This window comes from Bacillus cereus group sp. BfR-BA-01330 (genome assembly GCF_022663885.1).
Classification (GTDB): domain Bacteria; phylum Bacillota; class Bacilli; order Bacillales; family Bacillaceae_G; genus Bacillus_A; species Bacillus_A cereus.
The window spans coordinates 461,371-576,713 of the sequence record NZ_JAKUGK010000003.1 but is presented as its reverse complement, the minus strand read 5'-3'; the positions used below and the strand labels follow the sequence as shown (position 1 = coordinate 576,713).

Here is a 115,343-nt window from a genome sequence, read left to right as displayed (position 1 = left end):
ATATCTCTACTGTACATCCAAAAGGGACTTTACCTATAAATTAAGACTCTTGATTCGCTTGTTCTTCTAAAATTTTCTTCATCATTGCAACCATGTCATCACGTAATTCTGGGTGTTGCAGGGCCATTTCAATTGTCGTTTGAACGAATCCTAGCTTTTCACCTACGTCGTAGCGCTTTCCTTCGAAATCATAAGCAAATACACGTTGGATTTCATTTAAGCTTTGGATTGCATCTGTTAATTGAATTTCACCACCAGCACCGACATGTTGCTGTTCTAAGAACATAAAGATTTCAGGCGTTAAAATGTAACGGCCCATAATTGCTAAGTTTGAAGGAGCTGTACCTTGTGCTGGTTTCTCAACGAAATTGCGAACTTGGTAACGACGACCTTCTTGTTCTAATGGATCGATAATTCCATAGCGATGTGTTTCCGACTCTGGAACAGTTTGTACACCAATAACAGAAGAAAGTGTTTTTTCATACTCATCCATTAATTGACGTAAACACGGTTTCTCAGCTTGGACAATATCATCACCTAGTAACACTGCAAACGGCTCATCACCAATGAATTTACGCGCACACCAAACAGCATGTCCTAGTCCCTTCGGCTCTTTTTGACGGATATAATGAATATCTACCATTTTTGAAGAAGCTTGTACTTTTTCAAGCAACTCATATTTTTTCTTCTCTAATAAGTTTTGTTCTAGTTCAAATGCATTATCAAAATGATCTTCAATAGAACGCTTTGTTTTACCAGTAACGATAATAATATCTTCGATACCCGATTTCACTGCTTCTTCTACAATGTATTGGATCGTTGGTTTATCTACTATCGGTAACATTTCTTTCGGCATTGCTTTCGTTGCTGGTAAAAAACGTGTTCCTAATCCAGCTGCTGGGATTATCGCTTTTCTTACTTTTTTCATCACAAAATACCCTCTCTCCTGTCGGAATCAATAGCAATCATTTCCTACATAAAACAAAAGGGAGATTTCGCTCCCTTTTGTTCCTTACTACTTAAAATTACTTTGTATTATAAACGATTCATAATGTCTTCTTTAATAGTAAGTAACTTTTGTTCACTATTTTGTAAAGAACTATCTTTTACACCAAAGTAAAACTTAATCTTCGGCTCAGTTCCAGATGGACGTAGGCAGAACCATGAACCATCCTCTAATTGATATTTTAACACATTTGATTTCGGTAAGTGAATCTCTTCTTTATGTCCATCTTGTAAAGATGTAACGATGCTTGCTTTATAGTCTTCCACTGCTACGACTGTTAAGCCTGCTACTTCTTTCGGCGGATTCTCACGGAACGTTGCCATCATCTCTTGGATTTTTTCAGCTCCATCTTTTCCTTTTAACGTTAACGATACAAGGTCTTCACGGAAGAAACCGTACTTCTCAAATACTTCTAATAGACCGTCATATAACGTTTTCCCTTGTGATTTGTAGTATGCAGCTACTTCACATGCAAATAGGACAGATTGTACTGCATCTTTATCACGGCAGAATGGGCGGATTAAATAACCATAGCTTTCCTCATAACCGAATTGGAATTCATATTGTCCGCTTTCTTCATACTGCCTAATTTTCTCACCGATAAATTTAAATCCAGTTAACGTATCAACTGTATCTAAACCGTATGCTTTCGCAATTGTACGGCCAATCTCAGACGTTACGATTGTTTTTAATACGACACCGTTCTCCGGAAGCGTTCCGTTTTCTTTCTTTTGAGATAGTAAGTAATCAAGCATTAATGCACCTGTTTGGTTTCCTGTTAATACTTGGAACTCACCATTATGATTACGCACTGCTACACCAAGGCGGTCTGCGTCAGGATCAGTTGCGATTAATACATCTGCGCCTACCTTTTCACCGTCACGAATTGCATACTCAAACGCTGCGTGCTCTTCTGGGTTCGGTGATTTTACTGTAGAGAAGTTTGGATCTGGTAACTCTTGCTCTTTTACAACTGTCACATCTGTAAATCCAACTTCTTTTAAACCACGGCGTACAGAAATATTTGATGTTCCGTGTAATGGTGTAAAGACGATTTTTAAGTCTTTGCCGACCTTTTGCACCATTTCTTTATTAATGATGACATTGTTCAATTCTGCAGCATATGCATCATCTACTTCTTGTCCAATAATATGTAATAAACCGTCAGCTTTTAATTGCTCTACATCAGCGACTTCAACTGTTAATTCATCTTCTACTGCATTTACGTAGCTAATTAACTCATCTGCTTCTTTTGGAGGTAACTGTCCACCATCTTCACCGTATACTTTGTATCCGTTATATTCAGGTGGATTATGGCTTGCCGTAAGAACGATTCCACTTACTGTATGTAAATGACGAACTGCGAAAGAAAGTACTGGCGTTGGACGTAAGCTTTCAAACACATATGTTGTGATACCGCGTGCCCCAAGTGTAGCAGCAACTTCCATTGCGAACTCAGGTGATTTATGACGAGAATCATAGGCTACAACAACACCGCGTTTTTTCGCTTCCTCACCTAATTTTTCAATAAAGCTTGCTAATCCTTTTGTTGCTTTACGAACTGTATATACGTTTAAACGGTTCGTACCAGCACCAAGTTCACCACGCATACCACCTGTGCCAAACTCTAGGTTTTTATAAAAGCTATCCTCGATTTTCTTCTCATCTTGCTTCATATTTTCTAGCTGTTCTTTTAATTCTGCATCTAATTGTGCGTAAGAAAGCCAGCGACTAAATTCTTGTTTCCAATTCATTCTTCTCTCTCCTCTCGCTCGTCATACCTTTATTATATGAAAAAAACATGCTGTATCTCAATATTTTATAAAATCTAACAGGATTTTACTAGGAATATTTGTATACACTATTGTTAAATACTCCACTAAAGGGAATGAGGATTATGCACGAATGGGGCTTGTCAGAAGAGCTCAAAATACAAACAAAGCAAATGATTGAAATTGCTGAAAAAGAACTATCGATTATGAGGAACGCAATCGATAAAGAAGACGAATGTATTTTATGCAAAATGGAAGATATTCATCATATGTTAGCAAATGTACAAACATTGGCAGCTACATACTATATTCAGGCATATTTATCACCTTATACGGAAAGTTCATCTTTTATTACAACAGCTATCCAACATTTAAGCGCCAGAAAACATGGTGCTCTTATCGTTGTGGAAAGAAACGAGACGCTTGAAGCTCTCATTCAAACTGGAACGACATTAAACGCTCATTTAACTGCGCCATTACTCGAATCAATATTTTATCCAGGTAACCCTCTTCATGACGGTGCCGTTCTCGTAAAAAATAATCATATTGTCTCAGCTGCTAATATTCTTCCTTTAACGAAAAGTACAGAAGTTGATCCTGAGCTAGGAACACGTCACAGAGCTGCAATTGGCTTATCAGAAAAGAGTGATGCACTTATATTAGTTGTCTCTGAAGAAACGGGCCGTACTTCTTTTGCTTTAAACGGGATTTTGTATACGATTTCTTTATAAACACTTTTTTGAACAGCGCGGTAGTAAATGAAATTATATCGAATTACCAACAAATATACCTACTATATCAATAGAAAAGGCTGTCTCCAAAATTTGAGACAGCTTTTTCTTCAAAAAAATTATTCTTCTACAAAATGCTCGAAAAGTATACGAATTACCTATACCATTGCTCGAGCTGACCATAAATTATTTGCTCACAGGGATGTCTAAGTACACTTACTACTCTTTTTGTACTCAAAACATGTTTAGACCTCTTTCATAACAACTATATGTTTTCTAAAACGCTTCACTTCTAGCTATTATTTTTTATCTATTTTTAAGAAATAGTAAAAAAGGGTACTTTAGAAATCCTATCTAAAGTACCCTTTTATTAAAAATCTATTTTATTATAAAGAATAATTGGAGACTGCAAAATGATAAAAATATAGCATACTTTCAAAATTATTTATAATTATTAATATTAATATTAAACATAAAGCAACTACTTTTACACGTCTCATCACTTTAAAACCATATGCTAATAATAACGGTATTGTAAACAGCATATGTGCGCCATAAATAAATGCTTCAGATGCCCCAAAACCAATAATTCCATGTAAAACAATATTAAATAGTAAACAGAAACTTAAAAACCTTACGAAAGGCTCTTTTCTAAAGTTTTTCCATACAGCTACTATTATAAAAGCATACACAGATACAATCACAATCCACCCGATCATAGTATGCGATGGAAGTATATTTAATTGTGCGAATTGCTCACCTTGTCTTAAAGTAACTTCCGAGAATGGTCCAAAGATGAATGAAGATCCTAATAATAGATGAAATACTAATATACCTGATGGCTTAACGTATTCTGGTGAAAAACTCTGTCCTTGCGCAGCAAAGTCCATACTACCCTTTAATCCTTCGATAAGAACGACATTATTTGCGTTCATTGCTAATACAAACAGGACCACGACAATAACAATCGAAATACCAGTCCAAATAATTTTTTTCCGTAGTTTCTTATAACTCATCAGACTACCTAAAAACCACATAAACGAATTGGTTAATGTAACCCCTGTTATTACTATTGCCAACAATACATTCGCAATACTAAATCCTATTTTCGCTTCTTTTTCCCCTGTAATAAATGGATAGCATACAAAGCACATAAGTACCAATGTGAAATTTGCATAGCTAAAAGATTCTGGTGTCCACGTAATAACTAACATTGTAGCTGAAAATCCATACATGACCGCTAGTAAAAAAGAAACAATCGTATTCTTACAAATTTTACAGCATAATGTATAAATCATCACTACACTGAACGCGCTTAAAAACGTTTGAATGAATATAATACCATGTACAATATTCCCTACTTTTACTGTCTCCAGCATCCACATGAATTGTTGAATAAAATAATAAAGGAATGGATGTCGGAACCAGGTCGCCGCTGCTACATCTACTTTTTCAAGGAAAAAGGAGATGATATAATATCCTTGATCAAAAGAAAAATAGGTATCAACCACCCACGCTTCAATAAAAAGCTTAGAGTGAGTATCCATTTTCCAACCGATAAAAAAATAAAATGACCAATAAAAAATGAAAAGGACAAGGGCTAATATCCCCTTTCCTTTATAATCATTCCAAATATTCAATACTTCTTCTCCTCTCTACGGTAGAAATAACATAATTAGATGTGCCACGTATCCAATAACTGTTCCTAACACAAGCCCACCAAAAATCTCATGCCAATGATGTCCTTGACGCTCTCTTAATTTTTCTTCTTCCGAACTTATATGTTTATTCAACATTCTTGCATGTTTACCAACTGTACGGCGAAGTCCTGTGGCATCAATGATAACAATTGTTAAAATTGCCATCCCGATTCCAAACATCGGTGTATTAAACCCTTCATGAAACCCTATTGTCATGACCATACTTGATAAAATCGTTGTATGCGTGCTAGGAAATCCACCATTTCCAACTAAACGAAAAGCATCTTTTCCAGAACGAAGATAATTCACTAAAAATTTCAATACTCCCGAAGCTACCCAAGCTATAAATGGAAGTATACAATATAAATATGTTCCCATTGCTTTACCTCCTATGATTTTGCAATAAATAAAATGCCAGCTACTATACATACCATTCCAGCAATTTTCATGAAATTGATTGTTTCACCAAATAATAATGCTGACGCAATAATAACAAATACATATCCGAAACTCACCATTGGGTATGCATAACTTAAATCAACCTTTCTCAGCACAATCATCCATAATAATGCACTTAAACCGTAAAAAGCTAGTCCGAAAAAGTTCGGTACGTTAATGAAATTCATAATACCTACAGCCGCTGAACTTTGTGATTTCATTGCGCCAAACTTTAATAAAATTTGCCCTACAACTCCCATACCAACTGATAAAATAATCATTAAAAATTGTTGCATCTCTATACTCCTTAACCGTTTATATTCAAAAAATGTTTTATTCCAAATAAAAAACGTTTAAGACACTCCTCTTAAACGTTTTAACAAACCCGAATAGAGTAATTAAAAGTTCAATAGTATAATAATAACTGTTATCGCATATAACAACACTGTTATTAAAATATGCTGATCCTCTAATAAAACTTTATCTGGTTCTCCACCTTTATCTTCCATGTGAACTAAATATAAATAACGAAAAATCCCGTAAATTACAAATGGGATTGTCCACATTAAATAGATACTTTTCCCTGCATTAAAAGTAAAGATAGCATAAGTTACAATAGTTGCCGATGTAACAATTGTACTTAATTGGTCTAACAAAGCAGGAGAATAACTTTCTAATACTTTTCTATGAGAACCTTTATTATTCTGTAACAATACTAATTCATGTCTTCTTTTATTAATAGCCAAGAATAGTGACAGTAATAATGTACATAATAAAAACCACGGTGTAAATGGCACTTGAATAACTAATCCACCGGCCAATGCTCGTAAAACAAATCCAGCTGCAATAATTAAAATATCAATGATTACAACGTGCTTTAAACGAATTGAATACGCTACATTTAAAATAAAATAGGCTGCTAATACTAAGCACAATAACGGATTTAATATATATGAAACTACTAAAGACGCTACTAAAATAACACAACCTGCCGTAATAGCAAAGTACGGATTTAATGCCCCCGATGCCATCGGTCGATATCGCTTAACAGGGTGTTGTCGATCTGCCTCAATATCCATAAAATCATTTAAAATATAGACACAGCCAGATATTGCACAAAATAGCGCAAAACAAATTGCAGCTTGTGCCACCATAGTTAAAGATACTTGTTTTATTGAAAAGACTAACGCTGCAAATACAAGCAAGTTTTTAGTCCACTGTTTCGGGCGTAACTGTTTAAAAAACAATACAACTATATTTTGTTGAGATAAAGTCCCTTCCCTCATAATAATAAGAGTGCTTCTATTTTTGTCACTCTCTTCTTTCCCTCCCTATTCAATTGTTATTTACTTCTAATACAGGGAAAATTATATCACATAAGTATAACATTGAAAATCAACTATTAAATACCAATAAAAAAGGCTGTCTCAAAAATTTGAGACAGCCTTTTCTTCAAAAAATCATTCTTCTCCAAAACGCTCCACAAGTGTTGCAAGTGTACGTACCATTGCACCAGTTGCTCCAGCTGGACCTAAGTCGTGCGCGCCTTTTGTTTCTGATGTTCCAGCGATATCTAAGTGTACCCACGGTGTATCTTCAGCGAATTCGCCTAAGAATGTACCTGCCATAACCGCATGTCCTTCACGGCCTGGTGAGTTATTTAAATCAGCAAACTTACTGTTTCGAACGCGTTCTTTATCACGATCAAAAATCGGTAGTTGCCAAATTGGCTCATCTGTTTCCATAGAAGCCTCTAGCACTTGCTCAAATAACTCTTCATTATTTGTCATTGCGCCTGTCGTATAGTTTCCAAGTGCAACAATTACACCGCCTGTTAATGTTGCAACATCAACAAGGTAGTTTGCACCAAGTTTTTTCGCATACGTAATACCGTCAGCTAAAGCTAGACGACCTTCTGCATCCGTATTTAATACTTCAATTGTTTTTCCGCTCATAGATGTAATTACATCGTCTGGCTTAAATGCCGTACCACTTACAACGTTATCAGTTGAAGGAATAACAGCGATCACATTTTGTTCTGGGCGAAGTTCACCGATAATTTCCATCGCACCTAATACAGCAGCTGCACCGCCCATATCACCTTTCATACCGACCATGCCTTCACGTGGTTTTAAAGAATAACCACCTGTATCGTATGTAATACCTTTTCCAACGAATCCAATGACATCTGTCCACTCTTCTTTTCCTTTATAAATAAGAGCAATCATTTTCGGTGGCTCTACACTACCTTGGTTTACTGCAAGTAACGCACCCATACCAAGATCTTCCATCTCTTCTTTCTCAAGAACTTTATAGTCCATATCATACTTCTCCGCTAATTCAACAGCATACTCAGCAAGCTTTGTCGCTGTTAATACGTTTGGCGGCATATTTACAAGTGTACGAGCTGAATTTGTTGCACGTCCATGTACGTAGCCAACTGTTAATGCGGCTTCAATTTCTTGTGCATCTTCCGCTGTAATAGCCGTGAACTTCTCTAACTCTACACGATCCTTTTTATCTGATTTATACGTTTGTAATTCATATGTACCAAGGCCTTGTACCTCTGCTGCAATATGAGCGACATCAATCGCGTCTAATTTCTCTGTTACGAAAGAATCAAGTAAGATTGCTGCATCTTGTACTTTTGCTGATTGCAGTGTTTTAAATGCCTTACCAAGAGCCGCACGTAACGTTTCTGTCGTGTAAGACTCTTTCTTGCCTAAACCAACAAAGTAATAACGTTTCACATTTGTTTTTCCTAAGCTATGCACTTTCGAAATGGCCTTTTTCTTCGTAGATAATTCTTTCTCTTCTAGTAAAACTTGTAATTGTCCTTCAAACGCTTTGTCCAGTTCTTGTACAAAACTACTCATTTTCTCTTCTTCAAATAAAGCAACAATTACTGCTTCATGACCTGCTAATTCTTTTTGTACTTGAAACATGTTCAGACCCCCTAAATTTCTCTACCACCATTATAACTTTATTTTCGATAAAATGCGACAATTCTAACTACAGTTATATGACGTGTAAAATCCCCTCTATTATGAAATAAGCCAAGAAAAAAAGTCTAGCGTAATTACGACTAGACTATCTTTGTTTTAAATATTGACCACGAAACACTTGCATCGTTTCGTCTTGATTTAACATCGTTAACTCTTCTTCTGTAAACTTACCATTTCCTACTTTTACTACGTACACATTTACTTTTTTCTTACCCCATTGGCTATAAACATCTTTCACCGTATCATAATATAGATCAAGACGGTTTCCTTTTATTGCACCGCCCTTATCAGCTACTACACCATATCCATAACCTGGTACGAATAGAATCGTTCCAATCGGAAATACGCGTAAGTCCGCAGCGATTGTGGAATATAAATCCCTTTTCACTTTAACACCTGAATATGTAATACCATACTCTGGATGCCCTGGCCTCTTACCAGTTGACTCAATCCCCGATGTATAACCTGTTGCAGTCATTTCAATTGAACGATATTTAGACCAGTCGTTTGCCTGCTCTAAAGCATTTATCACTTCTTTACTCGGAGCAACATTTCTCTTAACTTCTGCTGCATGTACTTCTTTTGCACTCGTTCCCTCATACTTCTTTACAATCTCTAATAAAGAAACTCCTGTGAAAGCATTCCATGTTACGCATAATGCAATTGCAAGTAAACAAGTCATCATAATGCGAATACAATATCGTTTTAACATTTTTATATTCCACACTCCTTCATCGTTAATCATTCCCTATACCATGAAGGAATATGCAAAAAAATAATCTCCAACTTAATTGGAGATTAAAACATTTGATATCCGCTTTTCCGAAGTTTCTTGATTACGACTCCTGCTAAAGCAGCCCCTACTAATCCAGTAGATAGAATAAATACGTCTGCTTGTCCTAAGTGCGATACACTTGTCCCAAATGAAGAAAATGTTTCTTTCGGTTTTGAAAAATAATCCCACATACTCGCTTTATTAATAATAAGCATACAAACAATAGGATACACAATAACCATTACCCAAGTAGCTCGCAAAATCATGTTGAGTAAAAATCCAATTCCAAAGAACAAAATAAAGAATAACATCATTGAAATAAGTAGTACCGGTATACTCACTCTTTTCCCCTCTCCTTCGCACGTGCCGTAAATACGTGATAAGCTGTATAACCAAATGGTTCGCCTGGATTTAATGTTTTGTCCACTTCAAGATGTAGTTCTGATCTTCCTTCTAACAAATATTTAATAAGCACAGACGTATTCGGATCGTCCGCAATCTTATCCGGATGTAAGAACGCCACTTCAGACAATTCTTTCTCCTGTATAATAATATTTTCTCCTTCAGGCTCCAAAAGAAAAATAATCATATTATCACTAATCTCATTACGAATAACACCCGATCGAACACCAATGATCCCCTTCACATGAGCGACAATGCCTGTCTCTTCTAACACTTCGCGTTTCACAGCTTCATCAACCGTCTCACCTTCATTTACAAAACCAGCCGGTAAAGACCATTTCCCTTTTAATCCACTGTATTTCTTCTTAACAAATAGCCACCTACCATCTTTTGTAGCTACTAAACCACTAACAGCTAGCCATACCTTCCCTCGTTTCTCCATGATGTAATAACCTCCTCTTTCAGAACGGACAGAATATTCTTTCTTTTTATATTATACTATATTTTTAATATGAAAAAAGCAGAAACAGCTCTTAGCCGTTTCTGCTTTTTCTACTATATATTAAAAGAACTTTAATTTACCTTTTTTAAGAACTAATAAAGGTCCACCTAATAAGAATAGGTAACGATTATCGATTACTTTCTTCATGAAGGAAGCTTTCCAACCTGTTAACTTTTTACCCATAACAACGCCCATTGCATCGTCATGACCTAAAGAACATACAGATCCTTTATTATCAAATGCGAATTTTTTCATTTCACCTTTACCACGAACTAATACAGTTAAGTTGTGTGCAATATTGTAACCTTGTTGAATTGCAATTTGTGCTGTTGGTGGGTATGGACGGTTAATTTCTTCATTAATGATTAACGCTGCGTCACCAACCATGAATACATCTTCATATCCTGGAGCATGCATGTACTCATCAACTTTTACACGTCCGCGCATTGCTTCAAATCCAGACTCTTCCACAATACCGTTACCACGAACACCTGCAGCCCAAACTACTGTTTCAGACTTAATTAATTCAGTGTCATCGCCATTCGCAACGATAATACCTTCTTCAGTTGCTTCTTTAATTGCTGTACCGATGCGGAATTCTACACCTTTTTTCTCAAGTTGTTTTACAGCGTATTCTACTAACGCTGGATCGAAACCTGGAAGTGCTGTTGGAGCAGCTTCTACACAGATGATACGTGCTTTTTCACGTGGTACATTGTACTCTTTGCAAAGTTCAGGAACACGGTTTGCAAGCTCACCTACGTACTCGATACCAGTAAATCCAGCACCACCAACAACGATTGTTACTAACTCATCGCGTTGTTCAGTTGCATATTTAGAGAAACTAGCTTCCATATGCTCACGAATTTCACGAGTTGCATTAATGTTAGCGATTGAGAATGCATGCTCTTTTAATCCTGTAATTCCGAATGTTTCTGATTCAAAACCAAGACCAATTACTAAGTAGTCATACTCTAACTCGCCGTCTTTTAAGATAATGCGTTTTTCAGCAGCTTTAATTTCTACTACTGTGTCTTGTACAAAGTTCACTTTATTTGTATCAATAACGTCTTGAATATCTAGACAGATTTTTTCATCTTGTAATGTACCAGCTGCGCTCTCGTGTAACCAAGTCGCTTGGTAGTGATAGCTGTTGTTGTTTACTAGCGTAATTTCAGCTTCATTTACAGATAATGCTTTTTGCAGACGAACAGTCGTAATCATCCCGCCATAACCTGCACCTAAAACTACGATTTTTGGAGTCTTCACCAAATCACAACCCTTTTCTTTATATAATAGTAATGAGAAATAATACCAAGTACTAAAAACTCTATTTGTCAAGAATGTGGAATTTATCACATTCTATATCATAACAAAACGCAGTCAAAAAATCGTACGAATTTTGTCATAGAAATTTAACATAATACTTCCCTATATTAGTCGGTTTTATTCCAGAATTCAAGCGTCTGGAGAATTATCAATATTTTAAAATAACATAGCGTTTTCAAGGGTTTTTTAGACTTTTTTTCATGTATTTTCCTTTCTGTATATTTTATACAATAAAAAAGAACCTATGCGAAAACTTACACACAATTCAGTCGTTTTCAGAAGTATTATGAACTCAAATATGCTATCATTTATTTGAAAGTGTCATCATTTGCAGGATTTTCGTGTACATATGAACAATATATGAAATCAATATCAAAATTCCATCTATAGGGGGAATGAAAGTGGCAGAAAATCAAAAAGTTTACGACATAACAATTATTGGTGGTGGTCCAACAGGGCTGTTCACAGCATTTTATGGCGGTATGAGACAAGCAAGTGTAAAAATCATTGAAAGCTTACCTCAACTTGGAGGACAATTATCCGCACTCTACCCTGAAAAATACATTTATGATGTAGCTGGATTCCCAAAAGTGCGCGCACAAGAATTAGTTGATAACTTAAAAGAGCAAATGAAGAAATTTGACCCAACCGTTTGTTTAGAAGAAGCTGTCGATACGCTTGAAAAACAAGCTGACGGTATATTTAAACTTGTTACGAATAAGCAAACTCACTATTCTAAATCAGTTATTATTACTGCTGGCAATGGTGCTTTCCAACCACGCCGCTTAGAATTAGAAGGTACAGCAAAGTATGAAAAGAAAAACTTACATTATTTCGTTGATGATATGAATAAATTTGCCGGTAAGCGCGTCGTAGTATTTGGCGGCGGCGATTCAGCTGTTGATTGGACAATGATGTTAGAACCGATCGCTGAAAAAGTTACAATCGTTCATCGCCGCGATAAATTCCGTGCGCATGAACATAGCGTCGAAAACTTAATGAATTCTCGTGCAGAAGTAAGTACACCGTATGTTCCAGTTGAACTCATTGGTGATGACAAAATTGAACAAGTCGTTCTTCAGCACGTAAAAACTGAAGAAAAAGTTATCATCGATGTTGATGACGTAATTATAAACTATGGCTTCGTTTCTTCTCTTGGCCCAATTAAAAACTGGGGCTTAGATATACAAAAAAACAGCATCCTTGTAAATTCAAAAATGGAAACAAATATTCCTGGCATTTACGCTGCTGGTGACATTTGTACATATGAAGGAAAAGTAAAACTCATTGCTTGCGGCTTCGGTGAAGCACCAACAGCAGTAAACAATGCAAAAGCTTACTTCGATCCAAATGCAAAACTTCAACCAATGCATAGCTCAAGCATGTTTTAATATGTAAAAATAAAAGCTCCTTCCATACGTGGAAGGAGCTTTTATTTTATATACCACGAAAGCACACTGAATTCGATAAACTATCGAACTCAGTGTGCTTTTCGTCTGAAAAAATTATTGTTTTCTTCTACCTAATACGAATAATACTCCGCCAACTAAGAATGAAATTCCCGCACCAACTGACATCATCCATGGATGTGCTGCCCCTGTTTTCGGTAATTCTTTTTCTACTTTTACTTGCGAGTCTTTATTTAACTTTTCCAGTCTTACTTCCGGTTTCTTCAGATCTTTCGGGTCTTCCGGTTTCACTTCTGGCTCCTTCGGTTCTTTCGGATCCTCTGGTTTCACTTCTGGCTCCTTCGGCTCTTTCGGATCTTCCGGTTTCACTTCTGGCTCCTTCGGCTCTTTCGGGTCTTCCGGTTTCACTTCTGGTTCTTTCGGATCTTCCGGTATCTTAAAATCTTCTTTTGTTTTCGGTAAAATTGTAACTGTAGGCTCAAGTGGTGTATTTATTCTATCGTCCACTATCGCTCTATTTGTTATCCCTTTACTTGGTGCTGCTTTTACCTTCGCTTTAAAAATAATACTACGTTCTTTCGTATCTGTAATTTCTAGATACTTCGCTATTACTTTTCCAAACTCCATTTTTAACTCTACTGGATTTGGTTCAGCCCCTTCAAATCGAATACTATCTTGCACGTACTCTAAACCGGCTGGAATTTCATCTTCTATCTTTACCTCAGCTAATTTTCCGTTTTCTACCGTATTTTCAAAGCTAATTCGGTATTCGATTTCTTCTCCTAGCTTCGGTTCTTTATTACTTACTGTCTTCGTTGCTTTTACCTTACCATCTTTATATTCTGGCTTTATTGTCGCTGTCGGTTCCATAACTGGATGATTTGGATCATCTACGTGAATAATCGCTTTATTTGTTATTTCCTCTCCAGCTTTTACTGATTCTTTTACCTTTACTTTAAAGATGATACTTCTTTCTTTCGTATCCGTAATTTCTGGATACTTTACTGTTACTTTTCCATTCTCAACTTTAAGTTCTGTTGGTACAGGCTTATCACCTATAGCCTTCAGACTATCTTTCACATACTCTAAACCAGACGGAATTTCATCTTCAATCTTTACATCAACTAACTTCCCGCCATCTACTATGCCGTTAAAAGTAATTCGATATTCGATTTCTTCCCCTAGCTTTGGTTCATGATTACTTACTTCTTTCCTTGCCTCTAGTTTCCCATCTTTATATTGCGGTGTAATTGGTACAAGTGACTCAACCGGTGGATTTGTCGGATTATTATCATCCACAACCGCCTTGTTTATAATTTCTTTTCCTACTTGTACCGTTTCTTGTACTTTCGCTTTAAAGATGATACTTCTTTTTTTCGTATCCGTAATTTCTGGATACTTTGCTGTTACTTTTCCATTCTCAACTTTAAGTTCTACTGGAATTGGTTCCGGCCCATCAGACTTTATACTATCTTGTACGTATTCTAAACCGGCTGGAATTTCATCTTCTACCTTTACCTCAGTTAGTTTTCCGTTCTCTACCGTATTTTCAAAGCTAATTCGATATTCTACTTCTTCTCCTAACTTCGGTTCATGATTACTTACTGTTTTTTCTGCTTGTAATGCACCATCTTTATATTGAGGCTGTATAGCGACATTCGGTTTCTCTGGTGGGTTTATTGTATCTTCCACAACCGCCGTATTCACAATCGCTTCGCCAATTTTAGCTTTATCTTTCACTTTTACTTTAAAGACGATGCTTCTTTCTTTCATGTCCGTAATTTCTGGATATTCTGCGAGTACTGTGCCGTTTTTCACTTTCACATACAACGGTTTCGGATTCTCTCCCTCGGCTCTTTCACTACCTTCTACAAACTCTAAGCCAGTTGGTAATTCATCCTTAATCTTCACCTTCGCTACTTTTCCATACTCTACTACGTTACGGAAAGTAATTCGATACTCTACTTCTTCTCCTAATTTTGGAGCCGGATTATTTACTGTTTTCTCAGCTTTTAGTTTTCCGTCCTTATACTCCGGCGTAATAATCGCTTCTGGTTTTTGCGGCGGATTCTTCGGATTATCATCATCCACAATTGCCGTATTCACGATTTTCTTACCGACTTTTACTGCTTCCGTTACTTTTACCTTAAAGCGAATACTACGCTCAGCTGTATCAGTAATATTTTCATACTTCGCACTAACCTTACCAGCTTCTTCTTTTAACTCTACTGGCGCTGGCTCATTACCTTCTGATTTTAAACTATCCTTCACATACTCTAAGCCAGTTGGTAATTGATCCTCAATTTTCACTTCTGCTAGTTTTCCGTTTTCTACCGTATTTTTAAAACTAATTCGGTACTCTACTTCTTCTCCTAGCTTTGGATCTTTTTTGCTTACCTTTTTATCAGCTTTAAATTTACCAGCTTTATGCTGCGGTGTAATATCTACTTCCGGTCGCTCTGGTGGATTTTTTGTATCATCAACAATTGCTTTATTTACAATTGCTTTGTCCACTTCAACAGAATCTTTCACCTTCACTTTAAAGATAATACTTCTTTCTTTCATGTCAGTGATATTTTCATACTTCGCACTAACCTTACCAGCTTCTTCTTTCAACTCTACTGGGGCTGGCTTATCACCTTCTGCTTTTAGACTATTTTTCACATACTCTAAACCAGACGGAATTTCATCCTCAATTTTCACTTCTGCCAACTGTCCATCTTTCACCGTATTATTAAATGAAATTCGGTATTCGATTTCCTCACCTAGCTTCGGTTTATGATTATTCACCTTTTTATGAGCAGCAATTTTACCGTCTTTATATTGCGGTGTAATTTTCGCTGTCGGTTCAGTTATAGGGTGGTTCGGATCATCAACGTGGATAATCGCTTTATTTGTAATGTCCTTACCTATTGTAACCGAATCTTTCACCTTCACTTTAAAGACGATACTTCTTTCTTTCGTATCCATAATCTCTGAATACTTTGCCATTACCTTACCATTTTCTACTTTCAACTCCACTGGTTTTGGCTCTTCACCTTCAGCCTTTTCGCTTCCTTCTACAAACTCTAATCCAGCTGGAATTTTATCTTCTATCTTTACCTCTACTAGTTTTCCATCTTTCACCGTATTATTAAAAATAATTCGATATTCGATTTCCTCACCTAACTTCGGTTCACGATTACTTACTTCTTTTCTTGCCTCAATTTTTCCATCTTTATATTGTGGTGTAATCGGTACATAAGGCTCTTCTGGTAGATTCTTTGTATCATCTACAATTGCCTCATTTACGATTTCTTCTCCCACTTTTGCGCTTTCTTTTACCTTCGCTTTAAAGACAATACTTCTTTCCTCTGTATCTGTAATAGCTGGATACTTTGCCATTACTTTATTATTTTTCACATGTAGCTCTACTGGTTTCGGTTTAGAACCTTCTGCTGTGATGCTGCCTTCTACATACTCTAAACCATTTGGTAAGGCATCCTTTATATTTACCTCTGCTATTTTCCCGTTTTCTATCGTATTTTTAAAACTAATTCGATATTCTACTTCTTCTCCTAGTTTCGGTTTATGATTATTTGCCACTTTCTGCGCAGCAATTTTACCATCTTTATATTGCGGAGTAATTTCCACATGAGGCTCTTCTGGCTTATTTTTTGTATCTACTACGATTGCTTTATTAACAATCTCCTTACCTATTTCTACCTCTTCTTTTACTTTCACTTTAAAGATAATACTTCTTTCTTTTGTATCGGTAATTTCTAGATACTTTGCCATTACCTTACCGTTTTCAAATTTCAATTCTACTGGACTAGGCTTAGATCCTTCTGCTTGTAAACTGTTCTCTACATACTCTAATCCAGCTGGAATTTCATCTTCTACTGTAACCTCTACTAGTTTTCCGTTTTCTACCGTGTTTTTAAAACTAATTCGGTATTCTACTTCTTCTCCTAATTTCGGTTTTTTATTGTTTACAAATTTCTCCGCTTTAAGCTTACCGTCTTTATATTCTGGCGTAATTGTTACTTCTGAAGTTGTTGGATCTTTTGTATCATCAACAACTACTTTATTGACAATGCCTTCACCAACCTTAAATTCTTCTTTTACTTTCGCTTTAAAGACGATACTTCTTTCTTCTAGATCCGTAATTTCTGGATATTTTGCGATTACTTTTCCATCTTTCACTTTCAGTTCTACCGGATTTGGCTTAGAACCTTCTGCTCGTAAACTATCTTTCACATACTCTAATCCATTTGGTAAATCGTCTTCTATTTTTAACTCTGCTAGCTTTCCGTTTTCTACCGTATTTTTAAAGCTAATTCGGTATTCCACTTCTTCTCCTAACTTCGGCGTTTCATTATTTACCGTCTTCTTCGCTTCCACTTTTCCGTCTTTATGCTGTGGAGTAATTTCTGCCGTCGGTGTTTCTGGCTCATTTTTCGTATCATCAATAATTGCTTTATTGACGATTTTTTTACCGACTTTCACTTCATCTTTTACTTTCACTTTAAAAGTGATACTTCTTTCTTCTGTATCCGTAATCTCTGGATACTTCGCCATTACCTTACCATTTTCCACTTTCAATTCTACTGGATCCGGCTTATCACCTTCTGCTTTCACACTGTTTTCTACGTACTCTAAACCTTCGGGTAAAGTATCTTCTATTTTCACCTCTGCTAGTTTTCCGTCTTCTACCGTGTTTTTAAAACTAATTCGGTATTCTACTTCTTCTCCTAACTTCGGCGTTTCATTATTTACCGTCTTCTTCGCTTTCACTTTTCCGTCTTTATGTTGCGGAATAATTTCTGCTGTCGGTGTTTCTGGCGGATGTTTCGTATCGCTCACAATCGCTTCATTAACAATTGAATCGCTCACTTTACCTTTTACTTTCACTTTAAAGGTAATACTTCTCTCTTTTGTATCTGTAATCTCAGGATACTTTGCCATTACCTTACCGTTTTCAAATTTCAATTCCACTGGATCTGGCTTAGAACCTTCTGCTTTTACACTATCTTTCACATACTCTAATCCATTTGGTAAATCATCTTCTATTTTTACCTCTGTTAGCTTTCCATGTTCTACCGTATTTTTAAAGCTGATTCGGTATTCCACTTCTTCTCCTAACTTCGGCGTTTCATTATTTACCATCTTTTTCGCTTCAATTTTTCCATCTTTATACTGAGGAATAATTTCCGCTGTCGGATTAACTGGCTTATTTTGCGAATCATCAATAGTTGCTTTATTAATGATTTTTTTACCGACTGTTACTCCTTCTTTTACTTTCACTTTAAAAACGATACTTCTTTCTTCTGTATCCATAATTTCTGGATATTTTGCCATTACCTTACCGTTTTCAAATTTCAGCTCTACTAAATCTGTTCCGGCACCTTCTGCTTTCAAACTATTTTCTACATACTCTAAACCTTCTGGTAGAGTATCCTCTATTATCACGTCTGTTAGCTTTCCGTACTTAACCGTATTTTTCATACTAATTCGGTATTCTACTTCTTCTCCTAACTTCGGTGTTTCATTATTTACGATTTTCTTCGCTTTAATTTTTCCATCTTTGTGTAATGGTGTGATTTTTGCTTCTGGTTCTTTCGGATGCTTCATATCATCAACAATTGCCTTATTAATGATTTCCTTACCTACTTCCGCTTCTTCCTTCACCTTTACCTTAAAGACAATACTTCTTTCTTTCATATCCGTAATATTTTCGTATTCAGCAATGACTTTTCCATCTTTCACACTTAACTTTAATGGAGCTGGTTTATCACCTTCAGCCTTTTCACTGCCTTTTACATACTCTAAACCGTTAGGAATTGTATCCTCTATCGTTACCTTTTCTAGTTTTCCGTTTTCTACCGTATTTTTAAAGCTAATTCGGTATTCTACTTCTTCTCCTAGTTTTGGTGATGGATTATCTACTGTCTTCTTCGAATCAATTATTCCATCCTTATATTGCGGAGTAATTCTTTCTTCCGGCTCAATCGGTGGATTTTTCGTATCATCAACAATTGCTTTATTGACAATCTCTTTATCTACTTTTGCTTCTTCCTTCACCTTTACTTTAAAGACGATACTTCTTTCTTTCATATCCATAATATCGATATACTTAGCTTTGACTATTCCATTTTCAACAGCTAATTCTACTGGTCCAGGTGCTTCTCCTTCGGCCTTGATACTATTTTCTACATATTCAAGACCTTTTGGAATTGTATCTTCCACTCGCACCTCTTCAAGTTTTCCGTTCTCAACCGTATTATGAAAACTAATGCGGTACTCGATTTCTTCGCCTAACTTTGGCTTCTTATTATTAACTACCTTTGTAGCAGCAATTTCACCTTTTTTACTTTGCGGTGTAATAACAACCTTTGATTCAACAGGCTCATTTTTCGGATCTTTTGCAATTGCTTTATTTACGATTGCCTCCCCTACTTTTGCCGAATCTTTTACTTTCACTTTAAAAACAATACTTCTTTTTTCTGTATCCGTAATTTCTGGATACTTTGCCATTACTTTGCCGTCTTCCACTTTTAGTTCTACTGGCTCTGGTTTTATACCTTCAGCTTTCAAACTATCTTTCACGTATTCAACACCTTTAGGTAGTGTATCTTCTACTAGCACCTTTTCTAGTTTTCCGTTTTCTACCGTATTATAAAATGTAATTCGGTATTCCACTTCTTCTCCTAGTTTTGGTGTTTGATTCGTTACGCTTTTTTCAACATCCACTTTACCGTATTTATAATCCGGCGTAATCTTTTCTTCTGGATACTCAGTTTGTCCATTCGGCTCACTCACAACCGCTTTATTAACAATCGTTTCTCCGGCTTTTGCCTCTTCTTTTACTTTCACTTTAAAGGCAATGCTTCGCTCTTTTGTATCCGTAATCTCTGGATATTTTGCGATTACCTTACCATTTTCTACTTTTAACTCTACTGGATTTGGTTCAGCACCTTCAGCTCTCTCACTGCCTTGAACAAATTCTAAGTTAGCTGGAATTTCATCTTCTATTGTAACTGCATCTAGTTTTCCGTTTTCCACCGTATTTTTGAAGCTAATTTGATATTCAACTTCTTCTCCTAGCTTCGGCTTTTTATTTGTTGCTTTTTTCTTTGCAGCAATTTTACCGGCCTTATGGTGTGGTGTAATCTTCTCTTCTAAATCCTTTGGTGGATTTGTTTTATCACTAACGGTTGCTTTATTAACAATTTCTTCACCAATTTTTGCAGTTTCTTTTACTTTTGTTTTAAAGACGATACTTCTTTCTTCCATATCCATAATTTCTGGATACTTTGCAATTACTTTTCCATTTTCAAACTTCAGCTCTACTGGCTCTGGTTTTGCACCTTCTGCTTTCAAACTATCTTTCACGTATTCAAGATTGCTTGGTAATTCATCTTCAATGGTCAATACATCTAGACGTCCATCTTTTGTCTTATTTTTAAATGTAATACGATACTCTACCTCGTCACCTAGCTTCGGTGTTTTATTAGATGCTATTTTTTTAGCTTCTATTTCTCCAGGGATCTCTTTTGGAGTCGTAACCGTAATATCTGCATCATCTGCAGTTTCATAATTTACCTCGCTACTATCTTGTCCCTTTAAAACAACGATATTTTTTACTGTTGTATCTGATTGTACAGAAGCTTTCACTTTTACTTTGAATGTAATAATAGCACTTTCACCAGGCTTTAAAACACCGCCGTCTTTAGCATTTGCACCTTCACCAATACGGAAATCAATTTGATTATTTACAAACTCTGCTTCATCATCGCTTGCATTATCTGTTTTATTTCCTTTATTACTTCCAGACACATATTGAATAGATCCCGGAACATACTCTAAACGATCATCTAATTTATCAAAACCTTTTACATTAGATACAGGGGCTTGGTTATTTTTCGTATCATTTTTCACTTCAATTTGATACGTAAACTCTTCACCAGCTTTAACGTCCTTAATTTCTTTCCCAGCACTATCTAACGCCTTTTTATCAACTTGTAAGTTTGGCGCATTATGTTCTGTAACAAATGTAGCGTTATTTAATACGTAAATATCACCAGTAGCACCATTTGCTTTAAATTGCATTTTACCTTCTTTTAAATCATTTTTTACTTTAGCAGGTCCTTCAAGATGATACGTATGAATATCAGTACTAAATGAATTTGTCCAATCCGGATTATATCCTGGATATTTTTTCGTAACAAACTCGTTAGTACCATCCACTTGCACTTCTGTCATAGATGAATCATTAACATCATTTTTTTTACCGTTAATGTTTTCTAAATCTTTATAACCGAATCCAAAATCATACTGCCCAAAATCATAGGCATATATATCATTTTCAGCAGGATCTCCTTGTGACGAGAAATAACTAAATTTCGCCTTAAAAGCCCCTTCTTTTGGCGTATTTATTTTATTAATACCAATAGTTGTCCAGGCTGCACTTTTTTGAGCAACTAACCCTTCCCAAATCTTCATATCTTTTACGGTTTCTTTATGGTTTTCATACACTAATATAAGATTCCAGTTGCCCCAGTAGTAACCACTGCCTTTTTCAAATTTAATTTGTGGCACATTCGCAACTGTCACCGTTTGAGAAATACCTTGCTTTGCAATTACATTTGTTACGTCAGCATATGCAACATAACCGGCACCAGCACCCGAGTAATTTGAAATATACGGTAAATAATCCGCTTTTCGTATACTATCAGCACTTACTTCAACGTATCCTTTATTCCCCATTTTCATTTTAACGGGCTCTCTTACCTCTGCATCGCTAACTCTATACTCTTTAGATGGATAAGTTGGCGTTCCCATAGCTGCTGTCCAAAATAAATACGCCTTTTTCACTTTACTTCCAGCAGGAATGTTAGGAAAAGCTCCTGTTGACGAATTAAAAGTACTATCATCGTTATCAACGTCCACAGTCATTTTATTCGTCTTATACCCCAGACTTTGTCTGCCATAATGATCGGTCGTCAAACCAAGTGTTACATTACCAGTCTGTACTAAATTACCAGCAGTAATTGTAGAATACAGTGGATCTCCAAATCCTTGCTTATCCCCTGTTTGCATTTGAACCTTCGAAGCATTCTCTGATGCAGCTTGTACTTTTGCATCGCTCTGATTTTCCGCTTCTTTTTCTAGTTTCTCAGCTTCGGTTACTGGTTGTTTTGGTGGTTCTGTTTTTGATGTAGGGTTATTTTTATCTTCTACAGATACTTTTAGCTTTTCATCAACTTTTTTAATTGTATTATTAGCTGATGGGCCAACTTCTTTCTTACTACTGTCAGCCTCCTCATCGGCATTAGCTGCTACCTTTTCTTCAGAAGGGATTCCCTCAACATCTACAGACATGTTCCCTATTTGTAGTTGATCCTTTTGCACACTAATTTTTTGCTTATACTCATTATTAAAATGTTGTGCACGACGAGCTTTTATTAACACAGTCATTTTTTCATGTGATTTTAAATCTTTAATTTTAAGATTAGAAGAAAGAACCTTTCCTCCCTTATCTTTTTCCTCTACATAGAAATCCGCTACCTTATTTTCAGGTAACTTCTCTCCGTTTACTTTCACAGATTGCGAAGGGAACGTAATTTCATTTTCATTATTTTGTTTAAGCACCAATTCTTGAATTGGTGTAGCTCCCGTATTTTCAATCGTATATTGAAATACGTGCTCCCTCTCTGCTACTTCTCCCTTATATATTTCAGCATTTACTTGCTCTGCCTTAATTTTCACATCATTTCCTTGTAGCTCATCCCAGCTTTTTTTATTTATCTCTGTAGCAAAAGCACTGGGTGAAGGCAATATGATGGATAGGAGAAGTGTGATCATCGTTACGACATTAAAACACTTCAATACTTGCTTCATATTTTCTACCTTTCTCCTTTCTATATACTTGCTATCCGTCTACTTAATTTCGTAGCCGTATACATAGCAATATATATCCACTCGCAACAATCCGACCTACGAAAATGTATCGTTGAAATCCCAATGTCAACAATATAAATCTCATAGAATATTACTATTTTAATTTATCAAAAATAGCATATATATATCGGACACTTATACAAACCTTCACCATTTTTTAACATAGTAAAAAATGCCCTATTGTATAGGTTTATATAACAGTTTAAGGATACATAAAAAGCTTAACATATCTCTTAATCTATTCATACATACAATAGAAATTTTACCATTTTTAGTCATTTCAGTTTGTTATTTATGATTAAAATTTTCAAAAAACAATAACCGTTACATGTAAAAATATGTTATATTATCAAGGAACGTATGTTCTTATTTTAAAGGAGGAATTTGTAATGATAAACGAACCCATTATCGTAAAAAAAGAAGTTTTCCAAGCAATCGGCGTTTCGATTACGACGACTAACGAAATAGAGGCATCTACTGAAGGGAAAATTCCCGAGCTCTGGAACCGATACTTTCAAGAACAAATGATGCATCACATCCCAAATCAAAAAACGAAAGAAACATTCGCATTCTACTCCAACTATGAATCAGATGAAACTGGTACATATACATTTACAATCGGTACGACCGTTTCTTCATTAGAAGACGTTCCTGAAAATATGACAACTTTAACAATACCTGCTGCTACATATGCGGTATTTACAACGAGAAAGGGACCAGTTGCTGAAGTCGTTTGCGAAGCTTGGGAATATATTTGGCAATGGTCGAAAGAAAATAAACGTGCCTTCACAACAGACTTCGAGCTTTACGACGAAAGAGCATTAGACCCAAATCATGCACAATTGGGTATTTATATTGCGTTAGCCTAAAAAAAGATGCCCATTCGGCATCTTTTTTTGTCGTTAAATAGCTACTGGGCAAATTCATTATTATTGTCTACAATGAGAAAGTGCAGTATAGAAATATTAGAAACTGTATAAAGTGAAACTATAATTAGTGGGGCATCTCCCATTAAGTATTAGCCCTCACCAATCGGACGTTTACTGGTTTTTTAGTTTAAATTTGTCACATAGAAAGGAAGCAATATGGAGGAACTACAACAAAATAAAACTGCTTTAGAAGGAAGCGGAAAACCGTTATTAAAAAATACAAATTTCCTTTTTCTTTGGGCAGCTACTCTTTTTTCAAGCTTTGCTTTAGCCTTTTTTACTTTTTCACAAACGTGGTACATAGCAAAAACATTAAACCTTGAAGCTTCACTCGGTGTTGTTTTCGTAGCCCTTAGTGTTCCAAGGCTTATTTTTATGATTGTCGGCGGCGCTGTAGCTGATAAATTCCCGAAAAAAAATATTATGTTTTACTCCAATATCATTCGAGCGATTCTTGTCGCAACCATTCTCACATGGTTTATCGTTGGTGATGTAACGCTATATACATTTGCTTTATTCGCTTTATTCTTTGGACTTGCTGATGCTTTCTTCTGGTCAGCAGATGGATCTATCTTACCGGAATTGGTAGAAAAAAGCCGGTTAACACAAGCGAATTCACTTACACAAATGACGAACCAAGCATCGGTCATCTTAGGCCCTGTACTTGGCGGAATTCTCATTAAATTTACGAACTATGAGACAATCTTTTCCATTACGATTTTATTACTGATTGTCGCGGCCATACTCGTTCAAAAAATACAATTTACGATGCCAGAACAAAAAGATACAGATAAAGGTATGTTCACTTCCATTAAAGAAGGAATCTTATATGTAAAGGAATCGCCATTCCTTTCAACTTTCCTTATTTGTAGCGCCTTTTTAAACTTATTTTTAATCGGCCCGATGCAAGTTGGTTTCCCGCTTTTTGTTAAAAACGTGCTGCATGGTGATTCGCTCCAGTTTAGTTACTTAGAAGCATCTGTAGGCGGCGGAATGGCAATCGGTGCTGTCATTGTCGGTTTAAAAAATATTAATCGTAGACGCGGTCTATTTTGTATTATCATGATGCTACTGTCTGGTGTATTCTTCTTATCCATCAACTTTAGCACCGTACTTTGGCAAGCATTATTAGCCGGCATGTTTTATGGTATTACAATCGCAATGGCTATCGTTCCGCTTATGGCGATGATTCAATCGACAGTAAAAGAGGAAATGATGGGACGCGTAATGAGCTTACTTATGCTATCATCAATGGGCTTTATCCCGCTCTCTTATGCATTCACATCAATCGCACTTGCAATGGGAATTCCAATCGTAACCGTTATGAAAAGCGGTGCAATTGCTGTTATCGTCTTCGTACTATTTGTAGCGATTCGTGTTCCAGTTGTAAGAAAGTTCGACTAGCTACTTGGAGTCATGTATTATACGCATGGCTCCTTTTTAAATGGATCAAATAACGCTATCCCCTTACTTCTTCTCACAGCTGCTCCCCATTCTAATCCAACCTCTAAAAATAAATCTCGCACTGTACTATATAAAAGTGCCTTCACATTTTTACGGATTTCCCCATATTTATAAGCTCTCACAACACTCTTCACTCGCCAAATGAAATTTCCATACACTTCTTCATCAGCTAATATTTGCTCTAGTAACCCGCTCTTTTTATACGCAAGCTCGACCTTACTCCAAAATATATTAATTTTCTTCGGATTACTCGTCATCGGTACCAGTTCGTATATAAAAGGCTTCGGTATATCATGACGGCAATACGTCTCATCAAGCTCGTACGTTATTTTTCTTTTCTCTTTTATTTGTGGAATGTTTTTAGAAAGAATTGTTTCTCCCTCGGATTTTGGCTCCTTTCCGTTACAGCCAGCTGTATAATCCTCACTTTCACATGCGGACATTTTCATACGGTCATCCATGCGGTCAATTGCAGATATAAGAAAAATATATAAGTTCGCACTATACCCACCGCGCTTATGTCTTTCTTTTGTTGCAACACGCTTTATAATTCCTAGTTCCTCTAACTTTGCAATTGAACGGCGTACTGTACGAATACTCTTTCCAACATTCTTCGCAATCGTCTCCATTAACGGACAGGCGACCCCTACTGTTTTTTGTTTCTCATTCACCGCATATTTTCCTAAAAAATGAATAATGGTAGCATCCGTTTTATTCAATTGAAATCGATAGCACTTCAAAACTTGTTTTTGATATGTATTAAACTCTTCTTTACTTCGAAATTCACTGTATGGTTTCATTAAATTATATAAGCTTCCCATTTATATCACCTCATTTATAAGTAAGAGGCAGGAAGAGAATTTGGCGTGGAATTTAATATTTTTTTAATGGAGATGAAAATATGATCGTAATTAGCGCTTGTTTAGGTGGTATAGCTTGTCGATATGACGGAAATGACAATCTCGTTTCAAAAATAGAGGAGCTACTACAAAAAGAAGATACAGTCCTCATTTGTCCTGAAGTATTAGGAGGACTGCCAACACCTCGTCCTTCTGCTGAAATTATTGGCGGGAATGGCGACGACGTTTTGGACGGAAAAGCGAAAGTGATGACAAAAGATGGTGAAGATATCACAGAAGCTTTCGTAAATGGTGCTTATAAAGCATTAGAACAAATTAAAAATTTACACCCAGAATATATTATTTTAAAGGAACGTAGTCCATCTTGTGGCAGTTCTACGATTTACACTGGAGAATTTAACGGCAATAAGCAAACTGGTTACGGGGTAACTACTGCTTTATTTAAAAGACACGGATTTAAAGTCATTTCAGAAGAAGAATTTGAAAACAAAAAAAGGAATTGACCCTGTTCGTCAATTCCTTTTTATCTGTCTTATTTCACATTTAATTTTTCTTTCACTTTCGCAGGAAGCTCGTCTTTCTTTACTTCTTCCCAAGCTGATACACCTTTTTTATCTGAGTGATATACGCGTAGGAATGCCTCTTTACGAAGATTTTTCACAGCTGTAAATTCTAATTCTTTTTCTTTACCTTCTTTATCAAATCCAGTTAGTTTATATTGATAATCTTTATATGGTTCACCATTACTAGACTTACCATTATACTCTTTTCCATCTACTGTAATTTGAACGTAGTACTCATCTTTACCCATACGGTTTAAATCACAACCAACTAACAAGCTTGCAAATACAACTAAAATACTAAACAGTGCAATGTATCTTTTCATTTCCTTCACCTCATATGTTTTTTCTTATATTCTTATCTTAAAGCCAAGAGCTTAAAGAAGAAATTCAAAAACATGACATGAACATTACACTTTTGTAAGATAATAATTATTTCTTCACTTTAGAAATCGTCATTCTATCACCAATTGGAACCAGTACAGATTGTAAATGCGGGTCGTTTGCTATCATTTCATTAAACTTCTTCATAACTTCTGTATAACGTTTTTGTTTCGCACGCTCATCAGCTACACTACCGCCAATAACGTCTTTCACGCCAATTTCGCCACTTATCACGTAATTTCCTTATACCGTTTATTACGCCTTCTATTATGCCCTCAATTATAATCTCTATTACAATATATCTTACTAAATTAATAATAGGTTTAATTACGTATCTCCCTATGAATTCAAGAATATCCTCCACCATATTTCCCTCCTTTTTTCAAAAGGAAACTGCTACTCCTCCGCGTCCTTTTACGTCCAATTACAATTGCTGCCCTACTGCGGTATATATCAGCAAAAATAATACGACAACAACATCCACAATAACGCTATTGAATTTGGAAGAAACTTCGGTAAATACTAATACTATAACATGGCTAAGAGAATTATTTTTTCATCTATATTTGGGGGTGCTCCCAAAAACTTTATAAAATCAAAGACAACTTTACTACAACTCTTCCCGTAACTAATTTATTATCGTGGTAAACCGTCTTCCACTACATCCGTAACAGTTCCATTCGGTTCAAAGATTACACGTAATGATCCTTCTCCACCATAACCAGTATAGTCATATACTGAATAAGATTTATATTTCTCAATCACATGTGGCTGTCCAATTGCAGCTTTTACCTGATTCGCGGGCATACCTTTTTTTATTTTCAAATATTGATTGTAACTTACTGCTGCCGAATTGTTATTTACATCTTTATACCACGGTACACGATCGTTTTTTTCTTCATATTCCTTTACAGGCTCTTCAATACGTTTCGTAGATACCCCATTCTCCTTACCTTTATCTTTATCATTATCTTTATCTTTATCTGTATCCTTTATAGCAGTACGTTCAATATTCACAACGTAACCATATGTATTTAATTCAACCATAATTTCATATGTACCATCCGTATCTTTTTCAGTATAAAATACGCGTTTTTCATTGTTATTATAATATTTTATGTTCTCACCACCGTAGTCAATCGTATTAAGAATATCTGTATACGTCATACCTTCCTCAATTTTTTGAGATTCATCATGAGAAATATAACGCTTCTGTGATGATGAAGCGTCCTCATTTTTAATACTTTCACGTTTACTCGTAGTCATAGGTGTTTTCTTCTGATCTTTTAATACGTCTCCTTCCGCCCTCGCTGGTTGCTTTGCTCCTACTTTTGTTAATACGTCTGTATCGCTAGAACAAGCTCCCAAAATCGATACTGTAGTCAACGCCATCCCTACTATAAGTACTTTCTTAAATGACTTCACTCTAATCCCCCCGGTGTTTTTTAATATCTAGTAATCAACGTATTTTAATTAATACGGAACTATTCAGTTCTATACAATTTGCTATAGCCTTCTCTCTCATGCACCTTTTTTATATACAGTGAAACTTTAATCAGTCCTCACCAATCATCTTCGTTACAAATATTAACATTAAATATAACTAATAAATAGTATATTTCTTCTATTCATTTACATTTCTGTTGCATAATATTTTCCGAAACGAACAATATGAAACTTGAATGAACAATTTTCATCATATATTCCATATATAATAACATTAAAATTTAATTTAAAAGTCACTTTGCATGCATTTTCTGTTTTAACGCCAAAAGAAAAGACCTTTCTAACGATTTTATTCTATCGCTAAAAACTTAGCATTCTTCTGGCTTACCAGCATTCGTCGCTGTACGGAAAAATGATCCAAATCTGCATGATGCGATTGCGTTTAGATAATCAATCGTGAATTATGCGTTCAATTTAAAGCAGGTTAAAAAATAATAATTTCTTATTCAATTAACCTATTCATTAGTTTAACAACCTAATGTTGCTGTACCAAATGATAGTTTAGTTTTCAATATGTGAAAAGGGATTTCTAAATGATGAATTGAATATATATTTATTGTTTACGCGTTTTTGAGAGGTTCCTTTATGGGAGATAAGCTTTACTATATTCCTGTACTTCGCACAGTTCTATAATAACTAATGGTGATGCTGTGACGTGATTTTCTATTAGTGAGATAAAGTATTTTTCAATTCATTTATTATAAATTGCAACTCTCGTCCTCCAGAATTATTTCTTTTGGGTGAAAGTTTTTTTATGATATAAGTTTCATTCTGTCCTAATTTAAAGTTTTCGAGAGGAGAAATGATATGAACTCTATTTTATTAGATGTTCCGTTACAAATAGAAACAGACAGACTCATTCTTCGAGCACCCCTTCAAGCTGGTGAAGGGGATATAGTACAACAAGCTATTAAAGATTCCATTAATGAATTAAAGCAATGGTTGTCTTTATTTCAGTCCATTCCTACTGTTGAAGAAACGGAAATTCTTCTGAGAAATGCACATATAGATTTTTTGAAAAGAGAAAGCTTTCGCTATCTTATCTATCATAAAGAGACGAATGATTTTGTTGGAACAGCTAGCCTTCATCGAATTGATTGGAAGGTTTCTAAATGTGAAATTGGATACTGGATTAACACGCAATTTAGTGGCAGTGGATATATGACAGAAACAGTAAGTGCGTTAACAAACCTTGGATTTCAGTTATTCAAATTTAGAAGGATTGAAATACGATGTGAATGTAATAACACGAAAAGTCGTGCACTCCCTGAAAAACTAGGCTTTGAACTTGAAGGGATATTACGTAATGAAGATTTTTCAGCTGACGGCAAACAACTAACTGATACTTGCATCTATGCAAAAATAAAGTGAAATATTGATTAACCTTGGTAATCGGGCTTTTACGGCAAAAGAAAAGACCTCCTTAACGATTTTATTCCATCGCTAAAAAGGTCTTTTTCTATTTCGGCTAAAACCTTAGCACTCTTCTGGCGTACCAGCATTCGTCGCTGTACGGAAAGATGATCCACATCCGCATGATGCGATTGCGTTTGGATTGTCGATTGTGAATCCGCCACCAAGCATAGATTGTTTATAATCAATTTTTACTCCTTTAACAATTGGAGCACTTTCTGTATCGATAACAAATTCAACACCGAAAAACTCAAGAACTGTGTCGTCTTCTTTTGGTTCTACTTCAAATCCTAAGCCGTAAGAAAGGCCAGTACATCCGCCGCCATGTACAGCAAGGCGCACGTACTTCTCTCCATCTTCAGCATCTTTTAACATATCTTTAATTTGAAAAGCTGCTTGTTCTGTTACTTCAATCATGAAATACACCATCCTTTCTGTTCTCATTCTATTATACATCTTTACGCTTCTATCTTGTACTCATACACTCCGCGGCAAATTACTTCCGCAGGTCCTTTCATTAACACGTTTCCTTCTTCTGTCCACGCAATCATTAAATCGCCGCCAGCTAAATGGACTGTAATTTCTTTACCACGTTCCATCTTCCCATTCAAAATAGCAGCTACAACGGCAGCGCATGCCCCTGTTCCGCAAGCTTGCGTTACACCTGAACCACGTTCCCAAACGCGGAAATTCATTTCTTCATCGTTTAAAATCTCGATAAATTCAACATTCACTCGCTCTGGGAACATTTCATGTGTCTCAAGAACTGGACCAAGTGTTGTAAGGGGTGCCTTCTCTACATCCTCAACAAAAATAACCGCGTGCGGGTTCCCCATTGAAACAGCCGTAAATGCATAACGATGATTATTATATAAGAAGTTTTCACGAATAAATGGTGTTTCACCTTCACCGAGCATCGGTATTTCTGCACGTGTTAGACGCGGTGCTCCCATATCGATTTTCGCTAATGTCACGAAACCATCTTCTACTGTTACTTCAGCCGTTACAATGCCAGCTAACGTTTCAATTGTGAAAACTGTTTCCTCTACTAGTTTATGCTCATACGCATATTTCGCTACGCAGCGCAAACCATTACCACAGCTCTTTCCTTCTGATCCATCATTATTAAACATACGCATTTTCACCGGAGCTACATCAGACGGACAAATTAAAATCATTCCGTCTGCTCCAATACCAGTATTAATATTTGAAACCTTTTCCGCCACAAGAGCTAAATCTTCTTCAGGAATTTGCTCTTCAAACATATTTACATATATATAACTATTGCCAAGACCATGCATTTTTGTAAAAGAAAATTGGCTCATTTTTATTCACTCCAAAAATAATTTGTTATGTTAAGTATAGAATGCATGCTTTTAGAACACAATATGAATGTCCCCCGTTTCTCATATTTGACAACGTTTGGCGATGAGCCACTCTTACACACATTGTGTAAGAAAAAAGCCCTTCTAAAAAGGGCCTTTTTTTATTTATCTATAGTATTAAACTACCCTCCAAAATAACGTTTTATCTAAAATAAAATGAAAAAGGCGTTGCTCATTCGCAACACCTTAAAACATTGGATTTTCATCCAAATACTCATATACATTATTAACAAGCTCTTCTACTGTTGCACCTTGTACAACTTCACCATTTACAAGTGCAAACGGTCCTTCAAAACAAATACCACAATATCCTAAACAACCATACTCCATTACATCTAAATTTGGATCTTTTTCTAACTTTTCTAGAGCTGCTTGTGAACCACTTGCAAGGTTACCTACACAAAATTCAATTAATGGTTTAATCAAAATTCTCCCCCCTGTACTACAAAACAAATTACCTTCTGACTTCATCTATAAGAAGAAAACTAAGCTGTCTCTTGTTGTTTTCGTTATACATCCTAAACTATTTAGTTACTTCACTATTTCACTTCAAAGTAGATGATTTTATTTTATATAACATGCTACTTGCAATGAAATAGTAACTAAAAAGGCAAAACAGTTTACTTTACTTTTCTTCTTATTGTACAACAGAGTATTCATTCATGCATTGTTATTTGTTCACAAATTCGATATAATTTGATTGAGTAAAGTCAAAATATTTTATTAATATAAAATTTTATGATTAGGGGATATTTCAACAGAAAAGGGGTAATCCATCATGAAACACCTCGTAATACTAGGTGGCGGCTACGGTGGAATGAGAATTCTACAAAGGCTACTTCCAAGCAACCAACTTCCAGATGATGTACAAGTGACATTAATCGACAAAGTACCATATCATTGCTTCAAAACTGAATATTATGCATTAGTTGCGGGTACTATTTCAGAAACGCATATTCGTATACCGTTTCCTGAACACCCACGCCTCAATATTCAATACGGCACAATAACAAATATTGATCTCGAAGAAAAAGCGGTTCATCTCGATGGCGGCGAAGCAATCCAATATGATGATTTAATTATCGGACTTGGCTGTGAAGATAAATATCATAACGTTCCTGGGGCGAAGGAATATACACATAGTCTACAATCAATTGAACAAACACGTAAAACATATGAACAATTAAATAGTCTAGAACCAAATGCAACAGTAGCTGTCGTTGGTGCTGGCTTAAGTGGTGTGGAAGTTGCAAGTGAACTTCGCGAAAGCCGTTCTGATTTAAAAATCTATTTATTTGATCGAAAAGATAGAATTTTATTCCCGTATCCAGAGAAATTAAGTAGATACGTAGAAGAATGGTTCGTAAAACATAAAGTTAATATTATAAGAAACTCTAACATTACAAAAGTGGAACCAAATATTGTGTATAATCACGATGAACCACTTGAATGTGATGCAATTGTCTGGACAGCTGGTATTCAAGCAAATGAAGTTGTTCGAAACCTTCCAGTTGAACAAGATGGTAGCGGACGGGTTGTCTTAACAAAATATCACAATATTCCAAACAACGAGCACGTTTACGTTGTAGGAGATTGCGCAGCACTTCCACATGCACCATCTGCCCAACTTGCTGAAGGTCAAGGAGAACAAATTGTCCAAATATTATTAAAACGTTGGAATAATGAACCACTCCCTGATGAACTACCTGTTATTAAATTAAAAGGTGTTCTAGGATCTCTTGGTAAGAAGCATGGATTCGGTTTACTCGCAAATCAACCGTTAATGGGACGTGTACCAAGATTATTAAAATCCGGCCTTCTTTGGATGTACAAATATCATAAAGGTTAATACTTTACAGGCTGTCTACTATGTAGGCTGCTTCTTTGCATCAGTTTTTAAAAATTATCAGACACATCTTTCTCAATATGTATAATGATTTATTTTTCATTTTTATATTAAAAACTATTGATAAACAGTGTATGCTATTTGTAAGTTGTTTTATTATTTCCTTGAAGACCGAATTCATTCGGTCTTATTTTTTATGTTATAAATACTTTTGTAGGAGGCATTACATTCCACTTATGAACTTATCGAAACTAAACAATCGAATAGAAGCGAAAAAGAAAGAGTTAATCTATCTCGTTGAACGATACGGATTCACTCATGATAAAGTGATTTCTTTCAGCCAAGAATTAGATCGTTTACTTAACTTATTAATAAAACTCAAGACGCAGAAAAAACGTTGTTCGTTATAACCATTTCCCCCTCTTTTTTGATACGATATAACTAGAATCAGAAAGGAGCGATTTATGTTTATATTAAAAGACGTTATATATAAAGATATACTACACATTCCTTATTTACAGATTCAAAAAGAAAAGATCACTTGCATTATCGGTGAAAGCGGAAGCGGAAAAAGCACATTGCTTCGCATGTTAAACGATTTACAATCTCCAACATCCGGCACAATTGAATATAACGGAAAGTTAATTTCTGATTATCCGCCTATTCAATTACGTCGTGACGTAGTTATGCTTGGGCAAACTCCACCTCTTTTTGATGGAACCGTTAAAGAAAATCTATTAATGGGACTTCGTCTTTCTGAAAAACCATTTCCAAATGATGATGCCCTGCGGAGCGCACTACAAACCGTTAGCTTAGACAAGCAATTAGAAGATAGCGCCTCCTCATTATCCGGCGGTGAAAAACAAAGACTTGCCTTTGCACGTATCGTACTTATGGATCCGCCTGTCTATTTATTAGATGAACCAACTTCAGCATTAGACAGTGATACAGAACGCCGCGTTATGAAACAATTTACTGAACTAGCACGAAAAAAGAAAAAAACAATTATCTTCATCACACACTCACAACAACTTCCAGAAGAAATTGCAGACGACATTATTGAGATTAGTAAAGCAAACGGTGCAACTAGAAAGGAAGTGCTCTCTGTTGAAGGGCGTTATTGAACTCCAAATTTGGCAACTTGCAGCTGCCTATATTTTTATTCTTATTTTAATTGGACTTGTAAAATTAAAAGGAATACCTCGCGAAAAACAAATCGCGCTCGCAACATTCCGTATGACCATTCAGCTCGTACTTGTTGCATATGTCCTTACATACGTATTTGAAAACAGTAATCCATTTTATACAATTGCTCTCATTACTTCTATTACTACCTTTGCAATTTTTAATATTTATAAACGAGTTAACATCCCGATGTCTAAAGAATTAAAACGAGTAGCCGCCCTTTCCATGGTCGCCGGATCAATTGGGCCACTTCTACTATTTATCTTCGTTATTATCGGTCATGACCCTTGGTATGCTCCGCAATATATCGTCCCTATTACAGGAATGTTAGTTGGGAATGCCATGACTGGTGTTTCTCTCGGCGCAAATACGTTCTTAAACAATATGAAGTCGCAAAGAGGTCAAATTGAAGGTGCACTTATGCTCGGAGCAACACCGAAAGAAGCTGCTGCTCCGCTCATTCGAGACGCTTTTGATTCTGCTATTTTACCAACAATTAATTCTATGGTCGGAATGGGGATTATAAGCTTACCAGGCATGATGACTGGTCAAATATTATCCGGTGTATCACCATTCACAGCCATTCAATATCAAATCGCTATCATACTCGGTATTTCAGGAAGTACTGCCTTTGCTGTCATTATCTTTTTACAGCTTGGATATAAAACGTTCTTTAATAAGCGATGTCAGTTGAAAGAAATTGACTATGGTGCACGGTGAATCGTGCGTAGTTCACGATGAATGAAATTATATTAACGATTTTTTCAATATATCTATCATAACTTGCAATATATCAACGATTTTTCAAATATATCTATCATAACTTGCAATATATCAACGATTTTTCAAATATATCTATCATAACTCAGAATATATCAACGATTTTGTACGAAATATCGATTTACCGACAAAAAGTGACATAATAAAAAGAGGAGGCTATTCGCCTCCTCTTCTATTTACTTACGCCTTCTTAACGAACTGTGATTTTAACTTCATAGCTCCGAAACCGTCGATTTTGCAATCGATATCGTGATCGCCATCAACTAGACGGATACTCTTTACTTTCGTACCGATCTTCACAACTGAAGAAGTTCCTTTTACTTTTAAATCTTTAATAACAGTAACTGCATCGCCGTCTTGCAGAACGTTTCCGTTCGCATCTTTTACAACTTTTGCACCATCATTATTTTCAGCTTCTGCTTCTTGGCCCCACTCATGAGCACATTCTGGACATACGAAAAGAACGCCATCCTCATACGTATATTCTGAATTACATTTTGGACAATTTGGTAAAGTAGCCATAAATTCATTTCCTCCGTTCATTATTTATACGTAAAAATCAAAATTGATGTTTACATCTCGATAAATAAAATTTGTATAGCATTTCTTTATAGTGCCATAGTCTCACGTTATTGACAAGCCTACCTCAAATTCTCATTTTTTATTGTATTTTACAAAATTTCAATTTGTATGCCGTTTTTCTATTTGCTCTTCTACTAATTTTAAAAATCTTCGTTGTGCATTTTTATTTTTTACAAGCAATCGAACTCTTAGCTTACTTTGTAAATATGAGCGAACTTTGTAGTTCGTAATAAATAACTTTCGATACTTTTCGTCTTCATATATCATTCGAAACCATTCATACTGCTGCAAGTAACGTATGTTAGCATCAATCTTTTTCGTGTGTAAACCCGTACTTAAACTAATCGATCCTATTAGAGCTTCTATTAATACTGAAATCATTTCTCTCCCCCTAATAAACAAAAGAAGAACCTTCACAAGATTCTTCTTTTCAAAATGAACGAGTTCCCTCTAGAAACCCCAATTATTTTCTTCAATGTAAATTTGATATTCTTCTACTTCTTCTTCACTTAACTTCTTATTATTTTCATATACCTCTTGCCACTCGAAATAATCTTCATCGAAATAAACAGCAAATTTAATTTTCACGTTTTTCTTCTCTGTATAATCATAACCAGTAAACTCTACTACGTCATAATCTTTTTCTTTCTTCACAAACTTCCAAGTTGGATTATCAGTCATAATCTCTAAAGTAACCCCTTCGCCACTTGAACGAACAACGTTTTTAATATTCGGCTCAGTTGGTAAAAAGGACAGCCCGAACGCAGCTAATCCATACACAATCCCGACTATAATCTGTAAACCAATCATACCAGCAATACTCACGCCGCCCTTTGATTGTAAGAAATACGCCTTCTCATGATCAGACGCATCTTCTCCCTTACGAAAAACACGAACAGCCTGCTTATAATATAAACGGTTTCCTTGCCATCCAGTAAATATCATCATTCCTAATTGAAGAGCTAAACTAAATGTTACATAAATCCCATCTGGAATATCTATAAAAGGGGGTATAACTATACTAGGTATAGCCAATAACGCAAATATAATAAATAACTTATACATTTTACGATAAGCTAACCAAAAAGTTGGGAAGAAAAAGGCTACCCAATTCCATGTATTCCCTTGCGCTGGATTTTCTACTTTACCCCACTTAAAGTCATAATAAGCTGTATTCTTTTGAACAACTTTATGTAATTCTTGTGGAGAAATCGTTTCTTGTAAAACCGTGTCCTTCACGTACATCATCCTTTTCTTATTTCTATATACATTTATTGTATATGGACAAAATGAAGGAATCTAACAAAAAGTACACATATTTCATAAAAGTGAACGGAAATCGAATATATTCCGACAATTATCCGTTTCTTATTTCATTTTACTTTTAAATATATTAAAATAATCGTGTATCATACCTTTAATACACTAAGTTAATTATTTTATATATTCACTAAAAAGGATGCATCAAAATCATTTTTATACATCCTTTTTAGTGAATATATACTACATTTCCTCCCTCTTAATCACATTGAAATACTATTTTATTTCCCCCACATTCCCCTTCACTTTCTCAATAATATCTTCTATACGTTCCGCTATACATTCCAGCTCCCATTCTCCCTCACCGTGCATAGCTGTATAAACTGGACAATTCTCATCATTACTATCTACAAAAATCGGGTCTCCAAGATATGAATCTATCCCTATTACAATCCATCCTTCTTTCCAATCTCCTTCTTCATCAAAACTATAACCAAGTTGCCCTTCTTCTATTTCTTCACTATTAAACAATGCTATCGTCATAGGTTCAGATTCATACTCTAGCTCAATTTCATTATCCTCAGCACGATCTACATGTGCTAAAAGTTGTTTAATTTTATTATGGTTAATCATGATATCTTCTCCATTCTATCTTTTAAAAATCTAATTTTATTCATAATGAGCTGCCGCAAGTAACATTTGAGCAATAAACTTCCATGAAATATTTTCTGGAAACTTCTCTCCTTGATTTATATAAACCGATTCACAAGAACCTAACCAACTATTTAATGCCTCTAAATAAGTCTCTACCTCTACATTCTCCCATTCATCTTTATTCACTTTAAAATCCTTTTGGAGGTATACAAGAAATTTTAATAAATCTTCTTTAGAATTTACGTGATCGAGGTATTCATACACATCCATACTCCGTCCCTCCCTCTATTGCGTGTTATCTAAACTAACTATAATATATGACATAAGATTCTTAAAACTATTATTTGAGGTGACCGAATATGAAGAGTACAATTTGGGCAGACGATGACTATTTAAAACTAGCACCCATTAACGATGAACTAATCAAAAAAGCAGAAGAAGTACTGAACGTAAAGCTTCCAGAATCATATATAACCCTTCTAAAAGAACAAAATGGGGGAACTCTTCGTCTCGATGTTCACCCTACTTCAAAGCCAAATTCTTGGGCAGACGATCACGTTAATGTATCTGGTTTATATGGTATTTCTTTTAATGAAAATGAATCTAGTATTTTAGAGAGCCGCTATTTAATTCGAGAATGGGAAATGCCTGAGAATATCGTACTTTTATCTGGTGATGGACATACATGGATTGCATTAGACTATCGAAATGTAGCTGAAAATCCTCCAGTTATATTTATCGATAATGAGTTTGAGGAAATTATTGAATTAGCACCTAACTTTGAAAGTTTCTTACAAAACTTAACTACTTATGAATATGACGAAGAATAAGCCTGACTCTAAAAAGGAGCAAGATTTTATTACAAATTTACACGCCACTTTAAAACCACTCGGCTTTAAGAAAAAAAGACATACATTTTTCAAAGCTGAAAACGGATTTTATAAGCTCATTAACATACAAAAAAGCCAGTTTGAAGATGACTTCTATATAAATATAGGAGTCCACCCTATCGGTCTACCGCAGCTTATTACAAACCAATTACAATTAAAAGAAAACATTTCAATATTCGATTGCATTCTACAAACGAGAATAGAGCCTATGCATATCAAACAGAACCAGTTATTGCATAATGTTTCACATGAAACTATCGAAATTCCGAATTACCTTTCTACTATTTTCGACTGGTTTCAAACGTGGGTATCTTATGAAAATTTAGTGGAAACAAATATGCATTCCATTACTCCTGTACTAGCTGTCGTTCCAATATTACGAGAAAAAGCGTTTCTACTTCTTACCTGTTTTTCTTTCTACAAATTAAAACAGTACGAACAAGCTAATCGCTACTTACAGCAATATTTACATTGCACCGTGCATCTGAATACCGAGGAAAAAGAGCCCATATTCTTTCACGAAGTTGATATGTATATGAAAAAACTAGTAGAAAGTACAATGTAATTTCACATTGTACTTTCTACTAGTGCTTTATATTCCTCTTGTAACTTTTTAAATCGTTCTTCATACTTTTGCATCTTCACAGTATCCGTTTTTGAATTAAGGACTGGCCTTCTTCTCCCAGTCACCATTATATTTTTCCCATCTATTGCATCGTTCATATATACGTAAGGTTTAAAAGACTCACATACCGTATATGGCAATGCTACAGAGAGTTTTGCATACTCTTCCACTTTAAATTGATTAGATAAGCTTAACTCCTTTAAATTTTTCAATTGCATTAACGGTTCTAATGAATCATCTTTAACCTTTAAATTCATCAAAGTAAGCTTTTGCAACTGCTGTAATTCAGCGAGTGGTTTTAAAGTTTGTACTTTCATCGCTGTATTTATTCCACCACCCATATAGAAGGTATTAAGTTGTGTGCACTTACTTAAAGCACTTAAATCTTCTAACTTAGAAAAATCATCAATTAGTAAGGATTTGAGTTTTTTATTATAATCAATGTCCCATAACGTCTTCGCTTTTGTATTCCAGCACATATACAACTGTTGTAAATTAGACAATTTCTGAAGGCTACTTAAATCCTCGACCCTCATTTCGTAAACGTATAATATATCGGGACAAACATACGTAAGAATATGATCAAACTGCTTTTGATTTACTGTGAACATCCATAACTTTTTAACTTTTAAAGATGCTAGTCGTTCTATATTTTTTGTTTTCCCCTCAATCGCTACTTCTTCTAAATCACCAGCTATACTTGCTAAGTCTTTTATAATCTTCGGCTGATCACCAATCGGAAACATGTTATCCCCCCTACAACTCCCAAGTAATATTCATTTCTTCAAATGACTCCTTACTAACTTCCAATCCTTCGCTATCTTCCGTTCCAATCATTGCTATTTCTTCTTTAGACAACTTAATTTCCTCATTTGGACTTTGGATTTTTTTCTCATACACAAGTTGTAAAAGCTCTATTTGTTCCGCTGTCAGTTCATACTCTTCTTCCAGTCTTTCTATTGCTGATTCTGTATCAAGTAATGGAATTTCTAATAAGAATCCGCCGTGCTCTTCCATCTCTTCAAATGAATCAATTGAATACGCACCGCTATCCTCAATCCAAAATGCAGTTGTAATAAAAGGAACTGTTTCGCCTTCTACTTCTTCTAATACGTATTGAAGTGCTTCTTCTTTCGCAATATCTATTACTTCCGAAGATGCCCCTTCAAAATAATTTTTCGCATCAATCCACTCATCAATTCTCTCGCTATTCACATCTTGAAGACATACAATCGTGTAATTCGGATGAAACGTAATTGTCCCTTGTCCGCCTTGGCTATCTTGCATACTATAGTTAAATCCATCCCATGAACTTTCATGTGAGAAATCTGGACAATGCGCTACATTAATTGCATGGGCAATCGAATTTAAAACGCAGCCTTTCCATAGTTGTTCTTTATCTATATGTAATTTATATTTACTCATCATCTTCCCCCATGCGCATATTTTTTTCTATTATCTTTCCTCTACACAATACTTGTAAATACTTTTCTATCTACTACAAAATAAAAAAGACTTCCTTTTTAAAAGGCGTCTTTTTATAGTTGAAAATTTACTAATAAATAAAACGAATTATTTAATAAATGAATCCCAATTGGAACGAGTAAATTCTTCGTTTTCTTATATGTGTATGCTAAACATATACCCATACCAAAAATATATAAAATACTACCTACTGTAAGGGGATGGCCAAAAGTAAATATGAAAGCACTTATAACGGCACTAGTAAGTGCAGAAAAGCGCTGGGATAATTTCGTAAAAAACATCCCCCGAAATAAAAGTTCTTCCCAAATCGGTGCAAAAATGGTGAGCACAACTACATATAAAATGATTTCACTTTTAGTAGGCTTTATTACTATACTAGACTCGTCCACACCAATCCCATGTGGTAAAACTAAATTTAATATTGCAAGATATATAAGAATTACAATCGCTGTCATTACTATCGTTACATAGTGTTTAAAATTATTGAATTGTAATGATTTTATTAAATGTAAGCAGCAATTTCTTGCCGGTGCATACATTACGATAATCATACAAAACGTGAAAGGTGGAATAAGATGATCTACATACCATGGATATAAGGAAGAATCATATAAAAGGTTCAAAAAACCAATTCCATGCATGACCCCAAAAATAATTAATAGAATGCTAATTACTTGGCGCATACTCATTTGTTCATTCTTTTTTTCATATGTAGCTAATTCTATATTCATCCTATCCCCTCCAGTATAATTAAACCTTTTAAACCATTATATACCAAATTCAACATAAAAAAAGACAATACCCCCCACTGTATTGTCCATTTTCGTCCCTACCATTTCTCTCTACACGTCTCAATTAAATGCAGTAAGTACCTCTTCGTCATATCTGCTCTTCTCCACCTTGAGAGCATTCTCTTTTCTTTTGGATTGTGCCGTATTCTCGCTACTTCTTTTAATAAGAGCTCCCATTCTTCCGCTGAACGTTCTGACAAGTATTGCAATCCTCTATCTTTTGAAACGATTGTTTTATAATCTAGTGTATATAAAATGCGTCCCATCGTAACGACAGCTGATTCTACCCACTCTTCTATAAAAAATAAATATGGCTTCTTCGCCTTTTCACTCCAGTACTGTTCTACGTTGTATTTCATCGTATTTACTACATCATTCCATTGTATTTGCAGCGGAAGATCTTCTGCTTCTTTTCCTGTAACTGTAATGCCTTGATTTTTCAACGTCCACCATGTGACCGCATTAATGTCCCAATGACCAACATTAGCTTTACCATCTGCACAATACACGTACTCGTTCATTTCATCATTGTATTTCCCTAAGTCAGCAAGCGGAATATACATACCGTCCATTCTTTTACCTAGCGTATTGTCACTAAGTTTCTTATGTAGTTCCACAAGCTGCTGTTTTTCAGCTTCATTCACGGAATCATTTATCACTGTAACAAAATCAACATCGCTCGTTTCCTTATGAAATGCACCTAGTGCGATGGATCCGTAAATATATACCCCGACTATTTTTTCATCCAAAAAAATTTCTTTTAATTCTACTGTGTACCGCTCCATTAACTGTTGTACTTCCGTTGGTAACGCATGCTTCACTCCATTTTTCATATCTATCCCTCCAATAAAAAAGCCTTTGCAAATTCGCAAAGACTTCTTGTTTTATAAATATTTCTCGATTTCTTCATAAACATCCTTCAAACGAGGATTTCCTTCTCCAACAATTTCTCCATTTACAAGAACGACCGGATAAAATAAATCTTCTTCCACTACGCGCTCAGCGAATGCTTTTTTATCCGCATCTTCTTGTTCTTCTTGGAAATCAATATACTCGAAATTAAATTTATTTTCTTGTCCTTCATATTTACGACCAATTGCCGCTTGTAACCATTCAAACGTTTCTGTTGAAGATGGCATTCCGACGCAGCTCGCACAAATTACTTTCGTCCCATACACTTGAACATTAACCATTTCTTCTCCCCCACTTCTTGTCCCAACAGTATATTCAGATGTCTTATTACATAAGCACATCATTTTACAAACTTATTCCATACCCCTATACTGAAAAAACACGATACAATATTTCGACAATAAAACAAGAAGAGAAAAAATAGATTTTCCCCTCTATCTTGATTATAATAAAACTGATGAAAGGAGTCGATAAAAATGGAAAACCCACATATGCAAGAACAAGTATTAGAAGTATTAGATAAATTACGTCCATTCTTACTTCGCGATGGCGGAGACGTTGAATTAGTAGACATTGAAGAAGGTATCGTAAAACTACGCCTTATGGGTGCATGCGGAAGCTGCCCAAGTTCTACAATCACACTAAAAGCTGGTATCGAGCGCGCGTTACTTGAAGAAGTACCAGGCGTTATCGAAGTAGAACAAGTATTTTAATTAAAAGCGGAAGCGGCTCGTTCAGAACAGGAGGTCATTGGAGCTCCTGACGAAGAGGCGCTTTTTGCCTCACAGGAAGGCGCGAAATGGCCGACTGTTCTAGCCGCTGGAGCTAGATATTAATCTAAAAGCAGAAGCGGCTCGTTCAGAATCGCCTTCTAAAAGGAGACCAAATTTGGTCTCCTTTTTTATTCAAATCACATTTATCCGTTAACATCATAAAACAAAATTGGAAATCCTTCTCAAAAAATGCGATAATTAATACTATATAGTGAATCGTTCACACATATACAGTAAAAAAACATAGGGGGACGACAGATGCCAAAAATGGGGAACACTTTTGTAACAATTCAAGAACTAGAAAAGAAAAAAGAGTATTTATTAGGCCTTTCATCCGTTATACCAACATGGAATACAAGCTATCAATTTTTATTTAAAGAAATCCAGCAAGAATTATTGGGTAAAGTAAATGAAAAGCTCGAAAGGCATCAATTCGTTTTAAATATATGTACAGATCAACAGGTAGGGGCATAATGTATTACATAAAATTGTGGTATATAAAAAAGAGACCTCACTCGGTCTCTTTTTTATATTTTTAAGATAACCAATCTAATTTTCTAATCCCGAGCTTATCTACTGGTAAACGAAGTGAGCCATAAAAGTACTTCATAAATTGCTCTGAGCGGTTTACATCGTGTAAAATGGCTTCTAAGCGATCTCTATATATGCTTTTTTGTTCTTCGTTTCCAGTTTGATAATATCGTTCGACCGTTTCAAAATAGTGAAGCGGGAACAGGAGCCTTGCAAATAATAAACGCCAACCAAATGAGGACAGCGAGTAATTCCGTTCATAATCTGTAACAAATTGAACGATTGTTTGATCCCAGTCTTTCTTTTTTTCAATCATCATATAGCGAATCCATTCTGCTATATCTCGAGTTGGGTGATCATACACCCAATCAAAAGGGAGTTTGAGACGCTTCGTTTGATGCCATAATAAAGGTGTGAATCGTTCTTGGCAAATTGTCGCTGCATCCGTTAGTTGCGGCGTATCATCCATTTCTGTATCAACAACATATTGAATGGCATTTTCTGCAACTCCTAAGTAATACGGGAAGGATTCAATAAACAATTGATCGAATACGTCTGTAGGGTGGTTCATCACTTGTGATTGCCAAAACTTTTCTAACTGATCGAGTCTCTTTTCCCATAACGCTTTCCATTCACCAATGCGGCTTAATTGCTCGATTTCTTCTGGAAAGAATGCACCTCGTTTATGGAATATAGAAAGTTCACTTCCTAATGACGTAGCATGTCGTTCTAACGCTCGCATACCTTTTAATAAGCAGTAATTTTGTTCTTCTATCTCACTTACATAGTAGCCGTGTATAGTTGGAACGAAAGTCGCTACAGTTATATCCCCTTGCTGGTTCATATAGTCACTGAGCTTTTTCATCTCTACAAGTACTTCTTCCTCCATTTCTCCAATTGGAACAAGTACATAAATTTTGTTGCGAATCCAAAAGCTTTTATAGGGGCCAAGGGGGATTAATTCTTTAACATGCATGTGATAATGCTCATAAATATGCTGAATCATCGCAGTCGCCACCTATGGTTTTTCTTTATATATATGAGCTTGTGCTCGCCTTTCATTCCTATGCACATGATAAAGCAACGAAACGTATACAAATACTAAAAAGAAAAAAAGGTGATAAACATGAAAGAATCAAATCAACTACAAGAAAGAGCATTACAACTATTACAAGAACGTGGTGTAACAATTGACGATATTGCTGAACTTGTTCATTTTCTTCAAAAAAAATATCATCCAAATTTAGAGATGTCAGAATGCCGTTACAATGTAGAACGTGTACTATCAAAACGTGAAGTACAAAACGCACTGATTACTGGTATCGAGCTTGATGTCCTTGCTGAAAAGGGAATGCTAAGTGAACCGTTACAAGATATTGTAAAACGTGATGAAGGCTTATACGGAATTGATGAAGTTATCGCACTTTCTATCGTGAACGTGTACGGCTCTATCGGTTTCACGAACTTTGGATATATTGATAAATTAAAACCTGGTATTTTAGAATACTTAAATGATAAATCAACTGGAAAGGTGCATACATTCCTTGATGATATCGTTGGCGGAATCGCTGCCGCTGCTTCAAGCCGTTTAGCGCACCGAGCTGAGCACTCAGAATAATAATGTTTTCTAGGCCGTCAGTTTCATGCTGACGGCCTTTCGTATTCCATAAGCATAAATTCTCTTCCGCGACTCAAAAAAATAGTCCCTTGTTTAAATCCGATATTTTTATATAACGTAATCGCTCTTGTATTAAATGTTGCTACGCTTAATCGAAACATTTTTGCATTAAACTCTTTCGTGGCAAACGCTATTCCAGCTTGGAAGAATTCTTTCCCTATTCCCTTCCCAGTTAACGCCGGCTTCATGCCAAGTCCGATATCAATCACATCTTCTCCACCATATAAATTAGCATCTCTTCCACCTGGCACTTGTGCATTTGCTCCAAAACAAAAATAACCGATGAGGTCTCCTTGATCGTCACAACAGCCATAATACGTTCCATCTAATAGCTCTTCTATTACTTCTTTCTCGCCTGAAAAACTATATAAACTATAAGGTTCCTCGTACGTCCACGTATTTATCTTCTTTGCTTCTTCTATCGTTAACTTATGTATATCCACTTTCTCTTTCCCCCTATTATATTTCTATTAACAATATTCGATATTCATCTTATAATTCATCTTTCTCAATATATTTTTTAAATTTATCGCTTCATTTTTATGGAAGATTTTTCTTATTATGTTACGATTAAACAGAATCATTACAAATAAGGTGGTGACAATTTGAATTACTTTTCTTATCTCTCCTCGGAAGAACGGCAAAATTTTTTCTATAAAGAACCTCTTAGTTTTTCAAAAAATATAGGGAAAGAACAACTAGCTTACGCACTAGGCGCCACACTATATACTCCTGGCACGAAAGAAACGATTGCGGAAGATATAATTAGAAAGAAACATGTGGATGCTACCTCAATTATTCTTTGTCTAGAGGACGCTATCAGCGATGAGGAAGTAAAACTTGCAGAGCAAAACATCGTCGTTCAAATACAGCAAATCGCTAACTTAGTCAGTGCCAACATACTAAATCAAGCAGACATCCCGCTTCTTTTTATTAGAGTTCGACAGCCAAGTCAACTGAAGACAATTGTTACTGAATTAGGTAGTGCTGTTCATTGTTTATGTGGTTTTGTCTTTCCAAAATTCACACCGATTAACGGAAAGACTTATATCGATCAGCTTGCATATATAAACGAGTTATACTCATTATCGCTATATGGCATGCCGATTTTAGAATCCCCCGAAATTATGTATAAGGAAACACGGGCAGAATCATTATTACAAATAAAGGATTTACTAGATTCTTATCACGATTACATCTTAAATGTACGTATTGGTGCTACTGATTTTTCAAGTCTATTCAGTATTCGGCGCAATAAATACACACCTATCTATCATATTACCGTTGTCCGTGATTGTATTTCAGACATTATTAACGTTTTCTCAAGGGCAACAAATGAATATATTATTTCAGGATGTGTATGGGAATATTTTTCTAATGATCATGAAGAAGGGCTTATTCAAGAGGTATCACTTGACCATGCAAATGGCTTAATCGGAAAGACAGTTATTCACCCATCTCATATTAAAGTTGTACAGGCAATGCACATTGTCACAATGGAAGATTATTTAGATGCGAGATCAATTTTACAAAATGCAGATACGTATAATGGAGTGCTAAAAAGCAGTTTTTCTAACAAAATGAATGAAGTAAAACCTCATTATGGCTGGGCTCGCAAAACCATTTTAAAATCTAATATTTACGGGGTGCTACATGAAAACAAACAATTCACCGATCTCCTTATTACAAACGCAAAGCAACACGTATAACGTTTTAAATAATATACAAGTCCATGTAGAAGTACGTGATAATCCATATAATTTAGCGCTAGACAATCTTTTTCAAATGGCTGCGAGAATAAATAAGAAACGTAGTTTTTTATTTGTGAGTACAATCCTTGGAAAGCATCTTCCTATTAAACCTGCAGTCTCTCTATCAAGTGGAGTTGCTCTCGCTGCAAGATATTTGGAAATACTACATAATATTTCTCATCCATTTCAAAAAGAAATTTTAAATCTCATTTCATTAGAAATTGATGAAATCCCAGAGGAAGTATTTCGTTATCAATATCCTCTGCAAGAAGAAGTTGTGTTCATCGGATTCGCTGAAACAGCGACAGCACTTGGTCATTCTATGTTTCAATGCTTTCAAAATGCAAAGTATGTGCATACAACTAGGGAATCGATACCCCACCTAGAATCTGTCATTACATTTGAGGAAGAACATTCTCATGCAACATCGCACCGTTGTTATGTAGATGAAAGCTTTTTTCAAAACAACAACCCGATTGTTCTCGTAGATGATGAGATGACAACAGGAAAAACAGCATTAAATATTATTAGATCTATTCAAAATAAATTCCCACGAGAAGAATATATAATTGCTTCTTTATTAGACTGGCGTTCTCATACTAATAGAAAACAATTTAAACAATTAGAAGAAGAACTTCAAATTAAGATTCATGTTATTTCTTTATTAGAAGGCAGTATTCATACAACTGGTCAACCATTAAATATTGCAAAAACAGATATTCAAATTAAAGAAACAAAACCTGATTTCAAAAAGCATACCCTTACCTGTCCAAAATCACCCTATACATCAAATTATATAAAATATACTGGGCGATTTGGCATTTCAGCATATGAACAAAAGCACATTCATTCTTTCGCTCAAGAAGCAGGAAAAACTTTAAAAAGAGAAAGAATGGGAAAACGAACACTCTGTCTCGGAACGGGTGAATTTATGTATATCCCAATGAAAATTGCTGCTGAAATGGGTGAAAATATTTTATACCAATCTACAACAAGAAGCCCTATCCATCCTGTTTCAAATGATGTAAACTACGCCATTCATAATCATTTCTCATATCCAAGTCCTGAAAATTCTACTATTACAAATTACTTTTATAATATTTCACCTCATGATTACGATGAAGTATTTGTTTTTATTGAGCGTGATTTAGGAGAAGAAGCCCTGTTTCCTCTTCTACAGCAGTTACAAACAGTTATTCCTTTTATTCATATCGTCTCATTTTCAAATAGCATAGAAAAGGAAGGTTGATAATTATGGTAAAAGTAAATTCTCATATTAGTAGTTACAATCCAAATGATGCTATTTTTCTATTAAAAGATATTAGTGATTTAATGAAAGAAAGTTCCACGGAAACTAGAGAACAAGCAATTCAAGCTGGCACACATTATTCCGAAATGTTACCAATGGAATATAAACCATCTAAAGCGTATATGGATTTATTCTTTTCTTCCCTGCAACAATATAAACACAAACTAGCCATCGCTGTTGGAGTTGTCGCCGAACAGATTATACAAACTAAAGGAACTAACCTTGTCCTCGTTTCATTAGCTCGTGCTGGTACACCTATTGGCATTCTTATCAAACGCTACATACGCTATCAATACAACCTTGATGTACCTCACTATTGTATTTCTATTGTTCGCGGACGCGGTATTGATGAAAATGCACTCCATTATATTTTGGAACATCACCCTAAAGAAACAATTCAATTCATTGATGGGTGGACTGGAAAAGGTGCAATAAAAAAAGAATTAGAATATGCAGTACACACATTTAACGAACGAAATAATACACACATTTCTCATTGTATGGCTGTGCTTGCTGATCCCGGTTACTGTACTTCAATTTACGGTACACGTGAAGATTTTCTTATTCCTAGCGCTTGCTTAAATGCAACAGTCTCTGGACTAATTAGTCGCACTGTACTAAATGACACCTATATCGGTCCAAATGATTTTCATGGTGTTAAATATTATAAAGAGCTAGAACAAGAAGACTTATCAAATTTCTTCGTTGATGAGGTAACAGAGTTATTCCCTTCTGTTCATTCTCATATAGATAATCAATTACGTTATATTACTTCAACTTACACTGATCCCTCTTGGCAAGGATTAAAAGATATACAGTCTATCCAAAATCACTTTGAAATTGACGATATTAACTTAATTAAACCAGGAGTCGGTGAAACAACTCGTGTATTACTCCGGAGAATACCGTGGAAAATTTTAATACGTAAGCAAAACAATCCCGATTTAAAGCATATTTTACTTCTCGCTAAAGAAAAGAATGCCCCAATTGAAATCTATGAGAATATGGCTTATTCATGTTGCGGGCTCATTAAGCCTCTTAGGAAGGAAACAAGATGATTTTCGCCAGTGATCTTGATCAGACGCTTATTTATTCCCGGAAATCGTTTCGTGCCCCTATAGAAGATGAATCAATTCAACTCATTGAAACTATAGATGGGAAAGAAATTTCTTTCATATCACATAAAACCATTTTACTACTAAAAAAATTACAACTGCACTCACATTTCATCCCAGTTACAACAAGAACTATTAAGCAGTTTCAGCGTATTGCTTTATTCCAAAACGAAATCATTCCCGAATACGCCATTACAAGTAACGGCGGCAATATCCTTCATAACGGGAAACAAGATGGTACTTGGAACAGGAAAGTAAAAGAAAGACTATCGGTTGAATGTATAGAGAGAAACGACATACTAAAGGAATTTGGACAAATAGCTCATAAGGATTGGGTTATATCGCAAAAAACAGCTGATGATCTATTCCATTATTGCATTATTAAACGGGAGAACATTCCTTATGATGAATTATCATCCTTCACTTCCTGGTTAGACAAACAAGGCTGGAATCATTCACTTCAAGGTAGAAAGCTATACTTTGTACCAAAACCAATTAATAAATGGGACGCCGTGCAATATATAAAAGAAATTTTGCAAATAGATACGATTATTACAGCTGGGGATTCTTTACTTGATTTATGCATGCTTGAAAAGGCGAACCATGCCTTCGCACCACTTCACGGTGAGTTAGGGGCAATGCATGATAACTTACAACCCAATATTTTAAAAACAGACGCAATCGGCATATATGCCGCAGAAGAAATCGTAAATAAATCACTTCAAATTATTCACAGTTCATTACCTACCTCATGATCATCATATGCACAATTGCATACGCACCGCGGTTAAACAGATGGTACAATTTATTTGAATCGCTGTTGCTACACTTCTTGATTAGAGAAAAGGCGTTAAAACGGAAATTAGCGTCTTATCAACCTCAAGCAATTGGCACATTTTGTCATCTTAAAAGACACTCCAACGAGTGTCTTTTTTTCTATATCCAACAAGGACTTACTCATTTCAAAGTATAAATACATAAAATAATGTAAATCATGACACGCATGAATCACTTTCTAAAAGTTATAAAGTAGATTCAAAATAAAAAAGCACTCTTAACTAGAGTGCTTTTTACTTTCAAACAAGGAGGCTACATATATGGATAGTACTCTCGTATTTAACTTTGGCATTGGTATTGTTATCATTTTATTTGTTTTCTTTGTACTTTGTATGAGCGGTGTGTAACAGTCTTTTATGCTGATAACTCTTTTAAAGTATCACTTAATTTGAACTTTCTTAATTGTAATGACGCAATCAATGCTGCCCCCGCTCCAAGCATCACGCTAGCTAAAGCCAGTATGACCACTTGATTATACGGAATAATAATAACCGTTAACTCTAAGCTTGATAACACTATATAACTAAACAAAATCCCACCAAAAATGCCAATGCAACCAGCTATCGCTCCAAGTAAAGTTCCCTCTAATAAAACGATCCTTCTCATTTGCTTTGGGATAGCTCCTACCGCACGAATCATACTAATTTCAGCACGTCTTTCATGTAAACTTGCTACTATCGCATTCATTAATCCTATACCAGAAATAATGAAAACAATTACAACTAACAAGCTAATTAACATCATCATTTGCGATAATAACTGCTCTTGTTCTTTCAATAAATCATAACTGTTTATAACTTCTATATTCTCTTTATTCTTTGTAATTTCTTTTACTTGCTTCTTAATTGCTTCAAATGACTGATTAGAATTTGTCATAATTTGAATCGCTTCATATCCTTGTACGTGAAACTTATCGCGAGCCCATTGTTCATTTACAAAAACATCTAACCCTCTTAACCTTAATCCTTGCTCAATAATTGAAACGACTTTAATCGTTTGTTTTTCTTTTCCCTTTCCTTGTACTTCAAACGTATCTTGCAACTGAAGCCCTAAATTTTTAGCCACTTCCTTCGTAATGACTCCCTCACCATCTTCTAATGGCTTATTTAAAGTTTGTCCTGCAATCACTTTCGCCTTTGTTACTTTCTGATACGCTACAATATCATTACCTACAACTTCCATTGAATCAGAGTTCAAATTGTTTTTTTTCATAAATTCATACCATTCTTGATTCGCTTTTTTAAAGTCATAATTCACAAGCTTTGCTGTAAAGTCAGTAGCATTCCCAACACTCGTCTCTACACCATCAATTTTTTTAACCTTCTCCATCCAACTAAACGGTAATGTTCCTATTCCTTGCGACTCTACTGGAATTCTTACTACTAAGTCCGCTGGTAAATGTTTTTGTAATCCTTTTTTCATACCTTCATACATAGAGTTTACATACATCGTTCCAACAAGTGCTAACATAAAACCAAATGCTAGTATAGCAACCGACACAGCTGCCTTATTTCGATAACGAATGACATTCCGGCTACTAATCGTCGTTTCAATTCGTAATATCATTTGAATCGGTTTTGCAATCACTGGTGCTATCACGCAAATAAATAACGGGATCGCAAATAACAAACCGACCGCGAATAAAAGCGCTCCTATCGCACTTGGATTAAAACCGATATACTCCTCTAATACGCTACCTGCTAGCCCAATAACAGTACCAATAATTAAAATGCTAAGGCTAAAAGCACTCCATCTTTTTTCTTTCTTCTCATTACTAGGAAGACCTGGGCGGAGTGCTTGAACTGGTGGAATCTTTCTAACCATGAAAGCTGGTATAATAGCCCCTATGATAGACATAACAATCCCTAGTAAAAAAGTAATGAGTAAAATCTCACTTAAAATCGAGAATGATGCTTCCCCTGCCCCCTCAATATTCACCCATTTGTTAATGAATGATGCTGCAATTGTTTGCGTACCTGCCCCAAGAATAACCCCTGCTAACGATCCGATCGCTCCGATGCATAAAGCCTCTAATAAAACGACTACTATAATTTGATTTGGGTTACTACCGAGTGCACGTAATAATGCCCATTGCTTAAATCGACTTCTGACAGATAAGAAGAAACTTCCCATTATTAAAAGGGCTACTACAAATAAGGCAATACCACCTAAACTAAAAATTAAAGGCTTCATTACATTTAGTCGTTCAAATGCCTTATCGACATAAGTACGTTGATCCACCTTTATATTTTCTATCTTCTTATTTACATCAAGAGCAATCGCCCTTTTCACATTTACATCGGCTGTTTTCACTTGAACGAGATTAAACTGATTTGGTAGATTTAATTCTTTTTGAAGCCACTGGATTGGAAAATAAGCCCCATGCCCCATTGCCGCCATTAACGGCGGATTTAAAATGCCGACGACTTTCACAGTCTTTTCTCCATGTTGTGGGAATGGCAGTTTAATCGTATCTCCCAATCGTATATTTTCACGTTCTGTATACCCTTTTGTCAGCGCTACTTCAGCACCTTTTTTCGGATATCGCCCTTCTACTATTTTATAAGAATGCATTTCTGGAGAATCTTGCTCAACACCCCAATAAGATGGCTTTCCCGATAACTCTTTATAATGCGGAAAAGGATATGGTATAAGTGCTTTTGATATTTTCTCAGCATTTTCTAAGCCATCTATTCCCTTTAAACTTTCATTATTTAAATACATATCGTTTTTTATATAGCCAAATTGTAAATTATAATCTCCATATCGGCTTACTACTTGTTCCTTCACACTCTTCTCTACTGATTGATTTCCTAGCAATAACATCGTCGCTAACATAACACCTAAAGCTGCACCGAGAGCAATCAACATATTTCGCAGCCAATTTTGTTTCATCGATTTTACTGCATACTTAATTACCCATCGCATCACCTTTACCCCCTACTTTAAAGTGGCGATTCATAATCTCTTGAATGTGAGTAACTTGTTGTGGGATATTTCGAAACTTCCACCCTTTACTTTCAGCATGTTCATGAATCACTTCACCATCTAATAAGAAAACAACTTTATCCGCATGAGCCGCTACGAACGGGTCGTGCGTTACAATAACAGCTGTTTGCCCTAACTCATCACACGCATTGCGAAGTACCGCAATTATGTTTTTGCTATTTTCCGAATCTAATGCCCCTGTTGGCTCATCCGCTAATATAATTGCCGGTTCATTTGCAAAAGCTCTTGCTATCGCAACCCTTTGCTGTTGCCCGCCTGATAACTGTGCTGGTAAATGTTTTTCTTTTCCTTTTAACCCAACAAGCTCTAATAAACGAGTCGCTGTCACGGTTGCCTTCTTTTGCGAGACATTATCTAACAATAAAGGTAATCCTACATTCTCCTCCGCACTAAACACCGGAATCAAATTAAACTGCTGAAAAATAAAACCGATTTTATGCCTTCTAAATAAAGCGAGCTCTTTTTCTTTTAATGTTGAAATCTCTGTACCGTCAACTCGAATACTACCTACCGATGGAATATCTAATCCACCTAACAACTGAAGTAAGGTCGTTTTACCCGATCCACTTGCCCCCATAATACAAACGAAATCTCCTTTTTGAATTTGAATATTAATACCTTTTAGTATTTTCACTTTACTATCCCCAATATCAAACGATTTTTCTAACCTTTCAATTTCAATAATATTCATCCCGATATCCCCTTCTCTCTCTATTTATCAATCTATATATTCTATTCAAAATACAAATTTCCTACTATTTTGTATTTTTTTGTCACATACTAATATTTCTCATGTCAGAAAAATTGACTCTCGCAAAAAAAGTAACCATAATAGTTACACGAATACATAAAAGCTATTCACATATCCACAAATAGGAGGAAGAAAAATGAAACATGTAATCGTTTATGCACACCCGAATACAGAAAGCTTCAACCATGCGATTTTAGAAACGGTAAAAAGTGAATTAGAAGGAAAAGGTCACGAAGTACGCGTTCGCGATCTATACGAATTAAACTTTAATCCAGTATTAGGCGCTTCCGATTTCATCTCATTTTCTCAAGGAAATACACCAGAAGATATTAAAGAAGAACAAGAGCATATCTCTTGGGCTGATAGCATTACATTCATTTATCCAGTGTGGTGGGCGGGACTTCCTGCTATTTTAAAAGGATACGTTGACCGTGTATTTAGCCACGGATTCGCTTATGCTTACGGTGAAAACGGTATTGAAAAGTTATTAAGCGGTAAAAAAGGATTGTTATTATCTACAATGGGAAATACGAAAGAAGCATACACAGCAGGTGGCATGTTTGATGCAATGAAGAAAACAGCGGATGTTGGTATTTTTGAATTTACAGGCATTGAAACAATTGAGCATACATTCTATACAAGTGTTCCTTCTGTGGATGACAGTGTGCGTAAGCAATATCTTGAAGAAGTGAAAGACGTTGTGAATCGTGCATTCTAACAAAATTATATCGGCGATTTTTCAAATATATCGACTTACCGATAAAAATCAACACTAGTCACAACTGAATGTTAGCCCACACCAATCGGGCTGCCAACAAATATCAGAAAAAAAGCTGTTCCAAAGTTTGGAACAGCTTTCTTCATTACATCTTCTCAATCCACTCCGTCAAGTTATGCACAACTTGCGTCGGTTGTACTTCGTATTCTGTTAACTTCTCCACAGTTGTGACTCCAGTGTGGACAAGAAGCGTATGCATACCAGCATTTATTCCTGCTAAAATGTCTGTATCGTAGTTATCCCCAACCATTAATGCTTCATTCTTTTCTATGCCAAGCACTTTCAAAGCTTGTTCCATAATGATTGATTCTGGTTTTCCGATAAAGATTGGATCCACACCTGTTGATACTGCTACAACTGATGTTAATGAACCATTACCTGGTAATAATCCTCGCTCAGTTGGGATGGCAATATCCCCATTTGTAGAAATAAACGTCGCGCCATTACGCACAGCAAGACACGCTTTTGCTAATTTTTCATATGTGATGTCACGATCTAAACCCACAACAACGAAATCAGGATTTTCATCCACAAGTTCAAATCCTTTTTCCACAAGTGCATCGTGTAAGCCTTCTTCACCAATCATATATACAGTTGCGTCTTGTTTACGTTCATAAATGAAGTTCGCAGTCGCCATACTCGTTGTGAATACTTGCTCTGCTTTCGCTGGAATATCGAAACGAACAAGCTTTTCTGCTACCTGTTCCGGTTTGCGAGTTGAGTTATTCGTAACGAATAAATATGGAATGCCGCGCTCTCCTAATGCTTTTACGAAGTCGCTTGCTTCTTCAATTTGTTCTTCTCCGCGATACATCGTACCGTCTAAGTCAATTAAGTAACCTTTATACATCGATTATGTCTCTCCTTCTATGCTAACGTTCTCACCTTATCATACCACTCTTATATTACCCGCTTTTCCAAAAGAAAAAAACGCTTTACCTTAAAGCGCCCCATAACGTTCATTTTTTCTCTTTTATTTGGTAAGAACAACTACAATCGCCCTCGCACATATTTGCTAGCGTTTTCACTTCTGCGTTCGTAAATAGACGCTTATACATTTCTTTTTCATCTTCACACACTTGCGGGAATCTCTCGGCAATTTCCTTTAACGGACAGTTTTGTTTTTCAATTACGAAAGATTTCTCTCCATCTCTCTTTATTTGAACCATATAACCATTTTTCTCTTGCATAGCTGCTATCTCTTGCACTTTATATGCTAAATTCTTTTGATTACTCACTCTCTTTTGTAACTGTTCTTCCATTCGCTTCGTTCTCTCTTTTAAAACGTAACGAAGTATTTTTTCATCGCCCATTCGAGCTAAATCTTCTAGCATATCAATCGCAAATTGCTTATACTCTTTCGGGAATGTATCTTCTCCCTTTTCGCTTAATCCATACAAATAAGTTGGTCTTCCGACATGTTGCCTTACCATCTTAGAATAAATGAGTCCGTCTTTCTCAAGATTACTTAAATGTCTTCGAATCGCCATTTCTGTAATCTCTAAAACGTCAGCTAGTTCCGCTACCGTGTGCTCTCCCTTTACTTTCAACAATTGTACAATCTCGTCTTTCGTAGTACGTGCTTCCCCCATACTTCACCCTTCTCCCTTTTCTTTCTCACATACAATATAAGATCCCCAAAAGGCATTCTCTGGGGATCTTATAAGCATAATTATTCTGGTACAAATGCAGATACAGGTCCTAATTCCTTTTCTAAATAACTGCGAATATTTGCTGGGTACCTTTCTACCACTGCAATATGTTTTTGAATCGTCTTATATAATTCATCATGATTCATTTGAATATAATCTTGCGTAAGCATTTTTCGAAGAAGGATAATTTCTTTCATCCCTTGTCCATCTTCTTCACTTATCACTCGCTCGTCCATTAAAATATCAATAATATCTTCATAGCTTCCTGGATCGCGCATAATAAATCCATCAATCATCGCATTTCCTACATCTAATACACAATCAATAATAAGATGGGCTATGCGCTCTAATGCGTAAAATTCAAACTCGGTTTCATATATCTTTTTCTCTTGAAATGTACTTGTTGCTCGTTCTAAACATACTAGCATTTGTTCTATTTTCTTTCTGTCTACAAAATACATGAATGTCACCTACCTGGAAATTAAAGCATTTACATTTTAATTGTAACGCTTTCTTCTGAAAAAATCGACAATTTTTCGAATTCACCTTTTCTCCGTTATTTGTTATAGTTATATTTGTATGATTTTTGAAATTGGAGGAATGGAATCTTGGAACGTGAACTCGCACTAGAAATTGTCCGTGTAACAGAAGCAGCTGCCTTAGCATCCGCACAGTGGATGGGCCGCGGAAAGAAAAATGAAGCAGATGATGCAGCAACTACAGCAATGCGTGATATGTTCGATTCAGTAAACATGGCAGGTACAGTTGTAATTGGTGAAGGAGAACTTGATGAAGCACCGATGTTGTATATTGGTGAAGAACTAGGAACAGGTAACGGTCCAGAAGTAGACATCGCCGTTGATCCATTAGAAGGTACAAACATCGTTGCAAAAGGTCTTGCAAATGCAATGGCAGTTATTGCAATCGCAGACAAAGGGAACCTTCTTCATGCTCCTGATATGTACATGGAAAAAATCGCGGTTGGTCCAAAAGCAGCTGGTAAAATTAGCTTAGATGATCCAATTGAAAAAACAATTGAAATTGTAGCAGAAGCTAACAATAAAAAGATTCGCGATCTAACAGTTATCGTTCAAGAACGTGAACGTCATCAAGATATTATTGACCGTGTTCGTGCAAAAGGTGCACGCGTAAAATTATTTGGTGACGGTGATGTTGGTGCGTCAATCGCAACAGCACTACCTGGAACGGGTATCGACTTATTCGTAGGTATTGGCGGAGCTCCAGAAGGTGTTATTTCTGCAGCAGCATTAAAGTGCCTTGAAGGTGAAATGCAAGCTCGCTTAGTTCCAATGAACGAAGAAGAAGAAGCTCGTTGTCGTGAAATGGGATTAGAAGATCCTCGTCAACTTCTTATGTTAGATGACTTAGTATCTGGGGATGATGCAATCTTCTCAGCAACTGGTGTATCTGCTGGTGAGTTATTAGACGGTGTTAAATTCCTTGGCGGAGATTTAGCTGAAACATACTCTATCGTAATGCGTTACAAAACAAGAACAGTACGATTCATTAAAACGCATCACCATTTAGATCATAAACCACACTTAAACTTAGATATTTAATAAAGGAGCCATGTGTATGGAAGAACGTTTCTTTCTGTACGACGATACTGTCGCTACAAAAACTCGTTTCGTTAGCTTTATGGGAGAAAATGAGCGTCACGATTTAGCGCTATTATACTCCGATCGTCATTACGGTAAAACAATTGTCCTTGATATGCAACGCAATAAATTTGCAATCATCGGTGCTGACGATTTAAACGAACCAGGCTACTTAGAGCATGCATTTTCTATGACTGAAGAAATTGCAGAAGAACTACGCTCATTTTTATTTGAACTTATATAATTTATCGTATGCACCAGCTATTTTAGCTGGTGTTTTTTCATCACTAGTATTTAGAATTTTCAATCTTTTGTGTTATAATTAAGAATAAATCTATTTGGATAGAAAGGACGTTATCTACGTATGCCAACAACTACTTTGTAATGGACCAGCAATTGGATAGCATTACTCTCAAAAAAGCACCGTGCTTTTTCAAGGGAGTAGTCTGCCCATTCCCATTACAAAGGAGCGTATTGCATCTGTAGTATGATGTTTACGGAGGTTCCTCTTTGGGGACCTCCTTTTATTCTTGTCTTTTTCTCATGCCTTCATACTACAAGACATCCAAATAGCTGTATTACGTTCCTTTACCACTACTATAAGAGGTGAAGGAAAATGCAGAAAGTACAACTTTCTTGGAGTTTATATGAAAACGAGCAAAACACAATCGAAAAATATTGTAAAAATTGCAGACGTACTACCCTATTTACCGACACAAATATTCGTAGGCATAACGCCAACGGAAAAAACATATACCGCTTTGCCATTTATAAATGTCCGAAAGACCATACGTGGAATCAAAAACTTCGTATTTATAAAGCATTTACTGATCACGTTGAAACAGTCGATATGACGCAGCAGGATCAGCCAGAAACAACTACTACCATTTCCATTACGCAACATCAAGAAAGCGGCATAACCGAAATCACGATCGTATTAGATATTGTTTTCGGTTCCCACCGCATCGATAAAGCCTTATCCACATATATTTCCGACTGGAGCCGTACACGCATTGTGGATAAAATTAAAAATGGGGATATTCAATTAAACGGACAACAAATGAAGCCAAATACAATACTTTCTGAAGGCGATCATATCTCGATTTGTTTGTAAGCAAAAATATGCAAAAAATCCTCTTACAATTGTAAGAGGATTTTTTTATTTCTTCACTTTTCGTAATACAAAATGTGCGCAACCGAAGTTACAGTACTCGTATAAATACTCCGTTAACGTACTAATTTTCGTATCATATGTCGCACGTTGGTTACTATCATCAAAGAATCCGCGCAATCTAAGTTGCTCATATCCCCAGTCCCCAACGATGTAATCATATTTATTTAAAATTTCTGCATAGCGCTCTTTAAATGCTTCTTCACTAAAACCGTCACGAAAGTTTTTAATTACTTCGTACTGAACATTATTAATGCTCACCGTAGCATGAATCTCTTGCTTTTGCTCCATCATTAACTTCCTCTCTAAGCATTCTTCTTTTTATCGTATCACAAAGCATAACAACCAACAATTTCAAATACAAAAAATTGCAAATTAGTACATGCTATGGAGAAGGAGGTGATACATCGTGAAAAAACAAATTTTACTTTCCCTTCTCACTCTTTCCTTATTTGCAGGCTGCCAATCAGCGAACAAAGCTGAAATGGAACGTGAAGAAGGAAGCCGTGTTCTTGTTTCCAATAAAAACGACATGTATCATACGGAAAATACAAATACAAGACTCACAAGAGTCGGTTATTCTTCTAAACAAAAGCATGAAGTATCTAACAAACAAGTAGGGGCCATTAATCGCGAGAAGGTCGCTGAAATGATTACAAGCATGACAGTCAAACTTCCTGACGTTACAAACGCTGCTACACTCGTTACTGATGATGAAGTGTTCGTTGTATACCGTGCAAACACAACGGATCCAAAACTCGTAGCGGATCAAGTATATAGAGCTGCTTTGTCCATCGTTCCTCGCTATTATAAAGCATATGTATCAACAGACCAAAAGTTGATTTCTCAAATTCAAGGGCTTCAATCTGGCGCATTAAATGATACAGAATATACACAAAGCCTCGATATGTTAAAACGAGAAATGAGTAAAAATCCTCATTTGAACAATACGGGAGATCAGACTTTGAATGATATGATTAAAAAGTAAAACAGGTGGAGAAAATCTCCACCTGTTTTACTTTTTATTTTTTATTACGATCCGCATAAACCTCCATCGCATCACACATAAACTGCGCTAATCCCTCACCAAACTTATCGATATTTTTCGTAAAGCGCTCATCAGCGACGTACATTTGACCGAGTCCTTTAAAAGCATCTAACGAATATTCACCGAAGTTTTGCAAATAATCGTACCATACTTTAATAGCTGCCTGCGCCTCTTTAGAATCTGGTGCATCGTGTCTAAGCGTTGCTAAATTTCTATAAATAGCATTAAACTCCTCTTGGTTCTCTTTTGACATACCTTTTGCATATTCGTTCGCTTTATCTACAGCTGCGTCTCCCCATTTTTCACGTGCTTCTTCTTCATATGGGTTATGGCTGAAATCGAATCCTTCAAATTTCTCTTTATTCGTCATTTCAATCTCTCCTTTTGTATGCTGAATTGTTTTATCAATCGTCGCAATCACCTTATCTAATCTGGCACGCTTTTCAAGAAGCATCTTCTTATGAAGCTGTAGTGCCTCTTCGCGATCAAATGATGGACTCATGATAATCTCTTTAATTTTCTTCAAAGGGAAGCCAAGCTCTTTAAAAAACAAAATTTGCTGCAATGTCTCTAAATTTTCATTGGAATACAGACGATATCCAGACTCTGTCGTCTCGTCTGGGGTTAACAACCCAATTTCATCGTAATGATGCAGTGTGCGCACACTAATTCCAACTAAATCAGCTACTTCTTTTACTCTCATTGTCATTTGTATCTCCCCCTTAGTACATACGATAAAGTATGACGCAACGTTAGAGTCAATAAGTAAATTCATTTTCTTTCTAAAAGTTTCATCTCTCCCCTATTTCATGCATAATAGATATGTACATATATTAGAAAGCGGTGAAAGTATGGTTTCAAATACTGTAATTGCCAGCATCATTTTTCAACTCATTGTCTCGATTCTGGTCCCAATTATCGTACTCGTTTATTTCCGTAAAAAATATAATATGAATTGGAAAGTGGTCGGCGTTGGTGTTCTTATCTTTATCGGATTCACCCAAATTCTTGAAACACCATTCCACCTATTTATGCGCGGTAATCCAACAATCGCTCCATTTTTAGAAAATCCGTTTGTGTTCGCAATTTATGGCGGATTGACTGCTGGTATTTTTGAAGAATTAGGACGCTTCGTTGCCTTCTTCTTCTTACTAAAAAAATATCTAGAATATAAAGATGGCTTCGCTTATGGAATTGGTCACGGCGGAATTGAATCTATTTTAATTGGCGGTTTTTCTGCATTACAAGCATTAATCTTTGCTAATTCTATTAACGATGGTAGCTTCGCTCGACTGATTGAACAAAAACCCGAGCTTAGCATTTTACAGGATATGTTAATTCAGCAACCCGCCTACTTATACTTCCTTGGTAGCTTAGAAAGAATTATGGCACTCGTGCTTCAAATCGCCTTTACAATGCTTGTTTTATACGCAGTCAAACAGAAGAAATATATCTTCCTAGTATACGCTATACTATTCCACGCATTTGTAGACTTTTTCGCGGCACTTTACCAAACAAAAACAATCAACATCTTCGTTGCCGAAGGAATTACACTTCTGTGTACAATTGGCGCTGTCGTTCTTATTCGCAAAATGAAAGAGAAATTAATGAGTGTACCGGAGTAAAAAATAAACCACCAAAATTGGTGGTTTATTTTTTATATGGATGATAACTTTTGCCCTCTTGCAGCTCCCTCTTTGTTTCTGCATCTATAACGATATATTTATGAAACTCTCCTACTTCATTTTGAATAAAAGAAGCGAAAAAGTATACTTGGCGATCAGAGTGAACAAAAAAATCTTGAAGTACCACTCTACCTCGACAACCGACAGCTGTTTTTTGTAGGAAAGAAAATTCTTCATCAGGCACTTCTTTAAATAAGATTTTTTTCCGAACACTATATGCTGCATTTTTGTATTCTTTATAGATCTTCTTATCTAACTGTTTATAAAAAACATCCTCACTCACAAATGACTTATTTCGATTGCTTGGATAATTTAGTTTTTGATTCGACTCTGCATAAGTTGTGGACAAGTGTATAAAAAAACAAAGACTAAATACAATACATATCATTTTATTCATGATTGCACCTCAAATGTTCATTATCCACATTACTTTTCCACATATTTAAATCAATATACTGTTTCCAATAAAAAGGAATTATTTCTACATTTGTCGAAGTATATAGCGTCAACTTGAAAGATGGGGATGAATTATGAAGAAAATTATTATAATACGACATTGTTCAGCAATTGGGCAAAAACGTGATGATGAATTAACGACCGATGGAAAAGACCAAGCAAACACCCTTGCTACATTCCTCTTAGAAAGTCATCTACAAATCGATCATATTATTTCAAGCCCATTTGTCCGAGCTATCGATTCCATTCGGCCCTATGCGCTCCAAGCTAACTTATCTATCCAAGAAGATGAACGATTAACTGAACGCATATTGAGCAACATTCCAATGGATGATTGGATGCAAAAACTAGAATCTACTTTTACAAATATAGATATTGCCTTTTCAGGCGGAGAGTCAACAAAACAAGCAACAGACCGGGCCCTATCGCTTATTCAAGACGTTTTACAATTAAACCATACGACAACACTACTTGTTACACATGGCAATTTACTTACGCTCATTTTAAAGCATTTTGATCATACAATTGGCTTTAATGAATGGAGAACTTTAACGAATCCTGATATTTACGAAATTACAATCGACGAACAATGTATCATAAAACGCTTATGGGAAGCATCGTCCAAGTAATATCCCTTTCCAAAACATTCAGTTGACGCCACGAGAAGAGACTGTTCTAACAATAGAAAGGGGTATCATTTCATATGTACGAAGACGTACTTGCTTTACTACATAAAACAAATGTTTCTTATGAAAAATTCGAACACGAACCAGTACTCGATTATGAGACCGATCGGATCGTACGCGAGAGACTTGGCTTACAAGGCACCCCAAGTAAAAGCTTATTTTTAAAATCAAAGTCTGGAGATTATTACGTATTTTTTACGTTAGAAGGCACAAGGCTCAACCGGGGAGAGATGAAAGAACTATCAGGAGAACGCTTATCTCTCTGTTCTCCTGATGAACTGCGAGACAAAACTGGTTGTACGCCGGGATGTGTGGCTCCTTTCGGATATTCACACGATGTAACAATTATTGTGGATAACGCTATTTATACGTACGATAAAATTTTAATTACACCTGGTGTTCCTGAATTTACAATTGAATTATCCACAGAAGAATTAAAAAAGATTTTATTAACATGTCCAAATACCGTTTTAGAGTACAAACAAAAAGAGAGCTAATCATTAGCTCTCTTTTTTTCATTATTTAGCTTCTGCTGTTTTTTCTTTTGCAGAACGTACTTGCTCGTCCGCATGGTAAGAAGAACGCACAAGTGGGCCAGCTTCACAGTGGCTAAATCCTTTGCTAAGTGCAATTTCTTTAAGCTCTGCAAATTCTGCTGGTGGGTAATATTTAAGAACTGGTAAATGCTTCTTAGATGGTTGTAGGTATTGCCCAAGAGTTAAAATATCCACATTGTTTGCACGTAAGTCATCCATTGCTTCAATTAAATCTTCTCTCGTTTCACCTAAGCCCACCATAATGCTCGATTTAGTTGGAATATCAGGCTGCATTTCTTTCGCTCGACGTAAAAACTCTAATGAACGTTCATATTTTGCTCTAGCGCGAACTCGGTCAGATAATCGACGTACTGTTTCAATGTTATGGTTTAAAATATCTGGTTTTGCATCCATTAACATTTTTAAGTTTTCTTCTACTCCACCCATATCAGATGGTAATACTTCGATAGACGTGAATGGGTTTTTACGACGTACTGCGCGTACTGTTTCAGCAAAAACAGCTGCTCCCCCGTCCTTTAAATCATCACGTGCAACCGCTGTTATAACAACGTGCTTTAAGCCCATTTGTACTACTGAATCTGCTACGCGTTCTGGTTCTTGTAAATCAAGCTCAGTTGGTAAGCCTGTTTTAACCGCACAAAAACGACAAGCACGTGTACAAACCGCACCTAAAATCATAAATGTTGCTGTTTTTCTTACAGCCCAGCATTCATGAATATTCGGACATTTTGCCTCTTCACAAACGGTATGAAGATTCTTAGAACGCATCATTTTCTTTAAGCCTGTATAGTTTTCATTCGTGTTTAACTTAATTTTCAACCATTCGGGCTTGCGCTTATATTCTGTTTGTTTTGTCATGGTTATCAACTCCGCACAATATGAAATAGTTTACCGTGTTCGCTTCTTTCAATGTAACATATCTATTCTAACGTATGAAAGCGATTTGCTCAAATGAAGATTCTAAGATTTTTTCCAATCGTTCCCTATAATGAAATACTCCGTATATCCCACACTAAAAAGAGTGATGTTGTGAAAGGAGTCTATTTCATGCTTCGAAAAATTTCTCTTTTGCTTTCTATTTGTTTTCTTCTTCACCAAAACATCGCTTACGGTGAAGATAATCAGCAAAGCATATACGAAAAGCGCATGGCACTATATAAAGAAACCGAGCAGTCTTCAGGCATTCCATGGTATTACTTAGCTGCAATGGATCAATATGAAAGAAATATACGGAGCGTAAGAAAAGATATTCCGAAAAAACCAGATGCCATCATTTCCCTTTATTTCAAACCAGAAATATGGGCTGGACCTATTAATAGTAACGATACTCTCCCCCATACAATTTCTCTATTTGGCGGAATAGGTTTAGATGGTGACAAAGATGGATTTGCAAATGCAAATAGCGACCGTGATCTTCTGCATACCGCAGCGACTATTTTAAGGAAACAAGGAACGTCAGAAGACCGTATTAAAATTATGCTCTGGGAATATTATAGGCGTGCAAAAACAGTTGATTTAATTAGCGAATATGCCCAAATTTATAAACATTATGGCCGTATTAATTTAGAGGGAAATGCTTTTCCTCTTCCGATCCGTAGTGACCATAGCTACCGTAGTACTTTCGGCGCTGGAAGAAGTTTTGGCGGCAGAAGGATTCATGAAGGAACAGATATTTTCGCCGGATATGGCGTGCCAGTAAGATCGACTTGCTATGGCATTATTGAAACGAAAGGTTGGAACCGCCTTGGTGGATGGCGCATTGGTATTCGCGACCTTCATAACAATTACCATTATTACGCTCATTTAGGCGGGTTCTCAAAAGAAATACAGCTTGGACAAATTGTTGAGCCAGGGAAAGTAATCGGATTTGTTGGTAGCACTGGTTATGGACCTCCTGGTACAGCCGGAAAATTTCCGCCCCACTTACATTTTGGCATATATAAAGACAATGGCTATACAGAATGGGCCTTCGATCCATACATGCATTTAAGCCTTTGGGAACGCAAAGAACGAGCAAATACAAAACGATAACCGTAGCTGCATTGCTACGGTTATTTTTTATCCATTAAAAACCTGGCTGATCCGGGTTTCACTTTATTTACAACTAACTATCTGTTTTCTTTTTATCAGGTACAGCAACACTTCCACTTCCATAATACGTAGGCACTTCCCCTTGAACGATACGCGTCGCAATCGGAACATTTTGTTTCACCGTTATCTCTTTCGTATGAAATGGAATAATTACTTGCAATGTTACTTCCATTTCCATAACAATTTGAATCGCTGTAGTATTAATCCCATGCGGCTCAATTTTTTGTTTAATATCTGTATTCACATGCCCAATTGGCGTGAAATGAATCGGAATATCTGGTCCTATATTACCAAGAAGCGCATTATCAGTTACACGCCCAAAAGGAACTGCCATAGTCGCCCCGTTTTTTTCAGAAATACCTAGCTCCTTCAACTTCCCTTGTTCTACTTGCTGCAAATATTTTTCTATGTACGTGGTCGTTGACGTTACGATTTCATTTACTTGCTTTGTATTTAAATTAATTGTAGATACTTTTCCGTTTTTATCATTCTGTACTTTCATTAATGAATCTACATCGAATCCTTCATTAATTCGATCCTTTACTGCCTTCGTCATAATTGCCGTCGCCATTTTATGCGTCTCTACTTCCCCATATTTAATTAAGGTCGGCTGAATATTATTATTCACAATCCACAACCCTTGCGTAAGTAATATAATAAAAAGAATAAACGACATAAGCAGTATATACCGAAAGGCAATAGGTCCCCTTCGAAACCGCGAGTTTTTCGAGCGAAATATACTCATAAAAAAACCTCCTTCTTATATCATTTCTATGCAAGAAGGAGGGACGATATATGCTTATCTCATTTTTAATAATGCTTCTTTTCCAATCGTTCCTGCTGGAATGCCTAATGCTTCAGCTCCAGTCGTTACCGATTCTAGCGGCGCTTCAAGAAGTTGTTCAATCGTTCTTACACCAACCGCACGGCCAGCAATAATTCCTCGATCACCTAATTTCTCATTTAAAAGACCTACATCTAATGCACCACACATAATATATCCTTTATCGCTCATTACAGCTAGCAAATTTGTCTTTGGAAGTTTCACGCTAACCGCAATAAACGTATAATTATCAATTATAATTGGCTCCACATTAACCATAGTTCACACTCCTCTCTTTCTTATCTGTATGACAAGAGAAAAATGAGTGTTACAAGTTAACTAGCCTATAGTTTAACAGAAGAAGTATAAGTTATTAACATATCTGTTAACACATCTCTAAGTAGTTCTGGCATATAATATTGTTTGTCAGAAAGTGTGGATAGCTCTGGGTATAAGTAGCCAAATGTAAACATATCAATTGTTCCTACTGTATATATACGATCTAATTCCAGCGATTCCCCGTTAATTAATACATCTTCGAGTAAAATTTTATTCCCAGGAATCGTATCTGGAATTACTTCTACACCCGCGTAAATCATTTTCCCCATCACTTTCCCACGAAATCCGAATCCTTTCACCTCAAGATTCTCCATATTCGGCTTACGTGCTTTCAAAATAACTTCTCTTAATATCTTTCCTGGAACTTTCAAAGCACACGGATTAATTGGATGTGGACAAATTCTGTGAATATCTCCGCGCGTTACGACACCCTCTTCTAACCCTTCAAGAAGTACACCAGCATTCACCATGCCAATTTCTGCACCGCACCATGTTTTCAGCGCACTTGCTAACATATAAGAAAACGGCGTCTCATGAAACCAATCAACCTGTAATGACTCTTTTAAATGAACGACAGGCTCTGCCATTATATGCTTACTTTCTTCCTGCAGTATTTCAATTGTGGATAACGGCTCGCTATAAGCACCTAACCGTTCCATCTTAATCGCTCTACCGTCCTTTTTCAACAGCTTCTTCGTCTCTTTATCCACAGTAAGCTGCACGTGCCCAACGTAACGTCCCCACTTTTCACAGCAACAAAGTAAAGTATTATTCATTAGAACACCACGCTCAAATAAATGATGCGTATGTGCCCCTAAAATAACATCTATATCATAATGCTCTGCCATATACTCATCCATACTTTTTCCAAGGTGAGAAAGGACAACTGTAATATGTGCCTCATCTCTCACTTCTTCTAAAATAGACTCTAAATGGATAAGCGGATCTTCAATATGCCAATCGAGCATTTGATAAAACTCTGGATACGCAACAGTTAACCCGATAAAAGCAATCGTAATCCCATCTGTCGTTGTATGTAATTTATAAGGCTTTGCCCATGATGGACGTACACCTTCTTTTTCAAATAAATTTGCGACAAGTACTTCAAATCCAGCATCATCATAGAGCCGATTTAAATGCTCTTTCGCTAACGTAATGCCTTCATTATTTCCGATCGTTACATAATCATATAACGCCTCATTTAAAAGCTTCGTATTCCCAAGCCCATTTGTCGCTTCCGAAATACTATGAAAACGATCCACATGATCGCCGATATCAATCGTCAAAACAGTCTCTCCCGCTTCCTGTCTTCGCTTTTTCTCCCCTAGAACAAACCGAGAAATTTGCGGCCAATTTTCAAAATGACTATGTATATCGTTTGTATGATAAAGGTGGATGATTGTTTCTTTATTTGTATTCAGAGAAAAAACCTCCTCTCAGTTCCTTACTGCCATTTACGCTATGCGCACACAATAATCCTGTAAATACTTTTCGTCTTTTCTTGCTATTTTACATTGTACTCGCATTGTGAGAAAAAGCAAAAGATTGTCCTTTTTATATGAGAAACTTTTGCTAATGCAGTAAATAATTCCAGATAGTGGAGGGAGGGGTGGATTTGTCAAAAAGTTTAATAGAGAATTCAGTGGGTGGTTGTTCAAGTGGATTTGTCAGTATCTTTGTCTTAAACCTAGTCGTTCTCTGTTCTTATAAAATATTTGGGGTATGTGAGGATTTTCTTTTGTCTTATCTTGTCGACAGATCGATATTCCTTGTCGAAACGTTGATATATTGAAATAATCGTTGATATATTCCCGTTTATGATCGATATATTTGAAAAATCGTTGATATATTTAGCTGAACACCCACCCGGGTATCCTCTCCCACGCCAAGACAAATCCGCAAAACAAGAAAGCGCCCTGCACAGCAGGACGCTTTCTTCATACATATATTATCCAGTTCCAGCGGCTAGAATGTTCGGTGGCTTCACTTCTTCCTATGAGGCAAAAAGCGCCTCTACGTCAGAAGCTCCATCCCCCTCACATTCTGAACGAGCCGCTTCCACTTTAAATATGTCCAGCTTCGCCTCCTAGACCCTCATGTCTAAGAACCTTAGCCAACGGGTCTGAACAGTCGGCTCCGCATTTCTATTTAACCGATAGAACCTTCCATCTCAAACTTGATTAGGCGGTTCATTTCAACTGCGTATTCCATTGGAAGTTCGCGAGTGAATGGCTCGATGAAGCCCATTACGATCATTTCTGTAGCTTCTTGCTCAGAAATACCGCGGCTCATTAGGTAGAATAATTGTTCTTCTGATACTTTCGATACTTTCGCTTCGTGCTCAAGTGAAACGTAATCGTTTTTGATTTCGTTGTAAGGAATTGTATCAGATGTAGATTGGTTATCCATGATTAACGTGTCACACTCGATGTTAGAGCGAGAGTTTTTCGCTTTTGGTCCGAAGTGTACGATACCACGGTAAGTTACTTTACCACCATGCTTCGCAATCGATTTAGAAACGATTGTTGAAGACGTGTTTGGTGCTAAGTGAATCATTTTCGCACCAGCATCTTGGTGTTGGCCTTTACCAGCAATCGCGATAGATAATGTTAAACCACGAGCGCCTTCGCCTTTTAAGATAACTGCTGGGTATTTCATCGTTAATTTAGATCCGATGTTACCGTCAATCCATTCCATCGTTGCGTTTTCTTCACAAACCGCACGTTTTGTAACTAGGTTGTATACGTTGTTCGCCCAGTTTTGGATTGTTGTATAACGGCAATATGCATCTTTCTTAATGATGATTTCTACTACCGCACTGTGAAGTGAGTTAGTCGTGTAAACAGGTGCTGTACAACCTTCTACGTAGTGTACGTGTGCGCCTTCGTCTACGATGATAAGCGTACGCTCGAATTGTCCCATATTTTCAGAGTTAATACGGAAATACGCTTGAAGTGGTGTATCAACTTTAACACCTTTTGGAACGTAGATGAATGATCCACCAGACCAAACTGCAGAGTTTAATGCAGAGAATTTGTTGTCTGTTGGTGGAATTACTTTTCCGAAATGCTCACGGAAAATATCTTCGTTCTCTTTTAATGCGCTATCTGTATCTTTGAAGACGATTCCTAGAGCTTCTAGGTCTTCTTTCATGTTGTGGTATACAACTTCAGATTCGTACTGTGCAGATACACCAGCTAAATATTTTTGCTCAGCTTCTGGAATACCTAATTTATCAAATGTTGCTTTAATTTCATCAGGTACTTCATCCCAAGACTTCTCAGATTTCTCAGATGGTTTTACGTAGTACGTAATTTCATCGAAATCTAAGTCGTTTAAGTCGCCGCCCCATTGTGGCATTGGCATTTCGTAGAACTTATCCAGTGATTTTAAACGGAAGTCTAACATCCACTGTGGTTCTTCTTTCATACGTGAAATTTCTTCAACGATCTCTTTTGTTAAACCGCGTCCAGCACGGAAAATCGAAACGTCTTTGTCTTTGAAACCATATTTATAATCGCCGATATCTGGCAGTTGCTTCGCCATGTTGGTGTGTCCCTCCTTAGATAACCTCGTTTTTAGGAACCTTTAACATTACTTATCTTCGTTTAAGCCCTTTTCTAACGCTTTCCACGCTAATGTTGCACATTTAATACGTGCAGGGAACTTGCATACGCCTTGTAATGCTTCAATATCTCCTAAATCGATGCTGTCATCGTACTCTTTTCCTAGCATCATGTCAGAGAAAATTTTCGAAAGCTGAAGTGCTTCTTCAATTTTCTTACCTTTTACTGCTTGTGTCATCATTGAAGCTGAAGACATTGAGATTGAACATCCTTCACCTTCAAACTTCGCCTCTTGCACAATACCTTCTTCTACTTTCATCGTAAGTTGAATACGATCGCCGCAAGTTGGATTGTTCAAGTTAACGGTAACACTATCTTCTAACACGCCATGGTTACGAGGATTTTTGTAATGATCCATAATAACTTGACGATATAACGTATCTAAATTATTAAATGACATTTGTGAAATACTCCTTTGTCTTGATTAGCGATTCAACAAATGTATCAATTTCTTCTTTTGTATTATATAAATAGAAGCTCGCACGTGCTGTTGAAGAAGCTTTTAGCCACTTCATAAGTGGTTGCGCACAGTGATGTCCTGCGCGAACTGCAATGCCTTCTACATCTAATACAGTCGCTACATCGTGAGGATGTACGTCTTCAATATTAAATGTAACAAGACCAGCGCGATGCTTTGGACCATAAATTGTAACGCCATCTACTTCTGATAGTCTTTCTAAAGCGTATTGCGCTAATTCATGCTCATGCTTTTCAATATTATCAAGACCGATTTCTTCTAGGAAATCAATTGCCGCACCAAGTCCGATTGCATTACCGATAATCGGTGTACCTGCTTCAAACTTCCACGGAAGCTCTTTCCACGTAGATTCTTGTAAATCTACGAAATCAATCATTTCACCGCCAAATTCAATTGGCTCCATATTGTTCAGCAATTCTTTTTTACCATATAATACGCCGATACCTGTAGGTCCGCACATCTTATGAGCAGATAATGCGTAGAAATCACAGTTTAAATCTTGTACATCCACTTTCATGTGAGGTGTACTTTGTGCACCATCAACGACCATAATTGCGCCATTTTCGTGTGCGATTGCTCCGATTTCTTTTACAGGGTTAATCGTTCCAAGTACGTTTGATACTTGCATAATAGAAACGATTTTTGTATTCGGTGTAACTGTTTGACGAACATCTTCTAAAGAAATTGTACCGTCTGGTTGAAGCGGAAGATATTTTAAAGTTGCACCAGTTTTCTTCGCAACTTGTTGCCACGGAATGATATTACTATGGTGCTCCATGTAAGAAATAACGATTTCATCGCCCTCTTTTACATTTTCAAGACCATAGCTAGCTGCTACTGTATTTAATGCAGTTGTCGTTCCGCGTGTGAAAATAATCTCTTCCATTGATTTCGCGTTAATAAACTTGCGAACTTTCTCACGTGCACCTTCATACGCGTCGGTAGCTTTCGTACCGAGCGTATGAACACCGCGATGCACGTTAGAATTATATTCTTTATAGTAACGTTCTAACGTTTCAATGACTTGAATTGGTTTTTGAGAAGTTGCTGCACTATCGAAATAAACAAGTTGTTTGCCGTTCACTTTTTGATCAAGAATTGGAAACTGTTTGCGTATTTCATGAATATTCATTAGCGCACTTTCCTTTCAATTACCTCAACAAGCTGTGCCTTTACTCCTTCAATTGGAAGCTCATTAACTACAGGTGCTAAGAATCCATGGATGACTAAACGTTCTGCTTCGCGTTTTGGAATACCACGGCTCATCAAGTAGTATAGTTGGACTGGATCTACGCGACCTACTGAAGCTGCGTGACCTGCCATTACATCATCTTCGTCGATTAAAAGAATTGGGTTTGCATCACCGCGTGCTTTTTCATCTAACATAAGAACGCGAGAAGATTGTTGTGCATTTGATTTAGATGCACCGTGTTCAATCTTACCAATTCCGTTAAAGATAGATGTTGCACTATCTTTTTGTACACCGTGTTTTAAAATCCAACCTTCAGAGTGTTTACCGAAGTGAACAACTTTAGTTGTAAAGTTTTGTGTTTGGTTACCACGGCCAATTGTTACTGTTTTCGTATCAGCATATGAACCGTCGCCCATTAAGTTCGTAACGTTCTCTGAAATTGTGTTTCCGTCATTCATAAGGCCTAGAGCCCAATCAATACGGCCGTCGCGTCCTACAACGCCGCGGCGGTTAACGTAAGTTGTTACGTCTTTTGCTAATAGATCAACCGCACCGAATTTCACTTGTGCGCCTTGTTCCACGATTACTTCTGCCACGATATTTGCAATACCTTTAGCATTTTCATTTGCAACGTAGTTTTCTACATAAGTTGCAGTACTGTTCGCATCAGCTACGAATAGTACGTGATTATATACGTTAGCTTCTTCGCCATCTACTAAGAATACAGCTTGAAGTGGAGTTTCAAGAACAACGTTTTTCGGAACATATACGAATGCACCGCCGTTGATTAATGCAGCATGAAGTGCAGTTAGACGATGCTCGTCTACTTTCACGCCGTCTTTCATTAAGTACTTTTGTACTAGTTCAGCATGCTCAGTTGCAGCTGTTACGATGTCTGTGAAAATAACACCTTTTTCTTTTGCTTCGTCTGCTAAAGAAACGAACGCAGTTGTACCAGTGCGTTGTACTAATACGCTGTTATTTTCATCGATTAAGTTTTTCACTGCTTCTGGAAGTTCAGTTAAAGAACTTACAGGCTCTTGCTTAGCAGCGTCGCCTTTTCCGATAAAGTCCCATTTGTCAATTTTCGTTTTATCAGGCGTTGGCATTGGAAGTTCAGTTGCTTGTGCAAGAGCTTGTAAGCGGAACTCAGTCAACCAAGCTGCTTCGTTTACTTCGCTTGCGCGTTGACGGATTGTTTCTTGATCGAAAGGTAATGTACCGATTGTCATGTTTATGCTCCTCTCTTACGCTTCTTGCTCTGTTGTTTCGTCTTCAATACCTAATTCTTTTTTAATCCAGTCGTAACCTTCAGCTTCTAGACGTTGTGCAAGCTCAGGGCCACCAGATTTAACGATACGACCGTTCATCATAACGTGAACGAAGTCTGGAGTGATGTAGTTTAATAAACGTTGGTAATGCGTAATCATTAGGCAACCGAACTCTTCGCCGCGCATTTCGTTAATACCTTTAGATACAACTTTTAATGCATCGATATCAAGACCTGAGTCAATTTCATCTAAGATTGCGATTTTTGGCTCAATCATCATTAATTGAAGAATTTCGTTACGTTTTTTCTCTCCACCAGAGAAACCTTCGTTTAAGTAACGTTGTGCCATTTCTGGATCCATTTCTAGGAATTCCATGTTTTTATCTAATGTACGGATAAATTTCATAAGAGAAATTTCATCGCCTTCTTCACGACGTGCATTAATTGCAGAACGTAAGAAGTCAGCGTTTGTTACTCCGCTAATTTCACTTGGATATTGCATTGCTAGGAATAGACCCGCTTGTGCGCGCTCGTCTACTTCCATTTCTAATACATCTTCACCGTCGATGATGATGCTACCTTCTGTTACTTCATACTTTGGGTGACCCATAATTGCAGAAGATAAAGTTGATTTACCTGTTCCGTTAGGTCCCATAATTGCGTGGATTTCTCCACCTTTTACTTCAAGGTTTACACCCTTTAAAATTTCTTTGCCATCAATTGATACGTGTAAGTCTTTAACCGTTAATGTAGAACCAGCCATCTCAATACCTCCATTAATCCTATATATACATTTTAAAAATTCCTAAAACGTTCATATTCTCATTTTATTCTCATTCTAATTTTATATCAAATAAAATGATATCGCAAACGCCGAAAAAAAGTAACCGTTTTTTCACAAATGTATATAAATATTTCCTTCACATCTTTCTATGATACACCTTTCTTCTTATTTATATAAAGAAAAAAGGACTGGTAATTTTCCAGCCCTTTCCTTATATTTATTCACTTATCGGAAGTACAGCACCTTTATATTCTTTATTAATAAAATCTTGAATTTCTTTTGAATGTAGCACTTCTACTAGCTCTTTAATTTCTTTTTTCTTCTCATCACCTTTACGAACTGCAATGATGTTTGCATACGGAGAGTCTGATCCTTCAATCGCAATTGCATCCTTTGTTGGATTTAATTTTGCATCAATTGCATAGTTTGAATTAATAAATAAAGCATCTCCCTCATTATTTTCATACAATTTCGGTGAAAGTCCAGGTTCAACATCTGTTTTAAATTTTAAGTTTTTCGGGTTTTCTACAACATCTTTTACTGTTGCTTTAACAACATCTACTCCGTCTTTTAATTTAATAACGCCACCTTTTTGTAACAATGCTAACATACGGCCTCGCTCCGCTACGTTATTACTCATAATCACTGTTCCGCCATCTGGTAAGTCTTTTAAGCTTTTATATTTCTTAGAATAAATGCCCATAGGTTCTAAATGGATTTTTCCTGCGTTTACAATTTTATATCCCTTTTCTTGAATTTCTTTATCTAAGTAAGGAATGTGCTGGAAGTAGTTCGCATCAATTTCTTTATCCGCTAAAGCCTTATTCGGCAACACATAATCTTGGAATTTTTTAATTTCTAATTTAATACCCTTTTTCTCTAAAATCGGCTGTGCCTTTTCTAAAATAACAGCGTGTGGCACGTTAGAAGCTCCCACAACAAGCTTATTCTCCTCTTTTCCTCCGCAAGCAGCTAATGTAAATACAGACAACGCTGTAACAATTGACAGTAGAACCTTTTTCATATGCTTTCCCCTTCTCCCCAATAGTTATATAGTTATAAAAAGAGCCGGCATACACCAGCCCTTTTCAGCAATTATTCTTTTACAGGAACAACCGCCCCTTTATATTCTTTATTAATGAAGTCTTCAATTTCTTTAGAATGCAATACTTCTACAAGAGCTTTAATCTCTTTCTTATCTTTATCGCCTTTACGAACAGCTACTATGTTTGCGTATGGTGAATCATTTCCTTCAATTGCAATTGCATCTTTTTCCGGATTTAACTTTGCATCAATTGCATAGTTAGAGTTAATTAAAACAGCGTCGCCTTCTTTATTGTTATACACTTGTGGCAATAAACCAGGCTCGATATCCGTTTTGAATTTTAAATTTTTCGGATTATCTGCAATATCTTTTGGAGTTGCTTTAACTGGATCTATTCCGTCTTTAATTTTTAAAATACCTTCTTTTTGTAAAATTGCTAAACCACGTCCATGGTCAGCAACTGAATTACTCATAATAATTGTCGCTCCGTCCGGAAGCTCTTTTAAGCTCTTATACTTTTGAGAGTACACACCAATTGGTTCTAAATGAATTTTTCCTGCTACTTCAAAGTCATACTTTTTATCTTTAATTTCTTTTTCTAAATACGGAATATGCTGGAAGTAGTTTGCATCTAATTCCTTATCCGCTAACGATTTATTTGGCAATACGTAATCTTGGAATTTTTTAATTTCTAACTCAATTCCTTTTTTCTCAAGTAACGGTTTTGCCTTTTCTAAAATAACAGCGTGCGGTACGTTAGAAGCACCAACAACAAGTTTCTTTTCATCTTTATCTTTCCCGCCACAAGCAGCTAATCCAAAAATTGAAGTTGAAATAAGTGCCGTAAGTAATAATTTTTTCATTTGAAACATCCTCCCGTTTTTTATTATCGTTTATCTATTCGAGTCGTTAAACTATCACCAATCCACTGAATTAAAAATACAACTAGTAATACACAAATTGTCGCAACGATTGTTACATCGTTATTCCCTCTTTGGAATCCTTCTAAGTAAGCAAGTGTTCCAAGGCCACCAGCACCAACAACTCCTGCCATTGCTGTATAGCCTACTAAAGCAATTGTCGTAACCGTAATACCAGATACTAATGCTGGTAACGATTCTGGAATTAACACTTTCAAAATAATTGTGCTTGTTTTTGCTCCCATTGCTTTTGAAGCTTCAATTACACCTTTATCAATTTCGCGAAGTGCGATTTCAACCATTCTCGCGTAGAATGGTGCCGCTCCAATAATTAAAGCCGGCAAAGCTGCACTTGCTCCAAGAATTGTTCCAAGAAGAATCTTTGTGAATGGGATTAATAAAATAATTAAAATGATGAATGGTATAGAACGGAATATATTTACGAATGCTCCAATCACCGTATTAATTGATTTGTTTTCCCATAAATTATCTTTTGCTGTCATGAAGAGTAACAATCCTAAAATGAGTCCTAAAACAAATGTCGCAAGAGCTGCGATTGCCGTCATATATAACGTTTCACCAGTTGCTTCTAACATTTGATTCCAATCAACATTTGTGAGTAACTTATCCATGTGCAATCACCTCCAGCTCTACTTGATCTTGATGAATTCCTTCTATTGCTTGCTGGATCGCTGTTTCCTCACCATTTAAATGAACAACTAAACTACCGTAAGAACCGTTATTCGTTTGTGCGATATTTCCTTGCAAAATGCTAACTTCTATATCACTGCGTTGCATCAATCGTTGAAGCACTGGTCTTTCTACAGCCTCACCGATAAACTGCAAACGAATTACTTTTCCATCTGGATATTTTTCAATTAAACTTTCAATCGTTTCATTTGTATCTTCAGAATCCGTTAACTGCTGTACAAATCGTTTCGTAATATCTTGCTTCGGATTACGGAATACATCAAGTACTGGACCTGTTTCTACAATCTTTCCTTTCTCCATTACCGCAACACGATTACAAATCTTTCGAATTACGTGCATCTCATGTGTAATAAGTACAATTGTTAAGCCGAGACGCTTATTAATATCTAATAGTAAATCTAAAATTTGATCTGTCGTTTCTGGATCAAGAGCTGACGTCGCTTCATCACATAAAAGTACTTGTGGGTTGTTAGCTAATGCTCTTGCGATCCCAACGCGTTGCTTTTGTCCCCCGCTCAGCTGAGATGGGTACGCGTCTCCTCTTCCTTCTAATCCAACAAGATGAATTAATTCATCAACACGTTTTCTTCTCTTCGCTTTATCAACACCTGCAATTTCAAGTGGAAACTCTATATTTTCACGTACAGTTCGTGACCAAAGTAAGTTGAAGTGCTGAAAAATCATTCCGATTTCTTGCCTTGCCTTACGAAGTTCACTTCCTGTAATTGCTGAAATGACACGATTTGCAATTGTAATTTGGCCAGAAGTTGGTTTCTCCAACTGATTGAACAATCTAATTAAAGAACTTTTTCCAGCGCCACTATATCCGATAACACCAAATATTTCACCTTTATCTATTTTTAAATTGGCATTATCTACAGCAGTGACATCACCGCTTTTTGCTTTATATATTTTCTTTACATTCTCTAATAGAATCATGGTGTATCACCCCTTTTTTAAATAAAAAGCGCAAGCGGCTCGTTTAGAACAAGAGGGCGTTTGAATCCCTGACGTAGAGGCGCTTTTTGCCTCATAGGAAGGGATGAAACGACCGACTGTTCTAGCCGCTGGAGCTAGATTTCATAAAGATTTTAGGTCGACTCCGCAATTTTTTATTTTTGATGCGTGTAGTCCACCGTTCTCATTACTTTTATTATTTGAATGTCCTCCACATTCAAACAATAAAAAAACCTTTCTGCTTTAGAGAAGCAGAAAGGTTTTTATGCGTATATAACAACATTATCCCTCTCTCTCATCTCTCAAAGCATTTGCTTTGCAGGAATTGGCACCATTTCAACATAAGTTGACGGTTGCCGGGCTTCACAGGGCACAGTCCCTCCACCTCTCTTGATAAGAGAAATCAGATTCAATTTTCGTCTGATTTGAAATTTATGAAATTGTCTATATTTTATGACTTAAATTGTATCAATATACACTCACCATGTCAACAGAAATTTTCGCAAAAAATGAAACTTCAGAATTTTAAGCACCTACTGACATCGGTTTACATATATGAAACATCGATTCCACTAATAACATCGTTCGGTACGTTCCCGAATATTGTACACGTCCATCATTCATTAGCATTTGCAATCGTACATTTCCATTCACCAATTGTTCTATATCCTTTTCATCTAAGCAAATGATTTGTTCCGTTCCTCTTTCCTCATGTAGTAGCTCTATATAATCTCTTGAAATTTGTAACGAACAACTTTCATCTCCAAAGCGAAAATTAACAGTTTTTTCTTCTTGTCTTAAAAGCGGTTCTAAATGATATTGACCATTAGCGTAATTTACAAATGATTGAAGCAAAGAATATAATCTCACCCTAAATCACATCCTTCATATCACTTTCTATTACATACCATTCCCTCTCACTAAAGAGCAATCCTGTTATTTTCGCTCGACAAATACTGTATCCATCCTGCATCTCGACATATTTCCCAAGAAATATGTCGAGGCGGCAAAAATTTTGCCGCCTACTTTAATTCCGTATATAAATATTCAACCGAATGAAATGCGTATATCTTCTTCATCAGTGTCCCATTTTCAAAAACAAGTAAACAAGGTACACTTTCAATCCCATACTCTTTCGCTAAATGCGGAGCATAATTTAAATCTAACATCCCAATTTTCAAATCTTCAATTGTCATCTCAACCACTGTTAACATCTTTTTTGCTAATTGGCATGTTCCACACATTGGAGTATATACATATAATACTGTTTTTTCTTCGTTCTCTATTAGGGCTGTAGCTTCGGCTCCTGTCCAATCAATCACTTCTATCATTCCTTACCGTAAATATTCTGTATAAACGTCAATGTCGGCTCCCCATAATACATTTGCTAAGTGTGTAGATGGCGCAGTTGCCACTTCTCGGTACGAGCGATCAATATAGATATGCTCGGCTTGCGGGAATTCTTTTCGAAATTGTTTCCTTAACTTTTCTCCAGCATCATCAGCATCCACTAGCACATACACTTCCTTATCAAAAAACTGATCAACGAGCTCATCCATTTTCGACAAACCAATTGTACCATTTGTACAAACAATTTCCACCGGTTCACGAATAATAGATTCAATCTTTCTTCTATCTGATGTACCTTCTACAATAATGACTTTTTCTACATAAATCATATGTCATCACCCGATCACCATATACTATACAACCTTGAACTTAGTATATAGTATATTCGTTATTTTCATGTTGTTTCCTGTTTATTTTTGCAAAAGAAAAGCGCAAGCGGCTCGTTTAGATTGTGAGGGGGGATGGAGCTTCTGACGTAAAGGCGCTTTTGGCCTTGTAGGAAGAAGCGAAGCCACCGAACAATCTAGCCGCTGGAGCTGGATCATAAAGAAAAGCGGAACCGACTGTTTAGCCCTGTTGGCTAAGGCTCTTTCGCACAGAAGACGCTTTTTGTCTTCTCGTGCGGAAGGTTCTTAGACATGAAGGGCTAGGAGGTGGAGCTGGACAATGAAAAGCGCAAGCGGCTCGTTTAGATTGTGAAGACTTATGAAACCTTACCACAAAACAGTTTTTCTCATAATAGCTTATTTATTTACATATAACTTGAATTTCATTATTTCACAAAAAATAAAAAAGGACAGCACAAAGGCTGTCCTTTAGTCGACTATAATTAGTCTTGGTTTGTCATTTCTGCATATTTTTCTGCAGTTAATAACTTCTCAACTTGGCTTGCATCAGAAAGTTCAACTTTAACCATCCATGCACCCTCGTATGGAGATTCGTTAACAAGTTCTGGTTGGTCACTTAATTCTTCGTTTACTGCTACAACTTTACCGCTTACAGGTGCGTATAACTCAGAAACTGTTTTAACAGATTCTACGCTTCCGAATGGCTCGTTAGCTTCGATTGTTGCACCTACTTCAGGAAGTTCAACGAATACGATATCGCCTAGCTCACCTTGTGCAAAGTGAGTGATACCGATAACAACTTCATTACCTTCAGTTTTTACCCATTCGTGTTCTTCAGAGTAACGTAAATTATTTGGAATGCTCATGACTGTACCTCCAGTGAATGTATTAATTATGTAAAAATACCTTATTGGTACTTTTTCCACACACTTTCAAACTGCTCTTCGTTAAAACCAAGTGTTACATTCGTTCCATCTGTTACAATTGGACGTTTAATCAACATGCCATCAGATGCTAAAAGCTCATACATTTCGTCTTCGCTTGCATCTTTCAACTTATCTTTTAGACCAAGTTCACGGTAACGCATTCCACTTGTATTAAAGAATTTTTTTAATGGTAATTCACTTTTTTCATGTAAATTACGTAAATCTTCTTTTGATGGTGGATTTTCAACAATATGAATCATCTCATATGCTACATCGTTTGCCTCAAACCATTTCTTTGCCTTTTGACATGTGCCACACTTTGGATATGAATAAAATGTTACTGTCATAAATTCACCTACTTTTTTACTAACCTTTACCTTTATCATATAGAAAACGTTTTATTATTTCAAACCATTATTCGCTAAACTTTTACTTATTTCGTGATAATTTTTAATAATCCTGCGAATTTTTCTTATTTTTCCGCCATTTGTTAAGAAAAAAATAAATATATAAATTTTTTAGATTCTGCACCAAACATATATCTTAAACAAGCGTTTGATTAATTCTCCATTTTCTTTCTTAACCTTTGAACTACAGGAGTTTCTTTCTACCGAACATACAGCTTAAACAAACGTTTGATTAATTCTCTATTTTTCTTTGTTAACCCTTGAGTTACATCGGTTTCTTCCTACCGAACATACAGCTTAAACAAACGTTTGATTAAAAAAATAAGAAGCCTCTTTTGCAGGCTCCTTCATTATCTATTTAAATAATCTGCAATTGTTTGAAATACGACGATATACATATTATGAATACTTTCTTCTGTATTTCCACCATTCGATAAACCAACTGCCCATTGTTGTCCTTCACCACTTCCGATATTCGCAAACCCTTGCGTATACATAGCATTTACATCTTTTCGGGCACTGTTATACTCTATCCCTTTTGTAATAAAAATCGAATATGATTTATCTTGTAAACCGATAAAAAACACTGGTTTCTTTAGTGATGAAAATACATTTTTATATTGCTCTGTTGAGGCTTCTTGAAAGTGATCTTTCATTATTAGAAAACCATCTACTTCCTTAGATTTCTTTTCCAGTTCCTCTAACTTCATTTCCTCAAACTTTATATTCCTAAACGTATCTTTCGGTTTTTCTCCAACAACTCCAATTACGAGTGCTCTTCCGTTATATTCTAATTTCTCTCCTTCTTTATCCTTTGCACACCCAGCACCGACTAGGCATATCAATATAAAAAATAAGAAATACGATAAACGCTTCATTTAGCACCCTCCCCTTCTTTTTAGTCAAGTGACAAAAACGTAAGGTTAATTCAAGAAAATGTAAGTAAAATCGATAGCCCAATTCACGTTTCTATATTATAATCAATTGAATTTACTTACATTACTAAACATAGGAGATCAACATGAAGAAATTTAAACTTTCATCTTTTCTTCCGTTAAGTTATATACTTCTACTCGTGCTCGTAAGTCCCCTTTACGACGTATTAAATAAATCGACTGTTCACGCAGTAGACGTTACAACTGTAGTAGATGATTGGATTCCATTTGTAAAAGCATTTATTATTCCTTATTTACTTTGGTTTCCATACTTATACGGCGCACTTATTTATTACTGTTTTGCTGACCGAAAGCAATATTATGTTACTTTAAGTAGTGTTATTTTTGGAAAGCTTGCTTGTTTTTCTATTTATTATTTTTGGCAAACAACTGTACCACGTCCGACTGTCGTTGGAACAGATGTATTTTCTGAACTAGTTCGCTATATTTATAGTATCGACCAGCCAGTAAACTGTTTCCCTAGCATTCACGTTCTTACTACATTTGTAATTATGTTAGCTGCCTTTAAGCGTAGAGAACAGCATGTTTTTGAATATTACATCCTTACTTTCTTCGGTACACTTATTATTTTATCAACGCTATTTACGAAGCAGCACGCCTTTGTAGATGCCGTTTCTGGAATGACGCTTGCAAGCATACTTTACTTCGGCGTTCAGCTCTTATTGGCCAAAGAACCAATAAGAGTTCCAGTAAAACAAAATCATAGAATGTAGCATGACAAAAAAGCAGACTGTGGCTTCAGTCTGCTTTTATCTATTATTAAGGAGATTTTCAATTTAAGATTGCGGTACAGTCATATCACCAGAATGAATACGACCTGCTTTTTTAAGAGCAATGTAAAGTATATAAGAAACAGCTACTGGAATGACGATATAAGTAATTACCATCGCCGGGAGAACTTCCCATCCTTGGCTGGAAATTAAATTAATTGGTGCGATAAGAGAACTTAATCCAAGACCTGCAATTTCCTTTCCTGCTTCCAGTTGGAAAATTAATGCTGATACTGGACCGACTATAGCACTGGCGACGACAGTTGGGACGAGAATCATTGGATTTTTAGTGATATTTGGCAATTGTACTTTCGGAGTACAAAGTGCTTGAGCTAATATGCCACCTAAATTGTTTTCTTTTGCTGAGATGACAGAGAATCCGATAAACTGAGCAACGCATCCAGCAAGAGCAGCACCACCTGCAACACCGTCTAAGCTAAGTGCAATTGCTAACGCAGCTGATGAAGCTGGAGAGATAAGTAATAGTCCCCAAACTACTGCAATAACGATAGAAGCGATGAATGGGCTACCAGCTGAGCTATCTTTAATAAACGCTCCAACTGCATTTAAAACAGGAGTAATATTATGAGATAACCAAATGCCTACTAAACCAGAACCTAATATGGCCGCAAATGGAACGAGCATCATATCTAACGCAGTTTTTCCACTTAAACGTTTACCAATATATACAGCTAAAGTTGCTGTTAATAATGCACCGATTGGCTCACCTGTTTTAATAATTAGACCAGCTTCAGTAATCGAAATGGATCCGGCACCAATCGCTCCGGCTACCATCGCCGAGAAGATTACAAGACCGTTTGCACCGAGCATAAAAGCAATTCCAGCACCAATTGCCGGTGCCATTAGTGATTTTGCAACAACTCCGATTGTAATAAGTAATGGTATATCAACAATTCTTCCTATATTTTCGATCAGTAAACCAATTCCGAGGGATACGAAAATACCTTGTGCGATTCCAGCAGATGCTTTAAATACACGAGACATTATATATTCCTTCATTTGTTTCACCTTCTCCTATAAGTTAGTAACCAATTGTTTTCATATAATCACGTAAAATATCGTTTGATTTTGCGAATCGAGATTCTTCATCCTCTGTTAAATTGAGTTCTACAACTTCTCTTATACCGTCTCTAGTAATAATAGCTGGTACTCCTGTACAAATATCATATTCACCGTACTCACCATCTAAAATGGCTGATACAGCAATGACACGGTGATCATCATTAAAGATTGAACTCGCAATATATGCTAGAGAATTTCCAATCCCGTAATAAGTAGTTCCTTTACGTTTATAAATTTCCCAGCCAGCTTTTGCAGTCTTCTCAACAATTTCATCTAAATCTATTTCACCAAATCGTTCTTTTTGTTCTTCTAAAATTTGCAGAATTGGCTTTCCACCAACAGTTACATGAGACCAAGCAACCATTTGAGAATCACCATGTTCTCCTAATGAATACCCATGAATACTACGAGGATCTACATGTAGCATTTCAGATAAAATTGTTCTTAAGCGAGAAGAATCTAGTGATGTACCAGTACCGATTACGCGATTTCTAGGTAATCCAGATAATTTCCACACTTCATATGTAATAATATCAACTGGGTTCGATGCAAGTAAGAAAATACCATCAAATCCACTTGCCATTACACCACCAACAACACTTTCCATAATCTTCGCACTCGCTCCTAAAGTATCTAAGCGACTTTGTCCAGGTTTTGGTGCTGGCCCTGCTGTAATAATGGCAATGTCCATATCTTTACAGTCTTCATAGCTTCCTGCATATACTTTTGTTCTTGTATTTGTAAAGTTAATGCAATGTGATAAATCCATTGCTTCCCCAACTGCACGTTCATGATTTATATCAATTAATAATAGCTCTTCGCAAATCCCTTGATTTACAATGGAATACGCACAACTTGATCCAACTAATCCAGTACCGATAATTGCAATTTTTCTTGTATGTCTTTTCATAGCAATCTCTCCTAATTGATCATATAATCTATTTCTTTTGTTCTTTACATTCTTAATTATAGAGGTTCCCACGATAGAAACCATGGATACTTTGTGAAATGTTGAACAAAATTTTTGTCCTTTTTGTGAATTGTCATATTCCATTTTCGTCATATTTGTTACAACTGGAAAAATATTTATTATGTATTTATTGACACATACAAAAAGAAAACGAGCGAATAAATTCGCTCGTTTTCTTTTTCCTGTTATTCCGCACTTAATTGACTTTTTAATTGCTGTACAATCATTGGATTAGCAGGTGCTGCCGGTTTGTAATAACTCTTTTGCTTTGCGTACTCATACATATTACGTTGGCGCGCCTCGTCTTGATTACGAATTTGAATTAACGTTTGATGTAACTGTTCATTATCAGACTGAGCAATATAATTTGCATAGCTTGTTAAACTCGCATTTAATCCTGCTAAATAATCATTTACCATATCTTTTTCATTCATCTTTCTCTTCCTCCTATCCTAGGAAAGTCATTAATTGCTGTTTCGTATTTCGTGCATCTTGCGCATCTTTTTGTAGCATTTGTTTCAGTTGTGGATCTGTACACGTCTGTGCATACTGCTCCAACTTGTTAATAATTGTTGCGTGTCCACCAATTAAATGACGTAAGTTTTCTACTTCAAGCTCTGTTAAGTTTTGCATATAACATACCCGCCTTTCTTTGTTCATTCATCATTAGTATTTGGTTCTTTTTGGATTGTATTCATCAACTTTTCCCACATATAAAAAAAATAAAAGATGAATAGCTAAGCCATTCATCTTTTATACTGGTTATGTATTTATTTTTATAGAGATACAATCATACTTATACTCACAAGTAAGTTCCATATAATGTGTAAAATAATACTAGGTATAATAGATTGCGTCTTTTTGTATAACATAGCAAATACAATTCCCATAATCATTGCCGTAACCGGAAAACCACCATGAAGAATCCCAAAGATGAAGGAAGAAATAATGATACCAACTAGAAAACTATATTTCTTTTCAAAAAATCGATACAAAATACCTCTATATAAAATTTCTTCTTTAATTGGTGTAATTATAGCAACACTTAACACATATATAATACTTTGTAGACTATTTTGAAGTCCTAAGCTCCCTAATTGTTCTCGCTGCTGCCCTGCACTTTCAAAGCTAAACAACTCTAACATTACATACTGAGTTAATGCAATGATGATAAAACCTATTAATAAATACAAGTAGGTTTTCCCATTTTTTAAAACAGATACATCCCATATGTTCTTAATAAAATGAAGCACTGGTTTATAAGCAAATAAAACAATAGTAACAACAGCTGCATCAAATAGAAGTAAATAATATCCCTCTAAATTAGCACGTAATACCTCTTCTCCAAAAATTCCAAGGGCTAAAGCAAGGAATAATCCCCCTAAGAGTGAGAACCCTAGAATGCTTGCAATCGTTACAACTAGATTTTTATATGTTATGTTATCTACTTCTCTTTCTGCATTATACGCGTCTAATACTGTTTTTCTCATACTATTCCTCCATTTGTTTTCATTACCTTAACAAAAATCCTTTAATACAAATATATAGATAATATAACAATTTTTTCAAAAAGAATAATATGCAATTTTACATATTATGAAAACTTTATATTTTATAGTTTTAGGAATAGAATTGCTATGCAATAATTATTATATGAAATTTTAAAAAATACTTCCTATCCACTATAACCCTCGCATCATATAAAACTTATTAGTTAAAGGAGCAATGAACATGAAAACACATGACTTCCTTACAGAAATCCAGAAGGGCTCTGAGCCTAGTCCATATCAAGATCCTATTGCTTTTATTTTCGTTTGCCTTTCCGTAGTCATATACACATTTTTCAAACCTGTAAAATAATATCATGTAATGAGAAAAAGCCTACCGCTCTTTTCGAATTATATGTACTAAAAAACCTTAGAATCACTTCTAAGGTTTTTGTTTGCCTCGCTTCTTATTCACGTAACCCTTTAATAAACGTTTCCAACAATACATGTAAACTTATATCTAAATCTAACGGCAAACCAAATCCGCCCTGTTGTTCAATCGAAGCAAATCCATGACAAATACTTCTGAATCCGCGTGTCGCATGAAGTGCATTCTCTCCTTCTAAGCCATACTGTTGTAAAACCTGAAGACAAAGCTTTACAATTCCGTCACCTGCTTTTCTTACTTCTTCATCTCGTAAAAAAGTTGCTTCATATAGTCCAGGATGTTTTCGGACAAATGCTACATACGCTTCTCCTAAAGCATGAATTGCTTCATCCATCCGTTTATCCTCGGCAGCTTCTTCCAGTCTGTTATGCAGCTTTTTGATTCCGTAAATGCCAAGATTTTTCCGTACATCTTGTAACCCTTTTACATGATTATATAGTGAGGGCGAACGTACCCCTAACGTTTGCGCTAATGAAGCTAACGTTACTTCTTGTACTCCATTTGCATCTGCAATTTCTGCTGCTGTTTCTACAATTTTTTGTAATGTAAGTCCGATTCTCGGTGACATCAATTAACCCTCTTTTCTACTTTCTATATTCCGCTTCGCTTCTTTAATAGCAAGCTCTATGAAAGCCACTGGATCGTTTATCATTTTTCCATGTCCTGCCGCAAGCAAGGAAGCCTCATATTCTCTTAACTTCTCTGCACTTTGTAATGATATTTCTTTGCTCCACGTTGCCATCGCCGGAAACGGAAACCAAAATTTCATTTGTCCTGAAACAGCCATACCTCCTCTTGTTTGGAATGCATCTCCGACAATAAGAGCTTTATTTCTTACATCAAGAAACGACATGGAGCCTGGCGTATGTCCCGGTGTCATAATCGCAAGAAGCGATCCAACTCGGTCGCCATCTTCTAATAAAATATCAGGTACCGTTTTTAATTTTTTAGGTACACCGCCTTTTATCGGTATATTCGGTTCATCCTTTTGTAACGTCATATCTCCTTCTAACAGCTTTGCGTCCCGTTTAGAAATATAGACTGGAACATGAGGAAGTACTTCCTTTAATGCATCTAATGCACCGATGTGATCATCATGCGCATGTGTTAATACAATCTTAGTAATTGGTTTTCCTATTTTCTCAGCCACCTGTAAAATACCTTTTGCGCTATATGGCAAAGCCGCGTCAATTAAAGTTAAACCATCATCTTCCTCTACAAAGTAACAATTTACAGGAAACGCTCTTGGCAAAAATGACAATTGATATACCGTTTTTTCATGTATCATCCTCATAGTCCCATCTCCCTTTTCACGAAAACTAATACAATTAGTTTTATTATACTAATGGTATTAGTTTTATGTCACTAAAAAAATTTTTTTCAAAAAAAAGAACAGTAGCCGTATAAACGACTACTGTTCTTTAAAGATATTAAACTGTGTAACGCTCATCTTCTAAAATTTTCGCAGCGATTTCACGTTTCTTCGGAATTACGTTAAGTGGTGTGTGGCGAGTTAATTTACGTAATGATGATAACATCATGCGCAGCATGTCGCCGTTTTCAACTGCGATAAGTGTTTCTTTCGCATCTGCTTCGATTTCGTTAAATGCTTCTTGGCAGAATACTTCAGTGTATAACACTTTTTGTTTATTCTTTTCAAGACCAGTTGTTTTGATCGCTTTTTCTGTACGAAGAACAGCTGATTCCATTGCGTATAGATTGCTTACGATGTCAGCGATATTCACAAGAATTTCTTGCTCTTTATCTAATGCTTTACCGTATTTTTGAGCCGCTAATCCAGCTACCATTAAGCCGATTTTCTTCGCATTAGTTACTAAATACTTTTGAAGTGCTAATGGCTCATCGCCTACTTCTTCTGGCATCATCATCATTAACTCTTCTTGTAATTTTTGTGCTTTTTGAAGAAGTGGTAATTCACCTTTCATCGCTTTACGTAAGAACGTACCTGGTACGATTAGGCGGTTAATTTCGTTCGTTCCTTCGAAAATACGGTTAATACGAGAATCACGGTACATTCTTTCAATCTCGTACTCTGCCATAAATCCGTAACCACCGTGAATTTGAACACCTTCATCTACTGTATAGTCTAATACTTCAGAACCGAATACTTTGTTTAAAGAGCACTCGATTGCATATTCAGCGATAGAAGCTGCTACTGCTTTACCGTCTTTTACTTCTTCTTCAGATAATGTGCTCATGCGGCTTTCGAATAAACCTACTGTACGATATACAGAACTTTCAGCTGCATATGTTTTTGCTGCCATATTCGCAAGTTTCTCTTGAATTAATGGGAAGCGAGCGATTGGTTGTTTGAACTGTTGACGTTGGTTTGCATATTGTGCTGAAATTTCTACTGCACGTTTCGCAGATCCAACTGTACCAACACCTAATTTATAACGACCGATATTTAAAATGTTGAATGCGATAATATGACCTTTACCGATTTCACCAAGTAAGTTTTCTTTCGGTACTAACGCATCTTCTAAAATTAACGTACGAGTTGAAGAACATTTAATACCCATTTTCTTTTCTTCTGGGCTTGTAGATACGCCAGCGTAGTCTTTCTCTACGATAAATGCTGAGAAGTGCTCTCCATCGATTTTTGCATATACAACGAATACGTCAGCAAATGCAGAGTTTGTAATCCACTGTTTTTCACCATTTAATACGTAATGTGTACCTTCTGCATTTAAACGTGCAGTTGTTTTTGCACCTAATGCGTCAGATCCTGAACCTGGCTCTGTTAATGCGTATGCAGCTAATTTTTCACCAGTTGCAAGTAATGGTAAATACTTTTTCTTTTGCTCTTCGTTACCAAATAATACGATTGGTAAAGATCCGATACCTACGTGAGCACCGTGAGTAATTGCAAAGCCACCAGCGCGAGAGAATTTCTCTGCGATTAACGCTGAGCTTACTTTATCAAGACCAATTCCGCCGTACTCTTCTGGTACGTCAGCGCCTAATAAACCAAGTTCCCCAGCTTCTTTTAAAAGACGAACTGAACGATCAAATTCATGTTGCTCTAAATATTCAAGCTCTGGAAGAACTTCATTTACGATAAAGTCCTCTGTCGTTTTTGCAATCATTTTATGCTCAGATGAAAAATCTTCTGGCGTAAACACTTGATCAATCGTAATCTCATCTACTAAAAAGCTACCGCCTTTAACCGCATTTCCTACTGTTTTTTCCATGAAAATTTCCTCCTTCATATTTTCATGAGCCGCTTCTCTCTTTTTGAAAAAAGCTGACCCTCCCTTTTTTTATAAACCTTTGTTGCTTCCATTCTTTGCATTGGCAGCGTCTCGTTCTGAGCGAACCGCTTCCACTTTTTTTATAATCCAGTTCCAGTGGCTAAAACAGTCGGTCGTTTCCCCCCTTCCTTTGAGGCAAAAAGCGCCTCTTCGTCAGGGCTTCCAACGCCCTCCTGTTCTAAACGAGCCACCTGCACTTTTTTATAATCCAGTTCCAGCGGCTAGAATGTTCGGTGGCTTCGCTTCTTCCTGCGAGGCAGAGAACGCCTCTACGTCTGAAGCTCCATCCCCCTCACATTCTGAACGAGCCGCTTCCACTTTTTATAGTAATTCAAATACTCCCGCTGCTCCCATTCCGCCGCCGATACACATTGTTACGATACCGAATTGTTCGTTGCGGCGTTTCATTTCGTGAATAAGAGATAGTGTTAGTTTTGCCCCTGTACAGCCAAGTGGATGTCCAAGTGCGATTGCACCACCGTTTACGTTTACTTTTTCTTCATCTAAACCAAGTTCACGAATAACTTGAATTGATTGAGAAGCGAATGCTTCATTTAGTTCAAATAAGCCAATATCAGATAGCTCTAAGCCAGCTAGTTTTAGCGCTTTTGGAATTGCAGCGATTGGGCCGATTCCCATTACTTCTGGTGGTACGCCAGCTACTGCAAATGAACGGAATTTCGCAAGTGGCTTCATGCCATCGCTCACTGCTTTTTCGCGATCCATTAATAGTACAGATGCTGCACCGTCACTCATTTGTGAAGAATTACCAGCTGTTACAGAACCGCGAACGTTAAATGCTGGACGTAATTTCCCTAAAATGTCTAGCGTCGTCTCTGCTCTTACACCTTCGTCTTGTGCGAAAGTGATTGTTTCTTCTTGCAGTTTATTGTTTGATCCAACCGAGCGTAACATCACATCTACAGGTACTGTTTCATCAGCAAAGTTTCCTGCAGCTAATGCTTTCGCAGCACGTTGATGACTTCTTACTGCAAATGCATCTTGCTCTTCACGAGAAATTCCATATTTCACAGCAACTTGCTCTGCTGTATGTCCCATACCCATATAATATTCTGGAGCCGCTTCTACAAGGCGACTATTCGGACGAACAACGTGTCCCATCATTGGAACTAAACTCATTGATTCTGCTCCGCCTGATAATACAGCTTCAGAGTGACCAAGCATAATACGCTCTGCTCCGTAAGCGATACTTTGTAAACCTGAAGAACAGTAACGGTTAATCGTAATAGCTGGAACATCGTAAGAAAGTCCTGCTAATCCGCCGATATTACGAGCCATATTTAAACCTTGCTCTGCTTCTGGCATCGCACAACCGAAAATTAAATCATCGATTGGTCCTTCATAATTCGCACGCTTTAACGTTTCCTTTACTACTAACGCCCCTAGATCGTCAGGACGAACTGTTTTTAATGAACCCCTCTTTGCCTTTCCAATTGGTGTTCTTGCTCCCGCAACAATGACAGCTTCTCTCATGAACGATATCTCCCCTCGTTATTAGTTACGTAATGGCTTTCCTTTTACAAGCATGTGCTGCATTCTTGCTTGTGATTTCATCTCACTTACTAAGCTAATAAATGCTTCACGTTCTACATCTAATAAATATTGCTCATCAACTTCTGTTCCGTACGGTACTTTTCCGCCCGCAATGACATATGCAAGTTTCTTCGCAATGTGAAGGTCATACTCTGAAATGTAACCAGATAAATGCATTGCTTCTGCACCAAGTGCAAGAGTTGCATATCCTGTTTCCCCAACAACTGGTATCTTTTTGCGGATTGGCGCTTTGTAACCAGCTTCATATAAAGCAAGTGCTTTCTGTTTCGCATCGTATAGTAAGTGATCACCATTCACACTAATACCATCTTTATCACCTAAGAAGTTATGAGAAACTGCTTCTTGTCCTGAAGTTGAAACTTTCGCCATTGCGACTGTTTCGAACACTTTATTTGCAACTTTTTGCAGATCAAACTCTACACCGTTTGCCATTTTGTTTAAGTGTTTAATGTATAGCTCTTTATTACCGCCTCCGCCAGGGATTAAGCCAACACCAACTTCTACTAAGCCCATATACGTTTCACTAGAAGCTTGAATGCTCGCTGCTGGTAAGCAAACTTCTGTACCTCCGCCAAGCGTCATACCATATGGTGCTGCTACAACTGGCTTAGAAGAGTACTTAATTTTCGTCATTGCATCTTGGAAGTTTTTCACAACTAACTCAATTTCAAAGTAGTTGTCGTCTTGTGCTTCCATTAAGATCATTGCTAGGTTCGCACCAACGCAGAAGTTCTTCGATTGGTTACCGATAACAAGACCTTTATAATTCTTTTCTACTTCATCAACAGCGTAGTTAATCATTTGCGTAATATCCATACCGATTGCATTGCTCTTCGAATGGAACTCTAAGCAAAGGATGCCGTCGCCTAAATCAATTAAGCTCGCTCCGCTATTTTTCTTTAATACACCATTTTTCGCTTTTAATTGCTTAAGAGAAATTGCTTTTTTATTACGCTCGATTAGCTTATATTCGCCATTATCGTAATAGTAGCTATCGCCGTTATCATGTTTATAGAAAGTAGTGAAACCTTTCTCTAACATTTCTTTCACCCAAGTAGGAACAACTACGCCGTTTTCTTCCATCTTTTGAACAGATTTTTCAACGCCGATTGCATCCCACACTTCAAATGGCCCTTGCTCCCATCCAAAGCCCCACTTCATCGCTTGGTCAATTGCAACGATATCGTCAGCAATTTCTTTATGAAGTTTTGCAGAGTATAAAAGAGTTGGTGTAATGATGTTCCATAATAACTCTCCTGCACGGTCTTTTGCGTATACAAGCGCTTTCAATTTATTCGCTAATCCTTTTTCTTGTTTACTTAACTCTACGGATGCAGCTTTTAATTTTTTACGCGCTTCGTATTCCATCGTTTCAGGATTTAATTCTAAAATTTCTTTTCCTTGTTTTAAGAAGAAGCCTTGACCCGTTTTACTTCCAAGCCATTTTTTCTCCAGCATGTCATGCATGAAAGCTGGTACTTTAAATACATCACGCTCTTCTTCTTGCACATTTTCATATACGTTATTTGCAACGTGTACGAATGTATCTAAACCGACAACATCTAATGTGCGGAACGTTGCGCTCTTCGGACGACCAATAAGTGGGCCTGTTACAGAATCAACTTCCCCAATGCTATAGCCGCGTTTTACCATCTCTTGAAGAGTAACAAGTAAACCGTACGTACCGATGCGGTTTCCAATAAAGTTTGGTGTATCTTTTGCGATAACAACGCCTTTTCCAAGAACGTCTTCGCCAAATAGTTTCATGAAGCTTAATACTTGTGGATCTGTTTCTTTCGTCGGTATTACCTCTAGAAGTTTTAAATATCGTGGTGGGTTAAAAAAGTGTGTGCCTAAGAAGTGTTTCTGGAAGTCGTCTGAACGACCTTCTGCCATTTTTTCAACTGAAATACCTGACGTATTCGAGCTTACGATAGAACCCGGTTTACGAACCGCATCTACTTTTTCAAATAGTTTCTTTTTAATATCTAAGTTTTCAACTACTACTTCAATAATCCAATCTACATCAGCTAGACGCTCAAGGTCATCTTCTAAGTTACCTGCTTCAATCAGTGCTAAATTTCCTTTCACTGTCAGAGGAGCTGGTTTTTGCTTTAATAGTTTTTGCACAGCCGTATTACTAAAACGATTTCTCACACTTTTATGTTCTAATGTAAGTCCCTTCGCTTCTTCTTCTTTCGTAAGCGCAGGTGGTACAATATCAAGCAATAATGTCGGAATACCAATATTAGCTAAGTGTGCCGCAATTCCCGAACCCATTACGCCTGAACCTAGAACAGCAGCCTTTTTAATTTGGAACATCCAATTCTCCCCCTATTCTTGAATGAATGCTCATTCAATTTTTCGACATAAGTCGCAATCAATGAGTGAGCCTCTACTAATAAATATATGATACTGTTTAAATTTTCGCAATATATTTATTGATAAAATTTTCTGAAATAAATATTTTTCTTTCATTTGGCTATGCTATACATGTGTATTTTCTTTGTTTAAATGCACTTTTCCTTTTTATAATCTGACGAAACTGGAGGAATATATATGGCAAAACTTAAGAAGAACCCTTCAAAGGCTGGAATTAGTGCAGCTAGTGTAACTGGAAACGCAGGTCCACATAATCACGGTGTTGAAAAAGGACGCCAAGGTAATAACCAACAATATAAAAAGCATAATATGGGCGAAAAATAACGCTATATTTTTGGGCAGAGAACGTGGCATAATGATTAATGGCTGCTTTTTCTGCCCAATTTATTTGTAACAAATGAGGGAATTATAATGAAACGAACAATAGTTATGATTGTAATGATTGCCACACTATTTACAGGGATGATTTTCTTCTCTTATGCACAAAGGCAACAAGCTGTAAGAGCTGATCAACCTAATATTACTGGGCAATATGGAGTTACAATCGATGCAGACACAGGTGAAGTTTTGTATGGAAAACGCGAAGACGAACGCTCTTATCCGGCTAGTATAGCCAAAATGATGACAACCCTTCTTTTACTAGAGAATGTAAAAGAAGATGAAGAAATTACAGTTACAGAAAACGCAATTAAAACAGAAAGTCAAAGTAAGAAAATTAAACTTCGTGCTGGGGAAAAGTTAAAACGTGATGAGGCATTAAAACTGATGCTTATCATTAGTGCAGATCCAATAGCTGAATCCATCGCAGAACATATTGCAGGATCAAAAAATGAATTTGTGAAAATGATGAATGCTAGAGCGAAGGAACTCGGTACAAAGCATGCGACTTTCAAGAACGCAAGTGGTGCTGATGCACTTGGAAATAAAGTATCGCCATATGACATTGCTATTATTACGAAAGAAGCATTAAAGTATCCAGTTGTTTTAGAATATATGAATTCAACACGTACAACTCTACATACTTCAGAACGCTCTCCAAACATCGCAAACTACGGACGAGAAGAACTATATGACGATCCATATGCGATTGGAAGTAAAAGCGGTCTATCAGCACTTGGCAAATATACAGTCGTAACAGTGGATGAAAAAGACGGTAAACGCGTCATTAACGTCGTATTATCTTCTACTCGCGCGCAACTATATCCTGATACGAAGAAAATGGCACATTATGCATTTCAGCAATTAAAATAACCAAGGAGTATTTTCTCCTTGGTTATTTTTTAACCATACCTTTTAATACGAACGCAACGTTTGCTGGACGCTCTGCTAGACGGCGCATGAAATATCCATACCAATCGTTTCCATAAGGTACGTAAACACGCATTTTGTAACCTTCTTTTACTAGCTCAAGTTGACGCTCATTACGAATACCATATAACATTTGGAATTCAAATTGATCCCTTGGAATATTATGTTCTTCAGCAAGTTTTTTTGTATATTCAATAATCGCTTCGTCATGTGAAGCAATTGCAGTATAATTTCCATTTAATAAGTGCATTTTAATAATCTTTTTATAATTGTCATCTACATCTTTCTTGTCCGGGAACGCCACTTCTTCAGGTTCTTTATAAGCTCCTTTTACAAGACGTAAATTAGGTTTATAAGCATTTAAATCCTCAATATCTTTTTCTGTACGATATAGGTAAGCTTGAATAACAGTACCAATATTATCGTACTCAGATTTTAACTGTTTAAAGATATCAATTGTTTTACCACAGCGTGTATAATCTTCCATATCAATTGTAACGAACACACCATTTTCTTTTGCAGCTTCTAAAATACGGCGCATATTGTTCATTACGATTTCATCAGAGATATCTAATCCCATAGAAGTCATCTTTAAAGAAAGCTGCGAATCAAGACCTTCTCTTCCAATTGCACGGATCGCTTCAATCGATTGGTTAGCCATTTCATTTGCTTCCGCTTCATTATCAACGAATTCACCTAAATAATCGATTGTTACACAAAGACCTTGCTTATTTAATTGTTGAATGGCAGCTGTCGCTAATTCAATCGTCTCCCCTGCGACGAAGCGACCTGCACCAAAGCGTAAACCGTACTTTTTAGCCAGTTTTGTTAGCGCTTTATTTTTAGATAAGAAAAGAAACGAATTTCGCATTAATTGTTCCATGTAATTCACCCCTATGACTGTAATTTATCTGTTTTTTACCCCTCTTCAAAATTATATCATTGTTTAAAATTATTGGATACAAATAATTATTTAGATAATTTATAAAATACTATAAAAACATTTAAAAACCTATATTTCTGCTTATAAATATACCCGAAATATTTTTCGACATTTAGAAAAATGGAGTTTAATAGGCATAAAATAGGCATGTCGAAAATATTCGACATGCCTATAAAACCCTTTATATTCCATGTAAATTATATAAGGATATTAATACAGAAAACTTGCGATTATATTTACCTCAAGTTTTTTTATTGCTCATTTCGCTTCTCTTCATTCAGCCTTTTAATATCTGTAATTAACTGTACCATCTCTTCTTTCGCATCTGGATAAGTTTCATTCCAATGCTTTACTAAAGCTGGCATCGTCTTAGCTATGTAAGAATACAGTGCCCACTTCTGTACCTGTTCTTTTCTCTCTTCATTGCTCTCTCCAAGTAACAGCTCAGTATATTTCTCCAGTAAACCATCAAACTGCTCGTTAAACTTTTCACTCATCTTATTTACCTCCTATATGAAAAAAGCAGCGAAGATCGCTGCTTTTTCTTATAATTTTGATCGAACAGAGTTTAATTTCTTCTCCATTGTGCTTACTTTATCACGACGATCATCAATACGAATTGTTGTTGCAACACGCTGTGCACCTTTCGTATACGGAACTTCATGCATTTGTTGAATTACTTCTAGAATGACAGGAAGATCTCCTTCAATAATTGTATTCATCGGCGTTAATTGATACTTCACGCGATCCGCATTTTTCTCTAGCACCTTTTGTACTTCTGCTACATATTCACTAACACTTGGATTACCTGTTCCTACCGGAATAATCGATACATCAACAATTGCCATAGTAGTCTTCCTCCTATAATCGCTTCTTATATATCCATTGTCTATTTTACCGAAATCCTCATCATTTTACTAATATGTTACTCTTCCACTTTAAACTGCTCAACTAATCTTTCTAAATCTCTCATATGTTCTGTCAAACTTTCCATCGTGTGAGCTACCTTTTCTAAATGATTCACCTGTGATTCCGTTGCAGCATGTACCTCTTCGGAAACAGCTGCACTTTCTTGACTCGTACCAGCAATTGTGTGCATTACCGCTGTAATTTCTCCTTGCTCGTAACCTATGTTATGTACCTCTTCTACAATTTTTTCAACTGAAGTACTAATCGTATTTACAACTGACATAATTGTGCGGAACTCCATTTCTGCCTCTGTCGTCACTTTATTTTGCACATCTGCAATGTCTTTCAATTTACTTACAACTTCTACAACTCTTTTTACTTCTACTTGCACATCACCAATCATCGTTGTGATTTCTCCGGTTGCCTCTTTTGATTGTTCCGCTAATTTCCGAACCTCTTCAGCAACAACCGCAAATCCCTTACCTTGCTCACCTGCACGGGCAGCTTCAATCGAAGCATTTAAAGCAAGTAAATTTGTTTGATCCGAAATGCCTTTTATAAGCTCAACAACATTTTGAATCGATCCAACTCTTTGTTCTAACTTATCCGATGCTTCTTCTGTATGAACAACAATCGAAGATGATTGTCCCCTCGTACGGATTAAATTCCTCATTGTATTTAATCCTTGCTTAGATGCCTCTTCCGCTTTGCCAGCCACTCCTTTTATTTCACCAACGGAGCTATTCATTTGTTCCACTGACTCCGCCATATTCTCGAGCTGAGCTGAAACTTCATCCACACTATTCGCAAGAGTAGAAGCTCCTCCGCTCACATCATCCATCGCTCCTGAAACTTCTCTACTAGCCGCTACTGTTTCGTTCGTTAAATAATGTAAACTATTCGTTGATTGTTGCACCGTTGATACGCTGTTTTTAATTTTACTTACCATTTCATTCATTTGTTCAACCATATCATTAAAGTGCTTCGTCAACTCTCCAACTTCATCTTTACTTGTCACTTTCATTCGCAGCGTTAAATCGCCTTCTGCTACTTTTTGAACGTGATTCTTTAATAGTTGCAGTGGTCTTGCTAATCTTCTTGAGAATAAGTAGGAAGCTACGATTCCAACTAATAAACTAATACATGCCATTATAATAACTGTATTTCTCGTACTATTTAATAGCCCATCGATCGTTTCTTTCGGATAAAAGATTCCTATTGTCCATTTCATCGTATCAAATGATTGACTATAAACAACTACATCTTCACCTTTTATTGTAGTGACCGCATATTTTGTTCCCTCTTTATTTAAGCTCTTTATAAGCGGCTCTTTAGAAACATCTTTCCCTATCTTTTCTGGATAAACAAGAGCCATATTTTTATCATTTATAATAAACATTTCTCCGTCATTATTGTATTGAATATTGTGAAGCAACTTCTGAATCGTCCCAAGCGATACATCCATCGCAACAACGCCTAATACAGACCCATCTTGAGCTGTAATTGCTTTAGAAACACCTACACTTAACTTGCCTGTTGCAATTTCATAAGAAGGTTGTCCCCAATGGACCTTTTTTACATCAGCCTCTGAATCTTTATACCATGGTCTTGTCGTTGGATCGTATCCTTCTGGCACTTGCCCACCTTCAGCAAGATTGGCACTTAATGTTTTTTTATCTTTCGTACCAATATATAAATCTAAAATACCAGGATGATTCTTTTTATACTCCGCAAACTCTTTCGTTAAAAACGCTTCCTCTTCCGGAGTAACCCCACCTTGAAGCATATTACGAATCATCTCACTGTTCGCGTAATACCCCATATCTTCATCCGTTCTTTGAACAAATGTCGTAAGTTGCTCTGTCACAAGATCCATCGCATTTTGAGAATACTCGTCTAAGGAGCGCACTTCCTTTTCTTTCTGTAATTGATACACAGCTGTACCCAATATTACGAACATCATAGAAATAAGTACTGAAAACACTACCGCAATTTTTAAACGTAAACTTCTTAACATTTTCCCCCAAGCATCCCCTTCGTATTAAATTAAAATCTTATTAATCATTATATTAAGTATAATAGATAAAATTAAAAAATTGAAATTAATTCTCACCTTAATACAATTAGAAAACGGACTACCACTTGTGCAAAAACAAATAGTTCATTATCCTTAAAATATAATCTCATTCGTTCGGAGGGAACTATGTTACAAAAATTCGGTTTCTCACAATATGAAAGCCAAGCTTATGAAGTTGTCGTATCAAGCAATGAACCATTAGATGCTACAACAATTGTGAAGCATTCAGGTGTTCCAAAAGCAAAAATATATGAAGTACTAGCACGCCTAATCGATAAAGGAATGGTAATGGATTCTGTTTCAGAAAAGAAAAAATTGTATACAGCATTACCACTAAAACTAGCAATTGAAAAATTAACGACAGAATTCCAATCAAATATTAAAGAACTGGAAACAAATATATCAAAAAAATCATTTACAGATGACCGTGTGTGGAGCTTAAAAATGCAATCTTCTATTCGAGTTCAAAGTAAAGAACTCATTGAAAGTGCACAAGAATCAATCCGTATTTCAGCTTGGAATGATACTCTTTTAGAATATCTCCCTTTACTAGAACAAAAAGCAAAACAAGGTGTTCAAATTGAATCCCTTATTGTTGGAGAAGTAGAAACAGACTTAGAAAACATGCATTTTCTAATCCCAGCTGAAGAACCTAATGCATTAGAGCGCTACTTGCTACTTATCGTTGACGATCGTGAAATTTTATTTGCTGGCGTAGAACAAGAGTCATGGCAAGCGATGAAAACAATGTCACAACCTTTCGTAAAGTTCTTTACAGAATTTTTCTATCACGACGTTGCACTTGCAAAGATTACCCAGAAGCACCACGATCTCTTTATGAAAGATGATGAAATTAAGAGTTTGTTAATGAAATTAAGATACTAATTAAATAATAAAAAGGAGTCTAGTTTTTCACTTAGACTCCTTTTTATTTTGTTCCTTTATCTCCATCAACAGCTCAATGATTTTCTCATTTTGCTCTACCTGTTTCTCTGAATTTTGATAGATGAAACGAATCCATCTAAAAACAATGATAACTACAAATAACGGCAATACTGTGAATATAAAACCAATAATTGAATAATCCATATACTATCACCTCGCTATATACCCTTTTCTCCATCTTTCTACTAAAACCTGCAATTTTTTACAAATAAAAAAGAACCTATCAAACGATAGATTCTTCTTTTACGAACTGAGTAGAGCGTCCTCTCGTAATCGAGAAAATCGCGCAAAGCAGTGCTAATATAATAAAGCCACCGCCTACCCAAGCATTATATATAACAGATGATTTTTCAATAACAACTCCGCCTACTGTTGAACCAAGTGCAATTCCTAAATGAAGCGCAGAGTTATTTAAACCTTGCTGAATACCAGCTGATTCCGGTGCAATTTCAATTAAATAATTTTGCTGTGCTGGTGAAATCGCCCAGCTCAGCATACTCCAAAGTCCCATCATAATGATGAAGAGCGGGAATGAGAATGTCATTAATGGCAGTATGAAGATTGCACACGCAAATACGATAATGATAGAAATAATACTTTTCTTCGATCCCCATTTATCAGCAAGCCAGCCACCGAATCCGCCGCCGATTACTGCTGCGATTCCGAAAATAAAGTAAAACACACTAATCCAGTTTGCTTCAACATGCATAACATCTTTTAAAAACGGTGTTAAATATGCATACAATGTTAAATGCCCCGTTAAAAACAAAAATGATGTTAACTGTGCACTTACAATTTTTTTATCTTTTAAAGTAGCAAGTTGTTCTTTTATTGATAATACCGATGTCGGTGGTACCTTCGTTAAGAACAATGAAATACAAGCTATTGCCATAACTGTTAACACAGAAATTAATACAAATGGTGCACGCCATCCGTATGCATTTCCGAGTACAAGACCGAGCGGTACTCCAAGTACAAGTGATCCACTAATTCCCATAAAAATGATTCCAATTGCACGCGCACGAAAATGCGGTTCTACTACACTAGACGCAAGTGTTACCGATAGTGCAATAATTAATGAACCACTCGCCGCACAAATAACCCTTGAGAACATTAGCATTCCGTAATTCACACTAAATGCGGAAATAATATTTCCGATTAAGAAAATCGATAATGCTCCAACATACAATGTTTTTCTTTCAAACTTCCCTGTCACAGCTAATAAAACTGGACCTGACAAAGCAAATACTACCGAAAATATTGTTATAAGCTGACCAGCTGCGCTAATAGATACTCCTAAATCATTGGCAACTAAATCGAGCGTTCCTCCTATAATTAACTCAACCGTTCCGACTACGAAAGCCGCGATAGCTAAAATATAAACACGAAAATTCAAGTCTTTCCCCACGCTTTCTATTTTGGTTACTACGATTATAGTAACCAAAATAGAAAATGGACGCAAGTATAATTTTTTTACAGTAAAAAAGGTAGGCGTATTATACGCCTACCCTTCCATCATTCTGTTTCTTTCTTCTTATTTAAATACCAATACACCGGAAGTCCCGTAAAGACAATTCCAATGGATAAGAAACAACTTACCGGATCATTGATAATTGCACTACCAATTACAAAGAGCGAACCTAAAATCGCTACGATTGGTACGATTGGGAATAACGGCACACTATATGCACGCTCTTTATTCTTATTACGTTTTCTTAAGATGAAGACACCAATAAACGTCATTACATAAAAAATATAAATAATGAATACGGAAATCTCAGATAGCTTATTTGGATCACTAATAATCATTAAAATAATTCCTAAAATGATTTCAACAGTAATCGCATTTGCTGGTGTTTTAAATCTCGGACTTTCCTTTGCAATAAACTTAGAAAATGGAAGTTGTCCACGCTCTGCCATAGACATTGGAATACGTGGGAATGTTAAAATCTTTCCATTTAAACAACCGAAAATAGAAACGATAATACCGATACTAATAATTTTTCCGCCATATTCTCCAAGTAACATGCCTGCAGCTGTCGCTGTTGCATTTTCTCCAAGGTCTACAATTTTCGCTGCTGGTAATACATTTAATAACGCCAAGTTAATTAATACGTAAGCAGCTGTTACAATTAAAATCCCTACTGTCATTGCTTTCGGTAATAACTTTGTTGGATTCTTCATTTCTCCACCAATCGAAGCAAGTAAAATCCAGCCGTCATAAGCAAATAACGTTGCTAAAATTGCCATACCGATACTTTGATTTTCCGATATCGGCACAACTACGTTAAAGATATCGCTATTCCCTTTCCAGAAACCTAGCACAACAATTAACACAATCGGAATCATCTTCCCAATTGTCGTGATTGTTTGAACGATACCTCCGTATTTTGTTCCCATACTATTTACAACGCCAAGGAACACAACCGTTCCAATTGCGATTGGTAAATTCCACACTTTATCTAAATAGAAAAAATTAATCATTAAAGAACTAAAGTATAAACCTAATGTTCCGATAATAGCAGGTCCATAAACAATTGTTTGCATCCAACCTGATAAATATCCCCAAAAACTTCCGTAAATCTCCTCTAAATACGTATACAACCCACCATTTTTCGGGATTTGCGCTCCAATTTCAGCTACTGTTAAACCACTTGCTAGCGTCAACAGACCACCAATTACCCAAGCAAGAATGGCCATATTAGAACTCCCCGAGTAATCTAATACGCTCCCTGGTTTCATAAACACACCAGATCCAATAATCGTTCCTACTACGATAGAAAGTGCTACTGTTAAACCAATTTTGTTCTTCTCATCATGATGCATGCTGCGTATCCTCCTTCCAATCCTAGTGTGATGCAAAAATGAAATAAAAAAACACTCCTCCCTAAAAAAGGGACGAGTGTTGTATTCGTGGTTCCACCCTTGTTTCAATTCGTAAAGTAACACACTTCACCAATTTCTCAAGTCTAAATAACGGTTTTTGCCGGCAAGCAATTACTAGATGCTCGTTCACTGCTGCAGTTCAGAGGTGGTAATCCATTTTTCCGTATTAGGAAGCTCACAGCCAAAGGCTTCCCTCTCTGAAAATCGTAAAAAATTGATCATGTCCTCATCATCACTTCTTGATGTCGAATTTTGTAGTTATTGTTCATTATATTGAATTGTTAGAAAAAATCAATATATTTTTTTATATAACATAGGAAATATTTCTCTTCTTATATTATAACAGAACATACAAAACTTCTCTAATTCCCTAAAAATGGTATAATCCATTTAGGAGGTGTACTAATAATGATTGCTGTCTTTTGTATCATTGCTACGTTTCTCTCTATTCTATTCGCTATCATGCATCGGCACAAGTATCCTGGTTATAGCATTTTAGCGGTAGCTATTATACCAGCTGTTTCCTTCTACGTATTGGGTAAATATCAATATACGGAAGTGTTTATCGGTTTTGCAATCTTCTACTGCATCTTCGGATACATACTAACAATGAAAAGAATTTTATTGAATCATTAAAAGGGACCGATTTCTGCTGACAGAAATCGGTCCTCGCACGTACCTTCCGGTTGCCCACACGAAAGATACATAAATCAATTATTTATCTTCTTTTTTCATAAAAAACTTATGGTGCGGTAAATCAACATTCAATGCCTCTAATTGTTTCTTTTCGTTGTCTAAAATCGCTTTTGCTTTTGTTTTTGTTGCTTCATCTAATCCAGCAAAGATGTCTTCATGCTTCTCTTTCTCTGGAAGTTTCACACCTAATTTTGTTAATTCTTCTTTTGCTTGCTCATGCGTTAATTTTCCGGATTTCTTTTGCTCTAAAATTGACTTCGCTTTCTCTTTTGTCTGTTCATCTAAGTTAGCAAACATGTCTCCATGTTTACCTTTCTCCGGCATTTTCACGCCTAGCTTTGTTAATTCCTCTTTTGCTTGCTCATGCGTTAATTTTCCAGATTTCTCTTGCTCTAAAATTGACTTCGCTTTTTCTTTCGCCTGTTCATCTAATCCCGCAAACATTTCTTTGTGCTTACCCTTTTCCGGGAACTTCACGCCTAATTTTGTTAATTCTTCTTTTGCCTGTTCTCGTGTTAATTTACCAGACTTCTCTTGCTCTAAAATTAACTTCGCTTTTTCTTTCGCCTGTTCATCTAATCCTGCAAACATGTCTTTACGCTTCTCTTTCTCCGGAAGCTTTACACCTAGCTCCTGTAACTGTTTCTTTGTATCATCCATAATTGTTTTTACTTTTTGTTTTGTAGCGTCATCCAAATCCTTTTTCGCCGTTTTTGTAGGCTGATCCACTGCTGGAGTATTCGTTGCCGCGAATGCCGGAATACCGACTCCTCCAATGATTCCGAATGATAAAGCACCTGCAATCGCTAAATAGCCAACTGTTTTCTTCTTCATAGGAAATTTCCTCCTTCATATTTCTAAAGCATGTAGCATGTACACTTTCGTATACAACGCCAATAGTAATATTGGTTTCTTAAAATTTCCTTAACGATTCAAATAAAAAACACCGCTCGTAATGAGCGGTGTTTCTCTAAGCCTTTTGTAATTGTAACTCTTCACGTTCCATTATTTTTCTTAATACAATTGTTTGTGTCATTGTAAATAAGTTACCTGTTATCCAATACAACACAAGTCCTGATGGCGCCGCAAACCCCATAAATAGAATCATTGCCGGCATCATAATTTGCTGCATCTTTAGCATCTGTACTTGTTCTCCAGGTGTAATATTCGATTGGAAAACTTTCATCTGAATAAATGTCGTTAACGCTGCAATAATCGGTAATATATGATATGGATCTGCATGTCCTAGGTTCACCCATAAAAACGAAGATGTGCGAATCTCTTCAGTTCTGCTAATCGCATAATACAAAGCAGAGAAAATCGGCATTTGTATTAATAATGGCCAGCAACCAGCAAGTGGATTCCAACCGCCTGATTTCATTAGTTCTGACATTTCTTTTTGATACTGCTTTTGCTTTTCAAGGTCTTTGCTTACATCACCGTACTTTTTCTTTAGCTTCTGCAATTCAGGTTGCATTTTCTTCATTTTCGCTTGGCTGCGATATTGCGAAACAGCTAATGGAATCATTGCTGAACGAATAACGAGCGTCATAATAATGATAGCAATCCCAAAGCTAGCTCCAGGTATATGATGAGCAACAAATTGAATCATAAACGAGATTGGATATACAAAATAATGATCCCAAATTCCCGTACTATGTGCATCAATTGGGGCTGCATTACTGCAACCAGATAAAACAAAAACAAATAATAATGATAAACTAACGAGCACAGCTCGGTATGATTTTAACATGTTCATTCCTCCAATGTTTCGTAATTATTTAGCGAAACATTGGCGTATACGGACCGACCTCGTCATTCTCTTCACTTGATTCTTGTCTGCGTACAGAACGAATCATTCCATATTTATAAAAAATAGAAAATAGCGGTACATTTCCCGCACTATCTTCACATGTATCAACTAACGCAAAAGCTCTTTGTCTACCGCTTGATGCTTGTTGACGCACAAAGCGAGAAACATTAGCAAGGAAGAAAACTTCTAATAAACAAAGTGCCGTCGTTACAAACGATATATATAGAATTGCATCCTGCAATAAAAATTCCATCGCTTCACATCCTTAATAAGGTCATTTTAGCACATCGGGCAAATATTCTCTATTTCCTTTTATTTTCAAAAAAAGTATTTTGCATATTTTCTCAAGAAAACAATAATTAAGAAACGTTGTATTCGCTTTCTTTAGCATATTCACACACATCAATGAATAGGCTTGATTTATTAGAAATTTATAAAATTTTTGCATTATAATAAAACTATTGCCAGTTTTTGAAAAAACCTTTATTCTCTTCTTGTAATCAAAAATGAATATGGAGATGAAACATACTATGGGTCAACTAGGAGACGCCGATTACGTTCCCGACACCGCCTTTTTATCCTTCCCAGCAGCTAAAACATTTCACTTAGAATTTATGATACAGTTGGTTGTTATTTTTATAGCTTCTATTTTGTATGCAATTTCTATGAATATGTTTTTTATCCCGCATAATATGATTAGCGGTGGATTCGCTGGTGTAGGGATGATTATCGGTTATTTAATGCACTACAATATCGGTGCACTTATCTTTTTACTAAACATTCCTCTTCTTATTTTAAGTCACTTTTACTTAGGCAAGAAGACAACCTTTTTAACAGCTTACTTTGTAGCTGTGTCATCGTTAGCGATGAACATTATCCCGGTACACCAAGTTTCAGACGATATTTTACTTTCTTCTGTATTCGGTGGTGTTATCTGCGGAGCAGCTTCAGGAATTATATTCCGATTTGCTTCTTCAACAGGTGGTTTTGATGTTGTTGGATTGATTGTAGCGAAATATCGAGATGTTTCAATTGGAGCAATCATATTTGTATTCAACTTAATCTTACTTGTAGCAGCAGGTTTTATTTTCGGATGGGATATTACACTTTATACGTTAATTAGTCGATTTGTAGTCAGCAAAGTTATCGACGCTGTGCATACGAAACATATTAAATTAACGATAATGACTATTACAGAAAAAGGCGAGGAAATAAAAAGCGCACTACTACATCACGGCATACGCGGGGTGACAATGGTAGACGCTGTCGGCGGCTATACAAACCATAAGAAAAAAATGATTTACACTGTCGTGACTCGCTATGAGTTAGGCGAAATGAAACGTATTATCCGTCAAGTGGATAACAAAGCATTTATGAACATTACTGAAACAGTTGAAATTGTCGGCCGTTTCAAACGCATATAAAAAGGTTAATAAATTAAAGGGCATAACATATTAGTCATATATAATATGTTATGCCCTTTGTTATTCAACTAACGTACCTTTTAGCATAATAAAATCACTAAGTTTATTACTACAAATCGGAGGATAGCATTCCATATACAATACTATCTGTCCATTCATCTTTATTCCAAAAATCTTGTATGAAATGGGCTTCCTTTCTCATACCTATTCGTTCACACAATTTTTGTGAAGCTGTATTACGTGCATCAAGATTAGCCTGTATACGATGTACATTACATTCATTAAATAATTTCAATACCAAACTACTTACTGCTTCTGTCGCCAAACCTCTCCCAGCTACTTCATTTGAAAAACTATAACCAATCTCAACAGTGTCTTTCATATTTGTGTACCATACGGATAAATCACCAACTACTTTAGTTTTGTATATAACTGCCAAACTTAATATTGTTTCTTTAGTAAGTACATTATTTGCTATCTTCTTATTAAATCTTTTCTGCATGTCTTCATGAGTCCACTTATTATGTAATAGGAACTTACATGTATCATCACTATTATAAATAGCAAATACATCCTGTAAATCAGTACTCTTAAAAGGTCTAATTATTAATCTTTCTGTTGTGAACTCCAAGTTAGCTCTCCTCCCTTACATTCATGCTATAAAACATTTTTTATAGTATTTAAGCCTCATTCTTAGATCTCACCTTGATTACATATTTCATCATAATAAATTAAAATCCTTCTTCCACTAAACTGCACCGTTAATGGTATTTCCTTGCGCTTTTTATTTTTTACACTTATTACAAAATCAGATAATTCTATTATTATGTCCCTAAATGTGTTATAATGAAAGCAGACTCACAAAAAAAGAGTATATAGACTTGGAAGTTTCTCTTATTTTACAAGCAAAAAGAAACGAGCAGTCGGGTATATTTCAGACACCATACACGTAACGGTTTAAACAACCGATCATCTTAGTTACTCTTCAATGATCTTTTTATAAAAAGATACGTACAATTAAAACTCACTTCAATATACTATACCTACCTTTTTGACTTCCAAATCATCTTATTACATAAGGAGATGAACATATGAATCAATATATACGATATACAATAGCTGTCCTGTTTGCTATTATCGGCGGAACAATCTGCTTCTGGACAAACACTCAGCTTGGAGAGAATATCATCTTTAATGGAATCGAAACACTTGTAAGCGCTTCAATTTTAGGCGGATACATTTACTTCCTCTTTAATCCAGAAGAAAATGCTCAAAAAACAATGTTATTAACAATGATCGGAATCGTTGGTGGATGTATTTCCTACTCAATGACAAACTATACATTACCACTTCAATTAAGCTCAGCTTTCTTCCACGGTCTATGGACTTGGTTCATTGCATTCTGCCTAGCAGACGTATTCAACCTATTACAAGACAATGAAGAAGATAGCGGTCGCCAAATTGAAAGTAACTCTTAAGCTGGAAGATACTCTTCCAGCTTTTTCATGTTGGTTTGCATACCCCGCATCACGATAAAAAGAAGTTGCCCTCACGGCAACTTCTTTTCCATATACCCCACTTCGTATTCACTAAAATATATCAACGATTTTTCAAATATATCGATCGTTTCACCACTTATATCAACGATTTTTTCATTATATCGACGCTTCGACACAAGATATCGATTTACCGACAACCTTCGACACTCAAAACGCACAACATACCCTATCCACCAAGCAATTTACTGCCGAACTCTACGATTAAAAAGATAATTAATAAGATCGCGAGTATCTTTAATGCTACATATGCTACTTTAAAAACAGCATAAATGAGCAAGACGATTAAAATAATCGTTAAAATTTCCATCTAGAATTCCTCCAAGCTTTGCTCTTCTTATCTCATTTTACTCGTCCTAGGCTGTTTATGGAACGGCATAAGATGACATAGAAAAAAGAGGATACCTCACCCATCGTAAGATACCCTCTCTTTCAGCTGCTCAAACCATTCTCTTTCTACTTGTAAATATCCCATCTCACTCTTCTCGGCGCTCTTTAATTCTTGATCGGCTTTCTTCATATAAGTACGGGACGCTTCCATATTACCCTCTACATATCTAATAATTCCTTGTGTACGGTAATATCCACTTAGGTCCATTTTTGTAATAGCCTTTGCATGTTCCTTTGCTTCTTGCAAAGAAAGACTATCCATCTGATAAAGGGCTTTATATAAAAGGTACCAACTATGAAAACTACTAACGAAAAACTTATTTTCTTTCGTTACAGGTAGTTGAACAATTCGTTCTATATACGGTATCGCTCTTTCCATTCCCTCTTGATCTGCACGAGCAAAAAAGACGAGCATAAGTCTACTCATTATCTCTCTTATCCCTTTATTCTCTTTTATTTTCTCCTCACTCAATTCTACTAACCTTTCATCCCAATCTTTCGGTCTTTTATAACTAAATAACTCACTCGATATTTGAATCTCATATAAGTGATTTCTAGCTCTTTCATCATCTTTAATTAAAATAAGAAATTGCATCCCATCACTCATAAGCATCCCTTTTATCGGCACAATTGTAACCGCAAAGATTGCAAAATGGAAAAAGGAAAAATATAAAAGATATTGATAATAACTCACCATATATATGTAACCGGAAGTAATACCAAATAGTAAACTCGTAATCGGTCCACCTAAAGTGAGCCACGCCCACTTTTTCGAAAGATTCGGTGTCTCTATAGAAGGTGGTACTAGTGTTGCAACGCCTCCAAAGTACGCCCACAATTTATTTTCTCGAATGCGTAATTTTCCCTTTTCTTTTTGAATAGTAATGGGTCCTACTGTCATAAATTTAAATGTCAAACCACCTATTACACCAAATACTACATGTCCTAGCTCATGAATGGCTAACACTAACAATGAAATTCCAACTATTGCCCATAAGTTCAAAATTACTTCTAATTTCCCAGTTCGGATTACTCCGTATAAAATGGACAGAATTAGCGCCACTGTCATTGAGCCAGCTGGCCTTCTTAAAATATCCACCTTTTTCTCCCCTTAATAAATCATTTTTCTTTGCATTTCGTACATGAACTTCCCGAGATGCAATATCCAAATAAATGAGATTAAGCCAATTAATACAAAATCGATATCACTAGCAGCTGTATATATAACGGCAGCCCACCATACATATGCCAATATTGTATTCGTAAATTCATACGCTTTATATCCAGCCTCATGCACAATGTGCTTTAATCCTTCATCTGCGTTTTTCGTCCACATTTTCATAGATTCCATATACGTTACACCTTGTTCAGGATATAGCTTATTATAACGATTTTTTGTTATAAGTCCGATAATTACTACAGTAGTTAAACAAACAATAGAAGCTACTAAATTCCACACCGCAAATGAAACATTTGTATCCTGCAACAGTGCACGTCTACATGTAATAACTGCATATACAAACCATGCCTGCGTAACTATATCGCCTACACGTAAATATATACTTATAATGCCTAATTTTCTGCCTTGTACGCTCTCTTCTTCATCGCGTGCCTCTGCTAACATACGTGTATTCTTCCAAGTATAGTACATCATTAAGATTCCAAAAATAGTACATATACCTATAAATGTATTGGATGATAATTTTCTCGGTTCATCCGAGAGTAAATTTAAAGCTATATAAGACGTTAAAAAGCCACCCATCATACTTAATGCTATTTTCCCCACAGAATCAAATTGTTTTTTTCGTTTACTCTTCATCGTCCTCTTCCCCCTCTACTAACGTAAATATTTCCTCCACCGGTACATTGAAAATTTGTGCGATTTTTAACGACAATACGATAGATGGTGCATAATCCCCGCGCTCAATTAAACTAATCGTTTGCCGTGATGATCCAATCGCTTTCCCTAAATCCCCTTGTGATAAACGATGCTTTGCTCGCAATTCCCTCACTCGATTTTGAAGCTTCATGTCTTCCCTCTTTTTCATTTATTTAATTAAAATTGTAAATAATATCCTTATCTTTGTCAATTATAATTGTCATTACGACTATAATAATTGACAAGATACTTATTTCTTATCCTGTATCAAATTCCTATAAAGAATGTAAAATGTGCATTAAACATAGTCTTAAAAATAAAAAAGTCAGTGCTTTTGCACTGACTTCCTAAATTCTGACATAGAATGGATTTCATATTAACTTGCGTTTTGTAGTAATACTCGTTTTAACTGCTTACGGAAACGAATACCTAACGTAACCGCTACAATCACAATAACTCCAAAAATGATTTTACCGATATGACCTTCTAGCACTCCAAAGATATCATGTAAGTTTCCACCTAACCAGTAACCACCGATTAAGAAGAATGATACCCAAAATAGAGCACCTGAATAAATTGTAATGGCAAAACGACGGAATGGTAAATTAATAATTCCTGCAAAGTATCCTGTGAAATGACGTACACCAGGAATAAAGAAACCAATAAAAATTAAGAAGTACCCATACTTATCAAACCACATTCTCGTTAAGTCAATTTTTCTTTGCGTTAAAAATACGTATTTCCCATACTTTTGAATGAAAGGCATACCTAATTTATTTCCTAAAAAGTATTGAATCGTCATTCCTACACTTGTCCCAATAAAGGATAGAATAATTAAAATCGGTAAACTTAAATCACCCTTATGTGCTAAAAATCCCGCATATGCTAACGTTGGCTCTCCCGGAAACGGAAGTGCAATATATTCTAACAGCAAGCCGACAAGTACAACATAGTACCCGTATTGCTGAAATAATTCATGAATCCATTCCATGTCATCTCTCCTTTCAATCACGTACAACTTCTTACTATTATTGTATAAAAAAATTGTCGAAATAACTATCACAATAGCTTACATTTTTATTACATTTTTGTAAGGGTCACACTAGTGATTTTCGTTCTTTATTAAATAGTAAAAATCATTTTTCAAGTCGAAATAGCGAAAAGGCGCATTAATAACATGCAGATTTTATCCATTTTTTAGCACTAAAAACCTCTCTTATTTTGTTCTCAATAAAAAACCATCACAAACTCATACTAACTTCATATTAGCTTCATATATGTATTGTAAGATTATATCGGAATTTGTTGAAAAATTTAACCAATATATGACTAAGCATTAATTTGAATAAATATAAGTCGTTTTTCGAAATTGAAAAAAGGGTGAATACGAAATGGAAGCATATAAAATGCACGATTTTATTAATACAAATGTTGAATCTCATCAAAATGAAACCGTTTTTAATTTACAAATATGTGAAACAAGTGAATTTGACGTAAGTTTAACAAAATCTACAACACTATCTTTTATCGTTTCAAAAAAGAATATTAAAATTGTCACGAAAAAATGGATTAATTCAAATCAAGAAAGCATGATTGGCAAAAGCTACATCATTCCAACAAAAGCTTTTCATTATTTCTTACCAATCATCTCTGAAAATGAAGATGAGCTAAATATTCAAGTTCAAAGTTTTGGACTACGTGGTGAGCTTTTATTAAATGAAAGATTACTTATTGATAACAACAACAAACACAACAGCAAAATCACTACATTCTTTGAAACATTAGATGAAAATGTAAATAAAGCATTACGAGGATTACAACTTCATTGTATGTAAGACTCTTACGATAGTAAAAGGAGAATAACAATGAAAAAATTATTATTAAGCGCACTATTATCATTAGGATTTTTAACTCTTCCATTCTCTAGCGCAGAGGCAGCTACAACGAAAGATCAATTAATCGTAGACACTCAGTTAAATAAAATGGATTATTATCAGGATGGAAAATTTATAAAAAGTTTTACTGTCGCTACTGGAAAAGCTGCAACACCTACACCTAAAGGCACTTTTCAAATCGTAAATAAAATTAAAAATCGCCCTTATTATACAGGCAAAATTAAAGGCGGCGATCCACGTAATCCACTTGGTGACCGTTGGCTCGGATTAAATATGGCAGGAACTTACGGAACAACTTATGCGATTCACGGAACTAACAATAATCAAGCAATCGGCAAATGGACAACACTTGGTTGTATTCGTATGTATAACAATGATATACACTGGTTATTTGAGCGCGTTCAGCAGCAAGCTACTGTCACTGTAAAATAGCCTAAAAACAAGATTTATGTGTAGCCAAGAATTTTATGTCTTGGCTTATTTTATTTATTCATTTACAGTAGCAAAACAACTGTATTTACATATATAATAGGAATAGATTTGATTAGCTAATATTTAAACATTGATAAACGTAGATATTAAAATTATACAGTTATAATGTTTTATAAATTTTATAATACATACTATAATAGAACTACTGTAATTCTGAACTATTCAGTAACACTAAACTATTCCCCTTGCTACCTTCATGATTATTTTATAGCGGGGGCTTATTATATGTATAAACAATCTGAGTCACTCGAAAAATGATGAATTCGAATATTGCAGTAAAAAGCGTTATTTAGGAGGTGTTACTATGACGCATATACTGGTGATTGAAGACAACCCAGATATACAAGAACTTATTCGTGAATTTCTAATGGCACAAAACTTTACAGTTGATGTAGTTGGTGCTGGAACAGAAGGTATTCTTCTTTTCCAAAAAAATTCATACGATCTTGTCCTCCTCGATGTAATGTTACCAGATATAGATGGCTATAGTATTTGTAAAATTATGCGAGGACAATCTGATGTACCAATCATTATGTTAACAGGCTTACATAATGAAGAAAGTGAAATTAAAGGATTTGAGTTAGGTATTGATGACTATATTACGAAACCGTTCCATTATACTGTATTTATTAAGCGTGTAGAGGCTGTATTAAGAAGGGCAGCAACGAAGGAAGCAGAAGCTGCAACTATACTACAATTCCATGAATTGATGTTAAACTCTACAGCATATGCAGCTTATGTTCATGGTAATCAAATTGAATTGACAACAAAAGAATTTGAAATTATTTATACTTTACTGCAAAATCGAGGAAAAGTATTATCAAGAAGTGATTTGTTGAATAAGGTATGGGGCTATGAACATTATGGTGATGTAAGAGTTATAGATACACATATTAAAAACTTAAGAAAAAAATTAGGAATTCCTTATATTAAAACGGTGAAAGGCATTGGCTACAAAATCGAATCGTAGCAAAGACAACATCACCAAAAATATTTTCATCAAAACCTTATTATTTTGTATTCTTTTATCACTTTGTCTTTATCAAATTATTTACTTTCTAGCTTCAAACTACGATAAAGAACGTTTTGCGAAAGAAAATGGAACGCCGACTACAGAACAGGCCGATTCAGATAAGCAAAACGACGGAAGTAAAACGAAGCAAAATAAAGCTGTGTCAGAGGGGAGCATTTCTAATTTCCAATCTTCTATTATAGATTATAAATCTCTTTCTACAGCTATCAATCACCTTTTGCAGCCTAGCCAAACTGTAAAGGCAAAAGAACATACACAAAATCTTTCGGGGAAAAATAGCACTTCTAATCCGCCTACAGAAGCAGAAAAGAAAGCCGCTAATAATGATGCCTTACATACACAAAATGCAGCAAGTAAAACAAATGATACAAATGATAATCCAAAGTTAGCAGATGCGTTGCAGCAATTAGCTCCACATATTGGCGCGACAATGCTTGCATTATCACTACTCGGATCTTTAATTTATACAAAACTAATTGCCAAACCTTTTCAATATATGAGCGATGCTTTAAAAGATATTATGAATCTTGATTTCTCAGATAAAAAGCTACTTAACAAAAATACAGATCAAACAGATTTTAATTTGCAAGTAGCTGCTTCACAAGTACCAAATATTGTGAAGAATTTACATGCAAGCAATCAAGATTTAAGAAATGAGCTCAAGAAGGAACAACAATTAGAACAATCTCGTAAAGAATTTATGTCTATGGTATCCCATGAATTAAAAACACCAATCGCAGCCGTTATGGGACAACTAGATGGCATGATTCACGGAATTGGAGCTTATAAAGATAGAGATAAGTATTTGAAACGTTCCTACGAGATGATGCAAGACATTAACATATTAACGGAAAAAATGTCGGAATTATCCAAAATACAAAACCCTCAATTTAAACCGAATTTAGAAGTCATTTCTTTATCTAATATTATTGAGGATGTTATGAAGAAAGTAGATTA

General features: G+C 36.1%; 123 protein-coding genes, 2 pseudogenes, 1 riboswitch and 1 other annotated feature (1 of these 127 running past the window's edge). Of the genes and pseudogenes, 39 read left to right on the top strand and 86 right to left on the bottom strand.

Annotated features, from left to right (window positions below):
- Window positions 1–40: 40 nt before the first annotated feature.
- Window positions 41–928 (bottom strand): UTP--glucose-1-phosphate uridylyltransferase GalU, encoded by an 888-nt coding sequence (galU, locus tag MR112_RS11985; RefSeq protein ID WP_002097988.1) that lies wholly within the window; start codon window positions 926–928, stop codon window positions 41–43.
- Between the two features lie 107 nt (window positions 929–1,035).
- Entirely contained in the window at window positions 1,036–2,760 is a 1,725-nt protein-coding gene (locus tag MR112_RS11980; protein ID WP_001104221.1) for a phospho-sugar mutase, read from the bottom strand.
- A 143-nt stretch (window positions 2,761–2,903) separates the two neighbouring features.
- Here MR112_RS11980 and cdaS point away from each other — a divergent pair, with 143 nt between their 5' ends.
- Window positions 2,904–3,509, top strand: coding sequence for a sporulation-specific diadenylate cyclase CdaS (gene cdaS / locus MR112_RS11975; RefSeq protein WP_000545252.1), 606 nt, complete (start codon window positions 2,904–2,906; stop codon window positions 3,507–3,509).
- Between the two features lie 386 nt (window positions 3,510–3,895).
- Here the strand turns inward: cdaS and MR112_RS11970 are convergent, their stop codons facing one another.
- From MR112_RS11970 to MR112_RS11930, 9 genes are all read right to left on the bottom strand, one after another.
- Complete coding sequence (locus tag MR112_RS11970; RefSeq protein WP_065212301.1) at window positions 3,896–5,149, bottom strand: DUF6080 domain-containing protein; 1,254 nt, start codon at window positions 5,147–5,149, stop codon at window positions 3,896–3,898.
- Window positions 5,150–5,164: 15 nt separating this feature from the next.
- Window positions 5,165–5,587: a divergent PAP2 family protein gene (locus MR112_RS11965; protein WP_000537660.1), complete on the bottom strand. Its 423-nt coding sequence runs from the start codon at window positions 5,585–5,587 to the stop codon at window positions 5,165–5,167.
- Between the two features lie 11 nt (window positions 5,588–5,598).
- Window positions 5,599–5,943 (bottom strand): EamA family transporter, encoded by a 345-nt coding sequence (locus MR112_RS11960; RefSeq protein WP_001183889.1) that lies wholly within the window; start codon window positions 5,941–5,943, stop codon window positions 5,599–5,601.
- Window positions 5,944–6,045: 102 nt separating this feature from the next.
- On the bottom strand, window positions 6,046–6,933 hold the full coding sequence (locus MR112_RS11955; protein ID WP_016123674.1) for a decaprenyl-phosphate phosphoribosyltransferase: 888 nt from the start codon (window positions 6,931–6,933) through the stop codon (window positions 6,046–6,048).
- A 174-nt stretch (window positions 6,934–7,107) separates the two neighbouring features.
- Window positions 7,108–8,592, bottom strand: coding sequence for a cytosol aminopeptidase (gene pepA / locus MR112_RS11950; RefSeq protein WP_000487950.1), 1,485 nt, complete (start codon window positions 8,590–8,592; stop codon window positions 7,108–7,110).
- Between the two features lie 145 nt (window positions 8,593–8,737).
- A complete protein-coding gene (locus MR112_RS11945; protein ID WP_000920103.1) occupies window positions 8,738–9,364 on the bottom strand; it encodes a 3D domain-containing protein in 627 nt (208 codons plus the stop codon).
- Between the two features lie 86 nt (window positions 9,365–9,450).
- Window positions 9,451–9,768, bottom strand: a complete 318-nt coding sequence (locus MR112_RS11940; RefSeq protein ID WP_000027016.1) for a YuiB family protein — start codon at window positions 9,766–9,768, stop codon at window positions 9,451–9,453.
- Window positions 9,765–10,271: an NUDIX hydrolase gene (locus MR112_RS11935; RefSeq protein ID WP_000415313.1), complete on the bottom strand. Its 507-nt coding sequence runs from the start codon at window positions 10,269–10,271 to the stop codon at window positions 9,765–9,767. Before MR112_RS11935 ends, MR112_RS11940 begins: the two co-directional genes overlap by 4 nt.
- A gap of 120 nt (window positions 10,272–10,391) precedes the next feature.
- Entirely contained in the window at window positions 10,392–11,600 is a 1,209-nt protein-coding gene (locus MR112_RS11930; protein WP_000856612.1) for an NAD(P)/FAD-dependent oxidoreductase, read from the bottom strand.
- A gap of 461 nt (window positions 11,601–12,061) precedes the next feature.
- On the opposite strand from MR112_RS11930, the gene MR112_RS11925 reads away from it, so the two are divergent.
- Window positions 12,062–13,051, top strand: coding sequence for an NAD(P)/FAD-dependent oxidoreductase (locus MR112_RS11925; protein ID WP_000829784.1), 990 nt, complete (start codon window positions 12,062–12,064; stop codon window positions 13,049–13,051).
- A gap of 114 nt (window positions 13,052–13,165) precedes the next feature.
- Here the strand turns inward: MR112_RS11925 and MR112_RS11920 are convergent, their stop codons facing one another.
- A complete protein-coding gene (locus tag MR112_RS11920) occupies window positions 13,166–22,951 on the bottom strand; it encodes an isopeptide-forming domain-containing fimbrial protein (RefSeq protein ID WP_242244979.1) in 9,786 nt (3,261 codons plus the stop codon).
- 449 nt (window positions 22,952–23,400) lie between these two features.
- Between MR112_RS11920 and MR112_RS11915 the strand changes: the two genes are divergently transcribed.
- Together MR112_RS11915 and MR112_RS11910 are read left to right on the top strand one after the other, a co-directional pair.
- Window positions 23,401–23,880, top strand: a complete 480-nt coding sequence (locus MR112_RS11915) for a GyrI-like domain-containing protein (RefSeq protein ID WP_242244978.1) — start codon at window positions 23,401–23,403, stop codon at window positions 23,878–23,880.
- A 216-nt stretch (window positions 23,881–24,096) separates the two neighbouring features.
- On the top strand, window positions 24,097–25,344 hold the full coding sequence (locus MR112_RS11910) for an MFS transporter (RefSeq protein WP_226368325.1): 1,248 nt from the start codon (window positions 24,097–24,099) through the stop codon (window positions 25,342–25,344).
- A 17-nt stretch (window positions 25,345–25,361) separates the two neighbouring features.
- Here MR112_RS11910 and MR112_RS11905 read toward each other — a convergent pair whose 3' ends face one another.
- Window positions 25,362–26,225 carry a helix-turn-helix domain-containing protein gene (locus tag MR112_RS11905; RefSeq protein WP_242244976.1) on the bottom strand — a complete coding sequence of 288 codons (864 nt, stop codon included), beginning with the start codon at window positions 26,223–26,225 and terminating at the stop codon, window positions 25,362–25,364.
- A gap of 80 nt (window positions 26,226–26,305) precedes the next feature.
- Here MR112_RS11905 and MR112_RS11900 point away from each other — a divergent pair, with 80 nt between their 5' ends.
- The gene (locus tag MR112_RS11900) at window positions 26,306–26,767 is read left to right on the top strand and encodes a 2-thiouracil desulfurase family protein (RefSeq protein ID WP_242244975.1); all 462 of its coding nucleotides are present in this window, start codon (window positions 26,306–26,308) and stop codon (window positions 26,765–26,767) included.
- A gap of 29 nt (window positions 26,768–26,796) precedes the next feature.
- Here MR112_RS11900 and MR112_RS11895 read toward each other — a convergent pair whose 3' ends face one another.
- The 5 genes and pseudogenes from MR112_RS11895 to MR112_RS11875 form a co-directional block, all read right to left on the bottom strand.
- On the bottom strand, window positions 26,797–27,150 hold the full coding sequence (locus MR112_RS11895) for a YxeA family protein (protein ID WP_088025397.1): 354 nt from the start codon (window positions 27,148–27,150) through the stop codon (window positions 26,797–26,799).
- A 106-nt stretch (window positions 27,151–27,256) separates the two neighbouring features.
- Window positions 27,257–27,442, bottom strand: coding sequence for an O-methyltransferase (locus tag MR112_RS11890; RefSeq protein WP_098125859.1), 186 nt, complete (start codon window positions 27,440–27,442; stop codon window positions 27,257–27,259).
- Window positions 27,443–27,555: 113 nt separating this feature from the next.
- Window positions 27,556–27,740: pseudogene (locus tag MR112_RS11885) on the bottom strand (hypothetical protein).
- 104 nt (window positions 27,741–27,844) lie between these two features.
- A complete protein-coding gene (locus MR112_RS11880) occupies window positions 27,845–28,633 on the bottom strand; it encodes a hypothetical protein (protein ID WP_242244974.1) in 789 nt (262 codons plus the stop codon).
- 389 nt (window positions 28,634–29,022) lie between these two features.
- Window positions 29,023–29,115: pseudogene (locus MR112_RS11875) on the bottom strand (iron-sulfur cluster assembly accessory protein); the annotation flags it as partial.
- Window positions 29,116–29,521: 406 nt separating this feature from the next.
- Between MR112_RS11875 and MR112_RS11870 the strand changes: the two are divergent.
- Complete coding sequence (locus MR112_RS11870; protein ID WP_001084691.1) at window positions 29,522–30,085, top strand: GNAT family N-acetyltransferase; 564 nt, start codon at window positions 29,522–29,524, stop codon at window positions 30,083–30,085.
- Between the two features lie 105 nt (window positions 30,086–30,190).
- Here MR112_RS11870 and MR112_RS11865 read toward each other — a convergent pair whose 3' ends face one another.
- From MR112_RS11865 to MR112_RS11855, 3 genes are all read right to left on the bottom strand, one after another.
- Window positions 30,191–30,544, bottom strand: coding sequence for a HesB/IscA family protein (locus tag MR112_RS11865; RefSeq protein WP_053563443.1), 354 nt, complete (start codon window positions 30,542–30,544; stop codon window positions 30,191–30,193).
- Window positions 30,545–30,585: 41 nt separating this feature from the next.
- The gene (dapF, locus tag MR112_RS11860) at window positions 30,586–31,452 is read right to left on the bottom strand and encodes a diaminopimelate epimerase (RefSeq protein WP_000077392.1); all 867 of its coding nucleotides are present in this window, start codon (window positions 31,450–31,452) and stop codon (window positions 30,586–30,588) included.
- Between the two features lie 246 nt (window positions 31,453–31,698).
- Complete coding sequence (locus tag MR112_RS11855; protein ID WP_000595026.1) at window positions 31,699–31,938, bottom strand: YuzB family protein; 240 nt, start codon at window positions 31,936–31,938, stop codon at window positions 31,699–31,701.
- Window positions 31,939–32,290: 352 nt separating this feature from the next.
- Between MR112_RS11855 and MR112_RS11850 the strand changes: the two genes are divergently transcribed.
- The 4 genes from MR112_RS11850 (at window position 32,291) to MR112_RS11835 (ending at window position 35,263) form a co-directional block, all read left to right on the top strand.
- Window positions 32,291–33,361 (top strand): NAD(P)/FAD-dependent oxidoreductase, encoded by a 1,071-nt coding sequence (locus MR112_RS11850; protein WP_000682065.1) that lies wholly within the window; start codon window positions 32,291–32,293, stop codon window positions 33,359–33,361.
- Between the two features lie 233 nt (window positions 33,362–33,594).
- Entirely contained in the window at window positions 33,595–33,768 is a 174-nt protein-coding gene (locus tag MR112_RS11845) for an aspartyl-phosphate phosphatase Spo0E family protein (protein WP_001054090.1), read from the top strand.
- Between the two features lie 54 nt (window positions 33,769–33,822).
- A complete protein-coding gene (locus tag MR112_RS11840; protein WP_000470263.1) occupies window positions 33,823–34,482 on the top strand; it encodes an ABC transporter ATP-binding protein in 660 nt (219 codons plus the stop codon).
- A complete protein-coding gene (locus MR112_RS11835) occupies window positions 34,466–35,263 on the top strand; it encodes an ABC transporter permease (RefSeq protein ID WP_000679254.1) in 798 nt (265 codons plus the stop codon). Before MR112_RS11840 ends, MR112_RS11835 begins: the two co-directional genes overlap by 17 nt.
- A 240-nt stretch (window positions 35,264–35,503) precedes the next feature.
- Here the strand turns inward: MR112_RS11835 and phnA are convergent, their stop codons facing one another.
- From phnA to MR112_RS11810, 5 genes are all read right to left on the bottom strand, one after another.
- Window positions 35,504–35,845: an alkylphosphonate utilization operon protein PhnA gene (gene phnA / locus MR112_RS11830; RefSeq protein WP_000212737.1), complete on the bottom strand. Its 342-nt coding sequence runs from the start codon at window positions 35,843–35,845 to the stop codon at window positions 35,504–35,506.
- A gap of 159 nt (window positions 35,846–36,004) precedes the next feature.
- A complete protein-coding gene (locus tag MR112_RS11825) occupies window positions 36,005–36,286 on the bottom strand; it encodes a hypothetical protein (protein ID WP_000626489.1) in 282 nt (93 codons plus the stop codon).
- Window positions 36,287–36,355: 69 nt separating this feature from the next.
- Window positions 36,356–37,153, bottom strand: a complete 798-nt coding sequence (locus MR112_RS11820; protein ID WP_002026505.1) for a DUF2628 domain-containing protein — start codon at window positions 37,151–37,153, stop codon at window positions 36,356–36,358.
- A gap of 288 nt (window positions 37,154–37,441) precedes the next feature.
- On the bottom strand, window positions 37,442–37,798 hold the full coding sequence (locus MR112_RS11815) for a hypothetical protein (protein ID WP_242244973.1): 357 nt from the start codon (window positions 37,796–37,798) through the stop codon (window positions 37,442–37,444).
- Between the two features lie 36 nt (window positions 37,799–37,834).
- Window positions 37,835–38,089, bottom strand: coding sequence for a DUF7660 family protein (locus MR112_RS11810; protein WP_000383680.1), 255 nt, complete (start codon window positions 38,087–38,089; stop codon window positions 37,835–37,837).
- An 89-nt stretch (window positions 38,090–38,178) separates the two neighbouring features.
- Here MR112_RS11810 and MR112_RS11805 point away from each other — a divergent pair, with 89 nt between their 5' ends.
- Window positions 38,179–38,649: an SMI1/KNR4 family protein gene (locus tag MR112_RS11805; RefSeq protein WP_002025033.1), complete on the top strand. Its 471-nt coding sequence runs from the start codon at window positions 38,179–38,181 to the stop codon at window positions 38,647–38,649.
- The gene (locus tag MR112_RS11800; RefSeq protein ID WP_242244972.1) at window positions 38,636–39,274 is read left to right on the top strand and encodes a DUF4304 domain-containing protein; all 639 of its coding nucleotides are present in this window, start codon (window positions 38,636–38,638) and stop codon (window positions 39,272–39,274) included. Before MR112_RS11805 ends, MR112_RS11800 begins: the two co-directional genes overlap by 14 nt.
- A 2-nt stretch (window positions 39,275–39,276) precedes the next feature.
- On the opposite strand, the gene MR112_RS11795 is transcribed toward MR112_RS11800, so the two are convergent.
- The 5 genes from MR112_RS11795 to MR112_RS11775 form a co-directional block, all read right to left on the bottom strand.
- The gene (locus MR112_RS11795; protein ID WP_226368800.1) at window positions 39,277–40,080 is read right to left on the bottom strand and encodes a leucine-rich repeat domain-containing protein; all 804 of its coding nucleotides are present in this window, start codon (window positions 40,078–40,080) and stop codon (window positions 39,277–39,279) included.
- Between the two features lie 10 nt (window positions 40,081–40,090).
- Window positions 40,091–40,759 carry a hypothetical protein gene (locus MR112_RS11790; RefSeq protein WP_075719750.1) on the bottom strand — a complete coding sequence of 223 codons (669 nt, stop codon included), beginning with the start codon at window positions 40,757–40,759 and terminating at the stop codon, window positions 40,091–40,093.
- A gap of 113 nt (window positions 40,760–40,872) precedes the next feature.
- Complete coding sequence (locus MR112_RS11785; protein ID WP_075720432.1) at window positions 40,873–41,550, bottom strand: CPBP family intramembrane glutamic endopeptidase; 678 nt, start codon at window positions 41,548–41,550, stop codon at window positions 40,873–40,875.
- A gap of 98 nt (window positions 41,551–41,648) precedes the next feature.
- Window positions 41,649–42,443 carry a nucleotidyltransferase domain-containing protein gene (locus MR112_RS11780; RefSeq protein ID WP_000788486.1) on the bottom strand — a complete coding sequence of 265 codons (795 nt, stop codon included), beginning with the start codon at window positions 42,441–42,443 and terminating at the stop codon, window positions 41,649–41,651.
- 51 nt (window positions 42,444–42,494) lie between these two features.
- On the bottom strand, window positions 42,495–42,803 hold the full coding sequence (locus tag MR112_RS11775; protein WP_000248588.1) for a YuzD family protein: 309 nt from the start codon (window positions 42,801–42,803) through the stop codon (window positions 42,495–42,497).
- A 195-nt stretch (window positions 42,804–42,998) separates the two neighbouring features.
- Between MR112_RS11775 and MR112_RS11770 the strand changes: the two genes are divergently transcribed.
- Both MR112_RS11770 and MR112_RS11765 read left to right on the top strand, forming a co-directional pair.
- Window positions 42,999–43,235 (top strand): NifU family protein, encoded by a 237-nt coding sequence (locus MR112_RS11770; RefSeq protein ID WP_000431159.1) that lies wholly within the window; start codon window positions 42,999–43,001, stop codon window positions 43,233–43,235.
- 318 nt (window positions 43,236–43,553) lie between these two features.
- The gene (locus tag MR112_RS11765) at window positions 43,554–43,769 is read left to right on the top strand and encodes a hypothetical protein (protein WP_001125507.1); all 216 of its coding nucleotides are present in this window, start codon (window positions 43,554–43,556) and stop codon (window positions 43,767–43,769) included.
- 61 nt (window positions 43,770–43,830) lie between these two features.
- Here the strand turns inward: MR112_RS11765 and yutH are convergent, their stop codons facing one another.
- Window positions 43,831–44,832 (bottom strand): spore coat putative kinase YutH, encoded by a 1,002-nt coding sequence (yutH, locus tag MR112_RS11760; protein ID WP_078187102.1) that lies wholly within the window; start codon window positions 44,830–44,832, stop codon window positions 43,831–43,833.
- 120 nt (window positions 44,833–44,952) lie between these two features.
- Here yutH and MR112_RS11755 point away from each other — a divergent pair, with 120 nt between their 5' ends.
- Entirely contained in the window at window positions 44,953–45,444 is a 492-nt protein-coding gene (locus MR112_RS11755; protein ID WP_000665103.1) for a phosphatidylglycerophosphatase A family protein, read from the top strand.
- 23 nt (window positions 45,445–45,467) lie between these two features.
- On the opposite strand, the gene MR112_RS11750 is transcribed toward MR112_RS11755, so the two are convergent.
- Window positions 45,468–45,947: a GNAT family N-acetyltransferase gene (locus tag MR112_RS11750; protein ID WP_000351157.1), complete on the bottom strand. Its 480-nt coding sequence runs from the start codon at window positions 45,945–45,947 to the stop codon at window positions 45,468–45,470.
- Window positions 45,948–46,109: 162 nt separating this feature from the next.
- On the opposite strand from MR112_RS11750, the gene MR112_RS11745 reads away from it, so the two are divergent.
- From MR112_RS11745 to MR112_RS11730, 4 genes are read left to right on the top strand one after another with little or no spacing between them, the layout of a single operon-like run.
- Window positions 46,110–47,213 carry an HpcH/HpaI aldolase/citrate lyase family protein gene (locus tag MR112_RS11745; protein WP_025686784.1) on the top strand — a complete coding sequence of 368 codons (1,104 nt, stop codon included), beginning with the start codon at window positions 46,110–46,112 and terminating at the stop codon, window positions 47,211–47,213.
- Complete coding sequence (locus MR112_RS11740) at window positions 47,158–48,504, top strand: phosphoribosyltransferase family protein (RefSeq protein ID WP_000856298.1); 1,347 nt, start codon at window positions 47,158–47,160, stop codon at window positions 48,502–48,504. Before MR112_RS11745 ends, MR112_RS11740 begins: the two co-directional genes overlap by 56 nt.
- A 5-nt stretch (window positions 48,505–48,509) precedes the next feature.
- Entirely contained in the window at window positions 48,510–49,622 is a 1,113-nt protein-coding gene (locus MR112_RS11735) for a cysteine protease StiP family protein (protein ID WP_078188111.1), read from the top strand.
- Entirely contained in the window at window positions 49,619–50,434 is an 816-nt protein-coding gene (locus MR112_RS11730; protein WP_242244971.1) for an HAD family hydrolase, read from the top strand. Before MR112_RS11735 ends, MR112_RS11730 begins: the two co-directional genes overlap by 4 nt.
- Window positions 50,435–50,870: 436 nt before the next feature.
- Here MR112_RS11730 and MR112_RS11725 read toward each other — a convergent pair whose 3' ends face one another.
- On the bottom strand, window positions 50,871–53,444 hold the full coding sequence (locus tag MR112_RS11725) for an FtsX-like permease family protein (RefSeq protein ID WP_134266036.1): 2,574 nt from the start codon (window positions 53,442–53,444) through the stop codon (window positions 50,871–50,873).
- The gene (locus tag MR112_RS11720; protein WP_017656994.1) at window positions 53,428–54,216 is read right to left on the bottom strand and encodes an ABC transporter ATP-binding protein; all 789 of its coding nucleotides are present in this window, start codon (window positions 54,214–54,216) and stop codon (window positions 53,428–53,430) included. Before MR112_RS11720 ends, MR112_RS11725 begins: the two co-directional genes overlap by 17 nt.
- Window positions 54,217–54,412: 196 nt before the next feature.
- Between MR112_RS11720 and MR112_RS11715 the strand changes: the two genes are divergently transcribed.
- A complete protein-coding gene (locus MR112_RS11715) occupies window positions 54,413–54,994 on the top strand; it encodes an NAD(P)H-dependent oxidoreductase (RefSeq protein ID WP_000683439.1) in 582 nt (193 codons plus the stop codon).
- Window positions 54,995–55,139: 145 nt separating this feature from the next.
- On the opposite strand, the gene MR112_RS11710 is transcribed toward MR112_RS11715, so the two are convergent.
- From MR112_RS11710 to MR112_RS11700, 3 genes are all read right to left on the bottom strand, one after another.
- Window positions 55,140–55,904, bottom strand: coding sequence for a TIGR01457 family HAD-type hydrolase (locus MR112_RS11710; protein ID WP_000276467.1), 765 nt, complete (start codon window positions 55,902–55,904; stop codon window positions 55,140–55,142).
- Between the two features lie 109 nt (window positions 55,905–56,013).
- Window positions 56,014–56,646 carry a helix-turn-helix transcriptional regulator gene (locus MR112_RS11705; RefSeq protein ID WP_000503345.1) on the bottom strand — a complete coding sequence of 211 codons (633 nt, stop codon included), beginning with the start codon at window positions 56,644–56,646 and terminating at the stop codon, window positions 56,014–56,016.
- 80 nt (window positions 56,647–56,726) lie between these two features.
- Window positions 56,727–57,167, bottom strand: a complete 441-nt coding sequence (locus MR112_RS11700) for a DUF86 domain-containing protein (RefSeq protein ID WP_025686790.1) — start codon at window positions 57,165–57,167, stop codon at window positions 56,727–56,729.
- A 147-nt stretch (window positions 57,168–57,314) separates the two neighbouring features.
- Here MR112_RS11700 and glpX point away from each other — a divergent pair, with 147 nt between their 5' ends.
- The 3 genes from glpX (at window position 57,315) to MR112_RS11685 (ending at window position 59,439) form a co-directional block, all read left to right on the top strand.
- A complete protein-coding gene (gene glpX / locus MR112_RS11695; protein WP_000439090.1) occupies window positions 57,315–58,286 on the top strand; it encodes a class II fructose-bisphosphatase in 972 nt (323 codons plus the stop codon).
- A gap of 16 nt (window positions 58,287–58,302) precedes the next feature.
- A complete protein-coding gene (locus tag MR112_RS11690) occupies window positions 58,303–58,569 on the top strand; it encodes a DUF3055 domain-containing protein (RefSeq protein ID WP_000392606.1) in 267 nt (88 codons plus the stop codon).
- Window positions 58,570–58,941: 372 nt separating this feature from the next.
- Entirely contained in the window at window positions 58,942–59,439 is a 498-nt protein-coding gene (locus MR112_RS11685; RefSeq protein WP_001174567.1) for a hypothetical protein, read from the top strand.
- A 45-nt stretch (window positions 59,440–59,484) separates the two neighbouring features.
- On the opposite strand, the gene MR112_RS11680 is transcribed toward MR112_RS11685, so the two are convergent.
- On the bottom strand, window positions 59,485–59,787 hold the full coding sequence (locus MR112_RS11680; RefSeq protein WP_000435943.1) for a YutD family protein: 303 nt from the start codon (window positions 59,785–59,787) through the stop codon (window positions 59,485–59,487).
- A 118-nt stretch (window positions 59,788–59,905) separates the two neighbouring features.
- On the opposite strand from MR112_RS11680, the gene MR112_RS11675 reads away from it, so the two are divergent.
- Complete coding sequence (locus MR112_RS11675) at window positions 59,906–60,484, top strand: YhcN/YlaJ family sporulation lipoprotein (protein WP_000744132.1); 579 nt, start codon at window positions 59,906–59,908, stop codon at window positions 60,482–60,484.
- A gap of 34 nt (window positions 60,485–60,518) precedes the next feature.
- On the opposite strand, the gene MR112_RS11670 is transcribed toward MR112_RS11675, so the two are convergent.
- Complete coding sequence (locus tag MR112_RS11670; RefSeq protein ID WP_000178775.1) at window positions 60,519–61,253, bottom strand: MerR family transcriptional regulator; 735 nt, start codon at window positions 61,251–61,253, stop codon at window positions 60,519–60,521.
- 100 nt (window positions 61,254–61,353) lie between these two features.
- Between MR112_RS11670 and MR112_RS11665 the strand changes: the two genes are divergently transcribed.
- Complete coding sequence (locus tag MR112_RS11665) at window positions 61,354–62,169, top strand: YhfC family intramembrane metalloprotease (protein WP_002204855.1); 816 nt, start codon at window positions 61,354–61,356, stop codon at window positions 62,167–62,169.
- A gap of 25 nt (window positions 62,170–62,194) precedes the next feature.
- Here MR112_RS11665 and MR112_RS11660 read toward each other — a convergent pair whose 3' ends face one another.
- The gene (locus tag MR112_RS11660; protein ID WP_025686793.1) at window positions 62,195–62,626 is read right to left on the bottom strand and encodes a hypothetical protein; all 432 of its coding nucleotides are present in this window, start codon (window positions 62,624–62,626) and stop codon (window positions 62,195–62,197) included.
- Between the two features lie 133 nt (window positions 62,627–62,759).
- On the opposite strand from MR112_RS11660, the gene MR112_RS11655 reads away from it, so the two are divergent.
- Together MR112_RS11655 and MR112_RS11650 are read left to right on the top strand one after the other, a co-directional pair.
- Complete coding sequence (locus MR112_RS11655; protein ID WP_242244970.1) at window positions 62,760–63,314, top strand: histidine phosphatase family protein; 555 nt, start codon at window positions 62,760–62,762, stop codon at window positions 63,312–63,314.
- A gap of 74 nt (window positions 63,315–63,388) precedes the next feature.
- Complete coding sequence (locus MR112_RS11650) at window positions 63,389–63,868, top strand: YbaK/EbsC family protein (protein WP_000272746.1); 480 nt, start codon at window positions 63,389–63,391, stop codon at window positions 63,866–63,868.
- Between the two features lie 21 nt (window positions 63,869–63,889).
- On the opposite strand, the gene lipA is transcribed toward MR112_RS11650, so the two are convergent.
- Complete coding sequence (gene lipA, locus MR112_RS11645; RefSeq protein WP_000166372.1) at window positions 63,890–64,786, bottom strand: lipoyl synthase; 897 nt, start codon at window positions 64,784–64,786, stop codon at window positions 63,890–63,892.
- Window positions 64,787–64,975: 189 nt separating this feature from the next.
- Between lipA and MR112_RS11640 the strand changes: the two genes are divergently transcribed.
- Window positions 64,976–65,959, top strand: a complete 984-nt coding sequence (locus MR112_RS11640; protein ID WP_000944663.1) for a M23 family metallopeptidase — start codon at window positions 64,976–64,978, stop codon at window positions 65,957–65,959.
- Between the two features lie 73 nt (window positions 65,960–66,032).
- Here MR112_RS11640 and yunB read toward each other — a convergent pair whose 3' ends face one another.
- The 18 genes from yunB to MR112_RS11550 all read right to left on the bottom strand — a co-directional run bounded on the left by yunB (window position 66,033) and on the right by MR112_RS11550 (window position 82,072).
- A complete protein-coding gene (gene yunB / locus MR112_RS11635; protein ID WP_000021800.1) occupies window positions 66,033–66,764 on the bottom strand; it encodes a sporulation protein YunB in 732 nt (243 codons plus the stop codon).
- Window positions 66,765–66,818: 54 nt separating this feature from the next.
- On the bottom strand, window positions 66,819–67,121 hold the full coding sequence (locus tag MR112_RS11630; protein WP_000248466.1) for a YunC family protein: 303 nt from the start codon (window positions 67,119–67,121) through the stop codon (window positions 66,819–66,821).
- A 65-nt stretch (window positions 67,122–67,186) separates the two neighbouring features.
- Window positions 67,187–68,578, bottom strand: coding sequence for a bifunctional metallophosphatase/5'-nucleotidase (locus tag MR112_RS11625; protein ID WP_370658490.1), 1,392 nt, complete (start codon window positions 68,576–68,578; stop codon window positions 67,187–67,189).
- 751 nt (window positions 68,579–69,329) lie between these two features.
- The gene (sufB, locus tag MR112_RS11620) at window positions 69,330–70,727 is read right to left on the bottom strand and encodes a Fe-S cluster assembly protein SufB (protein WP_001118827.1); all 1,398 of its coding nucleotides are present in this window, start codon (window positions 70,725–70,727) and stop codon (window positions 69,330–69,332) included.
- 48 nt (window positions 70,728–70,775) lie between these two features.
- Entirely contained in the window at window positions 70,776–71,207 is a 432-nt protein-coding gene (gene sufU, locus MR112_RS11615; protein WP_000009523.1) for a Fe-S cluster assembly sulfur transfer protein SufU, read from the bottom strand.
- The gene (gene sufS / locus MR112_RS11610) at window positions 71,197–72,417 is read right to left on the bottom strand and encodes a cysteine desulfurase SufS (protein ID WP_001020767.1); all 1,221 of its coding nucleotides are present in this window, start codon (window positions 72,415–72,417) and stop codon (window positions 71,197–71,199) included. Before sufS ends, sufU begins: the two co-directional genes overlap by 11 nt.
- On the bottom strand, window positions 72,417–73,709 hold the full coding sequence (gene sufD, locus MR112_RS11605; RefSeq protein WP_000152167.1) for a Fe-S cluster assembly protein SufD: 1,293 nt from the start codon (window positions 73,707–73,709) through the stop codon (window positions 72,417–72,419). The genes sufS and sufD overlap by 1 nt, the downstream gene beginning before the upstream one ends.
- 15 nt (window positions 73,710–73,724) lie before the next feature.
- Window positions 73,725–74,510, bottom strand: a complete 786-nt coding sequence (gene sufC, locus MR112_RS11600) for a Fe-S cluster assembly ATPase SufC (protein ID WP_000929160.1) — start codon at window positions 74,508–74,510, stop codon at window positions 73,725–73,727.
- 238 nt (window positions 74,511–74,748) lie between these two features.
- Entirely contained in the window at window positions 74,749–75,555 is an 807-nt protein-coding gene (gene metQ, locus MR112_RS11595) for a methionine ABC transporter substrate-binding lipoprotein MetQ (protein ID WP_078403712.1), read from the bottom strand.
- 71 nt (window positions 75,556–75,626) lie between these two features.
- On the bottom strand, window positions 75,627–76,439 hold the full coding sequence (gene metQ / locus MR112_RS11590; RefSeq protein WP_063537946.1) for a methionine ABC transporter substrate-binding lipoprotein MetQ: 813 nt from the start codon (window positions 76,437–76,439) through the stop codon (window positions 75,627–75,629).
- 23 nt (window positions 76,440–76,462) lie between these two features.
- Window positions 76,463–77,128 (bottom strand): methionine ABC transporter permease, encoded by a 666-nt coding sequence (locus MR112_RS11585; RefSeq protein WP_000359557.1) that lies wholly within the window; start codon window positions 77,126–77,128, stop codon window positions 76,463–76,465.
- Window positions 77,121–78,146 carry a methionine ABC transporter ATP-binding protein gene (locus MR112_RS11580; protein WP_000601754.1) on the bottom strand — a complete coding sequence of 342 codons (1,026 nt, stop codon included), beginning with the start codon at window positions 78,144–78,146 and terminating at the stop codon, window positions 77,121–77,123. The genes MR112_RS11585 and MR112_RS11580 overlap by 8 nt, the downstream gene beginning before the upstream one ends.
- 310 nt (window positions 78,147–78,456) lie before the next feature.
- A riboswitch (SAM riboswitch) is annotated at window positions 78,457–78,564 on the bottom strand.
- Window positions 78,565–78,689: 125 nt separating this feature from the next.
- On the bottom strand, window positions 78,690–79,034 hold the full coding sequence (locus MR112_RS11575) for a hypothetical protein (RefSeq protein WP_001242138.1): 345 nt from the start codon (window positions 79,032–79,034) through the stop codon (window positions 78,690–78,692).
- Window positions 79,035–79,186: 152 nt separating this feature from the next.
- Window positions 79,187–79,495 carry a thioredoxin family protein gene (locus tag MR112_RS11570; protein WP_002008881.1) on the bottom strand — a complete coding sequence of 103 codons (309 nt, stop codon included), beginning with the start codon at window positions 79,493–79,495 and terminating at the stop codon, window positions 79,187–79,189.
- A 3-nt stretch (window positions 79,496–79,498) separates the two neighbouring features.
- Window positions 79,499–79,843 carry a toprim domain-containing protein gene (locus MR112_RS11565; protein ID WP_000640870.1) on the bottom strand — a complete coding sequence of 115 codons (345 nt, stop codon included), beginning with the start codon at window positions 79,841–79,843 and terminating at the stop codon, window positions 79,499–79,501.
- A 500-nt stretch (window positions 79,844–80,343) separates the two neighbouring features.
- The gene (gene gcvH, locus MR112_RS11560) at window positions 80,344–80,727 is read right to left on the bottom strand and encodes a glycine cleavage system protein GcvH (RefSeq protein ID WP_000026897.1); all 384 of its coding nucleotides are present in this window, start codon (window positions 80,725–80,727) and stop codon (window positions 80,344–80,346) included.
- A gap of 41 nt (window positions 80,728–80,768) precedes the next feature.
- The gene (locus MR112_RS11555) at window positions 80,769–81,134 is read right to left on the bottom strand and encodes an arsenate reductase family protein (RefSeq protein WP_000218968.1); all 366 of its coding nucleotides are present in this window, start codon (window positions 81,132–81,134) and stop codon (window positions 80,769–80,771) included.
- Between the two features lie 410 nt (window positions 81,135–81,544).
- Window positions 81,545–82,072, bottom strand: a complete 528-nt coding sequence (locus MR112_RS11550) for a hypothetical protein (protein ID WP_000826874.1) — start codon at window positions 82,070–82,072, stop codon at window positions 81,545–81,547.
- A 143-nt stretch (window positions 82,073–82,215) separates the two neighbouring features.
- On the opposite strand from MR112_RS11550, the gene MR112_RS11545 reads away from it, so the two are divergent.
- Window positions 82,216–82,863 (top strand): phosphatase PAP2 family protein, encoded by a 648-nt coding sequence (locus MR112_RS11545; RefSeq protein WP_000713775.1) that lies wholly within the window; start codon window positions 82,216–82,218, stop codon window positions 82,861–82,863.
- A 63-nt stretch (window positions 82,864–82,926) separates the two neighbouring features.
- On the opposite strand, the gene MR112_RS11540 is transcribed toward MR112_RS11545, so the two are convergent.
- The 10 genes from MR112_RS11540 to MR112_RS11495 all read right to left on the bottom strand — a co-directional run bounded on the left by MR112_RS11540 (window position 82,927) and on the right by MR112_RS11495 (window position 94,080).
- Window positions 82,927–83,940: a PTS sugar transporter subunit IIC gene (locus MR112_RS11540; protein ID WP_000666172.1), complete on the bottom strand. Its 1,014-nt coding sequence runs from the start codon at window positions 83,938–83,940 to the stop codon at window positions 82,927–82,929.
- A gap of 22 nt (window positions 83,941–83,962) precedes the next feature.
- Window positions 83,963–84,913 (bottom strand): L-lactate dehydrogenase, encoded by a 951-nt coding sequence (locus MR112_RS11535; RefSeq protein WP_017657004.1) that lies wholly within the window; start codon window positions 84,911–84,913, stop codon window positions 83,963–83,965.
- A gap of 245 nt (window positions 84,914–85,158) precedes the next feature.
- Complete coding sequence (locus MR112_RS11530; protein ID WP_001002981.1) at window positions 85,159–85,407, bottom strand: spore coat protein; 249 nt, start codon at window positions 85,405–85,407, stop codon at window positions 85,159–85,161.
- A gap of 13 nt (window positions 85,408–85,420) precedes the next feature.
- Window positions 85,421–85,606, bottom strand: a complete 186-nt coding sequence (locus MR112_RS11525; protein ID WP_001180555.1) for a hypothetical protein — start codon at window positions 85,604–85,606, stop codon at window positions 85,421–85,423.
- 143 nt (window positions 85,607–85,749) lie between these two features.
- The gene (locus MR112_RS11520; protein ID WP_001232993.1) at window positions 85,750–86,463 is read right to left on the bottom strand and encodes a CPBP family intramembrane glutamic endopeptidase; all 714 of its coding nucleotides are present in this window, start codon (window positions 86,461–86,463) and stop codon (window positions 85,750–85,752) included.
- Window positions 86,464–86,927: 464 nt separating this feature from the next.
- Window positions 86,928–87,476, bottom strand: a complete 549-nt coding sequence (locus MR112_RS11515) for a TetR/AcrR family transcriptional regulator (RefSeq protein ID WP_000074925.1) — start codon at window positions 87,474–87,476, stop codon at window positions 86,928–86,930.
- A 3-nt stretch (window positions 87,477–87,479) separates the two neighbouring features.
- Entirely contained in the window at window positions 87,480–88,202 is a 723-nt protein-coding gene (locus MR112_RS11510; RefSeq protein WP_001242328.1) for an MBL fold metallo-hydrolase, read from the bottom strand.
- A gap of 136 nt (window positions 88,203–88,338) precedes the next feature.
- Window positions 88,339–90,123 carry an acyl-CoA dehydrogenase family protein gene (locus MR112_RS11505; protein WP_000416291.1) on the bottom strand — a complete coding sequence of 595 codons (1,785 nt, stop codon included), beginning with the start codon at window positions 90,121–90,123 and terminating at the stop codon, window positions 88,339–88,341.
- A gap of 381 nt (window positions 90,124–90,504) precedes the next feature.
- Entirely contained in the window at window positions 90,505–91,677 is a 1,173-nt protein-coding gene (locus MR112_RS11500; protein ID WP_001206323.1) for an acetyl-CoA C-acetyltransferase, read from the bottom strand.
- Window positions 91,678–91,698: 21 nt separating this feature from the next.
- Entirely contained in the window at window positions 91,699–94,080 is a 2,382-nt protein-coding gene (locus tag MR112_RS11495) for a 3-hydroxyacyl-CoA dehydrogenase/enoyl-CoA hydratase family protein (RefSeq protein WP_000486377.1), read from the bottom strand.
- 237 nt (window positions 94,081–94,317) lie between these two features.
- On the opposite strand from MR112_RS11495, the gene MR112_RS11490 reads away from it, so the two are divergent.
- A complete protein-coding gene (locus tag MR112_RS11490) occupies window positions 94,318–94,464 on the top strand; it encodes a YuzL family protein (protein ID WP_001096344.1) in 147 nt (48 codons plus the stop codon).
- Window positions 94,465–94,551: 87 nt separating this feature from the next.
- Window positions 94,552–95,391, top strand: a complete 840-nt coding sequence (locus MR112_RS11485; protein WP_000831462.1) for a D-alanyl-D-alanine carboxypeptidase family protein — start codon at window positions 94,552–94,554, stop codon at window positions 95,389–95,391.
- A gap of 22 nt (window positions 95,392–95,413) precedes the next feature.
- Here MR112_RS11485 and MR112_RS11480 read toward each other — a convergent pair whose 3' ends face one another.
- The 4 genes from MR112_RS11480 to MR112_RS11465 all read right to left on the bottom strand — a co-directional run bounded on the left by MR112_RS11480 (window position 95,414) and on the right by MR112_RS11465 (window position 99,317).
- A complete protein-coding gene (locus MR112_RS11480; protein ID WP_000436783.1) occupies window positions 95,414–96,331 on the bottom strand; it encodes a proline dehydrogenase family protein in 918 nt (305 codons plus the stop codon).
- Between the two features lie 311 nt (window positions 96,332–96,642).
- Window positions 96,643–96,888, bottom strand: a complete 246-nt coding sequence (locus MR112_RS11475; protein ID WP_001290594.1) for a YusU family protein — start codon at window positions 96,886–96,888, stop codon at window positions 96,643–96,645.
- Between the two features lie 48 nt (window positions 96,889–96,936).
- Window positions 96,937–97,239: an MTH1187 family thiamine-binding protein gene (locus MR112_RS11470; protein ID WP_001018860.1), complete on the bottom strand. Its 303-nt coding sequence runs from the start codon at window positions 97,237–97,239 to the stop codon at window positions 96,937–96,939.
- Between the two features lie 77 nt (window positions 97,240–97,316).
- The gene (locus tag MR112_RS11465; RefSeq protein WP_048538392.1) at window positions 97,317–99,317 is read right to left on the bottom strand and encodes a methyl-accepting chemotaxis protein; all 2,001 of its coding nucleotides are present in this window, start codon (window positions 99,315–99,317) and stop codon (window positions 97,317–97,319) included.
- Between the two features lie 186 nt (window positions 99,318–99,503).
- On the opposite strand from MR112_RS11465, the gene MR112_RS11460 reads away from it, so the two are divergent.
- The gene (locus tag MR112_RS11460; protein WP_000939482.1) at window positions 99,504–100,262 is read left to right on the top strand and encodes a TrmB family transcriptional regulator; all 759 of its coding nucleotides are present in this window, start codon (window positions 99,504–99,506) and stop codon (window positions 100,260–100,262) included.
- Between the two features lie 27 nt (window positions 100,263–100,289).
- Here the strand turns inward: MR112_RS11460 and MR112_RS11455 are convergent, their stop codons facing one another.
- The 3 genes from MR112_RS11455 to MR112_RS11445 all read right to left on the bottom strand — a co-directional run bounded on the left by MR112_RS11455 (window position 100,290) and on the right by MR112_RS11445 (window position 103,148).
- Window positions 100,290–100,466: a hypothetical protein gene (locus MR112_RS11455; RefSeq protein ID WP_000386584.1), complete on the bottom strand. Its 177-nt coding sequence runs from the start codon at window positions 100,464–100,466 to the stop codon at window positions 100,290–100,292.
- 79 nt (window positions 100,467–100,545) lie between these two features.
- Complete coding sequence (locus MR112_RS11450; protein WP_002026529.1) at window positions 100,546–101,730, bottom strand: MFS transporter; 1,185 nt, start codon at window positions 101,728–101,730, stop codon at window positions 100,546–100,548.
- A gap of 107 nt (window positions 101,731–101,837) precedes the next feature.
- Window positions 101,838–103,148, bottom strand: coding sequence for an APC family permease (locus tag MR112_RS11445; protein ID WP_000546312.1), 1,311 nt, complete (start codon window positions 103,146–103,148; stop codon window positions 101,838–101,840).
- A 65-nt stretch (window positions 103,149–103,213) separates the two neighbouring features.
- Window positions 103,214–103,450: a binding site (T-box leader), on the bottom strand.
- Between the two features lie 166 nt (window positions 103,451–103,616).
- On the opposite strand from MR112_RS11445, the gene MR112_RS11440 reads away from it, so the two are divergent.
- Window positions 103,617–103,844, top strand: a complete 228-nt coding sequence (locus MR112_RS11440) for a hypothetical protein (RefSeq protein WP_000562231.1) — start codon at window positions 103,617–103,619, stop codon at window positions 103,842–103,844.
- A 78-nt stretch (window positions 103,845–103,922) separates the two neighbouring features.
- Here the strand turns inward: MR112_RS11440 and MR112_RS11435 are convergent, their stop codons facing one another.
- The 3 genes from MR112_RS11435 to MR112_RS11425 all read right to left on the bottom strand — a co-directional run bounded on the left by MR112_RS11435 (window position 103,923) and on the right by MR112_RS11425 (window position 105,970).
- A complete protein-coding gene (locus tag MR112_RS11435; protein WP_074554282.1) occupies window positions 103,923–104,738 on the bottom strand; it encodes a hypothetical protein in 816 nt (271 codons plus the stop codon).
- A 136-nt stretch (window positions 104,739–104,874) separates the two neighbouring features.
- Entirely contained in the window at window positions 104,875–105,657 is a 783-nt protein-coding gene (yidC, locus tag MR112_RS11430; RefSeq protein ID WP_000920524.1) for a membrane protein insertase YidC, read from the bottom strand.
- 28 nt (window positions 105,658–105,685) lie between these two features.
- Window positions 105,686–105,970, bottom strand: coding sequence for a hypothetical protein (locus MR112_RS11425; protein WP_000394930.1), 285 nt, complete (start codon window positions 105,968–105,970; stop codon window positions 105,686–105,688).
- Between the two features lie 277 nt (window positions 105,971–106,247).
- On the opposite strand from MR112_RS11425, the gene MR112_RS11420 reads away from it, so the two are divergent.
- Window positions 106,248–107,141, top strand: coding sequence for a YitT family protein (locus tag MR112_RS11420; RefSeq protein WP_000530044.1), 894 nt, complete (start codon window positions 106,248–106,250; stop codon window positions 107,139–107,141).
- Between the two features lie 109 nt (window positions 107,142–107,250).
- On the opposite strand, the gene MR112_RS11415 is transcribed toward MR112_RS11420, so the two are convergent.
- The gene (locus MR112_RS11415; protein WP_000397300.1) at window positions 107,251–107,772 is read right to left on the bottom strand and encodes a GNAT family N-acetyltransferase; all 522 of its coding nucleotides are present in this window, start codon (window positions 107,770–107,772) and stop codon (window positions 107,251–107,253) included.
- Between the two features lie 460 nt (window positions 107,773–108,232).
- Here MR112_RS11415 and MR112_RS11410 point away from each other — a divergent pair, with 460 nt between their 5' ends.
- Complete coding sequence (locus MR112_RS11410) at window positions 108,233–108,619, top strand: DUF3938 domain-containing protein (RefSeq protein WP_001077773.1); 387 nt, start codon at window positions 108,233–108,235, stop codon at window positions 108,617–108,619.
- Window positions 108,620–108,866: 247 nt separating this feature from the next.
- Here MR112_RS11410 and MR112_RS11405 read toward each other — a convergent pair whose 3' ends face one another.
- From MR112_RS11405 to MR112_RS11385, 5 genes are all read right to left on the bottom strand, one after another.
- Window positions 108,867–109,007: a DUF3985 family protein gene (locus MR112_RS11405; protein ID WP_000404782.1), complete on the bottom strand. Its 141-nt coding sequence runs from the start codon at window positions 109,005–109,007 to the stop codon at window positions 108,867–108,869.
- A 96-nt stretch (window positions 109,008–109,103) separates the two neighbouring features.
- Window positions 109,104–110,156, bottom strand: a complete 1,053-nt coding sequence (locus tag MR112_RS11400; RefSeq protein WP_002182986.1) for a zinc metalloprotease — start codon at window positions 110,154–110,156, stop codon at window positions 109,104–109,106.
- A gap of 42 nt (window positions 110,157–110,198) precedes the next feature.
- Window positions 110,199–110,906 (bottom strand): DUF3169 family protein, encoded by a 708-nt coding sequence (locus tag MR112_RS11395; RefSeq protein WP_000837717.1) that lies wholly within the window; start codon window positions 110,904–110,906, stop codon window positions 110,199–110,201.
- The gene (locus MR112_RS11390) at window positions 110,896–111,117 is read right to left on the bottom strand and encodes a helix-turn-helix transcriptional regulator (protein ID WP_000776168.1); all 222 of its coding nucleotides are present in this window, start codon (window positions 111,115–111,117) and stop codon (window positions 110,896–110,898) included. The genes MR112_RS11395 and MR112_RS11390 overlap by 11 nt, the downstream gene beginning before the upstream one ends.
- A 225-nt stretch (window positions 111,118–111,342) precedes the next feature.
- On the bottom strand, window positions 111,343–111,957 hold the full coding sequence (locus MR112_RS11385; RefSeq protein WP_000454754.1) for a DedA family protein: 615 nt from the start codon (window positions 111,955–111,957) through the stop codon (window positions 111,343–111,345).
- 400 nt (window positions 111,958–112,357) lie between these two features.
- Here MR112_RS11385 and MR112_RS11380 point away from each other — a divergent pair, with 400 nt between their 5' ends.
- The 4 genes from MR112_RS11380 to MR112_RS11365 form a co-directional block, all read left to right on the top strand.
- Complete coding sequence (locus MR112_RS11380; protein ID WP_000388769.1) at window positions 112,358–112,801, top strand: DUF3978 family protein; 444 nt, start codon at window positions 112,358–112,360, stop codon at window positions 112,799–112,801.
- A 30-nt stretch (window positions 112,802–112,831) separates the two neighbouring features.
- On the top strand, window positions 112,832–113,293 hold the full coding sequence (locus tag MR112_RS11375) for a L,D-transpeptidase (protein ID WP_000735063.1): 462 nt from the start codon (window positions 112,832–112,834) through the stop codon (window positions 113,291–113,293).
- Between the two features lie 364 nt (window positions 113,294–113,657).
- On the top strand, window positions 113,658–114,323 hold the full coding sequence (locus MR112_RS11370) for a response regulator transcription factor (RefSeq protein WP_000148833.1): 666 nt from the start codon (window positions 113,658–113,660) through the stop codon (window positions 114,321–114,323).
- Window positions 114,301–115,343, top strand: the 5' portion of a protein-coding gene (locus tag MR112_RS11365) for a sensor histidine kinase (RefSeq protein WP_000201958.1). Its footprint extends 400 nt past the window's final position; 1,043 of the gene's 1,443 nt are visible here — the first part of the coding sequence; the start codon lies at window positions 114,301–114,303; its stop codon lies off the right edge, out of view. The genes MR112_RS11370 and MR112_RS11365 overlap by 23 nt, the downstream gene beginning before the upstream one ends.

Excerpts from the sequence above, each read along its gene's own strand:
- galU (WP_002097988.1), bottom strand. The coding sequence starts at position 928 with ATGAAAAAAGTAAGAAAAGCGATAATCCCAGCAGCTGGATTAGGAACA.
- MR112_RS11980 (WP_001104221.1), bottom strand. The coding sequence starts at position 2,760 with ATGAATTGGAAACAAGAATTTAGTCGCTGGCTTTCTTACGCACAATTA.
- cdaS (WP_000545252.1), top strand. The coding sequence starts at position 2,904 with ATGCACGAATGGGGCTTGTCAGAAGAGCTCAAAATACAAACAAAGCAA.
- MR112_RS11965 (WP_000537660.1), bottom strand. The coding sequence starts at position 5,587 with ATGGGAACATATTTATATTGTATACTTCCATTTATAGCTTGGGTAGCT.
- MR112_RS11960 (WP_001183889.1), bottom strand. The coding sequence starts at position 5,943 with ATGCAACAATTTTTAATGATTATTTTATCAGTTGGTATGGGAGTTGTA.
- MR112_RS11955 (WP_016123674.1), bottom strand. The coding sequence starts at position 6,933 with ATGAGGGAAGGGACTTTATCTCAACAAAATATAGTTGTATTGTTTTTT.
- pepA (WP_000487950.1), bottom strand. The coding sequence starts at position 8,592 with ATGTTTCAAGTACAAAAAGAATTAGCAGGTCATGAAGCAGTAATTGTT.
- MR112_RS11945 (WP_000920103.1), bottom strand. The coding sequence starts at position 9,364 with ATGTTAAAACGATATTGTATTCGCATTATGATGACTTGTTTACTTGCA.
- MR112_RS11935 (WP_000415313.1), bottom strand. The coding sequence starts at position 10,271 with ATGGAGAAACGAGGGAAGGTATGGCTAGCTGTTAGTGGTTTAGTAGCT.
- MR112_RS11920 (WP_242244979.1), bottom strand. The coding sequence starts at position 22,951 with ATGAAGCAAGTATTGAAGTGTTTTAATGTCGTAACGATGATCACACTT.
- MR112_RS11915 (WP_242244978.1), top strand. The coding sequence starts at position 23,401 with ATGATAAACGAACCCATTATCGTAAAAAAAGAAGTTTTCCAAGCAATC.
- MR112_RS11910 (WP_226368325.1), top strand. The coding sequence starts at position 24,097 with ATGGAGGAACTACAACAAAATAAAACTGCTTTAGAAGGAAGCGGAAAA.
- MR112_RS11905 (WP_242244976.1), bottom strand. The coding sequence starts at position 26,225 with ATGGGAAGCTTATATAATTTAATGAAACCATACAGTGAATTTCGAAGT.
- MR112_RS11900 (WP_242244975.1), top strand. The coding sequence starts at position 26,306 with ATGATCGTAATTAGCGCTTGTTTAGGTGGTATAGCTTGTCGATATGAC.
- MR112_RS11895 (WP_088025397.1), bottom strand. The coding sequence starts at position 27,150 with ATGAAAAGATACATTGCACTGTTTAGTATTTTAGTTGTATTTGCAAGC.
- MR112_RS11870 (WP_001084691.1), top strand. The coding sequence starts at position 29,522 with ATGAACTCTATTTTATTAGATGTTCCGTTACAAATAGAAACAGACAGA.
- MR112_RS11865 (WP_053563443.1), bottom strand. The coding sequence starts at position 30,544 with ATGATTGAAGTAACAGAACAAGCAGCTTTTCAAATTAAAGATATGTTA.
- dapF (WP_000077392.1), bottom strand. The coding sequence starts at position 31,452 with ATGAGCCAATTTTCTTTTACAAAAATGCATGGTCTTGGCAATAGTTAT.
- MR112_RS11850 (WP_000682065.1), top strand. The coding sequence starts at position 32,291 with ATGAAACACCTCGTAATACTAGGTGGCGGCTACGGTGGAATGAGAATT.
- MR112_RS11845 (WP_001054090.1), top strand. The coding sequence starts at position 33,595 with ATGAACTTATCGAAACTAAACAATCGAATAGAAGCGAAAAAGAAAGAG.
- MR112_RS11840 (WP_000470263.1), top strand. The coding sequence starts at position 33,823 with ATGTTTATATTAAAAGACGTTATATATAAAGATATACTACACATTCCT.
- phnA (WP_000212737.1), bottom strand. The coding sequence starts at position 35,845 with ATGGCTACTTTACCAAATTGTCCAAAATGTAATTCAGAATATACGTAT.
- MR112_RS11825 (WP_000626489.1), bottom strand. The coding sequence starts at position 36,286 with ATGATTTCAGTATTAATAGAAGCTCTAATAGGATCGATTAGTTTAAGT.
- MR112_RS11820 (WP_002026505.1), bottom strand. The coding sequence starts at position 37,153 with ATGATGTACGTGAAGGACACGGTTTTACAAGAAACGATTTCTCCACAA.
- MR112_RS11815 (WP_242244973.1), bottom strand. The coding sequence starts at position 37,798 with ATGATTAACCATAATAAAATTAAACAACTTTTAGCACATGTAGATCGT.
- MR112_RS11810 (WP_000383680.1), bottom strand. The coding sequence starts at position 38,089 with ATGGATGTGTATGAATACCTCGATCACGTAAATTCTAAAGAAGATTTA.
- MR112_RS11805 (WP_002025033.1), top strand. The coding sequence starts at position 38,179 with ATGAAGAGTACAATTTGGGCAGACGATGACTATTTAAAACTAGCACCC.
- MR112_RS11800 (WP_242244972.1), top strand. The coding sequence starts at position 38,636 with ATGACGAAGAATAAGCCTGACTCTAAAAAGGAGCAAGATTTTATTACA.
- MR112_RS11795 (WP_226368800.1), bottom strand. The coding sequence starts at position 40,080 with ATGTTTCCGATTGGTGATCAGCCGAAGATTATAAAAGACTTAGCAAGT.
- MR112_RS11790 (WP_075719750.1), bottom strand. The coding sequence starts at position 40,759 with ATGAGTAAATATAAATTACATATAGATAAAGAACAACTATGGAAAGGC.
- MR112_RS11785 (WP_075720432.1), bottom strand. The coding sequence starts at position 41,550 with ATGAATATAGAATTAGCTACATATGAAAAAAAGAATGAACAAATGAGT.
- MR112_RS11780 (WP_000788486.1), bottom strand. The coding sequence starts at position 42,443 with ATGAAAAATGGAGTGAAGCATGCGTTACCAACGGAAGTACAACAGTTA.
- MR112_RS11775 (WP_000248588.1), bottom strand. The coding sequence starts at position 42,803 with ATGGTTAATGTTCAAGTGTATGGGACGAAAGTAATTTGTGCGAGCTGC.
- MR112_RS11770 (WP_000431159.1), top strand. The coding sequence starts at position 42,999 with ATGGAAAACCCACATATGCAAGAACAAGTATTAGAAGTATTAGATAAA.
- MR112_RS11765 (WP_001125507.1), top strand. The coding sequence starts at position 43,554 with ATGCCAAAAATGGGGAACACTTTTGTAACAATTCAAGAACTAGAAAAG.
- yutH (WP_078187102.1), bottom strand. The coding sequence starts at position 44,832 with ATGATTCAGCATATTTATGAGCATTATCACATGCATGTTAAAGAATTA.
- MR112_RS11755 (WP_000665103.1), top strand. The coding sequence starts at position 44,953 with ATGAAAGAATCAAATCAACTACAAGAAAGAGCATTACAACTATTACAA.
- MR112_RS11740 (WP_000856298.1), top strand. The coding sequence starts at position 47,158 with ATGAAAACAAACAATTCACCGATCTCCTTATTACAAACGCAAAGCAAC.
- MR112_RS11735 (WP_078188111.1), top strand. The coding sequence starts at position 48,510 with ATGGTAAAAGTAAATTCTCATATTAGTAGTTACAATCCAAATGATGCT.
- MR112_RS11730 (WP_242244971.1), top strand. The coding sequence starts at position 49,619 with ATGATTTTCGCCAGTGATCTTGATCAGACGCTTATTTATTCCCGGAAA.
- MR112_RS11725 (WP_134266036.1), bottom strand. The coding sequence starts at position 53,444 with ATGCGATGGGTAATTAAGTATGCAGTAAAATCGATGAAACAAAATTGG.
- MR112_RS11720 (WP_017656994.1), bottom strand. The coding sequence starts at position 54,216 with ATGAATATTATTGAAATTGAAAGGTTAGAAAAATCGTTTGATATTGGG.
- MR112_RS11715 (WP_000683439.1), top strand. The coding sequence starts at position 54,413 with ATGAAACATGTAATCGTTTATGCACACCCGAATACAGAAAGCTTCAAC.
- MR112_RS11710 (WP_000276467.1), bottom strand. The coding sequence starts at position 55,904 with ATGTATAAAGGTTACTTAATTGACTTAGACGGTACGATGTATCGCGGA.
- MR112_RS11705 (WP_000503345.1), bottom strand. The coding sequence starts at position 56,646 with ATGGGGGAAGCACGTACTACGAAAGACGAGATTGTACAATTGTTGAAA.
- MR112_RS11700 (WP_025686790.1), bottom strand. The coding sequence starts at position 57,167 with ATGTATTTTGTAGACAGAAAGAAAATAGAACAAATGCTAGTATGTTTA.
- MR112_RS11690 (WP_000392606.1), top strand. The coding sequence starts at position 58,303 with ATGGAAGAACGTTTCTTTCTGTACGACGATACTGTCGCTACAAAAACT.
- MR112_RS11685 (WP_001174567.1), top strand. The coding sequence starts at position 58,942 with ATGCAGAAAGTACAACTTTCTTGGAGTTTATATGAAAACGAGCAAAAC.
- MR112_RS11680 (WP_000435943.1), bottom strand. The coding sequence starts at position 59,787 with ATGGAGCAAAAGCAAGAGATTCATGCTACGGTGAGCATTAATAATGTT.
- MR112_RS11670 (WP_000178775.1), bottom strand. The coding sequence starts at position 61,253 with ATGACAATGAGAGTAAAAGAAGTAGCTGATTTAGTTGGAATTAGTGTG.
- MR112_RS11665 (WP_002204855.1), top strand. The coding sequence starts at position 61,354 with ATGCATAATAGATATGTACATATATTAGAAAGCGGTGAAAGTATGGTT.
- MR112_RS11660 (WP_025686793.1), bottom strand. The coding sequence starts at position 62,626 with ATGAATAAAATGATATGTATTGTATTTAGTCTTTGTTTTTTTATACAC.
- MR112_RS11655 (WP_242244970.1), top strand. The coding sequence starts at position 62,760 with ATGAAGAAAATTATTATAATACGACATTGTTCAGCAATTGGGCAAAAA.
- MR112_RS11650 (WP_000272746.1), top strand. The coding sequence starts at position 63,389 with ATGTACGAAGACGTACTTGCTTTACTACATAAAACAAATGTTTCTTAT.
- lipA (WP_000166372.1), bottom strand. The coding sequence starts at position 64,786 with ATGACAAAACAAACAGAATATAAGCGCAAGCCCGAATGGTTGAAAATT.
- MR112_RS11640 (WP_000944663.1), top strand. The coding sequence starts at position 64,976 with ATGCTTCGAAAAATTTCTCTTTTGCTTTCTATTTGTTTTCTTCTTCAC.
- yunB (WP_000021800.1), bottom strand. The coding sequence starts at position 66,764 with ATGAGTATATTTCGCTCGAAAAACTCGCGGTTTCGAAGGGGACCTATT.
- MR112_RS11630 (WP_000248466.1), bottom strand. The coding sequence starts at position 67,121 with ATGGTTAATGTGGAGCCAATTATAATTGATAATTATACGTTTATTGCG.
- sufB (WP_001118827.1), bottom strand. The coding sequence starts at position 70,727 with ATGGCGAAGCAACTGCCAGATATCGGCGATTATAAATATGGTTTCAAA.
- sufU (WP_000009523.1), bottom strand. The coding sequence starts at position 71,207 with ATGTCATTTAATAATTTAGATACGTTATATCGTCAAGTTATTATGGAT.
- sufS (WP_001020767.1), bottom strand. The coding sequence starts at position 72,417 with ATGAATATTCATGAAATACGCAAACAGTTTCCAATTCTTGATCAAAAA.
- sufD (WP_000152167.1), bottom strand. The coding sequence starts at position 73,709 with ATGACAATCGGTACATTACCTTTCGATCAAGAAACAATCCGTCAACGC.
- sufC (WP_000929160.1), bottom strand. The coding sequence starts at position 74,510 with ATGGCTGGTTCTACATTAACGGTTAAAGACTTACACGTATCAATTGAT.
- metQ (WP_078403712.1), bottom strand. The coding sequence starts at position 75,555 with ATGAAAAAGGTTCTACTGTCAATTGTTACAGCGTTGTCTGTATTTACA.
- metQ (WP_063537946.1), bottom strand. The coding sequence starts at position 76,439 with ATGAAAAAATTATTACTTACGGCACTTATTTCAACTTCAATTTTTGGA.
- MR112_RS11585 (WP_000359557.1), bottom strand. The coding sequence starts at position 77,128 with ATGGATAAGTTACTCACAAATGTTGATTGGAATCAAATGTTAGAAGCA.
- MR112_RS11580 (WP_000601754.1), bottom strand. The coding sequence starts at position 78,146 with ATGATTCTATTAGAGAATGTAAAGAAAATATATAAAGCAAAAAGCGGT.
- MR112_RS11570 (WP_002008881.1), bottom strand. The coding sequence starts at position 79,495 with ATGATAGAAGTGATTGATTGGACAGGAGCCGAAGCTACAGCCCTAATA.
- MR112_RS11565 (WP_000640870.1), bottom strand. The coding sequence starts at position 79,843 with ATGATTTATGTAGAAAAAGTCATTATTGTAGAAGGTACATCAGATAGA.
- gcvH (WP_000026897.1), bottom strand. The coding sequence starts at position 80,727 with ATGAGCATTCCAAATAATTTACGTTACTCTGAAGAACACGAATGGGTA.
- MR112_RS11555 (WP_000218968.1), bottom strand. The coding sequence starts at position 81,134 with ATGACAGTAACATTTTATTCATATCCAAAGTGTGGCACATGTCAAAAG.
- MR112_RS11550 (WP_000826874.1), bottom strand. The coding sequence starts at position 82,072 with ATGAAGCGTTTATCGTATTTCTTATTTTTTATATTGATATGCCTAGTC.
- MR112_RS11545 (WP_000713775.1), top strand. The coding sequence starts at position 82,216 with ATGAAGAAATTTAAACTTTCATCTTTTCTTCCGTTAAGTTATATACTT.
- MR112_RS11540 (WP_000666172.1), bottom strand. The coding sequence starts at position 83,940 with ATGAAGGAATATATAATGTCTCGTGTATTTAAAGCATCTGCTGGAATC.
- MR112_RS11535 (WP_017657004.1), bottom strand. The coding sequence starts at position 84,913 with ATGAAAAGACATACAAGAAAAATTGCAATTATCGGTACTGGATTAGTT.
- MR112_RS11530 (WP_001002981.1), bottom strand. The coding sequence starts at position 85,407 with ATGAATGAAAAAGATATGGTAAATGATTATTTAGCAGGATTAAATGCG.
- MR112_RS11525 (WP_001180555.1), bottom strand. The coding sequence starts at position 85,606 with ATGCAAAACTTAACAGAGCTTGAAGTAGAAAACTTACGTCATTTAATT.
- MR112_RS11520 (WP_001232993.1), bottom strand. The coding sequence starts at position 86,463 with ATGAGAAAAACAGTATTAGACGCGTATAATGCAGAAAGAGAAGTAGAT.
- MR112_RS11515 (WP_000074925.1), bottom strand. The coding sequence starts at position 87,476 with ATGTCACCGAGAATCGGACTTACATTACAAAAAATTGTAGAAACAGCA.
- MR112_RS11510 (WP_001242328.1), bottom strand. The coding sequence starts at position 88,202 with ATGAGGATGATACATGAAAAAACGGTATATCAATTGTCATTTTTGCCA.
- MR112_RS11505 (WP_000416291.1), bottom strand. The coding sequence starts at position 90,123 with ATGGAAAAAACAGTAGGAAATGCGGTTAAAGGCGGTAGCTTTTTAGTA.
- MR112_RS11500 (WP_001206323.1), bottom strand. The coding sequence starts at position 91,677 with ATGAGAGAAGCTGTCATTGTTGCGGGAGCAAGAACACCAATTGGAAAG.
- MR112_RS11495 (WP_000486377.1), bottom strand. The coding sequence starts at position 94,080 with ATGTTCCAAATTAAAAAGGCTGCTGTTCTAGGTTCAGGCGTAATGGGT.
- MR112_RS11490 (WP_001096344.1), top strand. The coding sequence starts at position 94,318 with ATGGCAAAACTTAAGAAGAACCCTTCAAAGGCTGGAATTAGTGCAGCT.
- MR112_RS11485 (WP_000831462.1), top strand. The coding sequence starts at position 94,552 with ATGAAACGAACAATAGTTATGATTGTAATGATTGCCACACTATTTACA.
- MR112_RS11480 (WP_000436783.1), bottom strand. The coding sequence starts at position 96,331 with ATGGAACAATTAATGCGAAATTCGTTTCTTTTCTTATCTAAAAATAAA.
- MR112_RS11475 (WP_001290594.1), bottom strand. The coding sequence starts at position 96,888 with ATGAGTGAAAAGTTTAACGAGCAGTTTGATGGTTTACTGGAGAAATAT.
- MR112_RS11470 (WP_001018860.1), bottom strand. The coding sequence starts at position 97,239 with ATGGCAATTGTTGATGTATCGATTATTCCGGTAGGAACAGGTAATCCA.
- MR112_RS11465 (WP_048538392.1), bottom strand. The coding sequence starts at position 99,317 with ATGTTAAGAAGTTTACGTTTAAAAATTGCGGTAGTGTTTTCAGTACTT.
- MR112_RS11460 (WP_000939482.1), top strand. The coding sequence starts at position 99,504 with ATGTTACAAAAATTCGGTTTCTCACAATATGAAAGCCAAGCTTATGAA.
- MR112_RS11455 (WP_000386584.1), bottom strand. The coding sequence starts at position 100,466 with ATGGATTATTCAATTATTGGTTTTATATTCACAGTATTGCCGTTATTT.
- MR112_RS11445 (WP_000546312.1), bottom strand. The coding sequence starts at position 103,148 with ATGCATCATGATGAGAAGAACAAAATTGGTTTAACAGTAGCACTTTCT.
- MR112_RS11440 (WP_000562231.1), top strand. The coding sequence starts at position 103,617 with ATGATTGCTGTCTTTTGTATCATTGCTACGTTTCTCTCTATTCTATTC.
- MR112_RS11435 (WP_074554282.1), bottom strand. The coding sequence starts at position 104,738 with ATGAAGAAGAAAACAGTTGGCTATTTAGCGATTGCAGGTGCTTTATCA.
- yidC (WP_000920524.1), bottom strand. The coding sequence starts at position 105,657 with ATGTTAAAATCATACCGAGCTGTGCTCGTTAGTTTATCATTATTATTT.
- MR112_RS11425 (WP_000394930.1), bottom strand. The coding sequence starts at position 105,970 with ATGGAATTTTTATTGCAGGATGCAATTCTATATATATCGTTTGTAACG.
- MR112_RS11420 (WP_000530044.1), top strand. The coding sequence starts at position 106,248 with ATGGGTCAACTAGGAGACGCCGATTACGTTCCCGACACCGCCTTTTTA.
- MR112_RS11410 (WP_001077773.1), top strand. The coding sequence starts at position 108,233 with ATGAATCAATATATACGATATACAATAGCTGTCCTGTTTGCTATTATC.
- MR112_RS11405 (WP_000404782.1), bottom strand. The coding sequence starts at position 109,007 with ATGGAAATTTTAACGATTATTTTAATCGTCTTGCTCATTTATGCTGTT.
- MR112_RS11400 (WP_002182986.1), bottom strand. The coding sequence starts at position 110,156 with ATGACAGTGGCGCTAATTCTGTCCATTTTATACGGAGTAATCCGAACT.
- MR112_RS11395 (WP_000837717.1), bottom strand. The coding sequence starts at position 110,906 with ATGAAGAGTAAACGAAAAAAACAATTTGATTCTGTGGGGAAAATAGCA.
- MR112_RS11390 (WP_000776168.1), bottom strand. The coding sequence starts at position 111,117 with ATGAAGCTTCAAAATCGAGTGAGGGAATTGCGAGCAAAGCATCGTTTA.
- MR112_RS11385 (WP_000454754.1), bottom strand. The coding sequence starts at position 111,957 with ATGGAATGGATTCATGAATTATTTCAGCAATACGGGTACTATGTTGTA.
- MR112_RS11380 (WP_000388769.1), top strand. The coding sequence starts at position 112,358 with ATGGAAGCATATAAAATGCACGATTTTATTAATACAAATGTTGAATCT.
- MR112_RS11375 (WP_000735063.1), top strand. The coding sequence starts at position 112,832 with ATGAAAAAATTATTATTAAGCGCACTATTATCATTAGGATTTTTAACT.
- MR112_RS11370 (WP_000148833.1), top strand. The coding sequence starts at position 113,658 with ATGACGCATATACTGGTGATTGAAGACAACCCAGATATACAAGAACTT.